Here is a 114,260-nt window from a genome sequence, read left to right as displayed (position 1 = left end):
GAAAAGGTTATGAAAATACTCGTCTGGAAATAGATGGTAAATTTAATGAAAAATTTAATATGGAATAAGAAAGTGTAGGTAGATAATTATGGAAATAGATACAACCAATATAGCATATGCACTTAATGCAGGTAAAACTGTTTCAGTAACAGTTACTTTATATGGCACAGATAATATAGGGAACTACGTAAATAGTACAGTTAAAGTGGTATCCGATGATTTAGCTGACGGTAAAACATTTGAGCAAACAAGTCAATTTGAATTAGGTACTATAGCAAGAAATAAATTGATAGAATTGGTAGCAATTAAATAAGGGGTGATAAGAATGAACTTTGTAGTAAATAATTACGAAGCTGAAATGAATCAAGGAGAAATTGTTGATATTAAGATTGGCTTTTCTGCAAATAATAATGAAGGTGAATCAATAGATTATTTAGCAAAGGTATCGAAAAAGGATCTCGCTGAAAATCAGGAACTCAAGAATATAGTTATGAACGATGTAATAACTATTGCTTTAAACAAACTCAAATCATATATTGCTGTAATAAATAATTAGTTGGCGGTGTCGCATATGGAAAATGATAAGGTTGTGCAAATCCTGATGGAAATGAAGGGTGATATTAGCTCTATTAAGACCGATATAGAGAATATTAAAGAGCAAAGTAGGGATATTCCAAAAAGACTTGATAAGGTTGAAAGTGATACCATACAAAATACTAAGGATATCTTGGAAATACAAGAAAATAATAAATATTGGAAAAGGACAATGGCTACTGCGATAGCATTCCCATTAGCACTGTTTATCTTCCAATTAATTATTCAATTAATAATATCAAAATTTTAGGCAAGTTACTTATTGCCATACATAAATTCAAAAGTTAGTAAAAACTTGATAGTAAACATAATGAAATGTTATAATTAGTTATAAATTGTTTTAATGAGGTGAAAGAATGGTAGAATTTGCGAGTTTAAAAAGCGATCCAAATAAAAGAACTATTAAGGCTGTTATCAAGTCTCCAACAGGTGACATAACAGTATATGAACCAAGCAAAAAAGAAGTAGACGTAATCATGAGTTTACAGGAGTTCATCATTAGTCTAAATAAAGACAATAAGGGTAAAGAAGACGAAAATAGGCTAGATATTTCTGGCGCAACCGTGATGAAGGAAATTGTTCCTTTGCTTACTGATATTGATATGAATGATCTTAGTGAAGAAGAAATTAGAGAAGTAATTGAATATCCAAGCCTTGCAATGATGGAGTTAAATCAAGTACTAGCACAAATCGTAACCACGGTATATAAAACAGCGATTTTATCATATGCTAATAAACTTTTAGAGCATGATGTGACACTTGAAACTATGAAATTAGATCATGCTGCAGTTGGTTCATTTATTTCTCAAGCAAATGAAACCGATCGCGGGAGAGAGTTGGTCAAAGAATTAATTGCCGAAGCTGATAATATAGAAGGCAATAAGAAAAATTCAACAGAGACAAAAATCAATGAAGAGAATAATAAAGTAGTACCTATAAATAAACATAATGAAATAAATAAAACTCCAGAAGAGATTTATAAAGAGAAAGTACTAGATAAATTTGACGACAGCTTTGAAGAGGATAGTCGTCCAGAATAGCAATAAAAACAGGTGGAAAACATTATAAAACACAAAGTTTAGGGTAGTAACTCATGAAAGAGACTATCTTACTTTGTGTTTTTTTGATTGGAGAGAATGTTCTATGGCTGAATTAGAAGGCTCGATAACGTATGAGGGCATACAAGAAATAATAAATAATATTAGATCAAATGTAGAAGAAGTGGTTTCGACATTGGTTAGGTTGAGTGCTGAAGAGATATTAAAAGAAATATTGACTCGTGATTTTCCAGCAGGAGTAACTTCTAAATACTATGTGAGAAGTGGAGAAATGGCTGATACGGTTCATACAAAAATGACTTCGACAGGTAATACAGTTAGTTTTCTCGTTTATATAGATTCTAGAGAATTGGGAATGTATCCTCCTTTACCTAAACAGTGGGGACACCATGTAGATATTCACGGAAATGACTTTAGAGATGGATTGCCTATTGTATTGGATCAAGGTGGGAACTCATCTCTATATGCACAACCTGCAAGACATTTTATACAAGCAGGCCAAACGATAATGAGCGGAACATTAGCAAAAGTATTAGCAAACGGATTAAGAGCAAAAGGTTTTCAAGTTGTAATTGAATGAATAGGAGAGTTGATTAGATGGAACATAAAGAAGGATTAAAGTATCAAACTGATGGTAAACGAAAGATTACGAGATATGCAACAAAAGATCGTATGGCAAAAGTGAATCACAAGAATATAGAAGTATACGAGAGCTATCTTCGTAGTAAAAAAATACAAAATAAAGATGTTAAAGATACAACCTATAAGGTTTACAAGTCTTATATGAATATTTTCATGTGTTATATAGCTGAAAATTGGGATAACTTCTATCTTCTAGACGAGGATACTCTTGAAGAAAACATGCTAGATGTTATGGAATCATACATGTTGTTTCTTGAAGAAGAGTGCGGAAATGGTAAAAAAGTAATCAATACAAAAGTTAGTGCTATTTCTAGTTTTTATATTTGGGCTGCAAAAAGGAGAAAGATAAAGATGCATCCATTTGACAATAAGCTAGATCGTATTAAAGGAGCTGGTGACGAGAAGAAAATATCCGTTTACTTCTTACATCAACCTGAAATTGACAAAATCACAAATGAATTATCCAAAGATCAAGATAGTTTAAATAAATATGATTTTCAAGATGAATTGATTTGGAATATCGCGTTTGATAGTGCGTGTCGTATAGGTGCATTGTATCGTTTGAGCTTATCAAATTTAAATCTTGAAAAAAATGTATTTGAAAATATTCGAGAGAAACGAGGGAAGATTGTTGATATTCCTTTCACCAAACATACAAAAAATATTATTCAACAGTATTTAGCATGGAGAGAAGACCAGGGAATTGATTGCGATGCTTTGTTTTATGTTTGGAAAGATGGTGGATGGGGTCGTATGAGTAAACAGTCATTAACAATACGAATTCGTAAAATAGGCGAAATTGTTGGTGTGGGTGATTTTAGACCTCATTGTATTCGGAAAAGTAGATTAAACCAAATTGCAAAAAAAGGGAATATCCAATTAGCAAAAGAACTGGCACATCATGAATCAATGGATACGACTTCCAAGTTCTATATGGAGAAAAAAGACTCAGCAGAAACATTAAAAGAAATAAACAAATTGATGGAAGAAGAACCAAAAAATAAAGAAAAAAAGTAGATTGGCGGTGAGGTTAAGTGGCAAATCAATTAGGGATTAGGGTAAAAGTTAATCTTCCATCTAAATCACAATTGGAAAAAGAATTTAGAAGTAAATGGAGCGACTTCAAAGCCGACTTCACTGCAAAAGTTAATGTTGAAGCTGATAAAAATAGTATTAAAAAAATGGGTAGGCAAATAAGAGATATTCTTGATGGTACACATGTAGCAATTAAACCCAAAATGGACGTTAGTCAAGCATCTAAGCAACTTCTTGAATTAACCAAGAATTTTAGAAAAGCAAGAGAAGAGATGGAGAAATCCATCAATATGAAGATAAATAATGATACGACTAAATCTGACGTTACGGGCGATGTTGCTAGTAAGTTCACAGAACAATCTAGGACAATTCTAAAAGCAGGAGAAAAAGTTGAAAAAGATATTGCCACTTCTACCGCAAGAGAAGCTAAGGCAATTGAAGGTAGTTTAAATAAACTTGTCAGAGTGCAAAAACAAACAGCACTTGGTACAAGTAATAAGGTCACTAAATCAGAAAACTTAAATGATTTTGTCACGAGAACTACCACACTTAGTAATAAGGGTACTGGGACTACAACTACTAAAATTGTTGAGGATCAAAAAAGAGCATTAGCACAATTAAAAGCCACTATGACTGAAATTGCAAGTCTAGAAACTAAAGTGGCTGGTTCTTCTGATAAAGGGAAAATAAGCGCATGGACAACTAGGATAGACGAATTAAAATCTGAGTTAAAAAGTTTAAGTACAACCTATAATCAGACCTTCAATAAGATGAACGGTGGGAATAATTCGGCTTTCACCAATATGGAAAAGAGCGTACAGAGCGTAAAAAGAATGAATGTTTCGTTAGCAGAGACAGCTCGCAAGGCTAAAGAGGCAGGAAACACATTCAAAGAGCTAAAGAATATTGAAAACTCTAAGCTTACGCTCAATACTCGTTCACTTGGAGCTACTCAAAAAGAGAATATTATTATACAGAAACAACTTCAATTATTAGAACAAAGAAAACAAAGAATACAACAAACTAATTCTGCCGAGAAAATTCTGAGTGCTACTCAAAAATCTGAATTAGCAACTCTGCAGAATGAAAACAGACTTAAACTTCTTTATAGTAAAGCGCAAGTTGCTGGAAATAAGCAAAATGTAGTCTCTTCTGTTGGAAATAGTTTTGGGAATACAGGGAGAAATATTGGGAACATTGCTAATAATGCTACCACTGCTACATTAGCAATGGGTGGATTCGCTGCAGCATTATTGGATGGTGCAAAAAAGGCATCGACACTTCAAAATAATTACAAAGTCATAAGTAATTTGCTTATAACGGGTGGCGAAAATGCTAGTGAAGTAACAAAAAATGTTTCTCGTATGCAGAAAGATGGGGCTAAATATGCGATTGCTTATGGTAAGTCACAGAAAGATATTTCAGAACAATATGAAGAGCTTGTAAAACGAGGATACACCAGTTCATCTGCTCTTGCTGCTATGAAAACTGAATTGCAAGGTTCGGTTGCTACTGGAGATGCTTTCAGTGATGTGGTTAGGGTTTCATCACAAACTCTTGATGCCTTTAATATGAGAACAAGTAATACTGCTAAAATGACAGCAAATACCAAGAAAGTAGTGAATGAACTAGCGTATGCATCAGATATGTCAGCTAGTTCATTCCAAAGTACTGGTAAAGCGATGGAGTATGTAGGGGATTCTGCAAATAACTCTGGAATCAGTTTAGCAGAGGCATCAGCTGCAATAGGCGAATTATCGAATCACGGCCTTGAGGCGGAAAAAAGTGGAACTGGTCTGAGAAAAGTAATTGTTTCTTTAGGAAAAGATATTGCAAATATAGGCACTAAATCAGATGTACTCACACCTCTTGGTATAAAAAAAGCAGATTTAGTTGACGCAAAAGGCAATATGAAATCATTGGCTGAAATGATGAGTGTTGTAAATGAAAAAACAAAAAACATGGGGACTGCTGAAAAAGGAGTGGTCTTTAATAAGTTATTTGGTACAACAGGTCAGCAGGCAGGTATTATTTTAGCACAATATAATAGTCAGTTTGCTGAATTAGCCAAAAAAGTAGAAGAGGCTGGAAGCAAGGGAACATATGTAGAAACATTGGCGAAAAAAAATAGTTCAACAGCTCAACAGTCTATTGCTAGATTCAAACAAGCATGGAGTGAACTTGAAATTATGTTTGGTGCAAAAATGCTTCCAGTTATGTCTAAGGCTGCTAACGATATGACGAAAGCATTCGGTAATAAAGAATTTGTTGCCAGTTTGCAGAAAGATGCTGAAAAACTCGAAGAATTTGCAAAAGGTCTGTATAAGGTTGGAACGTATGCAGTTGAAAATGGTGCGGCCATACAAACATTTGGGAAATTATTAGCTGGGATATGGGCTGTAAATCAAATACGCAAATTTGCCCGCGCAACACAGGATTACTTCGCACTCGTTGGAATGGGTAAAGGTAAATTGTCTGCAGTTACTTCAGAAGTTTTAACTCAGTCCAAAGCCTATGAAAGACTTGCTGCATCAGAAGATATGGCTAATACTGCTGGAGGCTTTGGTACTGGTTCGAAAGGCAAAAAAAGTAAAACTACGAGTAGGGAGGTAAATGTTAATGGCGCTATTACCGAATTGGAGTCTGATACAACTCTTACTAGGAGGGCTAAATTAGCTAATACTATGAAAACTACTGGTTCAGCCATAGGAGCTGGGGCAGATGTGGCTATTACGAAATTCGGTAAATTATATAGTGTAGTGAAATTGGTTGGTACTGGCCTATTATCATTAGTACCAGTGGTAGGTACTGTATTTGCTGCTTTTCAAATTATGGATGCTCTTGGCATCAAACCTTGGGAAATATTTAAACAAAAAATAGATGCAACTAAAGACGCAGTACAAGAGTTAAATAAAGAATTAGACAATGAATTAGCAAAGATAAAATTAACTTACAGTGAATCACAAAAATCTCTAAAGAATAATTCATTATTTAACGGCAACTTAGCGGTCGATAAAAGCACAGCAAGTGGCTTAAGTACGAATTTAGATCAGGAAACGAATGGTGGGCAGAACCAATTATCAGATAGCTCGTTCAAAAGTTTACAGGAATCTTATGATTCTATTGCTAAGAAAAATCATCTAAAGTTGAGAATAACTTTAAATAATTATGATTCTATCAAAGAACAGTTAGATTCATTAAATGCATCATTAGACGAAATCGCTAGAAAGAATGCAAAAAAAGGTAGTAAGAGCGTAAATAAGGAAGTCAAAGGTGCAGAAAAACTTACTAATGATAACACTCTTGATAAACTCTATGGTACAAGTAGTGAATATACAAAAAAGAAAAATGAAATACTAGATGTAATAAATAGTATTAAAGTAGCAGAAAGTACGGGCGGAACTAGTTATAATGCAGGTGAAAAAAGAATTGCTGGTTATAAGAAACAGTTAGAAGCTTTAAAAGAATCCTATAGGAGTGGTGAGAACAGCGCGGAAGTTTGGAGTACAAAAGCAGGTAAAGCAATTGAAAAACAGTGGGATACTCAAACTAAGTCAATCCGTAAGCATATTAATGAATTAGGACAAGCAACTTCATCAGGTGTATTTACTGAACAAGACTATGCTTCAATGGACAAGAATACCAGAAATAATGCCAAGGTTGCACAAGGAACAAACTTAACCCAACTTGGACAGCAAGGAAATATGATTGATTCAATTAATAGAAAGCTTGCTCAAGGTGGAGAATTAAATCAAAAAGAATTAACGTATTTATCTAAGCAAAATAGCTCACTTGCTAACAAGAGTACAAATACAGCTAATTGGTCAAACGCAGAAAAACAAGCTGCACAAGAAGTCGTTAATGGATATGAGACAGCATATCAAAAAGAAAAAAGTACGCAAGAAGCTCGTATGACAGATATTCTTGCCGCTAGTGGTAAATCTCAAAAGTCTATACAAGAAACAATAGCTGCTTATGAGCAAGGTGGAGCTAGTTACATCAAATTAATGGCTAAACAAGGCACTTTGGGTAAGAGTATGTTAAATCTTTCAGCAGAGTTTTCGCAACAATATGGGAAAAATTGGTCTAGTGCTTATTCGAAAATTCAGAATGAGGTAGACAAAGTTCCCAAAACTGCAATGACTGAATACAGTTTTGTTGATAAGACAACTGGATTAGTTGACACACATGTTATAGCTAAATTGAATGAAATTCCAGAGAAAAAGGGAACGAAATACGGTTTAACCTACGATGATAACGGCCATGTAAAAATTCCTGAAATAATAACAGCTTTAAATCAGATTCCAGAGATTAAAGGTACGAAATATGATGTCAATGGTACGGTAGATGCACAAGGATTAATTAAGGATTTAACAACTGACATAAATAAAGTGCCCCCTGTTATAGCTCTTAAGTTCTTAGCACAGACGACTGGTTTCTCAACTGCATTCAAAGATGTAGTTAAACATATGGATGAGACGCAAGGCAAAACCGCAACTGCCAAGTTCTTAGCAGACAATAGTTATTTTGGGATTTCTGCAGATGAGGTATTGAAATATCTGAATACAATTGATAATAAAACAGCAACCGCAAAAGTGTCAGCCAAGGTTGATGATTTTAATACCAAAATAGGTGGTGTTTCTAAAGGTATAGACAATATTAATACCAAAAATAAACCTGTCAAAGTTAAAGCAGATATAAAAGATGCTGAAGGAAAAGTTTCGGCTGCACAGACTAAATTGGACAAACTAAAAGGTAAGACTGCGAAGATTAAGGGAGATCATAAGGATCTAGATGCAAAAGTATCCTCTGCACAAAAGAAACTCAACAATATGAAGGGTAAGCTTTTAGCTATTAAGACCAAAATTGATCCGAAATCAGTTAAGGGTGTAGATAATCTTAAAAGTAGTTTAGATAAAATCAAAGGAAAAAACCCAAAGGTTAATGTCAAAGTTGGAAGAACCACTGATTTAAAAACTGTATCAAATACACTTTCTAAAATTAAAGGAAAAGCACCTAGAGTAACACCTAGTGTGAATAAAAAAGGACAATCTGATGTTGATAAGATAAATCATTCTTTAAATAAATCTAAGAGTAAATTTCCTAAAGTTAAAGCTACTACTGATGGCATTAAAGATGTTGATAAGATGAATAAAGCGTTAAGTAAAGCTACGGATAAATCCCCAAAGGTAACTGCTACCGTAGACAAGAGTGGGAAAAAGCAAGTAGAAAGTCTCGTTAGCGAATTAAGTAAATTACAGGACAAATCTATCAGTATTAATGTCAATAAAACCACCACAACAAAAAATAAAAAATCTGATTCTGTTGCTATTGCATCACAAGATGTAACAACTATAAATCCCGCAAAATCAATGTCTGCTGCTATAGGAGACAATAATAATATTGCAAGCTTAGCTTCTAAAGGTGTGGGTTCTACAGATTATAGTGATAGCACCGAGACCCCGTCAACTGTTAGTGAAGACGTTTGGAGATACTGGGGTAATGAATTATACACTGGAGATAGCTTAACGTCAAAAGTGACTCAATTAGAGAATGCGGTAACGCAAGCTGCAGACGATATGGATAAGTTAATTGATTTATCTAAGCAAAGAATTAATCTAGATAATCAGCAGATAGCTTATCAGAACACAATGAAAAACGCTTATCAAAATCAAATGGATTCGCTATTAAGTCAATTACGAGGTTATGGTTTTAATACAAATGGGAATACAATTACTAACCTTGATCATGCTAAGAGTTTTAGTGGAGATAATGCAGATAAAGTATCAACATTATTGGATTCTTATAAAACAGTATTTGAGAATCTTAATGAGGTTTCTAACACTATCAGCAGTTTAAATCTCGATAAATGGCAACAAGAGAAAAATATAACTGATTATAACACAACTAAAGAAACAACAAATACTACTAATCTAACAAATGCAGTGACGAGTTTAACAACACTTCTGTCAAATAATGCAAGTATATTTAGTAGGGCTTTAGAAGAAGTGGGAGATACAGATTATGCTCTTAAAGCAAAATTATCTAGTCAATCGTTAGGTGATCAGGTTTCAAGTATTATGCAATTGACGGCAGAATTCAATAAACTGAGTACTATGTCTTTTCTATCTACTGATAATGCTTCTAGCATACAGAGCAGTTTGGAAAGTATAAAGTCTTCAATCTTGAGTGACGCAGATGCCATTATTACTCTGAAAAAGAGTATAGATGATGCAGAAATAAGTCAGATAGCTACAGATTTAACGAATTTTACGGATTCTTTAAACACAAGTATTGATAGATTAAAAACTAATGTTACTGATTTACAAGATGGTTTGCTTAGTGGTCAATCATTTAGTGATTTGGGTAGTAGTTCATTAGATGTTATTAATTTTACACAAGCTACTGGAATAAGTTCTGAGATTCAACAAAGATTAAATCTTGAAACGGAACTAGATACAGCACTTGATGCTTTTGCTAAGAAGAATGTCACAAGAACTGCTAATGCTTCTAATGCTGAATTACAAATAGAGCAGAACAAATATAGCCAATTATTAAATTTGGCACAAAGTTATTCTAAAGGGTCGGTAGGCTCTATATCATTAAGCTCAAATGTTGACTCTTCGCTTGATTTAGGGACGGTTGCTACAAGCACTAATCAGCAACTTGAAAAGGATTTTGCGACAATTTCACAAAAATTTGCTGATAAATTAATGGAATTAAAGGAAAACTATACGAATTCCATGAGCAAAGCAAGTAATCAAAATGATAAAGATTTAGCGACACAAAAATTCATAGTAGATCAACTGGAATTACAAGAAGAAATTTATGAAGAAATGATTGATTCTGATAAACAGTCTATTACTGCTTTAAAGGAAAAATTGGCATTAGGTGATTTAACAACAGATCAAATTACAACTATTAAGACCGATATTAGTAATTATGAATCTGCTATAATTACAGCTCAAACTAATATAAAGACGGCAATTAAAGAACGTTTTGACTATGAAAATACTCTTATTCAAAATCAAATGACTAAGTATCAGACTGCAACAGACACAATTGCCAATATGGTATCTCTAGCAAAAACATTAGGACTAAGTACTGATACACAAGGTGCTTTAATGACACAAGAATATTCTTCGATGTTTGGGCAATATACAAATTACCTAACTCAATTAAGTAATTTAAGAAAAGAACAAGCACAGTATGACAATGGGTCTTATGAATACAACACAATACAGACAGAAATAGATACTTTGCTGACAGGACTACAATCAACAGTTTCCTCACTGGTTGAGCTAAATAAGACACAGTTATCAAACTCTTTAAGTGGGATAAAAGAAGAGATAGAGAAATCCTTATACAATGGACAGACAGCTAATCAATATACGCTTGAAAAAGATGTTTATTACACAGGTGTCGATAAAGAATTAGAACTTGAATCTTTAAGATTAAAGGCTAATCAATTAGAGAATAATGTCGTTGAAAAAAGGTTAGAAGCATTAGACTCTCAAGAAAAAATGTCTAAAATTGAAGCGGATTATGTGGATAAACAGATAGACTTATATGCAGCGCAAGAGAAGTTAAACAATGTCACTAATAAGAAAGATGTTCAAGTACTAAAGTCTGATGATAAAGGAAACTTCAATTGGGAGTATGTTGCTAATCAGACAGATGTTAATTCGGCTCAAACAGAAGTAAATACAGCTGAAAAGGCCGTTCAGGAATATAAGAATCAACAAAAAAGTGATTATTTAAGTAAAGTCAGCGATGTTATAAGTGGGATTGAAGATGGGACAATTGATCAAGATGATGCTAAGAATAGATTGTCAGAAATCAATGGCGCTTATGAGAAATTATTAGGTGACACAGAGACATTTGATCCTACCAAGCTGGATGACATAATGACTGAATATAATGCCTATGTTGCAAAAAATGGGACTATATTAAGTGATTACAGTAATAGTTCAGATATAGCAAATAACTCTAGTTACCAGGCACTATTAACTGGATTTAGTAAGGAGTTCAAAGATATCTCTAAGGATTTAGCGGATATATTTGGGAAAGAACTTAGAAACATTCTTGATTTGCCAACAATTACACCTGCAACAACTGATAATAGTAGTAAATCAGTGATAATCCAAAATCAAACACTTGAACTACCAAATGTTACTGATGCTGAAAGCTTTGCTGAGGCATTAAAAACATTGCCTGAAGTAGTTAAACAAGTCGCCACAAGTAAATAAAAACCAATCAGAAATGATTTGGTATACATAAATACAAAAGCATTAAGAAGGGAATGAGTAAATGGTACAACCAGTTTTAAATATAACTAATAATTTCGATGCTACTGAAGAGAGAACATTTACATTTATTTACCTAGGAGCAGAAAAGTCTTCATCAAATCTCCTCTCTATTAGAGAAAACTCTGCAAATAGTACAGCAGTCTATGAAGAGGAAATGATATCTGCCGATAAAAAACATATTTTGCCGGCCAGTACATTGGTAAATGGAAAATCATATCTAGCAAAAATAAAAGTTAAAACTAGTAATGGTTGGACTGATTGGTCAACAGAAATAAATTTTTTGTGTTTAAACAAACCAGTAATTAATTTTGACACAATTGATTCTAAGAACTTTGTGTACACTGATGAGGTTCTAATGAGCGCCTTATATTATCAAGCACAAGGGGATACAGTAAATAATTATCAATTCACTCTTTACGATCAGAATCACATAACTATACAAACATATCCAGTTAGAGTGCCTGCTACATCTGCAACAACTAGATTAAGTGAAGAAGTAACAGGTCTTATCAAAGGGAAGCTATATTATATTTCAATAACCGTAAATACTAGTCATGATATTGAATACACAACGGAAAAGCAGTTTATTCCACAATATATAGTTCCTACCATATCGGGAATAATTCAGCCTTTAGCTCTTAATGATGAAGGACAAATAATTATTGAATCTTTTTTAAAGCAGATATTAGCAACTCCTGTTAAGCCATTCATACCTAACAGAGCAACTGATAGCGATACCTATTATAGCTACTATAAAGATGACTATATTATTATCCCAAATGATAATCCACTTATGTTTACTAAATTAGGAATGGCAAAAGCTTCGGATTTTATAGTTAAAGTTTGGTGTATGAATGTTTTAAATGGGACGATGCTAGACTTTGCTCCCGAACTTGGAAATGGAATTCACATTAGATTCGTAAAACACGATGACTATATTACATGTGAAAAAAATTTTGGTTCTTTAAAATCAAGAACTAAGTCGAATATTGTCAAGGGTTTAGGGTTAAAAGAATTTTATTTATATATTAAAGTGAAGGAATTTAGAATACAAATGGAAATAGTTCCAATTACAGAATAGGAGGTTTTACATGATAATAGGTTATGATTTTTTTGGCAATAAATTTGATGGCAATCTTTACGATACACCAATAGCAACAGTTGGTATTGATGAAGTTACGATGGGAGCTGGCATGTATGATGAATTATTCGTTTCAGTTGATGGGACAATTGACGATACAAATGCAAAACCAAGTAATTGGGAAATTAAAACTATTATGGACGCAACATTCAACAATACAATAGAAGCAGGCACAATAGATGGATCGGGACATAGGGTTACAAATATTAACTTATATAGAAGAGAGATAAAGTCAAATCAGGATTGGCAGTTAGTGGCGACTTTCCCTTATGACGAAGATTACAATGTTTACACGGTGGTGGATAGATTTGTCGAGAGTGGTAAGACTTATCAATATTGTATAGTTCCATTAGCAGAGAATACTAGAGGTGATATAACCAAAAGTCAACCTGTATCTATAACTTATGATGGGACTTTCATATCTGATCTAAATAATAATTTTGCATTAGACTTAGATTTTGAATTAGCAGAAATGAATTACAATAAGAATTCAAATGTAGCAACACCATTAAATAGTGCATATCCTATTGTTAGCTTTGGTAATCAAAATTATAGAAGTAGTAATGTTAAATTTCTTCCATTAACATCTGAGCAATTAAATGGTAGTGCTAAGAGTATCGATGCGAGAGCTGAGAGATTAAATAGGAAAGCTGTGATACAGTTCTTAAACAATGGTCAAGCCAAGGTTATTAGAAGAGAAGATGGAGACATGATTTTATGTGTGACACTTGGAGTAAAATCAACCCCAAAATCTACCTCCCTGGATACATTAGCAGATGTGAGTTTCGATTTTACAGAAATAGGTGCTTTGGATTATAACTCGATGGACAAAGCAGGATTAATTGCATCAGCTGGAAAGTCTATATATACGTATGATGAATTTGGCGATGTTTATTGGAATAATGAACCAATTAATGAAGATGCGAGAAGAGAGTATCGTAATTCTTTTGCGGAATAGAGGTGGATTATAACGAATACTATTACGAAAAACCAAATAAACTATATTGTTCCTAATATTATAGACGATTTGTATTCCAGCATTGGTACGCAAGCTCAATCTGTACACACTCAGCCTATAAGAAATGTTAGTACAACAATACAAGTAATTGATACAGATGGTTCTATTATAGATACAATTGCAGGTAAGACAACTGGAGGTAGCCTTAGTGTAACGGCAGATTCACTTACGAGAAGAACTGGTACATTGACAATGGTGGTTGATCCTGACTATATACCTAAAGACGGGGGTGTAGTTTGGTTTGGGAAACAGTTCAAACTGTATCAAGGTATACAGGATTTAACCACTAGCGGGCATCCAGTAGTAAACTTCTTGTTAGGTACTTTCTTAGTTGATGAGGAAACGTTAGCCATATCAGCAAGTGACAGTTCAATCTCAATAAAACTATCGGATAAAATGACACAATATGATGAAAAGACATTGGAAAATGAATTAATAATTCCAAAAGGGACATTAATTAGTGTTGCTATAAGAAAGGTTATGGAACTTGTAGGAGAAACCACCTTTGGATATATTTATGAGAGTTCATCAGATGAAATATTAACCTATGATTACACAAAAGAGGTAGGAAGTAATGTTACCGATATTATTAAAGATCTCAGAGATATGTATATGGATTATCAATGCGGATATAACATTAAAGGTGAATTTGAATTTAGAAAGTTAGAAATACAAAAAAGTGTCGATACAATAGAACCTAAATGGATTTTTGACTCTACTAATCAAGACAGGGCAGACTTAACATTGTCATTTAGCGAGACCTATAATCTCAAGAATGTAAGGAATAGAGTTGTAGTTTACGGTGCAACTAATACAAGCACAGGTTTAACCCCTCAAGGTGTTGTGAGAATTACAGATAGTAAAAATCCATTCAATGTAGATGCTATTGGCACAAAAACTACAATTATAGTTGATACTAAATTATCTAATGATATTCAATGTGTCGCAGAAGCAAAATATAATGTTTGGAAAACGGCTCACTTCCAAGAGTCTTGTACGATTTCCTGTATTCCTATGTATATATTTGAACCTAATGATTTGGTCGAAATCGTTAATCCAGAAACAGGTAATAAGTATAGGTATATGATTGATAGTTTTTCACTTGATCTGGCTATTGGTGGGGATATGAGTATAACGACACATAAAATGTATTATGTTGGTCTTGAATATGGAGATGAAGAAATTCCAATTGTTAATGCTATTAAAAAAGGTATTAATCAGTTGGGGTGGTTAAGTTTAGGTGAGCAAAGAATCAAAGATTGCTACGGTATTAGTGGAGCAGGCGAGAATACAATTGTTGTTAGATTTACCAGTATCAGCAAAGGCGGAGAGCAAGCAGCTGTTACTGGCTATACTACAACAAAAACTCAAACTATGGAATTTGATTTAATGGATTATCAAAATTTGAATCTTTCTAGCGAAGATGGAGATGCTGGTAGATCTAAAGGCGATTATTTAGATAGAATATTGGCGCATGAAATGTTTCATGCAGTTTCTAATGATTATTATGGTGTTTCTAATACGCTAGATATGCCAGTATGGTTTAAAGAAGGATTTGCAGAATTGATTCATGGTGGTAAAGATAGATATCAATCAATAACTGGTTTTAAAACAGATGCAGAGAAAAAAACCTACTTTATTAATAAAGCAAAGGCATTATTAAATAACACTTGGGAAAGTACATCCGAAGACTATGTTGCTGCTTATTTAATTGCTTCAGCTCTTTATTACTTATGTGGTAGTATTAATGCTTTTAAGCAAATGTTTACTAGAATTAAAAACGAGAATAATCTCAATTTGAACTTCTTGACTAAGTTATTACCATTAAAATCTACTAATGATGAAATGATAGAAGAAATTATAGATGAAATGAATAATATGAGTTTATGGAACGCTTTAAACGACTCAAACGACACAGATACTGGTTCAATAGGTGGGTCACATTTTATGAATATTTACAATAAAGGGCTTGATGCAAGTAGTGTATTTGATGATGCGAGTGCATCAACTGTCTCAAGTGGGTTTAAGGTTATCTATGATTAACTGTTTTTCAAAAGTCAACCAAAAATTTACAGAAAAAATAAAAAATGATATAATTATAAAAGAATAGGAGTTGATTAATTATATGTCAAGATCAAGTTTTCCAGGTAGTATTGATAGCTTTAAAGAGCTATTTGATTTACCTGCTAATCTAATACAAGATGCTAATGAATACACAAGTTTAAAAGCATTATCTGTTTTAGATAATAATCAGCAAAATAGACTAAATGCTTTGGCCGCGGAGTTACAAGATTACATTCTCACACCTGAAACCATGAACAAAGTAACAGATTCAATGGTTGCTTTAGAGACATTCTTTGCTAATAATGTTGATGGCTATATAGCAAACAAGCAAAAATTATGGGACACTTATGTAAATAATTTTAATTATCAAGGGGTATGGGATTCAACAAAGAAATATGGCAAACAGAATCTAGTTTCTTATAATGGTGATTTATATTTAGTAATAGATGACACGGTGGCAAGCAAAACAGCTACACCCGATGTAACAACTACAAGTTATCGTAAGATAGCTTGGAAGGGTGATAAAGGCGATATCGGTTTAAGCTCTTATTATAAAGGAGTGTGGAATGGTGGTACAGCATATTCAATTGGTGATGCTGTTTCAATTAAATTAGGCGATAGCTGGAATCCTGTAGACATGGTGTTTATATGTAAGGTCGCTAATACTAATCAAAAACCAGACTTGGCAACTACGAGTGATTATTGGTATCCATATAATCCTTTAATGGTTGGCAAAACTATTCCGCAAAATCTAAGTGCGTCAACACATTTTATTGAAGTATTGAGTTAAGGTGATAGGATATGACAGATAGAAAAACGACCACAGAAATTCAAACCAATATTATTGATAGCATAAATACCTTGGTAGATAGTAAGTTAAGTGCAACAAATACTCCTCAGAATAAGGTTGGAGTAGTTGTGCAAGACCCTTCTGGATATAATTGTATAGTTAAAATTAACGGAACTGAATTCACATGCACACTCCCCGAACATTTGCATGATTGGATTAGTAAAGATGATATAGTAATTGTACAGGATCTATATGGAAACGGTCTTAGCTTAACTATAATTGGCTCTAGTGGTTCTACTAGAAATAATACATTGGTTATTCATGATGAAAAATTAAATAGGAATATTAGTGGTGTTACTAAATTTGAATCAGAAGATGGCGTATTGTCTGATGAAGATATTATTATCAATTAGAAATAAACATATTGATAGAAAAGAACAGGAAGTGAATTGATGGTTACTAAACATACAGGTAGATATTGGGTAGGTAAAGATAATTTCTACCATTTTGAAACAGAAGGTGATTCCGTTATTATTTATGACAATAGCGGTAATCAAATTGGGACTTTAGATGATCTAATGTTTAAAGGGAAGGTTGTTACAGGTGTTAGTTTTAAAACTATTATTAAAACAGGTGTATATAATGTTAAAAATATGGAAGACTTGCCAAACACAATCCCTACTGATAAAACTTCCATTTTATCAGTGATTGCGGTAGGGAATAATGAAAATCCAGATTTGATTGAATATAAAATAATTGGATCTAATGGTGTTATATCTGAATGTACTGCAATCGGATCAACGTACACTAGTTGGACAACGGGTGGAGTATCGTTAGATAATGCAATATCTACAATTAACACTACATTAACAGCGTTAAATTCAAAAATCACGAATACCAACAGTAGTCTTTTGGGAACAAATCAAACTTTATCAAATTTAAGTGTAAAATTTGATGGACATAATCATGATGGAAGATATTTATTAAAATCAGGCGATACAGCACAAGGAAATATTGGTGTTAAATATGGTTCTGGTTTTAGATTTATGAGATCTAATGGTGCTAATGTAAACTTAGCAAATGTTGACAGTAATGATAAGTTTACATTAGGGGATAATTCCGTTTCGTTAGGTATAGCTAGTAAAGATGATGTTAAAATTAATGGGCACAAAATTTATACCGATGCAAATAGTGGTCAAGGATCGGGTATAAATGCGGATATGATTGATGGTATTGAGTCTAGTTTATTGTTAAGGAATGATAAGGTAAATCAAGTCAATGCTGATTTTGAGCTAGAAAACGGTTCAGAAATTCGATTAATGCCAAATGGGAATAATAGTACAGATCTTTATGGTAGATTAACGGCATCTGGAGGCGGTTTGGTTGCTGGTGTAAAAGGTCATAATGTATTGGGTATCTATCAAGATCAGATTTGGTCTAATAGCAAAATTGTTATAAATGGACAAGATACAGAAAGTTACTACCAATTTGCTGGCAGTAATGACGATCATATTGGTTTTTATTATAACGACTCTAGACATGAACTAGGAGTTTATGATTGGGGAAGAAATCAATACCTTATGGCATTTACTAAAGCAGGAGGAGATGGAATAGTCGATATACCATCTGCACCTAGAATACAAGGTAGAAGATTATTTCTTACCAATGATACACCTACTGGAAATATCCCTTATGGATCAGTTTGGATTGGATTCTAGGAGGCGAGTTAATGACACAAGGAATAAAGATGAGTGATGGTAAGGGTGGTTGGCTAGATCGTCAAGGCCAGGCAAAAATATGGAATGGTTCTTCATGGATACCAGCTAAAGTTAAATTATGGACTGCTTCATCAGAAGGTTGGAGAACAGTATCGAAAACAACAAATATTGCTACATTTGATTCAACATGGACACAAAGTTATTGGGGTGAAACTGCATGGACTAAATCTAGAGGATTAAGTGACTCTGCAAGACCAAGAGATAATAAAGGGAATAATATGTTGCAAGGTAGGTTTACAAACCCCGATGTTCGCTGGGAAGGCGATGGCGGTATTCAAGGTGGTCTTATGGGATTTAATGACAGTGCTATTCGTAATGTATTACAGGGTGCAGAAATCAACGAAGTAAAATTATATCTACATTCTCAACATTGGTGGTATACGACTGGTGGACAAGCAGTTCTAGGAACACATAATTTTAGTAGTTGGCAGGGTAGGTTTGGATTTAAACAACTAGATATAGCTCGTCAAAGATACTGGAATAGAGATGAGGGACAATGGATAACGTTACCAAATTGGGTGGGCGAACAGCTTAGAGATAATAGTATTAAAGGACTAGTAACCTATAATGGTTCTGCCGACCCTTATTATTATGGTTATTTCTATGGGACAGATGATTGGCGTAAACCTAAGTTACAAATTAAATATACTAAATAAACATAATGAAAAGAAAGAAGGAGTTTTAATGTTAAAAAATATTAAGAGTAAGTTTATAGATAGCGATAATACTATCAATGGTAAGGTGTTGGCTGGTTTCATTTCACTTTTAATAGTTCTAATTCAACAAATTTTTGCTAGTTTTGGAGTAAAGTTCACTGGAGATTTGAATAGTATCATTGCTGTGATCAATACTATTTTAGTTATTCTGGGGGCAGTTGGGGTATTGAGTGAACCAGCTACTGTTAGTACAAATATTAGTAATATACAAGATACAATTTCTACGCTTCAAGACAAAACTGAAAATAGTAAGACAACTTCCGAATTAGCTAATACTAAAGCACAAGTTGCTATTTCAAAAGTTAATGAACTTAAAAATACTATTGATACGGTTCAATCTAAAGTTACTACAATTGCAGCTCAATAAAAATAAACATAATGATAGAAAGGAAGATGAAATGATTAAGAAAAATAAATATATTTTAGGTTTATTATCATTTTTTGGATCTTTATTAGTAATTTTGTCGTTTTATGGCGCAGCTTCAGCAAATACATTGGGTTTTGATGTAGCTAGTTATCAAGACTCAACTCCCACTTATATGCAGTCTCTTAAGGACAAAGGTGGTTCGTTTGTTCTTGCTAAACTTGGTGGTTCAGGTGGTGGTGAAGGGACTCATTATAAGAACCCTAAAGCTTCTGCTCAGTTGGCTTCGGCTAGTTCGGTAGGAATGGAAATTGGTTCATATTTCTGGGGTCAATTCGGATCTAGTCAATCGGATGCTATTAAAATGGCTAATATGGCTATTGATGATGCACAAAGAGTAGGCTTAAAAACAGGTTCAGTAATTGCTTTGGACTATGAGCAGGGCGCGACTTCTGATAAAGAAGCTAACACTCAGGCGATTATCTCATTTATGGAGACTATTCAAAAAGCTAATTACAAAGCCGTATTATACTCAGGTGCTAGTTATCTAAAAAATTATATCAATGTTGAAGAAATTGGTTCTACTTTCGGTGCAAGGATTTGGGTTGCAAGTTATAAAACGATGAGTCTGCAGACAGCACCCGACTTTCGTTACTTCCCTAGCATGAACTATGTCGGAATGTGGCAATATGGCAGCAATGTTTATGGCGTAGATGGTAATGTTGATTTAACTAACCTTATGAAATCTGGAGACGTTAAGAACGATGTTAAGGTTACTCCAACAGCTCCTAAAACCGTGGTAAGTGCCGAAACCATTGATAACTCCAATAAGTATTATGTAGTTCAATCGGGTGATTCATGGTGGAAGATAGCCAATAAGTTAGGCTTAGAAATGAATCAGTTAGCTAAGTTAAATGGTTTGACTATTAACTCTGTAATCCATCCAAGCCAGAAACTGTTGATTAAGGGAACACTCAAGAATGATGCTAAACCGACTACTGTTAAGAAAACAACTGTTACTACAGCAGTATCATTACCAAGTGGTGTTAGGGTGCAATCAGGTTATTTCATTCCTAACCAAAGACTGATGGTGTGGAAAAATGCAGGATCTAACCCTACAGATATCTACTATTATAAAGGCGAAGTTATCAAATATGTTGGTTATATTCGTAATGGTGGGTATAATTACGTAGCTTATAAGACTTCTGCTGGCAACTGGCGTTACGTTGCCGATAGACGTATGCCAAGTCGTGTAGCACTCGGTACTTTTAGATAAATTTAAGTCCAATCAGAAATGATTGGCATACATATTACAGAAATGCAGTGCTTATGTTTACATTTATTTGCAAATAATCTATAATACAAGTAAGCAAAAAAAAAGAGAACGTACTTGCAATACGTTACTCTTCGCTATCATCGATGCTTGCAAATATTGTAAGTTCTGGTAGCTCCGCTGGTTTATTACTAATAAAATTAATAAAAATCGACTGTCTACCCTTGATAAAAGTGACAGTCGTTTTTATTTTATCTACTTAAGATTACACACGTAGTACATACAATCATTACAATTACAACTACAACTATCAAAACTCCAAATGCAACAGAGTTAGGCAGTCCATGCAATTCATGTACTACTTCGGCGAAAGATTTTAATATATCAGCCACCTAAGAAACCTCCACTTAAAATGCAAGTGGTATAACGTAAAAAATAAAAAATAACTGTTCATTTTAAAAGGTAACCACCTCCATTTTTAAAGTCGGTAGCTACCTCAACTCCAATATAGGGACTCAAGCTATAAGTATTATATCATAACATATAAGAAAGCGTACTATAATATTTTATGTGGATATTATGAAATATACTTTACAGTTAGAACGTATGTTCGTATAATGTGTGTGAGGTGATTTTATGATTAGTGCGAAAAAACAAGCTGAAATAATTAACGAAAGAATAAACAAATATTTTATCCCTAATATTAGAGCGAGATATCAAATTAATGTAACAAATAATATTTATGATAAAGTCTATGGATTTTATTTTCTTAGAGGCAAGCCAAATCATTTTACACGTTCTACACCTATTCGATCTCTTAAAAATGAAGAATATAATATCGAGTATTTAGAATCAATCATCAGGGAATTAGAGAAACTTACAAATTTTACAATTAGATACATCGCTTTTGAGAATTTGAGATGGCATAGCAATGACAAACTAATTCAAAGATAGTATTTCTTTTGATATGTTGACTAGTTTATGAGTTGGTGATAATATTTAAGTACCATATTATATTACTAATTGGAGGTAGAAATGGAAAAGAATGCAATAACTATCAGTAAACTTTTGGGAAATGATTTTAAAATAAATATTTCAAGAAGTGTAACTGTAAATGAATTAGATCTTTACACATCGAGATTAGCTTATTATCTAGCAGAACGTTGGTCTGAATTGAACGATTTAGAATTCGAACATGCAAAAGAAGCAGTTTTAGCTTCTTTTGATAGTAAGATCACTGACTGGCATGATGTTAAGAAGGAAAAATAAATAATTATAAAAATAGAAAGTGGTTTGAAAATTTAAAAGCTACTTTCTATTTTTATAACCTAGATTTTGATTCTATGTTATGATACAATTATACTGTCAATATGTTTATTTCATTAATTATGATATGGGGTGGTAAATTATTTGAGGGCGAAGGAATTAAAAATGTACTTGTATAATAATAAAGACAAATTAATTACTATTCTTGAAGCTGCTGGCTTTCATGATATTTGGGAAAATAATGCTAATGAAATTAGATGTGCTACGCCCAATGGTACTAACAAGACCTCAGTAGCGATTAAACTGAACGAAAGTTTATATACGACAATATATTCATCAGATTTTTCAGGAGATATTATTGGAGCTATTCAAGTTGTTATGGACGATTCTTTAAAAGACACGATAATGTTTATACATGCCTGCCTAGGTCTTTCAATGAAGTATGTAAAGAACAAACACGATCCATTGAAATTGTTAAAAAAATATTCTAATGGCTCAAGATTGAGTAAGAATACTCATGAGAACAAGCTCTATTCTAAGCGTTATTTGAATAGATTCGTGAAAGGATTACACAAACAAATAATTGAAGAAGGCATAACACCCAGTGTGGCTAGAAAATTTGAAATATGTTACGATCCAGAGCAGAGTAGAATTATATTCCCCCATTATGATTGGGAAAAATCAAATCAAATAGTTGGGATAAAAGGAAGAACGACTATGGATGCGGATCTAGCAGCGGAACTTGATGTCCCAAAATATTGGAATTATATTTCGGATTACAAAAAAACTAATAACTTATATGGATATTCTCTTTCAAAAGAAGGAATAGAAAAAAATAATATGATCATACTATTTGAAGCAGAAAAATCTGTCCTAAAACAGTTTACATTTGAAAAAGAAATTGGTTATTCGGTGGCATTAGGAGGACATGTGATCAGTGAAGAACAAGTCAGGTTTCTTTTAAAGAATACACCAATAGATTGTGAGATTGTTTTAGCTTTTGATAAAGATATTATGGTTAATGAAACAGAGGGAGAAACTTTCATTAAAAAGGAATGCAATAAGTTTCTAGGAATGAGGAGAATAAGCTATATATATGATAGTTTTAATATATTGAAAGATAAATCATCACCAATAGACGAGGGATATAAAAAATGGAATTATTTGTTAAAATGGAGAAAGAACTATAATAAACATATCGACAGAAAAGTTGTATAATGTTATCATACAAATAAACATAATGAAAGAGGGATTGCATGAGATTAAAGTATGAAGAACTAGAGTTATTAAAGAAAAAATATGGTGTTAATCGTATTTGGTCTTTTTCGCGTATTAGCACTTTTCTCAATTGTCGTTGGGCTTATAAGTTATTATATATAGATAAAATAAGAGCGAACAATGACAATGTTTATACTATTATGGGTACAGAATGTCATAGAATCATACAAGATTATCTTGCAAATGATATTAAATATCCTGATATGGAGCATCAATGGGGCGAATTTATCCAAAAATGGAAAGATGATCCGAAATCTTTTCAGTTTGACACAAAAAAAATTGAAAATGGTTATCTTGATAATATCGAACATTATTTTAAGAATACAGATAGTATTCCATTCAAGGTCAATAATGAAAAACCTATTCTTATTAAATTAAAAGATAAGGATGGAAAGCCCTTCATTTTTGTAGGTTATGCGGATACAGAATATAAAGATGATAAAGGCGATCTAAATATTATTGATTTTAAGACTTCAAGTAAATCAACATTTTCACCCAAAGGATTACCAAAAAAATCTATGCAGTTGATTTTGTATGCAATAGGAGAACATCAGCGTACGGGACTTCCTTACGATAAGATACATTGTAGATTTGATATGCAAAAGTATTGTACAGTAAATTATCGTATGGAAAATGGAAAATGGAAGAATTCTATTCAGGCTAGGTCAGAATGGGTGTTCAAAATGAGTAATAAATTAAAAACAAAATTACCAAAAGCTGGCGTAGATCCAATTACTACTGATGAAATGATAATAGAAGCAAGTCAAAATAATAATATGGACAATCTCCCAGAAGAAGTAAGAAACCAATTCAGAATAAGTAACTATTATATTGATATTGAATTAAGTGAAGAAATTTGTCAAAAGTTAGAAGAAAAAATAATAGGATATTGCAAGGATACATTAGAACTTGAAGATATGGGTGAAGACTTAAATGACTATCTAGAAATAAACTTTCCATATGACTCTAGTAATTATTATTGTCAAAAGCTATGTGCTTATCATAGTAGTCAAGCATTCAAGGAAGAAATGGGAATTATAAAGAAACCACTTCTTGATGAACAAGAGATAGATAATTTATTTGGTAATGTCGAAAGCGAAGACGCTGAAGAGGATGACGAATTGTTAAAAGAGTTATTAAGCTAGACTACAAATAAACATAATGAAAGGCGGAGAAACTATGAAATTCAAAAATAATACGGTATTGGCTAAGCATTTAGGTAATGACAAGATTTATATGTGGCATGTTCCTGCCTCTATGGGGTTAAGACATAAAGTAAGAATTGGGAGTCTTATTAAGGTAGATACTCAATATGGCAATAAAATTGTAAAGGCTGTTGGGGTCGCACTTGTAAAAAATAGTAGCGGAAAATTCAGAGAGGTGGTCGAGTTTATTAAATGAAACAATGGGTAAGCTTACATCAACACACCGATGAATCCAACGCAGGTGGTTATTTTGAAGTAGTGACTCAATATACTGATTATGTAAAATATGCCAAGGAAAACGAATTACCAGCAGTTTGTATAACTAATCATGGGAATGTAGCAAGATGGATGAAGCACAAAATGGCTATTAATGATTCTGGTATGAAATATATTCATGCAATAGAAGCATATGTGACCATGAATTTGGAAGACAAAAATAGAGGGTATCATACAATTCTAATTGCAAAGAATTATGAGGGTGTGAAAGAGATTAATAGGTTATCCTCTGCATCATTTAATAGACAGGATGGACATTTTTATTATAAACCGAGAATTCTATTTGATGATCTAAAAAATACTTCAGACAATATCTTTGTAACAACAGCATGTTTAGCAGGGGCACTTTGGCAAACATTTCCTCATCTGAATAGACAGACGAACAAAAGAGTTGAGGGCGATAAAAAAATATTTAAGGCTTGGATTGACTTCATTGAACAGAATAAAGAACGTGTATATCTGGAACTGCAGCCACATATCGATGAGGAACAAAAAGAGTACAACAAGCTATTAGTAAAAATTGCTAAGAAAAAAGGTTTTAAATTAATTGCTTCAAATGATATTCATGCCCTAAACCAGCGACATAACGAAATTCGCTTAATGATAAAAAGAGGTAAAAAATCTGATTATGAGGGCGATGATAAATTTGAGATATGGTGCAAGAATTACGATGAAATGCTTGAAACTTTTGAAAGACAAGGCGTAGTAAGCAGGGGAATTGTTGAAAAAGCCCTGGATGCGACAATGGAAATTGTTAATCAAGTTGAAGACTTTGAATTAGACAGAACTCATAAATACCCACATTTATTTAAAGATGAAGAAAGTAAATTTAAAGAACTGATTGTGGAGGGTATGAAAAAAAGGGGTATCGCAAAACTCCCAAAAGAAGAAAGAAAAAAGTATATGAGTAGAGTCAATAAGGAGTTTAAAGTATATAAACAAAACGGGGCTATAAGTTATATGCTTGCTGATTGGCTTATGATTGAGGAAGCAAAGAAACAAGGTCGAAGAGTAGGGTATTCTCGTGGTAGTGTATCAGGTAGTTTGATTGCTTACTTACTCAATTCGACAGAAATTGATTCAGTTAAGGAAAATCTGAATTTTGAACGTTTTATGAACCCTGAGCGAATAAGTCTAGCGGATTGATAGGTTTCTATCACAAATATCAGTAAGAAGGTGTTTGTGTGAGGATTGTAACTGACGAAGAAAAGATAAAGAGTGTTGAATTATATAAAAAGGGATTGTCAACAGTAAAAATAGGGAAGTTGTTTAACCGAGAGCCACGTACTATCAATAGAATGTTAAAAAGTATGGGCGTTGAAATCAGGAGTAATAAGATTAATTCTCGTAAACATCATATCTATAACGAAAGGTACTTCAATAATATAGATACTCAAGAAAAAGCATACTTATTGGGTTTTATATATGCTGATGGTTTTATATCAATTAATGGTAATACTAAAAGGTTTGGTATATCAATCAATCGAGTTGATGAGTATTTATTAGAATTTGTTCGTAAAGAACTAAATACCGATTATCTCATTAACAGATATAAAGTCTCTTGTGGATATAGAGTCGGTGTAAATTATTCTCGTTTATTGATGACAAGTGATTTACTAGTTGATGATCTCATAAAACATGGAGTTGTCGAGCATAAAACCAATATATTATTGCCACCTAAAATATCAAACAATCTAAAAAGACATTTTATCAGAGGATACATGGATGGCGATGGATCTATTAAAAAATGTAAAGGAAATTACAATTACGAATATGGAATTGATTTTGTAGGTACTACTGCTTTGCTGACATGGATTTATGATTATTTTTTAGAAAACAATTTAATTTCTAAAAGAAAAATCAATCTAGAAAAACGGAAAAAAGGCCAGTTAGTATCTCATATTCGTTGGGGCGGAAATCGACAAGTTCTCCGAATATTAAACCATTTATATAAGGATAGCGCTTTTTGTTTAAACAGGAAATTCGACAGATATTTACAATTGATGGAACAAAGTAGTCCCATACAGGAGTGATCCTGTATTGCAAACCTCTTGAACCTATAAATATATAGGGTGTGGATATAAATATATCTGCTAACGGTTGAGTTCCCTTGCGGAAAAAACCGTGCTAACTCCTTGAAAAAGGAAATTGTGTAACGACTATCGAAAGGCAACGTTAAGTTGAACTGAGTAGAGTAGAGTTAATTGGTAATTAATTCGAAGCGGGAGGCACTTATTTAATGATACTAATTAAATAAGTTGATGAGATAGTCTACTCCGACCACACAAAGATGTGGTGTTAAAGTATAACGCAAGTTACGGTAGCTAGGATAGATCATGATTGGTCAGGAGAAGATAAAATAGAAGTTCAAAAATGGTTGTTGACAAATCCAAATTTGCATTGCGCATCTATTATGACAGCTAACACTTATGGACTGAAGGGCGCAATTAAAGTTATTGCAAAGGGAATGGATGGCTATAAAGACAAATCTCCGTTTGAGATTCAGGGAATATGTAATCAAATAGATATTAAGGATAACTATCCAGACTCAATATATCAATCTCATAAGAAATTATTTGATACAGCCAAAGAGATAATTGGTGTTATTGATTCGTTCGGTAGACATGCTTGTGGAATTGTTGTAAGTACAGAACCATTAGAAGGCGTAATGGGTACTCAAACTGTAAGTGGCTGGGATTATCCAGTAACACAAGTTTATATGAAAGAAATAGACTATTGTAACTTCACAAAGTTTGATGTATTGGGTCTTGATAATCTTGGGTTAATAACAAAGTCTTGTGAGTTAGCTGGGTTACCTTTTTTAACACCAAACTCAACAGATATTGTCGATTTTCAAGATGAAAAAGTGTGGCAATCAATGGTCGAATCAAATATTGGTATTTTCCAATTTGAGGGAGAAAGAGCTGGTAGTATATTAAGACACTTATTCTCAGAAGAAACTATGAAAAAAATTAAAGAAAGAGTACCTGATATTAAATATATGGATTTATTAAGTCTTGCTAATGCAGCACAAAGACCAAGTGGAGCAAGTTATCTTGAATCAGTAACGGAAGGTAAATTTACAGACAACGGGCACGATGCACTGAATAAATTTCTTGCCCCAACACTAGGAAATTTAGTTTATCAGGAACAACTTATTCAATTTTTGGTTGATTTTTGTGGATGGAGCTATGGGCAAGCTGATTTAATTAGGCGTGGCATAGGTAAAATCTTTGCCTGTTAATGTGGAAACACATTATATGAAAGAGGACGAAATAGGGGAAGGTTGTAAAATATTAATCCCTAGATAACACGATAAACTAAAGAATATTGTGTATTGTAACGCATAGTGGGTGAAACTGTAAAACAGAATATAATCCCACCAAGAGCGCCCTCCATGTAATCTTATAGAGATTACTATGCTAGTTTTGCCAACTAGATACCTAACGTTAAACGAGGATGAAAATGTATGCTAGTCTGAACTGGAATAGACCAGTTGATGAAAATGAGGAAAACCTCCAGAGCATGAGATAAAAAACTCATGGTTAATAACAATCGAAAAAGTCTCAAGCTATTATGGATAGCGAAGTGCCTAAGATAAAACCTTCTTTTATTAAAACTATGATAGAAAAATATAATGATACCAAAGAACACGCAGAAGAAGTGGCAGATAGATTTATCCAGATATTCATGGATGCGGCTAATTATGGTTTTTCTGTAAATCATAGCCTTCCTTACTCCTACGTTGGATACATTGCGACATGGTTAAGATATTATTACTCTCTTGAATTTGCAACATCTGCCTTTGAAATATGGAAAGATGATCAAAATAAAATTAATAAGGTTTCCAGTTATGCGCAAGAACATGGAATTACTCTAAAGAAAGCTATATTCGGAAAATCTAAAGGGCTGTATTTCATGGATAAAGATAATAATTCAATATACGAGGGTACTGCTTCTATTAAGGGAAATAATTCGCAGGTTGGGGATTTACTATATGATATTGCTAAAATTAAGAAGTATGAAAACTTTTGTGATCTTTTGTTAAAAATACATGACGATTCCTTTATAGCCGATAAAGAAGGAAATATTACAGCTATAGAAGACGTTTATAAGAAAGACGAAATTGAGCTTCAAAAAATAGATAAAGAGCTTAAATCAGGTGATATAGAGCTTCATCAAAATAAATATGATATTAATAAGACTAAAATGGTAGGACTTATAAGATTGGGCTATTTTGATAAATTTGGGTCAATAAAAAAACTACAAACTATCTATGATTTCTTCAAAAAAGAGTATAAGCCTAATAACAAAACTCTATCTGGTAAAGCTAAGAAATATCAATTGTGTGTAGAAACCGAAAAAAATACTCCAGAAGATGAGTACAGTTTTATACAATTACTAGAATTTGAATTATATTACACTGGGAAATGTAGTAAACATGATGATAGAATGCCAAGCAAATATGGCTTTATTGTTGATGTTAATAAAGGAAGGACTAGAACTAGAGCAACTGTGTATTCTATAAAGTATGGGAAAAATATGCCTATGCTTGTTGGAAATAGAGTTTATAACAATGTGCCTTTCAAAACTGGTGATCTAATTTCTATTGAACAAATAGAGGAAAAACCAAAGTCTGTTTTCATGGACGGTCAATGGACTAAACACCCTACTGATGTAGATATTTGGGTCAAACAAGCAAAATTCATAAGAAAAGGTGAAATCAGCAAATGATAAAAGATGATTTTGACAAAACTGTATTCCCAATTAAATTTTCAAAATTTTTCAAAAGTAGTGATAAAGATTTGATAAAAGTAGTGACCGAATTAAATATGACAAAACTCTTGCTTTTTAAAGGTCAAATTGCTTCTAGTTCATATAAGAAAATTTATGAAAACTTAGAATCGAAAATACAAAAAATATGTAAAACAGACAAGATGGTGGGTTTTGCATTAGGAAAGTCAGCTAGAAGAACTATAGTCTCAATGTTCATTCTTGACTATAATTACGTGGGTATGCCGTTAGAGATGGTCTATTGTGAGACACAAAATCATATTATATATGCACAAGAAATTGACAAGTATCTGGAGTACACTTATCCCAAAATTATTGAACAACAAAAAATAGGAGGAATCAAATAATGAATATAGATTATAAACTTGTAGAGGTAGCGAATATTTTCCAAAGAATTAGCGAGACAAGTTCAAAAAATGAAAAGATATCAATTATTAAAGAGAATAATGATAATGAATTATTTAGGGATATTTTAAAGTTTGTTTTTGATGATTTTATTCGCACTGGGATTAGCACAAAGAAAATGTCGATGACTAACTTAAATGAATCTGATAAAGAATTTGATAATATCAATCAACTTATGGATTATGTAAAAGAGAATAATACTGGTAAGTTACAAGTTGTATCAAATATAAAGCAATTTTCGAGGGACTATTCACCTAGTGTTACGACTTTTATACATTCAATTTTTGCAAAGAATATTAAAGTTGGTATAACTTCAAAGTCTATCAATAAAGCATTAGGAAAAGGATTTATTAAGGAATTTTCCTGTCAATTAGCTTATCCGATGGATAAATATATTAATCGTGTGGATGGAAGTGAATTTGTATTAACTCAAAAATTAGATGGGCATAGATGTATCGCAATTTACGACAAGGGAAGAGTAAATTTATTTACGAGAAAGGGTTTTCCTTATGAGGGGTTAGAATTGGTTGAACGAGATGTTTCTAAGTTAGCTGCGTTATTCCAAAAAGAAGATGAAGGTATAGTTTTAGATGGTGAACTCGTCTTAGAGAACGTTTCTCAACTTGAAACGAAAGATTTATTTCGAGCGACAGCAAAAGTTTTGAAGAATAGTGACATTGATAAAACTGGCATTTTATTTAATGTATTTGATTGGATTCCGTTGGATGAGTTCTACAATTCACTTTCAGATTTGAGTTATAAGTCTCGCAGAAGAGAATTAGATAAAAACTATGAGGAATTTTTATTCGCAACACAAGATGAAGTAAAAGTAAAATTAGTACCAAGTTTGTATATTGGGAAAGATACAAATAAAATTGCAGAGTTGCAAGACTCATTGGTTACTAAGTTAGGCTGGGAAGGATTGATGTTAAATTTTGCTGATGGAAAATATGCTACAAAAAGAACATCAGATCTTTTGAAAATTAAAAAATTCTACAGTTCCGATGTATTGGTTTTAGATGTTTATGAGGGTTCAGGTGTAAACAAAGGAAGACTTGGTGGCGTAATTATTCAATTTAAAGATACAGAAGTTCAAGTCGGTTCGGGGTTCAGCGAACAAGAAAGAATTGACTTTTGGAATAGTCCAGAAAACATTATTGGCAAAATAATTGAAGTCCAATACTTTGAAGAGTCAGAAAATCAAAATGGTGGGAAATCACTAAGATTTCCAACTTATAAAACATTGAGAGCAGAGAAAACTGTAGAAGATATTAACTATGAAAGTTGACACATACAAATAAACATATTACAATATTAATATACTAAATTACTAGGAGAAATCATAATGAATGCAAAACATTCTGAAATTAAAATTATTAAGAAATTAGCTAAGAAACAAGGAATTAAGCACGTGTTAAGTATTAGAAGAGAAGATGAGAATGAATTTACTTTTGAGACAAATGAAGGTATCCTATATTTTATTGATTTAATAAGTAAAGAAATAAAAGCTGTATAGAAATAAACATAATGAAAGGTTAGCGGAATGAGTAAAAATCTAGTTTTATTAAAAGGTGATTGTCTAGAATTAATGAAAAAAATTCCAGACAAATCAATTGATATGATTTTATGTGATTTACCATATGGAACGAGCGCACTGAAATGGGATAATGTTATTCCAATAAGTATACTATGGAGTTTTTATAAGAGAATAATAAAAAATAATGGTGCCATTGTTATTTTTGGAAGTGAACCATTTAGTAGTTTGATGCGCACTAGCAATCTTGATATGTATAAATACGATTGGAAATGGGAAAAACCTAATGGAGCTAATTTTTTGAATTTCAAATATCAACCAGCCAAGGTGTATGAAGATATCATGGTGTTTGGTAAGATGGCAACTTCATATTCAAAAAAGGGTAATATGAAATATTATCCACAAATGGAGATTGGAAAACCATATAAGGGTTTGTCTGGGAAACAAAAAAAGAAAAGCAATAATTCAACAGTACGAAGTGAAATTAGTCAAGTAGTTACTGATAATAATGGGACAAGATATCCAAGAAGTATACAAAAATTTAAGTTAGACAAAGATAAATTACATCCTACTCAAAAACCAGTAGCATTATTGGAATATTTGATTAAGACTTATACAAATGAAGGGGATTTAATACTAGATAATTGTATGGGATCGGGTTCAACAGGCGTAGCAGCAGTAAATACTAATCGTAAATTTATTGGTATGGAATTAGATAAAGAATATTTTGATATTGCTAAAAACCGCATTAGTGAACATATAGCAGGTAAAGAGGGGGTTTCAGTTTAATGAGCAAAGATTTAGTATTGCTACAAGGTGATTGTTTAGAAAATCTTACTAAAATTCCAGATCACAGCATAGACCTCTTATTAACCGATCCTCCATATGAACACGTTATGGGTGGTATGAAATCGAAAGTATACAATAAATCAGGAACTTATAGGGCTAATAGTTATATGAATATGAAAATGTCGCAATTTAAGCATGATAATATTTTTAATTTTTTAAATACTGTAATCCCAAAATTAAAGAAAATTAATATGTTTATATTTTGTTCAAAACTACAATTAGCACACTATTTCAATTATATCAACCAACATAAGAAACTTAAATTCGATTTGTTAATTTGGGATAAAAGCTCAATAGAAGGTAAATATGGTATGAAGTCTAGTAAGTTTTTCACACAAGATATTGAATATGTTGTAAGAATTTACGAGAGCGGAGTTAGCCTAAACAAAATTTGGAATGAGGATCATACAAAAAGTAATTCTAGCTACTACATGAAAAGACAAAAGTTTACTCAACCACATGGGTTACACGAATCCATGAAACCTGTAGAGTTATTACAAAGATATATAGAACTAACCTCTAATGAAAATGATATAGTACTAGATCCATTTATGGGCAGTGGTTCAACGGGTATTGCTGCTCTGAACTTAAATAGGCGCTTTATTGGTATGGAACTTGATGATAAATATTTTGGTGTAGCCAAAGGTAGAATAGAAAACACATTTACAGATATAAATAAACATAATGAAAGAAAAGAGGAAACGACAGTATGATTATTGCAGTAGATTTTGATGGGACATTATGTAGCGAAGCATATCCTAATATTGGAAAGAAAAACGTTAAACTCTTCAATGCTCTAATTTATTTAAGAGAAAAGGGACATAAATTAATATTATGGACTTGTCGCAACGGACAATTATTAAGACAAGCAGAAAATTGGTGTTCTAATAATGGACTGTATTTTGATGCAGTCAATGAAAATCTACCAGAAGTTTTAAAAATATATACAGGAGTGGATTCTAGAAAAATTAGCTATGATATTTTGATTGATGATAAAAATATCAATATCAAAGATCTAAATAGTTTATCTACTAAAAGAATTAAAGAATATATTCTTAATAAGAATCAGTATTCTGTAATGATACCACTACGGGGATTACTTAGTGATAATGGACAACAGTATTTAAGCTATAAGGATGGAAAATATTTTGCTTGTTCATATCGAGATAGTCTTAAACAAGAATTTACACAATCTGAACTGAATGATATCCCAGAAGCATTTAAACCATTTATACCCAGATTTTTAGGAGACGATAAAATATGAAAAAAACAACAGAAGATGCGATAAAAGTGTTAGTTAATAGTCTGACTCAAGATACCTTACAGGACATTGGCGCATTGCTAATTTTTAACAAGCCAACAGAGATGAAATATATTTTTGGGCTAATCGAAATTGATAATGAGTATTTGGAGAACTTGATTGCTGCAATTGATAAACATTTAGAAGTTCATACCCCTGATCAAGAAGATACTGATATATTCCTTGATATTAAAAAACATGCAGAAGAAAGGTTGGCTTTACAAAAAAATGAAATTGGAAACTTTAACGAAGATAATAAAAACTGATGAAGAAAGACTTAATTTGATTAGAAATTTAGTTTTTGATTTACCTAAAACTTATGATGATTTCTTATCACTTGATAATCTTCAACAGAGTCGTACATTCAGCGTCATTTCTGCAATAGAAGAATTGACAATAAGCAAATCAAATTTTGTTGTTAAATATGTCCTAACTGAAGATAGAAGGCCACATTTTCTTAGTATCGAAAAAGGAAATATATCTACCACATGGTCAAAACCCGATGAAGAGGGAACACTATATTGTCTGATTGGAGCATCTGGTTCAGGTAAAACAACGTTGGGCTATATGACTTTTGGCAAAAAGAAAGAAGTAATTAGTACCACTACACGTAAACCAAGAAAGAATGAAATAGATGGACAGGACTATTTCTTTGTAAACCCAAGATGTTTTGCTGAAATGTATAAAAAAGGTAAGTATGCTGAAATTGATAGCTATAATAATAACTATTATGGAATCGAATTATCAGAGATTCAGGACAAAACTAAAAATGGAGATGCTTATGCGGTAGTTACGTATGAAGGATATAAGCAAATCAAGAAACTGCATCCAAAAACTAAGTCTATTTTTATTTACTCCAGCTTTAGAGATACCAGGAAACAAATGGTTGAACGTGGAGATCCTTATTGGCAAATAAGTAAAAGGCTTGATCTATATGAGAAAGATATGGAAAACAAAAATAAATGTGACTATGTTGTAGAGAACCATCTTGGTAAACTAAGTGACAGTTTAGAGCAAATTCAAGAAATCGTAAAGGAGAATAAATAATGAAAAGAACAGTATACTTTGGTGCAGGGTGGTTCACTCCCAAACAAGAATTAGCATATGATAAGGCAATGCACGCTTTAAAAAATAATTTAAGTGTTGATTTAGTCCATTCATATGTTCCATTAGAACATCAATATAAGGGTATCAGAGTCGATTTAAATCCCGAATATTTACATGATCTTGAATGGTCAAACGGGACATTTAATGGAGATATTTTGGGTATTAAATCGACTGATGTAGCATTATTTATTTATGTCCCCACAGAAGAAGATATTGGTTGTGGAGTCGAATTAGGATATGCGAAAGCTATTAATAAGACAATCATAGTCGCAATTCCAGATGAGGAGTGGGGTGAACCAATTAACCTTATGTCATTTGGTGCAGCCGATTCATTTATTAAATTAAGCGAACTAAACAAATATGACTTTACAAAGCCAGAATATAAATTTTATGAAGGGGAAGTTTATTAAAACTTAGGTAAATCAATGACATTATCAAAAGGATTATTCACATCAGATAAAGAATATTGGGAAACACCTCGTGACTTTTTCAATAAGTTAAATGATAAATTTCACTTTAATTGGGATCTAGCATCGACAGATAATAATGCACTTTGTAAGAATCATTTAACAGAGCAAGATGATTCCTTATCAATTGATTGGGGGGGGTCTCTGACAGGCAACTTGTTCCTAAATCCTCCTTATGGGAGAGAATTGAAGAAATGGGTTAAGAAAGCTTCGGAAACAAAACTAGCAAAAGGTCAATTTTTAGTGATGTTAATACCCTCAAGGACAGATACAAGTTATTGGCATGATTACATTTTTAATAAGGCCAAAATAAAATTTCTGAGAGGTAGACTGAAATTCACAATCAATGGTGTTCAGAAAGACGCAGCACCTTTCCGTCAGCGTTAGCAATTTATAAAGGGGAGTAGATATGAAACATTTAATTTTGTTAATAGTATTATTGTATATCTTGTTCAAAATTACCAGGCATAGACTCATGTTAGATTTAGATTATGATCCTGAAGAAATGGAATCAGTTTATTATATTAACAATGATGGTGGGTATGATATAAGAGTACTGCCAGTAGAAACAGGTTCTAATTACACTAAATGGGGTGTCTATAAGAAAGTCAATAATGAAATTGTGACTTTAGAAGAGCATTTATTTTTATGGTTGACACCTGTTACAAGTGGCAGTGGTCAAGTAGCATTAAATAATATAATGTTACGAAAAAGAAGAGTTATTTTAGGAAAGGAATGATAATTTGTCTGAAGGATATAATGCAAAAGTTTATTGGAAAGATGGTTGTAGTAGGTGTAAACAAACCATGAATTTATTTAAGATTCCATTTGAATCAGTAAAAGCTAGTCAGGAATTCATTGAATATTTAAAAGAAGAAAAAGAAGTTAGATCTATGCCTTATGTAGAAATATTTGATAAAGATAGAAGAATAGTAGATAGCTGGAGTAACTTTGAATACGATAAGATTCGTGAATGGAATAAGAAGATAGATGCTTAATGAACTGGAAGAAAAAATATTCAGGTGGATTTGATATGAAACCACCAACCGAATTACGAGGATCGGTATATATTGACACATGGTTACTTGATCGTGATAAATCAAGTAAAAACAAGTTGTATTTTAAATCTTAAGATTCCAATTTATTCCCTTTGATCGACATAACTAGTTGGATAAGTAGTAAAGAACGAGAAATACAAATAGAATATGCACGCCAAAAATTTACTAAGTTTAATGGGAATGTTTGGTTAGATAGTTTACAAATTAAATAAACATAATGATATAATAACCGTTGACTTTGATAAGTTTAGCGGTTATTATTATATATAGAAATAAACAAAATGAAAGGAAGACCAATGAAATTATCGTTGTGGATTGAGAAGCGGGAAAAGAAAAAGATCAAATTAAATATGTGGCAAAGTATTGTTTTGAGACAAGAAGTTAAAAGTGCAGTAAGAGCTGGTTATGACGGAATAGTGAAACCAATTAAAGATTTAGATGATTTAATAAAGTGTGTAAATTGGTGTAAGAGAGAAAATCTATCATATGCTCGGATATTTGAAAACAGCATATCTATTTATTGGGTATATGCTTTGCCTGAAGATAATAAAAATTACAAATACCTTTTTCCAGTTGGGAAACATCCATTATCTTTAGTGGAGAATAGGCATAGTCCTTTTGGTGTAGGTAACAAGAAATAGGAGGAAATAAAATGAATGACGTGGCAGATTTAGATAAGAATGCGGCTAAAGATTTAGTCAAAAAAGGTGAAATGTTTTGGACTATCATGATGTCAGATATGGGAACAGGTGCAGTAAAAATAAAGTATTTACAATTAGCTAAACCTAGTGAAGAACACGTTTCAAGATTTGACTGGAGCGATAGTCGTGAAAAGGCTACAAAATTCCTAAATTTTAATGAAACCGTAAGGATCTTCAAACAAGTATTTGAAGCAACACACCTACCTATTACAATGGCATTTTGTGGTTGGTATCTTGAACGGGAGGAGAAATAATGGCACAGTTATTTTTTAGATATGGGACTATGAATAGTGGGAAAAGTGTTGAATTATTGAAAGTAGCCCATAACTATCGAGAGAGTGGTAAAATTGTCATTTTATTTACTAGCTCATTGGACACAAGATCGGGCAAAGGAAAGATAAGTAGTCGCATAGGCATATCTGATTCCGCAATAGATTTAAGTCCTACTTCAAGCGTTTGCGATGAAATTAATAACAACCCAGATCATATTTCTAATGTTTCATGTATTCTAGTTGACGAATCACAATTTCTCACAGAGAAACAAGTTGAGGAATTAGTGTCGGTAGTAGATATTTTAAATATTCCCGTTATATGTTATGGCCTAAAAAATGACTTTATGAATAACTTATTTGAGGGTAGTGAAGCTTTGCTAAAATATGCAGATAAAATTGAAGAGATTAAGACTGTATGTAAATTTTGTAATAGGAAAGCCACTATGAATCTTAGAATGGTCGATGGTAGGCCTGCAAGAAAAGGTGAGCAATTGCAAATTGGTGATAGTGAGTACTACTCAGTATGCAGAGAACATTGGTATTCACCAAATATGAAAAAACTATAGGAGGTAAACATGAAAGAGATTAATGTGCCGCAATCAATTATTAAGGAAATTAAAGAGAAAATTCCTAACTTGGCTATTTTATATCTTACAGGTTCAAGGCTAACAGGTACCCAAAACAACAAATCAGATTATGATTTCTATGCTTTCACAGTTTCACATAAAAGCGAATTTGTTTTAAGAGATCGGAATAAAGGGACAACATACAAAGGTGATAATTATGAAATTAAATGTTTTGATATTACACATTTATTTGCACTTTTGAGAAAAACAAATCCTAATTTTATTGAATTGTTTTTTAATGTTCCAATTTTCGTTGGTGGTTATTTTGATATTTTAACTCGTTTGATTTATCGCGACAGAGAAAAGTTGCCATATATAAATGAAAAACATTTCGTTGCATCTTCCGTTGGAATGATTAAATCAAATCTATCTCGGATATCCCCGAATAAAGTATACAAGGGGAGTGGATCTTTTGGTAAAGAGCTATTCAATTTAATTAAAGCATATAGGTATGGATTGGCCGTTGCTAATGGAAAGTCTTTGGAAGCTGAAATTAATATTATGAATGAATATTTATATGTTAAAAATACAGAAGTCTATGATCAAAATTTATTGAATAAGATTAATCCTGAATATCTATATCAATGTTTGAAAGAAAAATGTGACGACATGAAAGATTCAACTGAGAAACTTGATTTGTTGAATGAATATATCTACAATACGCCATTATATTTTAAATAGATAGGAGACAAAACATTATGTACCTTAGATATAATAGCAAATCTAAATACTATGTATTAAACATTGTTGATGAACCAACTATTAAAGAAAACTTTGTTCATTCTGATACAGGATTGCTAATTTCATACTATGCAGAACGACTTAATACACATGAAATTACACCAAAACAAGTATTCGGTATTTTCAAGGCTAGCTATAGGGATTTTAAGTATTCCGTTAAACAATATAGACATCTAACTGATGGTGGTATTCATACTTATAGTGCAGTTGACATTATTGCGATTAAATTAATCAAAAATGGATATATGAGAAAGGGTAATGTTATTGTTTAAATAAACATAATGACATAGTGTGATTGATAATAATGAAATTATTAAGAGAATTTTTTGAACACTGTCTGCTAGACACGATTATTTATGACAAAGAGAAACCTAAGTTTAGTGAAATCTGTACTGTTTTGTTTGCAATGATATTTAGTATTTTTATAATGGTTTACTGCATTGCCTTAGTATTCGCTGTAATATATGAAGTTTATTACTTTATAGTAATTAACCATCTGTATATATCGGCAGAATTTTGGGCAATTACACTTTATACGTTAGGAATAGTGGCTTCATTCTTCTTAGTAGCATTAATTATATGGGAAGCAATAAAACTAAACGTAAAACTTAAAAATTGGAGTGATAGAAAACATGTACACAATGAATAAATCTGGTGCGAATGTAAGGACTTTTGATTTCATAGATACAGATAAATTATGTGAAGAATATGTTAAAGGAGTCATAAGTTTAAAAGAACTAGCATTTCAACTTAGTATAGCCAACTTTACTTTTTCAAAAGAGAGGTTAGACAAATTAAAAACCAGGGCTTTTGAAGCAACACCAACTGAAATAGCTGCACAAGCATTAATCAAGCAAGGTTTAATGTATGAGGTGAATAATGGATAAGATAGAAGTTACAGTAGAAACATTGAATGCAGCGGTGACAAAAGGTAGATCTAATGCTGTGATAGCAGAACTTAGATCAAGAAATGGGAAACCAGTTAATTCTCAGAAATTAAATGACATCCATAAACAACTTCGCTATAAGGATTATGCCGAGGCAACGTTGGAAAGTTCATTAATGGGTTGGATCTGGGTTCCACTAATATTTATATTGTTCGTAATCATTATTGTATTAAATTTAAAAAACATTTTCTTAAGTATTCCTCTTTTGGTATCTCCTATTCTTTTACCTTTGTGTTATAGAATATATCTTACATGTTATTTCAAAAAATATTACAAAAAAATACCTGATTCTTTCGTGGAGAATAGCATTGAACTGCCTTGCAGTGATACTAAATTTTATGAAAACGAGATTATACAAGCAGCTGATTGGTGTTCCAACAAAGTAAGAGAATACCCTTATAATTATTGGGATCTCATTTGTAATAATAGAGATATAACTCTTGCATATGTATTGTATCAAAGAGATAAAAATACAAATAATTTCCCTATAATACTTCAATTAAAAGTGACGGATTTTCTAGCAGAGTTAGCTGATATTTTAAATAACAAAAGTAAATATAATGCAATAAAAAATAACGATACACAGTTTCTTGTTTGGATTCAGAGAATAGTTGAGTTATACGATAGATAAGAGAGTGAGAGGAAAATGAAATGACAAAACAAAAGATGGTTTACGTGGTACACAATAGCGCAGGAATTGCATCAGTATATACAAAAATAGAAGATGCTAGAAAAGATGCGAAATTTCTAGGTGCGCATACAACCTTAGTTCCATTAAGAACTAGTGCACTAGTAAATCTTGATTATCTACAAACAAACATAGTGCAAGAAGACAGGAGGAAAGTAAATGATGTTCAGAGAAAGAAATAGTGATAATTTCAGAAAAGTAAAGGTCACATATACCCCAGAACCAAATGACGATGGGACTACAACATATTACCCACGTTCATGGCAATATTTAAGTAAAAGAAATGAACTTATGTTTAATGAAGACCAGATGGAAATTATAGAATGGATTCACACATATTGGTATAAGTATGGTGAAAACAGTATGCTGGAAGCAATTATGTTGTTAATTAATAGCGGATTATACGAACCATCAAGAAATCCAACATTCAGTGAAGTGCCAATGAAATTAGAAGAGATTTGGGATAGTTTAGGTGAATATTCAAGACTAGACATTATTCATGAGGTGACTACTATATGTTTGAGAAATTAAGGGAGGGTTTTATATGACCTATGAAGAAGCAACTACAAAACTAAAAGAAATTGATTTAAGAATTACGGTAGATAGAGCTTGGAGTGCTGTCTTTGCAATTACACTACCATATAAAACAGATCTACATGAAACGGCAAACTTTAATATTGATACAAATAAAATTAAAACTGGTTTAATTGTAGGAGAAGATGTAGCCCATTTTCTATGTGATCCATTAGCATTACGTGTCGTTACTGAGGTAGCTGTCCCATTAATGAATACACCATTAAATGAAAGAAGTAAGTAGACAATAGAATAGGAGATTACTTAATGACAAAAAACACTCGATTAGCACAAAAGGCTCTTGAATTTTCTGCAGAATATATGGGTTTTATTATAGATCATCCACAAAATTATTTTAAACTTAATAATGAAGAAGAAAAAATATTCGAACCTGTATCGTTCAGTCTTATAAATAAAACAGGGGTACATGAAGTATGCTACCTAACCTATGACAAAGAGAATAAACCTATCATAAAATTTAGTGCTACTCAATCTGGTAGTTTTTCATCTCATAATATTTTCGATCTTGCTATGTTATTTAGATACATTAGCCAATTTATTATACAGCTAGAAGATGATATAAGAAATTATTATAGTAAGAATAATGGGAAAAAATAAGAGGAGAACAATAATGACAGAAAAATTCACAGAAGAAAAATTAAATCAAAGGATTTTTGATTTATTTACAGAAGCTAATGTCATAAAAAGTATACTACCTAGTGGTATTGTTCAAAATGATGTTAATGGTGACTATGATAAGTTCCGTAAAACCATGTTAGGAGTCAGCCGTGAATATTTTGAATCGGATATGGATGTAACCGAGTCAAAATTAAAGCAATGGAAGGATAGTGTAAGAGAGTTACTTACTGATATTTTAGATCATAAAGTTCTAGATGAATAATAAAACTGAAATATAAAGGAGATCATTTAATGAAAGTTACAACTTCAAAAAAACAAACTCAAAAACTAATCAATGTCCCACACTATGTGTTTGATTTTATAAATAGATTCGGAGTAAATGCTATATACGATATGATTAAAGGCTCATCAGGTGACAATTATTATATTTGTGATATGAGGGTGGACGACGGGGACTTAAGCGAAGATGATGCACTTAAAATTCAGGAATGGTCTGAAAAGCAAGAGGTAGAAACTTTACTTAAATTAGCGAATGGTGTAGTGTGCAGAATAAACGCAGCATTAACACATGAGAACATATTTAAAGGTGTATAACATGAATGAGAGTGAGAAATACGAAAATGTTGCACAATTTTTAAAAGGTGAAAAATTCGTCCATGGTCTAACAAAATACGAAAATCTTTTGATGAAAAGTAAAGTGTATTTCCGTATACCAGATACACAATCAAAATTTGATGAGGGTTATTACTCAAATTCGTCAGTTAGATATAGTGGTTTTACGTGGTTGGGTAGAATTATCGTTTCTCTAATCTTACTGGTATGTGTTCTAGGGTTAGCACTGATTGGTGTATTTACAGGAAATATTAAATATATTTTTAATTGGTCGGCTTATAGAGAATATGATCTTATTGATGATATAATAGATGAATTCTTTGATGGCGAACCCTTTAGCAGGAATATCAACAGTCGTTTTGATGGTTATGATAATATTCCCACAGTATTAAAAACAAACAAAGAAGCTAGGGCGTTCTTAAAGTATAAATACAAGTATAAGAATAAAAAATTTGTATTTAACTCAGATGAGTATAATTTACAAAAGTATGATAGTGGGACAACTATTTTAGCCTTATTGAAAATAGGGAAACTAGATCCTTACTGGGATAAGATGAGATTAAACTTAACAGAAAAAGAAAATAAGAAGCAAGAGGAGTAATGAGAATTGGTAGCAAATAAGAATATAGATTATCCTGATCAAGAATTATATGATTACGTAATGAAAGGTTTGGCAGATAAGAATATAACTCCAAAGACTATTGGGGAAGCTGTATATGAAATGGAACATGAGTATTTTCCAGAAAAGACAGCAGAAGATTTCGGAGAAGATTTTTATAGTCTATTTAAGAAACGTGAAGTATTAAATCTGGTAGGCACAGGGCTGATGATTGATGATTTAGCAAATAGAGAGCTATTGCCAGAACCAATGCAAACCATTATCGCCAATGATCTTGGGCAATTTGGTGTAGACGAACTTATTAGTATCGGTATCGCAAATCTATACGGCTCTTTAGGTGTAACTAATTATGGCTATGGAGATAAGATTAAAATTGGATACGCAAAAGAGTTAGATAATGAACATGGTGAAATTAATACCTTCAGTGATGATATATTCACAGCACTGGCATCAGGTATGGTCGGTAGATTAGGCCATGGTAGGCCACTGGATATTAATAATAAGAAACAAGAAGATTATAAGGAAGATGCACGATAGAATAATTGATAAAATCCATATTTTATAAATTGGACATGTATTGAGATAGGAGAAAAATGGGAGCATACTATGACACATTAAAAGAATTGCAGACCAAAATTATATCAAAGGCTCTCTTGCCAATAAAAAAGTTTCAAGGAGTAATGTTTAAACCAGATAGCTACATGCGCACAGATGGTTTGCCAGTTGACAAAACCATAGCAAATTTAGAAAAGAATATTGTCGAGCAGTCTGATCCGAAGGAGAAAGCAAAATTAGAAGCATTATTAGAAAGAATTGAATCAGTATCAGATTTAACTGAAAATTTATATGATAGATTAAATGAGAATCCCAATACATTCTCCTATTGGTTTCCAGCATTATTAAAAAGTAACAGAAAATGTATCAGAGATGGGCATACCTTCTTTAAGATACCTGCAAGTAGCTGTATCACATTACCACTGCCATTATCACAATTTATGAGAATTGAATATCAGAATACAAATGATGAGTCACGTAAAAAATTCAATGAAATACTATTGGAAAAACTTAATCTTGATAAGAATAAACATTATTTTATCAAAAATGGAGTCTTTTCAGGAAAATTTGAATGGCGTAATTGTCATATTGTACCTTCAGAACAAAATCAGATTGGGGAGTATTTTCAGGTTGTAAACAATCATGCTATGTTGGTGGGAGCAGGTCGAACAAATGATATCGTGATACGAGAATACATTGATGATCCAGAACATAGACCAACTATCTATAATGGTATGCCTTTACGTACAGAATTCAGATGTTTTATTGATTGTGATACTAAAGACTTAATACAAACAGTACCATATTGGAATCCACTTGTAATGAAAAAGGTTTTACAATCACAGGGGCAGCAAAATAAAAGTATATACAAGTGGTATGAAACTTATAAATGGTTTGAAGAGGTACTAAATCAGGATTTCAATGCTAATATCGGTAGAATTAATAAGAATATTCAATATGTTATTAATGAACTCTCATTAAAAGGACGTTGGTCTTTAGATGTTATGAAGTCTGGAAATGACTTTTATCTCATCGACATGGCCGAAATGAAGTCTTCAGCTTTAACTGAATTAATTAATCCATCAAGGTTAAATGAATTAAAAATTAAATTAGAACAATAAACGTAAATAAAAAAGACCTGATTAAAGGTCTTTTTTATTATCTGCTTCTAGTTTATTTTTGATTTCTTTAAAGAGCTTTTTCTCTTCCTCTGACATATTCTTTCTTTCTTTTGATATATCTTTCTCACTTGACATATAAGTGTCGAGAACTTTGGTGAGATCTTCAAGTTTTTTCTTATTTTCTTCAGATATTTTTTCGAGAACACTTCTACGTAAATAATAATTTGTCTTGAGAGAATAGGCACTTATATTAATACCCCTTAATATCATAAGGATATAAGTCATGGGAATTTTATTATTTATATTCTCACTTATAATATATAGTAGTAAAACAATCGATACAATAAATAAAAAGATAGACAAAAATAACATAGTGTTCAATACTGAATCTTTTCCTAATTTATCAATAAAAGAATATATCATTTTACCTATAAGAGTAGTAATACCTAATGGACTTGCTAAAGAGAGAACTTTTCCTGCGTTTGAATTTTTGGGGTGAGAAATTGCTACGATCTCATTGATGAGCGGTTTTATAACTTTAACATTATAATCTTCGTCCCGTAGTTTATCTATAACAACTTTTTGATTGTATCTATCGATGTAACGAAGTAAATTCTGATTATTGTTATTTATAGAATATTTTTTTGATTTCCGTTGTTCCATGATAAATAGTGTAATAAATATAAAACTAATGATATAAACGATTGATTTACCAATATTATTGTTTGTTATGATTGGAGTGAATAATAATAATAAACACGTACAAATTACCACATTGTATATAGCTGTCTTTTGCTCCGACTTTAATTTTTTCTCATTGTACCAACGTGATCTTCCTAGAAAATTAGCTTTAATATATTCTATAAACTCACTTAAATTAACGCTCATCATCAATTTTTTCACTCCTTTAAATATGTCTTTCATACCCAATAAAGAAAGCCGTTCTTTCAACTTTGGCGAGTTTGCGAACGGCTTTCTTTATGTTTTTGTAGTTTTCTAACTTGGTCACCGTCTAAACGGTTTTGCGCGGAAAGCGTGTTCCCGCACGCATGTATTCCACAATGTAATAATAACCTATTTGTATAAATTTGTAAATAATTTTACTATCTTAATCTGAAGAGGTATCAAATTAAAATTTCAATACTAATATTTGGTGAGGGGTTAATAAAAATATTTATTGGAATTAATTTTAGAACAATTTGAAATTATAGTTCTTAACTATTTTAGTTTCAATCGTTTTTTTCTCTGTCATTTGTTCTTTTCGAATATTATCTAATTTAATATTTTTAAGAATATTTAATGCGTAAGCATAAATATAAGGTTCGTTCCTTTTCTTATTGAAGCTATGCACTATAAGAGAACTAATTAGTCCAATAATCCAAATTCCAATCGGTAGAATTTTGGGGTGAGTTAGAAATTGTGTAAATATTGAACTAAAACCAAAAAAAGATCCAACAGCAAAAATGTTCCTCATACTTGGTTTCATTTTATCGTTCATTTCAGTTAGGTCATTAATCAAGAAATCAATGCTTACATTATCTGTATATCCCATGGATTTTAGTTCCGTCTTTATTTTAGGTAAGAGGGGTTCTGAATATTTTTCAACAGTATCAATAGCAATCTTCCGCTCACGTTTATCGCAATCAATTTCTAGTAAAGCCGTACATATTCCAACTATGATCAATATCATACAGGCCACCATTCTAATTATTAGAGGTTCATTACGCAATGCAATAGCTGCAAACGGAATAACACAGTATAAAGTAATACATATCCTTGAAACTATTTTTCTTTTATTGTTGATAGCCGTTATTGTCTTAATATAATCCTCATGTTTTCCATCTTCTTTTTTTACTATTTCCAAAAATCTCAATACATCTTTATGATACATATACATCACAACCTTTTATTTATGTTTATAAATCGCATAAGAAATTAGTATTTTACTACTTTCGATAATATATCTTATGTAAACTAGAAAAATAAAAAGAACCTATTGATAACCTAAAATAGATTCCTTTGTAATTACCTATGCTGAGAAACGTATTCTAAGCATAGGTTTATAATTTACATGATAAATTATATGTTCTTGCGTTCCTCACCGCCATATACAGCACCATGAGACTGAGCAATGGTAGTAAACTGAGATAACCAATCTTTGATTCTTTGATATTCAAGTGTTCTTGTGTCAATAGGATGGTTTACAAGTTTTATAGACATTTCAGGAACAAGACGGACTTGACCATTTATATAGCAATTTATATTTAAAGTAGTTAGGTTACTGCTTTGCGTACCACGCCCCGCACCACCAACGATTGCTCCAGTTGTACCGAAGAGTAGTCCACCCACAAGGGCTTTTTTGAAACTACCGCCACCTTTGACAATATCCTCATATCTTTCATCTACCCTAAACAATAATGATGTGCAAGGAATAAAAGACCATTGATTTGCAGTTAGTCCACTTTTTGCTTGATCCATGAATACACCGCTATCCTCAGCATCATCATCATTAACATACAAGTGATATCTGCCATTTGACATTTTTTGGTATAACTCGACTCTCCTTTGTAAAAATGCTAACTTTTCTTCTAGACTTAATTCTGACATAATAGCTCCCCCAATTAATAAACATAATACAATTTTTATATTATTAATTATATTATCTTTGGTGTGAAAAAACAACAAAAAATATGACATTTCTATCATATTTTTTGCCTTATCTAATAGTATTTAATTTTTGTTCTATTAACTCCAATACCTTTTTTGCATCTTCAGGGTTTTCAACAAAATCATATTTATCGCCATCAATTTGAATTTTAGGACAAATATCGAAATCTTCATACCATTTATCATATCGCTTGTTTAATTCTTGGTAGTAGTTAAATAAGCTTGGATCAGTATCTAGTTGCTCAAATTCACGACCACGTTTATTAATCCGCTCAAGCATCTTATCGAATGATACTTTAATATGAATCAGCAAGTCGGGTGCAGTCTTGATATCTGATTTGCTTATACGTTCCAACATATTACTTAATAAATCATCATAGACCTCAACTTCTTTTTGATTAGCTCTTCCTAAGTCAGCATTTAAATGAAATAGCAAACTATCTTCATAAATTGAACGATCTAGAATGTTATTATCATCTGCTAATGCTTCCTTAATTGAGGCGAAACGCTTATTCAAAAAATATATTTGCAGCAAGAAAGCGTACTTTTCTGGATCTGAGTAGAATAGAGGTAGTACATCATTATCCTCAACACTCTCATATAATGCTTTTGTCCCCAATTTATTAGCTAACATTTCAGTTAGACTTGATTTTCCTGCACCAATAGTTCCACTTAATACAATCACGCTCATTTCAGCTCCCCTTTATTAATTTTTTCAAAAATAAAACACAATGCCCAGCCTTTGTCTTGCTGGTGTCATTGTGTGAGAATTTGCATATATTATCACCCCTTATTGTTGTATTTGTTGATTGAAGTATAGTAAAAACACGAGACAAAATTCGTATTTTTATTTTCCATAATCTTAGTATGGAATAAGAATGAGGGAAAAGTTGCATTTCCCTTCAATGGCTCGCCCATTTTCATCCTAATCTTTCTTAGATTCAATCTTTACCTTCTTACCATTCACATTAATTTGTGTAATATTTCCATTACGATCAGTAACATTAACTTGCGTATCATCTTTACCTTTTTTCAAATATTGTTTAATTAAGATATAAGCGATTGCCAAAAGAATAATAATAATCAATAACAAAAGTATTTTAGTTACAAAGAAAGCCATAATTTACACCTACTTTGTTTGATCAGTAATAACAGAACCATTACCCTGAGTAGTAACCCAGCCATGTTTCAATCTAGCTTGTGCTTCCATGTATTGAATAGTCTTATCAGTGACAGAATTGTTGATTTTTTCATTTGCCTGAGCTGTAGCATCTGCTCTTGTTAACTTAGCTTTAGCTGCGGCCTCGGCTTTAATTTGCTTAGATTTTGCTTCAAGTTCAGCTCTCTTATTATCTTGTCCAGCTTTGATTAAATCATCGATTGACTTTTGTGTCTGTGCGTCCACACTAGGCACACCGAATGACAAATCTTCAATGATAAAACCTTGTTTTTCAACTGATTTTTGGAATGTGGTTAGAATACCACCTTGAACTTTAGCAGAAGAAGAACCCATTACATCTAATAATGTGTATTCAGACATTGTATCTCGGCCAGCTTTTTGTAACTTTTGAGATAACCAACCTTTTTCAATACTTAGGATATCTGCTGATCCAAATTTCTTATAAACATTGACTGCCTTAGTAGCATCTACATGATAAGCGTATGAAATCTTTACAACAGTTTTCTTCCCATCTTTAGTTGCTAAACCTACTTCTTGATGAACTGTTTGTGTTCTGATTGGATATTGTGTAACATAATCGAGTCCTACAAAATGAACACCTTGTCCAAGAGCTTTATCTTTCACTCCTCCATTCATAGAATAACGAATACCCACATTCCCATTATCAATTCTTTCAGTAAACCTGATTAAACCGATAATTAATGCTACCAAGATAATAAGACCCGAAACCAAACCAAACATTGCTTTTTTCAAAAACTATTCCCCCTAATATATTTTTCCCATCAACGACACTATATGTCATTAATGAATACCTGGTAACAGAATCGAACTGCTGTTTTGGATTATTAGACCAATGTTTTGCCATTAAACTAACCAGGTACATGAGTTGTTGGAACTCACAAATGTTAGTACAAACTTACATTAATTACCAAAAAATACTCCATGAATTTTATTTTTGATAACAGTCATGATCGGATTTGAACCGATAACCTACTGATTAGAAGTCAGTTGCTCTATCCAATTGAGCTACACAACTATGTCAGCAGACAAACAAGAATAATTCTGCGACAAACACTATCATCATTGAATTTTGATATTACCATCTCACTCCGATAGTTATTTTTATTGTTAATACAGGGTAATCTGCTAACACTTGAAATAAAAGGAATAATGACTTTAAGCTTACAATTATTACTAAATTGGGTTTCTCCTATAAATAGGATCAGGGTCACTTGTTTTCATTAAATTACATATCAACTACTATTGACTATCCTTTTTCGTTAATACAACCAAATTGAATTTATTAAACAACATAAAATTTACTCTTCTTTTCACCAAGTACTTCTAATGAAATATTTTTTGGAACAACATGAACACACCAATCCGAATAAATGCAGTATTTACCAGAATAAAATTGTTTGAGATAATCTCTTATACGGGAATCTAATTTTACTTGCATTATGTTTATTTGGTTGCCAGGATATTCATCATTATAATCATCGGCAATCAAGTAGATCAGATGCTTATGTGACGGCATATCTTTTAAAAAATTATTAAATTCATATTCCACAACATCATCCATAACTATATTCCCTTCTTCCTCATGTTTATGCCGCCCCTTGGGATTCGAACCTAAGTTACTCTGCATGGTTTTGCAGAAATGTTTCCTATATTACCGTGTCCATGGTCTAACGGATAACTCATACAGTTATCGGATACGCGATTACTACATCAGTACGGCTTTGCGAGATATATTTTATATGCGGTAGTCTCGATTTACCTACAGCCAATTGCTGCCATACGGATTATTTCCGTCTACGCCACTGGACTTTGTAATATTGAGTGACTTTCAGCTCACTTGTGTCCTCAAAGTTTATATAAGGTACTTTTTTAATGCGAAGTACCAAACAGCAATGTGAATAGAAGGTAACGCTCCTCCCAACATACACTAGTAATATGCTCTTTCTGATATATTCACTGCCAATCGCCAGAAAAAGGTACGGAAATTTAACAAAACCAAGCGACCTTAAAGATTTAGTATTCTTTGTTTTCTTTAGACGATACAGCGACAAATACTCTCACTTCGTCTCCCAATTATGCAAGTGGTATGGATTCGCACCATACATAACCATTAACCCTTCTTACACATTTACTTGCTCTTTAATGGTCTATCTCTCTAAAGACAGGCTTGGAGCTTACTAGCGTCTACCTATTCCGCCACACTTGCACATTTATTCTCATAAAATGTTCGTTTGTGTAATTATAGAGTTCATGTTTGAGATGTTAATGAGATTAGCGGTATTTAAAATATTTAAGGTATCGCCATCAATCTCATTTTGTTTACTACTGTCATCAACAATGAGGTAAGCTATAATGGACACAACAACTACTACTATTATTATTGTTGTTGTAATACCAAGGCCACTACTTAAGAAATTCATCACTTTGTTCATACCATATCACCTTATTTCTTCTTAAGTTTTGGAACTACTCTCGGAACAGTATAAACATGTTCGCCAGATGAATCTTGAACTGTAATTTCAGCAGTCTTTCCATGAGAATTCACAGAAACTACTTTCATTTTATCTTTTGCTAGATATGATGCTCTTGTCATTTTTTTATCACCGCCTCGATGAATAAATAAACTATAACGATAAATATGATAGTAGCTGCTAATCCACTTATCCAAGGATGATCATTAAAGTTGAATCTACCTATGGTAAAAGTATTCCCTTTAAAGTAGGTGGATAACAACAATGTTAGTAATATCGTAAAGTATCCTGTAAAAATTCCATATATAAAGCGTATCTTAATCACCACCCGTTATAAAATATTAAAGATTGTTGGACAATCATCATGACCACTATGCCATCCATGCTTTTCCATTTTTGTATTTTCAATAGCTTCTTGAATTGTATCTGCTTCTTTATCAATCAAATACCCTTTATCATCCAGATCACTGTAGCCTAAACTAATTTTTCCCTCTGTAACAAAAACACTAAATTCAACTGTATCATCGAAATTTTGAAATGTATAAACTCCGTCTTCTAATGGGATTTCCTTTAAATCCCATTTATCTAAATTGAACCCCGATTCGATTAATTTATTCTTTACAAAATTTAAAACCTTTCTATCTACTTTTGTTAAGTTCACTATAAATTCCACCTCTAAGTTTAATTTTTATGTCATTATGTTTATTTTAATAAACAGATTGTACAGGAATCGAACCCGCGTTACAGTCTTTCTTAGAGACCATTGTTCTACCAATTGAACTAATCAGGCACTATCATTAATTCTATATTAGCTTGTTTTACGTGATTCGCCCCTCCATTTATACCCAAACGAGGTCTTTCGTCTATTTTTATTATTACTATCTGGAAAGGCTCTTTCTATATTGCTGGGATCAACATTCATATATCTAGCTGCTTCTGCAATTGATTCAAATTCCATTAGCACATCTTCGTTTTTCTTATCTAACATATAAACCTTACGTTTTCTAGAATACTTACCACCAATTAATCTCATCTTATTTTTGAATTTATCTTTTTTTAATTCTGTTTGATAATCTTGTGCAAAAGAAGATATACCAAGAGTTCTACACCATTGCTTTACAGTGTTTCCTGTTACGTTATATTTTCTACCTAATTCTTCAAAATTATAGTTTTCTAGAAGTAATAGTAATTTATGTTTATCAAGTTTATACTTATTTTCTATCCTTATCCGAGATTGTACATTAGAATATTTATCTTTATGCGAAACAAATTTATTATATCCATTTGGAATAAAACTATTATATTTTAACATATAGTAATTTTCTCTTTCATTAAGTTTATTTGTATCACATTCTTCTAATATTATAAAATCAAAATTGGATACTCCAACATTTATCATATCTTGATATAAGTTCAAATGATGTCTTGGGTCAGAAGGCTTATTCAATGTTCTGATATGTTCACTCCATCTGCTTTTAATATCTTTTGATTGTCCTATATAATACTTATTATTTAATAGGTTGACAATTGCATAAATACCTTGAGTCAAATTATCCCTTCTTTCACTGAAGTACGTCATTATGTTTACTTCTTAACAATTTTTAAAGAAGACTATTACTAATTAAAGTTATTACGATAACTTCTCGAATTCATATCATAAAGTGGCCTTGTCAATCTTTCCTGAATCACCCATAATTTATGTGTGTTTTCTTTGTTTTTGTCATCTCTATGTTCCTTCATGCTACCTCATGTATATTAGTATACATGCTTCTACTTTTTCTGTCAATATGTTTATTTAGAATTATTCATAAGTCCAGTGGTTACACTACCATCTTTCAAATAAACAGCATCACTGTTATTAATTTTGAAGTGATTCTGTATACCTGAAAGATAATCCCCAAAGCGACTATTATTAGTAATGATCTCTATTGCTTCTAGTTTTGCTTCTGAAGACAAGCCTTTAGATGCTAAAATACCATTAATAATTTCAATCTTTTCTTCTTTTTTCATAACTTCACCTCCTTCAATTTTTCTGAATCTCTCCTAAGTAATAATAGGTTTATGTGTTGATATATAAACTCCTCTAATAACACTAACATTCCTGTAGAGATGATTAGATGCGTGTCCATTAGCATAGGTAGTAAGAGGGAAACCATGAGTCCTTCTAAATAAACTTTTACCGTTTTTTGTATTACATAAGGAATCCATTATTCTTGTACATAGTTGAGGGAAACGGATTTTTTTATAGTCCTCATCTGGATATAGAATATCAATCAAGTCTATAAATGTGCTTACCATATCCATACCCAGGTCATTTATTTCATTGTCAATACAATAAATATATGTTTTTTTTCTGCAATGGTTAAATTCATAACTAAGTCTACTCCTTCCCAAATTCGACTTAATCATTTATTCGTTTGGCTGCAATGATCATTTTATTCATTAGCTCGAACTCTTCCCTATCAATAAAAGCAATTTGATCATACATTTCTAAACCTGTATACGAAATCGTCATTAGTAAAGATAATGAATCTCTAAATTGAACTGAATTCCCATTTCTATTAGCTATAAAAAAATAATCGTTACTTTTTTCACCTAATTCATTAAATTGTTCAATTAGAATATCTAAATCATCCATTATCTCGTTCCTCCATGAAACCTCATTTGTAAAATCTTAGTTTTATCATTTTAATAATTACTAAAATGAAATACCTTTTGACTTTTCATTTACCATTTTACGAAATTCCATCTTCTTCTTTTCTTTCTCTATCCTTAGTTTTTCTTCTTCTATAATTCTATCATTGTACATTTTGTTTGCTGCATTTACTGAAGATATTAGAGTGTCTCTATGATATTCAGCTACCTCATCCATAGTTGTTCCCTTTAGCCAAATTTCATCAAAAGATACTGATGCTATACTAGGTCTGTGCATAGTAGTAAAACTGGAAGGATTTCTCCAACAATATATGAAAAATTTATCCCAATCACGTGGGGGTTGAGTATTCAACTTAAACGGAATATCATATAGAGCCGAACCCCTGCTTCCATCCAATGTGGGTTGTGTAACTTTTTCTGTTACAATCCCTAGTATCTTCACATTAACAAGATTCAACTCCTGTTTACTTTTGACTTCTTTGATATCAACATTCATCAACTCGGCAATGGTTTCTCTAGGATCTTTTGTTATAACTTTCTTTTCTATTTTTAAGTCTAATATATTTTTTAGTAAATCACCAAAATGTTTATCATTAAATTGATCATTTAGAATTACACCATTAATACCCATTAAACAATTAGGAGTTTTGTCGTTAGCATATTCATCTTTATATATTGGTATTACTTTATGAGTTTTGTCTTTAATAACTTGCGCCAACATTCTGCCCTCATACCCGCTACCATTTTCTCTTTGATCAATGTGTGATTTGTATTTTTTTGTGCATATAGGTAAAAGTATATCGGAATTAGAAACAAGTAATTCCATGAATTGATTAATATCATCTCCAAGATTAAGTTTGTCATGATCGTAATTTACATATACTTTATTCTCTTTTAATTTATTTACCAATTCCTCTACCCATTCACGATGTTGATCGTCATCATATGAATAGAGAACTGCAACCGTTGGATTCTCGTTTGTTTTTTCCACGATAACTATTACCTCTTTCTTATGCCTTTACTGCTTTTTCTACTGCTTTAGTTAATAATTCAGAAAAATTCAAACCAGCTTCATTACCTTTTTCATTTAAATAATTTGGAATCATAACTGTTTTCTTAACTTTTTTCATATCATGTTCTTTCTTATATTTATCGACATCTACATCTATAAGATTAACAATAGCATCTTTAATCTTTGGTGTTTTAAATATTGATCTTGGCAGTGGTTCTTTACTATCTAATTTATCCATTAAAACTAGTCCTATATAGTCACGAGCGTTAGTAATTGCATCTGGAATATCTGTACCTTGTGTGTAGCCGTCAAGCGCAGGAATCTCAACAAAATATGGAACCGTATCATTATCATTTTTTGTGATAATTACTGGGTATATTCTAATATTTCCCATTATAAAAACTCCTTTCTATATATTTAAATCTATTACTTAAGGTTATTACGTTTAATAATAATTTTCGCTAAACGTTCATTAATATCTGGGTGTCTCGGAATCGTCTCTTTATCCTTACCATTTGTCCAGATATCATGATTCCCACCATTACGATATAGATACCAATTATTCTTCTGCAATTTTTTTATTAACTCTCGTCTTTTCACATTTTGTAACCTCCTTTGACTATCATTAGTATACGTATTATATACGTATATGTCAAATCAAAAGTTTAGTATAAAATACTACTTCGAAATCAACTTTTTCTGATAGATATCGCTACTTAGGTGAAATCTTCCAATATCATCTTCTGTAAAAGTTCTACTATATCTATTTGGGAACTTAGCTTCCAATCTCATAATTTCATCTTCTTCTGCAAGTCCAAGTATTGCTGGGTTTAAAACATCTTTATAATAATAAATGTCTTCAGTATGAGGTACTAATACACGATATTCTAATTGAATATACTCCTTCCCTTTATAATTATCTAATAGGATTACCGACTTGTTCGTAGGGGTTAAAGTATAACCAATTAATTTAATGCGTTCTTCAATAATTAGATTCAATAATGCATATAGGAAATGTGCATTGAATCTGTCTATTTCATCAATAAATATATTACTACCATCTGCAACTTCATGTTGAAATATTAAATCAGTTTTTGAGTTCAGAATCTTTATTCCATCTTTGCCTATTCTATTGTTTTGATACTTTCCTAACGCTTTACGAAACTCATTATTAAAAGAATTCAAAGCAATATTAGAATGTGTTAAAACAATAATCCCACCATGTGTTTTGCTATAATTAATTACTTTTCTAATTAAAGTTGATGTTTTACCACTTCCTCTATCTCCGATAATCATTTCTGTGTCCTGTAAAATATCGCCTAAAGTTACCATATTGTTCCTCCGTTATTTCATTATGTGTATTTGTATATACAAAAATAGTCATGGCTGTTCAGACCATGACAAGCAATGTTCAAGTGGTTTACTGATTTATCAGTAATACTTGATAACTAACTATATCATGTCCAAAATCTAATTACAATATGTTTATTTCTACCAGTCTTCTTCCCATTCTCCAAATTCATCTTGGTCATTATCAAAGCTAATTGCAACCTGCAATCCAATAATACTGTCTCTTAGATCATTACCACCAGAATATAATACCCTGTTTAGCGGTAATTTAGTAATTGAAACTCCATAATTAGAAATCTCCATTCGTTCTTCATAATACCCATTCTCATCTATACTATCTATTCTAAGATTCTCTCTTCTACACATTAATCTGGCCTCAAATAGATTACTAAAGATACCTAGTATGTCAGTACATTCATCGAATGTCCCATTATTATATTTTTCAATAACAATAAAAACATAATTTGATTGAGAAAGAGCTGCTTTCCTCTTTATCGTCTTCTTCATTTGTAGATATCAACTCCTCTTGCTGAAAAATTTGTATATTTTGACTAAATATTGGTTTCCGTTATACTATATTGTTCACGTTCATCATCAGTAAAACCATCAATATATCCACGGGCTTTATACCTTGCATCAAAACGTCTAACGATATCGCCTGTTTTGCGATTAGTAATAATATATAGTTTACTCATCATCTTTTCCAATTGATCTTCTCTATATTTTTTAGTCAAAATTCCAAATGATGTATAAATTGATAATGTATATACTTTGTCATTAACATCAATAATATTACCAATTAACAAGTAATTTTCATCATTTTTATCTATGACTCTTACGCTATTTTTTAGTCCCAAATCCATCTAATTCTAGCTCCTTATTATTGTTTTCGTATTCATTAACATCATTTTTGAACTGTATCATAGCAGAGGAAATTACCTTCTTTGTGTCCTCACGCAATCTTTCTCTTAAAAAAGGAATCATATCTTTTGATAGATTATCTAGTCTATTCACCATATAAAGTATGTCTGCCTTATCTTGTTTACCAATTGACTTTTTCTTTAAGATGTCCTGTACATTGTCGGAAATTTTATTATACTCATCTTGAAATGATTCAAAATTTGCATCAATGGTATGATTGCTTCGCTCAATAGTATTGGGAGTTATATAATCTTGAGCGACTCTCTTCCCATCAATTTCGGACAAAGTACAAGTAACACCAGAACCATCACCAAAAGATGATACGAATTCACTCCATTGCCTTGCTGACATATCAACTGTCAGAATATTTCTTGTAGTTCCACGAACAATATCTTTTTTCATTAAGCTATCTTCCTCAACCACGCCTTGGACTACTTCAATCGTAATATAATTATTGATATCGAATTCTTCACCTACTAATCTTGTCCTACCATGCGTTCGATTCACTCTAATTTTCCCAACATTATCATTCATAATTAATTCCTCCTGTGAAGTTGATTGTATATGTATTGGAGCATAAAGCCCCTTAGATCAATATGTTATTTTGATTCTGTTGCTACTTCATCTTGTTTGCGAAACCAACCTTTTTTACTGAAAAAAGCATACATGTCATTTAGGAAAAAGACGCTATAACTAAAGATAAGTGCAAAGTTTCCATCTCCTTGTAGCATTGTTTGTGTCCATAGAGCAATTGTAAACACTGAACTAATAGTCCATACAAAATATTGCTCACGTTTCCGATTTAATTCCAATAATGAACCAGTAATAGCCATGGCCAAGTTCATGCTATCCAAGAAAACTCGTGGATCACTTGTGAGACTGAATAAATAATAGATTACGCCCCATGCTACTACGAAGAACACAATATATTTCACCCATTCAAAAGCATTTTTGAATTTTTCAGCTTGAATATTGTCATTCCACTTTGGGTCAAGAATACAGAATAGATCTAAGAAAATTAAGTATCCGATTTGTTCCCAAGCTGTAGCAAAGTTTCCTGCCATGAATCCTACGCTTGCAATACAAATTGCAGATGTAGCACCTAACCAACCTTGAATACCAGACTTATTTGAGATACCAACAACGCAAGCAACTGACAGGTTCCCACCAATAAACGACAATACTGACAAAAGTGGGCTGCCACTAAATGATTGCAGTAACGAGATTACTTGCAATACAAAGTTGAATAAAATTAAGCCATAACTAAACTTACCCCAACCTTTACATTGATTAATCAACCAACTAAAATATCCTTTTCTAAAAACATTTTTTGAATAAACTGATAAATTTGATAAAACATCTGCATAACGACTAAACATATAATTAAATCTCTCCCTTATTTTTATATTAGCTTTTTAATTTAATAATTCGCTTATCCAGTTAAGCCCTATTTTCTGATAGCCTAACTATCTTTGTCTTATAATCTACACATTTCATTATGTTTATTTATATGGTGGCGAATGTTGACTTTCCAGTATCAATACACCTCCCTTCAGTTAATTGTAAGTAGGTTTTTATTTTAAAAGGGAACTTCTATTATTCTTAATTGATCCCTTTTATTAAAAGACAGTTTAAACCAACTGGCGATACTATCTTTACGCGATTCAATAGAAATACCTAATTTGTTTATTAAAATTTTATCATTCTGTTTTACGAAATTATATAAATTTTGATTTTGAATATCATTAAAATAAATATAGTTTATACCATTTTTTGCTGATTCCATCAGTTCTTCTTTTATAATTTTATAAGTAGGTGATTTCTCAAAATCTTTATAATATTCATAATTAACCTTATTTGCTATTTCATATAACTCATCTGCAAAAGTCATTTTACATCTCCTTATTCTTGACAATATATTAAATTGTTTAAATAGTCTACATCGACTTCAGTCATTTTATCTTTGAAAGCAGGACTCAACTTGCAAATTAGTATAGATACGTTTTCGTAATCCGTGGTAAAAGTCATTTCTGGCATAACAACTTCAAGTCTATTCATCATTTGTATTACTCGCTGACGTCTATGATCACGGTCATATTCAGGTGAGAAAAAACCGTCTTCTATTGGAATTCTTATCTCTGTGAGTCCTTTGGAAGTAGCATCAATCATTTCTCTTTGAATCTTTTTAATAAGTTTATTATTCTCTTCGATAAATAATTTTTTCGTTCGATCTGCATATTTTGTTAAATTATCACGAATTTTGTCAGCAAAATCCACACTAGGCATGATCACATTCGTTGCTCCTTTCATTATGTTTATTTGTATGACGATAATATTAAATATATTCCATCTTGTCACTTGAATAGTATATCATTATGTTTATTTAATGTAAATACTATATTTATAAAATAGAACTTTTACCAATCACTATTTGCTCCTTTTAAATATGCTATAACAGCGATTCTTTTACTTTGGGGTTCTAAAAATTCATCCGACATAATCTCACCTATTTTGCAAAATGTAATATTTTGAGTATTAGTTTTATTCCAAAGTAAGTTTTCCATACCCTCTAGATAATTTGTCCTATTCTCCAGATAATTTATTCTATTATATACTTCATCCATTTTCTATCACACCCTTTGGCAACTTAAAGGTATGATATTCACCAACTATCTCGTCTGTTTTTGATAGCTTATATGTTACGATATCCTTGAGTTCCATGTCATTATACCCAAATGGGAATGCAGAGAACTGACTGACTAGTTTTTCTCCCTTTCCACCAATTTCCGCTTGGTAGTCAACTACTTCCTGATAATTACCTTTTTCTGTCTTGATTATATCCCCATCATAAAATAATCTACCATTTTTATCTTGTTTCTGTGTACATCTTTCTAATACAATTTCATCTAATTCTGCACCTTGGTACACATGTATTTCATGTTTTTCGGTGTCTAAAGCTCTTATATAGTCAACTCTTAGTCTTAAATTATTGTATTTGTCAAAACCTTCAGGGATATAATTTAACTCTAAGACATATAAAATCCTACCAAGATAACTGTCCCAAATTCTATATTGATAATTCATCATTTTACCTCCTAAAATAAACGTACTGATTCATAATAGTAAGTACCTTCAGTGCTTTGAAGGTTCATTTCTCTAACTTCATCGGCGGCATCAATTACATCTCGATGTGCCTGTATTATTCTTACGTCATCATAAAATTGATAATAAACTACATATATCATTCTACACATTCTCCTTGCCTGCTCTCACTTTCATATTATTCGCTATTATGCTCTCCGTTTCTGTGAGAAAAGTGTCCATTTCAACTGCGTTAAAGTTTGGAGTCATGTTCCTAGCCATTATTAGTAATAGCGATTCACGAATTTGAGATACTTTGATTGTCTCATTGTTCATTTATATTTCCTCCTACCCCATCCAATACTCCATTTTAGTAACATCTACATGTACGAGTTTATAATTGAAGTCCGTATTTATATATGAATTTGTATTCTTATATCCTAATTTTTCAAGATCCTCAATAAGACTAGTGTGATAAGATAAATCAAATATTTTGACTGAGTATTCCTTTTTACGCTTTTGAAATCTTTTAAAGTTAATAAGACAATATGAAGTAAAGCAAGCTATAATTAGAATCACACTTAATATTATTGTCAAATAGAATAACCATACTGCATTAATACTTTCACAAAACTTATAATAGAAATAAATATCCATTATCTTCATTCTCCCTTTAGTTTCAACCAATTCTCTAGGTACCTAACTTGCTGCCACACATATGCTTCCTTTGCATGTTCATCGTTATTTCCTAGCTGATTACTTTGAAGTCTGCTTAGGATGTCGCGCTTAACTGCAATTGGGAAATCATGGTCATTAATTAGTCTGTTTAACGCCATGCCTGCTATTTCACTCATTCCGACACCTCCATTTTTCTACCACATTTAGGACAATTGTTAATAGAAATACTTATGAAGTCTGGTACATCAAAAGCTGGAAAGTATAATGATACTAGTATTCCTTTTTTAGGAAGCACTACTGAACTAAGGTCAGGAAAAATAGATCCAGCATCTTCTGAATCAAAACCTGCCACATACGACTCAAAATTATCATAGTCATTATCTTCTTGAATATGACAGTATTTACATCTTTTTTGCTCTTGTGTTTCAGCAGGAGCTAAATTGTGGCCATTCAAATCGTTATCTCTAGTTTTCATTTTGACACCTCCAGCATGTCCATTACTCTAAATACGAAAGACTGACACTTTGCTTTATTAAATCTATACCATAGTAATGTTTCGCCTTGTAAATATCTCCTATCAAAACTAATTTTCTGATTAGCAAATGAAACTGATAAATAACCATTGTTATCAGTTTTTTTATCATAAAATTCGTAGTAGTCACTGCCTTCCGAAAATGTCTCTTTAGGTTTAAAATCTTTCCAAACAGACAAAGCTCCTTTATAAATGAAATTCAAAATATCCTTTGACTTGTCTATAGAAAAGCTTGGAGCGTCTTTATCTGCACCGTAAATTTCAATATTAGAACGATTAATCCTTACTAAAACTTGTGTACCTAATTCATCTCTAAAATATTCTTCAACGCTCATTTCGACACCTCCAGCAAATCATAGTTATTGTGTATATCGCCTACAACCTCGCCTTTACGAATTACATAGTCAATACGAACTCCGCCTGTGTAGAAGCAAGCATCTTCTTGAGACCATTTGACAGTTAGATATAGAATTTCACCAGAAAAATTCTTGTATTTTATAATATCTCCCTCATAGATTTCCTTGCCGTTCTTGTCTTTCAGGCCAGTAAATTGTTCAACAATAATGTTTTCATCACGAAAGAAATATCTAAGACTTAAAAAATTCTGTACCCCATTAATCATTTCTTTATCTTCTTTATTCCAAGCTCTAAATTTATACTCTTCCATCAGTTCATCCTCTTTCCTTGCGGCTCATAATCAGGATTATATTTTTTCCATTTACCACTAACTACCTGACCCAACGTAAAATTTCTACTACATTGAAAATCTACTAATAACTTATGATTCCTAGCTCTTTTGTGCATTTTCCCTTACCTCCGAATGCCTTTTCTCGAAGTATTTTCTTGTTCCTTCTAATCCCAATTCACTAAATTCTGTACTAGCAAGCTCTGCAAATTTTTCACCTAAATACCAGTACCTCACAACTCTGTTTAGTGCAACCGAATGCGAGTAACCGCTCTGTTGCTCAACACCCTTTGCGTTCCAAATATCATCACGCCAAACATCTTCTAGCTTTTTACTCTCGGACAAATGTTTTTCCATCAAGTTCATTAAATTTTCAGCATAATCTAGAATTAACGTTCCATAAGAGTCTGAATTGACCGATCGTTCTGTAGTCCAACCAAACTTAGCTTTGTCATTGTAAAACTTCATCGCTGTTCCTCCTCAATTCTTGAATGAATTAGCCCCATATTTTTCTAAGATAATCAAGATATTCATTTAAAGACTGGTAGTCACTAAATTCTTTTAGCTCCAAGCAAACTCCATGAGTACCATCGAGAAATAGTGGCTGTACATTCTTAAATTTGACATTTTCAACCTTGGTTTTCGTCTCAAATTTATCAAAGTAAATTTCTCTCTTTTTATTCTTAATTGTCAACACAAATCTAATCTTGCTGGGTAGTTCCATATTAGCTTCCTTCATAGCTTTTTCTAAATGTTGTACTTTATTCATCTTTTATTCCTCCGCTATTCCTATTAATATAATTTGTGCATTTGTCTTATATGTTACTTGACTCAAACAAGCTATAAATTATTCGTCTATATTTCCTAATAAATTGATAATTATCATGTGTACATTCGGCAAAATATATTATATTAATTCTTTCAGCATAAACTGGAAATGTCACTATATCTGATTTTAATAAGCAAATATTTGTTTTATCTTTGTATATTCGTAAACAGTAATTTTCATCATCGAATTTAGTATCTATACCTTGTTCCCTAAAGTATTTCTTGATCTTAGTCTTATCTCTTGAAAACTTGTCTTTTCTTTTTATGCTTATTGCTATTCCAAGTCCAACTAATGCTATTGATAATGCCGCAACAGCAATTAGTAATACAAATCTCGTTTCTATCATTATGTTCACTTCCTAGTAAAATTTAGAGGTTACTTAGCAATACGATAAACAGATATATAAATACTGCAAGTTCAATTAACTCAACCGTAATAAAAACAATATTTCTATACTCACTTATAGCATATTCAATTACCTTTTCTTTAGTTTCTAAGATAGTCAGTTTTGAAATCCTATAAAAGTATTCAGCACATTCAACACCGAAAATTAACAAACATAGTAAAATTCCTATAATACTATTTACTCTTAATCCAACTATAAATAGTGTGACAGAATATAATATTAAACCCCAAAATAAGGAAATTCTGGTTTCATTTTTATATTCTACATCGTGTAGCGTTTTTTCTAACTTTGCTTTGTTTTCATCATCAGTTTTAAATGCACTAAAATCTCCCATGATATTCATTACTATTAATAATGTTAATAGTATTAATGCAAATATTGTCATATGATTCCTTCTTTCTATTCATATTATTTATAAAATCAACATTTTATCTAGTTTTCTTTGCGTCATTTGCATAATTTTTATCTCCAATAAACTTTTTTATTTGTATGTGTATACAAACTTCATTTTGTTTCCTCCTTTGCAGCTTCGTGCCACTTGGCTTGCAAGCCTTGAATGCCTAGTTGCTTTTCTGCTTCTTTTACTTCATCAAGGGTTAATTCTGTTCGAAGACTAACAATGCCAAGTTCACTTGCTAATAAAAACACATTTGACTTATTCAATTGCAAATACTGACGTCCTATTTTAATCTCATACTTTTCAGGTTCACTAACCTCAATGAGTGATGGATTAACCCATGCTTTAGCCAGATTAAATTGATTTATATCATTAGCTTGAAATTTATACAGGGCTGGAAATTGTGTGCAATTATTAATTATGGAAAATAACACCATATAAATTCTTGCACTTGATATTCTAGATTTTAATTCTTCAAACTCTTTTGCTTCTTCCACCGTCATTTTAATCTTTTCTTCTGCCGGCTGAAAATTTTCTAGCTTGCCTAAAACTTGTTCATTAATTATTGTTATGTTATCCCTACCTTTATTCAAACGATTCTTAGCAGTATTGTCTAATTTAATTACTACTCTATCATCCACTTTATATAAATGTTTTTCATATTTCACCATTTACTTTCCTCCCATGCACCTACTAATTCTATATATTTGAATTTAGGTAATTTTGCAATTTCTTCAATCTCTTTTTTGGTAAAATGACAGTTTTCATTAAATAAGCTAAATTTTTCTATTAAACGATAATCATTCTCAACTTTCCATAACCACATATTAGCAACTTTTACTGCATGTCTTGGTTCAATAAGCTCTATCAATTCTGGATTCTCCCATGCTCTAGCAAATTCAAATTGATTACTAAATCCCGTTTCTTTATTAAAAAGTTTGTTGTCTAAATAGGGGAAGAAACGACTTATTTCTGTGCTTCTTATACGGTTAAGAGCGTCAAACAAAGTGCGACCCAATGATTTTAAATGATCAAATTCTTTCTTTTCTTCAGGCGTAAACTTGATTTTTTCTTCCGCTGGTTTAAAGTCTTCTAGCTTGCCTAAAAAATGTTTATCATTTATGGGAACTTCTAAAAAACTATCTTCATCAAATATCAATACCTGTTTTCCCAACGTATTATGGCCTATTTCTGGCACTGAAATTACTACCTTATCGCCTTTTTTATATTCTGTTGTCATTTTATATCTCCTTTACTAATTTAATAAATTCTTCTTTAGTTAAGTCCTCATTATTCAATTGCGGAATCTCAAACCATATCCAACCTTCTTGATGCTGTTTCCATGCAAAATCATCTGCATTCATATTCTCGCAATCATCAAAGCCTGAAGATCGTGTTACCCTTAAATCAAGAAATCCATCTGCATTACCTGCCATTTCAGTACATCTAGCCTTTTTCCTTGCTTCTTTAGTATTTTCAGCCCATATTATTTCTTGTCCATAATCAGGATCGCTAATTACTTCAACAGAATATGCTTTCATGCTATTCCCTCTATTCTTTCATTATGTTTATTAAAGCAACAAAATCTGTATAATCTAATTCTGAAATAATACTTAGATCTTCTGTATCTCCGTACGTGAGAAATTTGTCTTTAAGAATGAAAATAGTATTCTCTTCAAACATATCAAAGTTACACAATTCTGTTGGGCGCAAGCGTCCACCCCATTTTATTTCAGGGTCTATTTTTTCTAACAAAGTCACTAAACTTCTCCACTGCTTTTCAGTCTTAACTTTTATATTGTAATTTCCAATGTTCATTGATTTTACACCATTCTTTCTTACTTGATTAAATAAAAAAAGAAGGACAAGTACATTGATATAATTTGAAATATAAATACAAAGTTATTTGTATAATTTCTTATTAACCAATTCACTACGTCACTTCCTTCATTTGAGTTGTTTTGACAATTTTAGTATAATTCAAACGTTAAATTCTGTCAATATGTTTATTTAGGTATTAATAATTATCTTCGTTTAACTCATTTTCATAGTCTTTTTGATCTTCTATTTTGAAAATACTTTCTATTTCTAATTGCTCTCTTTGCTTTTCCAATGCCTCCCAGTCTGGCATTCTCTACCATCTCCTAATATACTTTTGAATCCTGCTGCACTTTCTATTACAAAACCAAAAATGATTATACTGATAACAATATCAAATGAAATCATATTAACCTCCGTAATTACTTCTTTTTACTTAATACTGTTGTATAAATCACAAAACCATTTTTATCATACCTAGAAACAAATTCATCTTCTCCATCCTTAATTACTACTTCAATGACATCTTTTTTATATTCTCTAAACGTTGTTTTTATACCATTCTCATATTTAGTAATATATCTATTAGTACCCTTAATACTTTTATAAATTTTTTTTAGAATATTCTGATTTATTCTCACTTCATACCCTCCTTCACATTGAGTAATTCAAGTTGATTAACTTTATGCAAATAAATCATAGTTTTTGGATTTTTTGTATCATAATCAAGCCATTGAACTCTTGGTAAAATATTTTTATCATCTTCGATAGCCAATCCAATGAAAGAGTCTATGAGAATTTTGAAAAAATTATTACAGTCCTGATTTTTGCGCTTTAAAACAAAACCACAATCTAAATACCAATGGCCGTCACCAGTCTGTTCTTTCTTAAAATCTTGGTGTTTCATAGCTCTTAATATTGCTGTCCTAAATAATAATTTCCAATCTTTAGATGTTTTCGTTTCATACATTGTTGGGATTACCTTATTACCTACTCTCTGTATTCTAGGAGCTAAATATTTATTAACTGAAATTGGTAAATAAGGTACTTCTACCCTAAGTTCATTCTTCAAATTTCAAGCCCTCTAAATTACCATTATTTTTAATTTCATACATATAAATAACTTTGTCAAATTTGCCACCAGCGGCCTTCGCATGACCACCTCCGCCAAATACTTGTTCAGCAATCTTACTAACATCTACATCTTCTTTTACAGTCCTTAAAGAGACACGATCACTACCTTGGATAACTATTGAAAAATCTACTGGTCTGCCTTTATACTCAAGTTTAGCAAGTTGATTTCCCAAATTTGATACATATTCTTCTGCATTTACTACTGAAATTAGAAACTTATTATTCAAAGTCGCAAATTCCACACTCTCAATTTTCTTCTTTATATATTTCTTCTCTTTTTCTTTCAATATGTTTACTAGACCTGAATTGTTTTCTAAAAATTGATGTACACCTTTGTTTAAGCATAGCTCCAACATTTCTTCTCTGTCTTTGACGAGCATAAAATAAAATAAGTTGTTCAAATTTATAGCTGCTAAAGATAAGGAAGTATTAGGTAACTTTGACCATTCCCATGTATCATATCTTCTCACGGCTTCTACATAATTAAGTGAATTAACACCCATAGAATAGTTAGGTAATGTTGCGAGAGCTAATTCTAAAACTAACGAGGTTGCACATTGTAGATTCTCGTTCTCTGCTTTAATTTCAATAAAAACATTATCAGGATATTTCTCTTTTGCCCAAAGAGCAGTTTTATGATGATCTACTACTCCCCATTCAAAACCATATTCATTACTTTTCTTAAGTAATTTCTCTAGTACATTTTCTGAAGGAGTTAGGTCTGTAATATAAATCTTATCAGTTCTTTTGACAGAATCAGATTCTAAAAAATTCAAAATGTCATTATCAATACTCCCACTTTTACCTGTAGATGAATAAGTGGTAGGTAAAAATGTAATTCCAATCTTTTCTTTTACATGTTTATATCTATTTCTTACTATTTGTCTTAATAACACTGGTGCTGCATAACCATCCAAATCATTATGTGAGAAAATCTTAAATACTCTTTCTTCCATATTCTTCCTCCTAAATTAAAACCACATTTCTCAATGTGGTCTATATTAATATAATAATGTAAGTAAATGAGATCTATTACTAAGCTCATCAAGACATGATTTATATACCGCACCAATCATATTTATTTTAACCAAGTAATTTAACTCTTCAATTAACTCCCAAGTCATATAATCTTTAAAATTCATATTCTACTCTCCGAAATTGATATTTTCCCCGAACCAATTTCCTATAAATAGTATAACAATCACATACTATTCTGTCAATATGTTTATTTCTATTATTTAATTAACTCAAAACTATATCCTTTATGTGTCTTTTGTTTTCCACTAATACAATTACCAACCATTATGGTATTGAGTTCCTTTTTGGCCACAAACTCTGTAAAATCATCGCTCGGATACTCAAATACAGTAGTACTATCTTTAGATGTAACTCTCAATTTGTCTTTTGTCTCTTGTTTGTATTCTTTTTTCTCTGGATCAATAAACTCACCTTTACCATTTACTACAACCCCTTTAATCGTCTTACCAGAGTTTAGTTTAATAAGATTAGCATAATGAACACCACCAACTTTGTATTCTCTTCCAACGGTTACTTTTGTTCCTCTAAATTTTAGTATTCTCATTATCTTTTTCTCCTTTGTTTTTTAATAGATTAATCGCTTCTTTTCTCAATAAGTTCCCTAAGTTATTATGATGAGTTTTCTTACTTGTTTTACTTAAAGTTGCTTTTAATGTCCTGGGCGTAGTAATAACATAGGCTAGTTTCGCCGATCTTGTAATAGCTGTATAAATCAACTCTCTTGTATTAAGCATAAATTGATATGGTAAGGGTATTAACACACAATCTATCGTACTACCTTGAGATTTATGAACTGTTATCGCGTAACCTAGATTTATATCTTTAAAATCCTTTTTTGCTACTCTAACCAATCCTATACCATCAAAATCAATAATCATAAATGGATTATCGTCAAGTGTTATCTTTTTTACAACACCAGTATTACCATTGAATATAGGCAATGGCAAATTTGTATCTGCTTTGACCGTTGTTTTGTTATTTCTTACATTTATTACTCGATCGTTTTCTCTAATTATGAACTTTCTGTCTTTTGATAATGTAATTTCTATTTCTAATTTATTTGGTGTTGCTGGATTGATAAATCTTTGACAAGCTTCATTTAATCTATCACAATTCGTTGAGCCTGAAGATATTGTTGGTGTAATAATTTGTGTATTACCCACTCCATATTTTTTTACTAGAACCTTATACATCTTCATTGCTTCTTTGATTATTCGTTCTTCATTATCTGAAGGAATGAAACTATAACCTAAATCCTTTTTAGTTCCATATAATGCTCTAGGTGTTTTTGTTGATAGTTCTTTTGGTTTTTTGCCCAATCTAAATGAAATGGAATGAGTAATAATCGCCGATTCTTTAGCTTGTCTATGAATCTCTTTTAGGGTAATAGTAGGAATAATTTTTGAACTAAGCATTTCAGACATTACACCAATACCAATTGAATCTAATTGTCCACTATCGCCAATCATAATTAGCTTAGCTCCGCTCGGTATAGCTTGTATTAAAGAATAGAATATGTCTAAATCCACCATGGATATTTCATCGAGAATGACTACATTTGTCGGTATTTTATTATTACGTTTATATAAAAACTCATCTCCCTGTACTCCAAGTAATTTGTGAATCGTACTCCCCTTTTCTCCAGTTATACCTGCAAGATTTTGCGCAGCCTTTCCTGATAATGCACATTGCCTATATAGATAGTTGTTCTCTTTTAAAACTTTTACAAAAGCATTTACTACAGAACTTTTACCAGTACCAGCTAAACCCTGAAGTAAGAACACATTCTTGTCAAACATCAAGTCTATTGCCCGCTTCTGTTCTTCAGAGTAAGTCCAGCCTTGCTTTTGTTCTACATCTGTTATTAGTTTCTCTTTATCCTTCAATTCTAAGGTGCTTTTTGAAAATAATAATCTTAATAACTCTAAGGCCACAAATTTTTCTTTTTCAAAAATAGAGGTTTTAGATACTCTTAACTTATCCTTTACTTTATAGACAGTGTAATCTTGACTTTCTTTTAAATAATTCAAAATAAATTTAATATCACATTCATATATTTCTTTATTTACATAATCAATAAATTGATCTAATTCTGAATATGAATTTCCTTCTGAACGTAATTTATCAAAATAGTCAAATATAAATCCTTTTACTCTTCGTGTGTCATTAGGCAAAATACCATGTTCCAATGCCTTATCGTCAATGGTCTTGAAACCAATTCCGTTTATCCCCATTAAATTATAAACATTTTGATCAAGTATCTTTATAGCCAATTCTACAGAACCCTTATTTTTTATTACTTTCCTAGTAAAACTAGGCGTGAATCCCCATTTGCCAAACTCCACATACGCTTCGCCATAGTCCTTTTGTTCTTCATATTGTTCAAGGTATTTTTCAGCTAAATTCTCTCCTATACCTTTTACTTGTATTAAAGTTGCCTTATCACCTTCTGCAAAGACTTTACGAGGATCATCTATTGTATCAAAAATTGATTTTACTTTGGATGCGCCAGCTATTCCTAATAAAAATTTCTTAAAGTCCTCTTTGCTCATATCTTCAATAGGGTTACTGCGTTTACTAGAAATAAAGTTGAACTGTTCACCATATCTAGGGTCTATTACCTTATCTGCCTTGATGGAATATTCCGTATCTGGTAAAAGAGACATCTCACCTTTTAATGTTACAATTCCCCGTTTCGAATTAAATAAAACTATCTGAAAATCATTATTGTCGCTTTGAAATATTACTCGTTCAAGTTTGCCAACTAACAGTATTTCCTCTTCCATTAGTAAGTTATCACCATACTCAATAATTTCGATTCATCTTCAAAATTATAACAATCCATTTTATGTTCTGCCTCATATAGTACAATAACAGTATTCTTACTCTTAATAAGATTGGCGACATCAATCTCCTTAAGGGTTACATTACTGTTGGTATTTATCTGTTCAAAATCTACCCCACCCACATGTGTTGTTTTAAACATATATTTTGGCTTACATTTAATTAAAAAATTTGTTAATTTAAAATCTCTTTTTATTGTAAAAGTTATTTCCCCATATTTATTTAACTCATTCATAGTGTTTATCCTCCTTAAATTCATACCAACCCAGGATATCAAAAATTAAATAACCATTATATGCTTCAAAAGAATTAAGATATTTATTTACTTCTCTTCTTTCTATATTCATCTTATTAGAAACCTGATTCTTGCTCCTATAAATAATTAATTTATTAGAATCACAATGATACACATATGTTTTCGATAAGTTTGAGAAAGCTTTATTAACATGATTCATACTTATTCCTAGCTTTTGAGAAATCATTAATTTGACCTTGTTACCTTTTTGTTTTTCAAAGTAAACGTCTTTTATTTCTTTATATATTCTTAGTTCTTCTAACTCATTTTCTTTTCTCTGAACATATTTTTGCATGTAAATAATTCTAGGATCTGTGTTCGATAATACATTCGCCCAATTTGGCACTTCATAGTCTAGGTTAGATAAAAACTTATAAAAATCATCTCCAAATAAATTAGCCATTAACTCTACACCCCATAACTTAAATTGAGTATCGAATTAGGCTTATTCTGCAACGAATCCCTAATTATTCTTACATCTAATCCCAAAGCAGTGGCAGCCTTATTTATTGAACTCCAAACATGTCGATTATTATCTTCGTCATAATATACGACATATCTACCATCAATCGTCCTTTGTGATACAATTTTAAAGTTTTCCTCATTTATATTTATGTCATTATGTTTATTTATAACTCTCTTAACAGTATATTCTTTTCCAATTGGTTTAATAAATGCTTCATACATCATTTTATCTTTAGAAACTGTTTGGTTACTTTTAACACCAAAAGGATCTTTTAAAACTGCTATAGCATTTTCTAAACCATCGTTTTTAATATAGGCCTTTTTTAAAACAGCAATATATTTATCTTTTTTAAACAGAATACCATTACTACTAATGCAGTATATTCCTTCCCAACCATAGACCCAACGTAAATTTAAACCTAATTCTTCCTGAAATTTTTCAAGCATAATCTTATATCTTAAATTCATATGCCTCCTCCTTATTCTTTCATTATGTTTACTAGTATATAATAAAATAAAAGCCTTTGAAAGTCAATATAAAAAAGAGATCGTTAGCACAATCTCTCCCTAAATTAACTATATTCTGGTGATATTCTGACTTTCCCAATATCTTTAACTTTATTTCTCCCACGGTCAACCTTTAATACTGCTTGCTCAGATGTAGAACCTTGTCTATTTTTGTCCCAAAATACCACAAAATAGTCTTCATCCTCATTCAATGCAACTGTTCTACCGTCTTCATTCTTTACTTTTAACGATCCAGCACCTTCACCTTTTTCAGTCTCAGAAAGAAGTCTAATTAGAAGTAGCGATGAGACAACATCGGCCACGTTCTTAGATATACCTAAATCATTCTGACTTAAATATTTACCTTTGGGATTCTTCGACATTTGATAAGTCACCCATACATGACAATTCCTATTAGTAGGTTTGATAGCATTATATAGTTTAACCATATTTTGCTGTAATTGTAGCCAAGAATTATCACTAATTTTTGATCCAACATCATTATCAGATTTTAGTGTATCTACTATAAAATATTTGATGCCTAATCCAGTACTATATTTCTTTATTAATTTTATTGTTTTATTCATTGAAAAGTCATTCAAATTAACAAACTGAATTAACCCATCCGACATCTTATCTCTAAGCCATTTAACTGCTTTTGCTATTTGTGTCTTTTCTTCTTTAGAAAACTTTCCTTGACTAAATCTTTCTTTCTCAAAATTACCATCTTTTTGCAAATTGTTAATTTGCCATGTAATAATCTCTCTTTGCCATTTTGCTCTATCTTCCTCATTAGCTATAATCATAAGACGTTCTTCTAAATCTACATGAGTTGGCAATAATTGATTCAATGTTAAGAATGTTTTTCCTACCCCAGAGTTGGCAGCTAACATGGTAATATTACCTAGTGACATTCCGTTTTGAATACCATTCATTAATTGTGATGTTAATGGCAAACCTCGATCTATTCCTGAGTCTGCTCTCTTCACCATATCCTCAATTCCAGTAAGTATATCTACTACCTTATCTTCGCCAAAGTCTGCATCTAAAAAAGCTGAATTTAATTGCCCTTCAAGGTAATCTGATAATTCATCAAGATTCATTTTTGCATATTTATTCCAGTTTTCTTGAATAGGATAGCCCATATCCAATAATTTTAATATGACTTTATACCTTTGAATTTCTGAATAAAATACATCAACATTACCATCTTCTATAATTCTTGACCCAGTTGCTATAGTCTCATAGCCCCCATTTTCATTATAGAACTCTTGTAATTTATCTGACTTTGACTGCACATATTCTTCAACAGCAATCATATCAACAACTTTCAATTTTTTTGTTGTCATCAAGTCTTTCAGTACCCCATAGTAAAATCTCCATGATATATCACTAATATCTGAAGGGTCAATATCATATTCAAAAAATAAATCTGGGTTCTTATATAGAGATAATATGAACTGACTTTCTGCTACCCTCTTATGCCCTTTTACTTCTTTATAAAACTCTGATTTTACCACCTTATTATCTTTCTCTTTAACAGGCATTTACTTTAAAGACCTCCATAAATCTTTTTAAAATATTCTTGCTCTTCTTCAATATATTCAACTAATTCTTGCCTTGTGAATATTCTCAATGTATTGTCATTCAAATATACATCGCTGAGCATACCAAAAAACAAATTAACTACTTCCCATGTTTTTTTATGGGTACGCCAGGCAACTTCCTTTATGATGTTTCTGATCATATTCATTTTCATTTCAGATTGTCTTAATCCGTTTTCACCAAAAGAAGAAAGCATTACTTCTTTGTTATTTGAAATAATTAACGAGATATATAAATTTAATGGGACATGACTCATCATTGCCACGCTAACACCTCCTAAATAAAATCAAAATTACGCTTCTTACTCTTCTTAATATATTTGGCAACAGTTGGTTTTTTAAACTCGATTTCTTGGTTTTTACTATTAATTTCTTCTACTTTCCTAATTCTCTCTTCAACAAAATCAATGTGTTTATTGATTACAAACATTGCCAAGTTTATCTTGTGCTGCATATCGCTAAAGGCTTGTGTCTTAAATGCTTTCTGTATTTCGATATTAGCTAATTTCATAGTGGCAAGTATCGTACTAAACGAATGTCCTTGTTTGATAACTCTAGTGTTTATCGCATTAGGCATAAATTTACCAACTCTTAGACCGAGTAGTCTCTTTGTTGCAAAATCTGGCAAATTGACATCTTCAGGAAGACATAATACATCTAACTTGAAGTATTTATATACCTTATCCCATTCACTAGTTTCTTTCTTAGTTTCAAATTCATCTTCGTGTTCGGCTACGAATTTCTCAACACAATTTATGTGGAACTTACGTTTGTAATTCCTTTTCTTCCCATTTTTACAAACCAGAGGTATAGGTTTTATTACCATATCTCTCTCTGCTAATTCTTTATTACAGTAATAACATTTCTCTATGCTTATAACCTTACCCACTTAATCACTCCCTATAGCCCTATCTTTCTAATTTCGAAACCGTCCTTTCCAATAAGAACGACACCTTGTGATCTTGATGATTTTGCACCAATAATATTTACAGAATATTCATCTATTCCCTTTATGCTCCCAAAAGTAACTTGGTATTGATCATTACCCACTTCCAACATTGTAAAATGATGTATGTGTCCACCAATTACTGCTACAAAATGTTTGCCATGTAGATTACTTAACTCAGCAAGTAATGTTTTCTTTTGAAGATTATTGAGATCTCCATGAATAAAACAGAAGGAATATTTACCTACATCTATAGAATGATAATAATCTTCGGCTGCCACAAACTTGACTTGTGTGTTTGAATATTTTGCATAAGTCTCTATAATCTTGTTACTTACTCTAATTGCATGATCTGCACTTAGATTAGAGTCTTTCTTGCCTTGCAACCTATCATGATTACCAGCAATAGCAGAATATTTAACTTTTACATAAGCTGATATTTTGTCTAGAAACTTAATAACTAATTCGGTAGCATTAACTATCTGTTCTGATAATGTTTCTTCTGAGTTATATAAATTTTGATTACGCATATAAACATTCTCAATCAAGTCACCTAGGTTCATAACGTAGACAGAGCTAACATTCTCTTTAATAATTGTTGCAATAACTTTATCAGCATACTTATTTAATAATCTTGCACAAATATCTCTATTGAATTTATTGTCTGGTAAATTTACTACAGCTCCATAATGAATATCAGAAAGACATACAATCATTGTTTTTTGTTCTTTATATTTTTCGGGTGCATATTTACTAAATACTCCTACTTTACTGAAGTCCTTCTTTTTCAATGCTTCTTCAATATGCTCAATGAATAAAACGTCTTTATTTACATCGCGAACAAGTTTTCTTACACTAGTTCCTTGCTTTTGTAGCTCTAATTTAGCTGAATTTAATTCACCTATTTCGAATTTTATACTTTGGAGCTTATTATCACTTAATAGATCTGCGTGTTTATTTACACTTGGTAATACTCCACGTTCCTTCTGTTCGCTTTTAATCAAACAGCGGTAGGCTTCATTAGTATCGCTATCAAGAAATCCTTCCTTTTTCATCATATTCTTGTGTCTAGCCCATGATGTTCTTCTTGTTGGGGATAGTTTCTGTAATTCCTCTTTAATCTTAATAGCCGTATCCAAATGTTTCTCCGTAACAACTACTTTTGTACCTTTTCGATTTATATATGAACGCATCATTACACCTCTCGTAATGTGCTACACCCGATATTCACATATATATAAGAAAAAAGGGTATTATAACCCTCTGTCCTTTTTAAATTTCTCGGCCATCTCTAATGACTTAATTAATTGTTCTTCGCTTGCCTTACTTAGTGTTTTAATACCCAATTCACTTGTTAGTAATCCAGCAAAATCTTTCTTATCACTTGCTTTTTCTAACGAATTAACAAATTTAGTTAATTTCTCTTTATCTGTAAGCCCCATTTCATCAAGTTCTTCTTCATAACGTTCCTTAGACTTCATTGAGTCTGCTACAAAGTTTTTGTTTACAATTTCTCCTTGATTTTTCTTATTCTCGATCTTGCTCTTCCAGATATTGTAAGATGGGTTTTCTACTACTTCACCTACGCTAGTAACCTTTGTACGATCTTTTTCAATCTCTCCATAGAATTTCTGATCTTTTACAAAGAGTCGAATTACAACATCGTAATCGTAATCAGCTTTCTTTTTCATATTAGGTGCCTCTCCAACTTTGACACGCTTATTGGCACTAACCTCTTCCATAATGTCTACTGATTGAGCGATAGAGACAATATTTACTCCACGACTAGCCAACTCAATCTTTGAATTTTGTAATTTTGTTTCTATTTGTTTGATTTTTCCATAAGATCTTATTGAAACATTTGCGTCCAAAACATTCTGGCCTTTTTGTTTTGCTCGCTTTTCATCAATATCAAGCAATGCCTGTTGTACGTCTTCATGAATCTTAGTCTCGGAATCTACAATAAATGTCCCAAAGTTACTATCTTCCTTCAATTCTTCTAATACATCTTCTAAATCGTAAAAACTTTGTGTATCAAAAATTTCAAGGATATTCTTTCCTTCTTCATCGTTTTCATACCAACCAAGACCATCTTCTGAATCTAGAACTTTGATCTTTGGAAAACTCAATCCAAATAAACTTTTACCTGAACCAGTATCACCATAAACTAAAACTTTCAAACCTTTTTTTCGACTATTAGGTTTTCTACCTACTACCATTCGTATTCCTCTTTTCTTTCATTATGTTTATTTGTATTTGTTCTAAGCTCCAAACATCGCTTCTAAATCTTCATCTGTAGTTTCTTCATCTTCACCCCATGGGCTTTCTTCTGTATCACTCTCATTTTTTTCTTCTTCTACTTCTTCTGTTTCTGGGACTACTAAAACTTCTGGATCATACTTGTCTTCCAACATTAATCGTGGTTGACCTGATTCATCCTTATCAGTTCTTGGCCGTAAAAATAATACCTCACTTATTTTATTCCCACGAATCGTAAGTTCGCTTTTGATTTCATCTTCATCAGCAAGCCCTAATTCAATCAATTCTTTAACTTCATCGTTTAGTTCGATATCTCCTGAAGACTGTTCATACCCCTCATTAAAACCAATGTTACATGTTATTTCACGAACCACATCACGAGATTTTACTTTGAAAAACTTTTCTACAACTTTTTTACGTAATTCAAGATTCTCTTCTGTTGCTGTAACAGTAATACTCTGTGGTAGTGCTACAACTTCTTTAATTTCTTTTCCATCTTCTTTAGAAATATATTGTGGAACAAACGCTGAAATAATAGTTTTCCCATCTTCTATTAATTCTTTATCATAACGTTTTGACACCGATGTATTATCTACTAGGTAAGTTTGTGTACCTAATATTTCATGTTTATGTGGTTCTACCTCAGTCCCATCAGATTTTTTATACCCCTCATTTAATCTAATTCGTTTAATATTCAATCTACGTTGAATTTTCCCATTGTAACGAGAATACTCAATATCACCTGATACAAAGACTTCTTCGCCATCTTTCAAATTTGTCTTTAGATATGCAATAGCATCAAGTTCGGATAAAAACTTCTTCTCATCAAGTTTCCCGTCTTCCTTATGCTCTAAAGAAACAAAAATGAATGAATTGTCTGCTACTTGTTTTAGAATTTCTTCATTATCGCGATGTTCCCACTTTATATCCATAATTCCTTCGTCTTTATTTTTAGAAAATCTCTTAAGGATTGGTTTAGCAGGATCATATCCTCCCATTAACTGAACGTATACCTGTTGCCCTTCACCAAATTTTAAAGCGAAATTTGCATTGGCATATTTGTAAGTAGAATGTTTTGAAACTTGTGGCTCTCCAATACTATCTTCTCCAAGACCTACCATTCCCCATGCCCTGAATGAAGCGTATCCTCGTTTTAATTCTTTCTCTAATTTATTCTTTGATTTTGTTGGCATTAATTAATTGTCCCCTTTTCTTCAATAATAAAACTGAATTTGCTATCAATATGTTCATTTGATACTACAACATCATAATTTTTAAAATATCTTTTAATCTTCTGGATTAATGTTTTAGAGTTAAGTAATTCCTTGGTAAGAACAATTTTTTTAATTTTTACGCCGCTACTCATCTTATCGAACTCTTCACGAATCATATCGTTATAAATAATTTCTTCCTCATCACTTGTTATTTCTGGTTCTTTTAAAGATGAGACATTCTTATCTTCATCGGGAATTTCTTTTTCTTGATTTTTCTGAATATTTTGTTGTTGCTCAGTAATTTTCTTTACGCTTTCAATAAAGTCTTGATACTGTATCAACTCACCATTAACTGGCGTTAAAGGATATCCCCTTGTAACAACATAAGTTCTGATTTCTTGCCCAATTCTATCCAAATATCTAATAAATAATTCATCTTTTTCCACATTTCCTAGAATAAGTTTTAAACCTGCAATCTTATCGTCACCAATAATTTTATCAATATCAAAAGCAAAATTAAATTTAACAACGTGTGATGCTGTTACTTCTTCTGCCAAACTATTCCCTCCCAATCTTCTAATTGTTTTTGTAAGTCGGTAAGTCCACCATTATTATCCATTATGGCAATTTTGTTCAAAGGACTATTATCAATATTGACAAATTTTAGCTTGCTGTTCTTTATACTTCTTGTTGGTAATGATTCTATGAAATTTAACTGTTGTTCAATAATAGAGTTTTTTATTTCTTTTTTATCAAACTCTTGATCGCGTTTAACCAATCTTCTTTCAGCAGTGTTCACATCTGCCTTCAGATAAATCGCATCATATTCCTTTTCAATAAAGAAATGTGAAAAATCTGTCAACTTTCTGACATCTGGTACAACAATATTTATTTTGTCTCCAGATTTTTCCTCTAATAATTCTTTTTCTCTCTCTAATTTCTTTATCCAAATATCATTGCCAAAAAATACTCTGAATTCCTCACCTATAAATTGCATAGCACTTCTTCTGGTGATATGTTTATTACTAAACGGGAAATACTCATCCGTAATCTTGTGTACCTCTTTACCCAGGGATATTTTTTGAATATTTTTACCATAACGCTTTGCTTCTTCTCGTATAAAATCAGCCAATGTATCTTTTCCGCTACCTGCATAGCTTGCCATTATTATAATATCTTTCAAGTCAAACACCTCCTTAACAGATAATAGTATAACAAAAGCACGGCAGTTCTGTCAATATGTTTAGTTGTAAAATAAAAAGAGAAATGTCTATTCAAACATTTCTCTTACTCTATCTACATATATTAATTTTAAATTAGCATCAATCTTAGATTCATATAGGGTTTCAAAAAAATTTGAATATTCTTGAACTAATTTACTATGAAACTCCATACTATAATTTTCAATTGTAGTATTTCTCAAATCAAAAACCATTTCTTGAATTTTTTTTATTTTTTTTTCAAATTTTACTATATCATTCAATAACTACTCTTTGCCTTCTTTCTAGTTTAAATATATTTTGCATAGTATTCTCCAACATATTCAATAAATACATACATAAACCCATTGGTGATCTGGCTCCGAATCTATAATACTCCCTCATTGCTTCATATAATTTCATAGCCAGTTTCTCTGGAACAATTTGCTGCATAACTGCTATCAACATTGACGAATATTTTTCTAAAAAACTTTCTGGGAAATTATCATTTACCATCAGTAGGCAAATAGACTCATAATTTCTATCTAAGAACATTTTAATATCATCTTGTTTTTGAAATTGTAATTCTATTAAAGTTTCTTTTAGCAGTTCAAGTGGATAGTCGTTTAAGATATAGTATCTTATTACTTCTAACTCAATTTGATCTTGAAATGAGGTTCTAGTATTAATCCCGATATCTTCTGGACGCTCTATACTAAGTTTTTTCATGATAGCCCTGAAAAGATCTCCCCCATTATCAACATAAAAATTCTCCATTCAAAAATCCCCCACAAATTGTTATTTTACATTTTTATACTTTTCATAATTTTGCACTAAACTATATTTTCTGTAATACTCGTCCTCAGATTTTTTGTTGTTTAATGAACTTTCCTTCATATCCCCAAATTTAACCATGCTTTCATACATTGCTTCATCTAGAGATATTGACTTATTTAAGTACATTAAGTCATCTACAAATTCGATTCTACCTGCAGTCCTGATAGTACTATAAGTAAGTTGTCGATCTGCAATAAATTGAGAATAATTTTCTCTAATCTTCCTTAATCTTCTCTGGATTCCATATTCGGACATTTTTCCATTTTTAGAGCTTCTTCCATATGTTCTAAGTAGATAACCAGTCCGACTAACTGTTTGAATAGTTTTAGAAGTAGAACTATAAAAGGTCTGTTCCAATGCTTCATGCACAATAGACAATGCTTCTGGGTCTAACTTAATATCACGTTCAAATTTACCTCTAATATGAATCGTATTGCCAGTTATATCGTCTTCTCTTATATTTCTAATCTCATCATCTTCTTCTATTCTTGATAACTTAATACCATTCATCATCAAAGAAATTATGACCGCATCTTGAGGGTTATCAATTGCTCTAACTATTCTTTTTAATTCATCAGCTTCAATAAAACTTTTAGGTTTTTCATTTTCTGGAATGCTGTCAAAAAGTTTATTTTTATTCCAACTCTTCTCCAACTTGTAACCTAACTCATCAAATTTTTTAATAGAGTAGTCAACAAATAAATTAATTACAAGAATATAGTTATTGTAAGTCATATAATTTATGAAATTATTTCTATAATAGCTAATGATGTCTAACATGTCTTCAAAATTGAATTGCAAAATAGATTTATTTTTTTCAATTTCAAATTGTTCTACTTGGTTCAAAATTTTAATTATTTTTTTTACATTACTATAATTTTCTAATTCTCGGCTTCTCTGTGCTATAAAAGCTGCCTTTAGATTATGATCAAATTTGTAATCAATACTAAAGTTATCATTATGTTTACTATCATCTTCTAATCTTAACTTAACTAACTTTTCTATATCCTTATTCAATACAGATAATCCAAAAATCATTTCTACAGTCTTGCTGTATGAGAGTTCATCTGTATCAATAGTAGTAGCATTAAAAAATTTATCAATAAACCTTTGACTGATTTTCATTTGTAATAATCGTTCATTATAGTTGTTTTTTAACTCATGAAACTCATATGGTAAAACACCACTTGTTATTCTAAGCATAAAAAAACTACCTCCTTGATTTATATTTATTATAAATCATTTAAAACAATAGTCAACATATTGAAAGTTTGTATCAAAGTTTCTTAATTATTCCTTAATGAATCCATTCAAGATTGAGTCAGTATAAATTATATTTTTTAACTCTTCTCTACTTTTAACAATAGATAATAATTGTTCCTTACTTAGGCCATCTAATTTATCATAATCATAGTCTCTACTTGCTATCACAGAACCAGATTCATTCGGATTACCATTGTCACGAATGTATCTCATTGTCGTTTCAATGTTTTCATGATCCAAGAAGCGTGAGGTTTTAACAATATCTTTAGTTATAGAATAAACATATGTCCCCGCTCCGACCTTAATAGAATGAGGAGTTATCTCTATCCCTGTTTCCTTGCTAAAAACATTTAGGTAATAAATAAAATTCCGTTTAGATAATTCTCCAAATACTAAATCATCTTCATTACCAGAAAATAATAACTCTTTCATTTTTCTGAAATAAACATATTGTAAGTTTTTGATATTCTTTTTCGTGCCTTTATCTATAACCGTTAATTTTGCAAATTTACCGCCCCATACAGAATCATATATCTCAAATTGCGACCATTTTATTTTAAAAGTAGCACTACTTCTTATCGCAGTTACAAACATGAAATCAACTAAAGCTGCATACTTTTCTCCAATTTTAGGAGTATTTGTATTATATTCTTTATTTTTCAGCCATTCTTTGAGATGTGATAAATCCTTTTTACTCATGGGTTTAATATGATTTACATCATCGACCAAACTACTAGTAGATAAGTAATCATTACGTATCTTGTCATAATTTATTTTTCCCATAAATATATTTTCCTTATTTAAGTAGTCGAAAAATGAAGACACAATACTTAAAGAAGTTTTTATTGTAGAATCTTTTATTCCTTTTTCTCTTTGTACCTTAATGTATTTTTTGAACACTATGCTGTAGTGCATACTTTTAAGATCAATTATATTTATTTTTTTTATTTCCTTATCAAACATAAGCTTAAAAAATACGGAAATACAATGCTCATATTTCACCCTTGTTTTATCGGTTCTCCTGGATTCTAAATACTCCCTAAAAATATTTTCGAGATTTATATTTTCTATTACTCCGTCCATTTTCTTACCTCCACGAGTTAAAATTTAAACCATATTGTTATAAATGTCAATATGTTTATTATATTTTTTTTATTTCTAACCATTTAATAGTAAAATATTTTAAAACATTCTAACCTGTATACGTTGATGTTACAACATTACGTAAAAACAAAATTGATTTCATTACATTATTTCGTATAATTTTTTATCAATTCTATAAGAAAAGACTATAATTATATTATAAAATTAAATGTCATAAATCTTTATTGCTATAATATATTATGAATGAAAGAGTAAATTTATTACTGCTGTCCTTGTTATATTTAACTTACTTCCAATCATATTTATGGATGGATATTCATTACGCCCCATTTTTATATAATCATTAACGTCTTGTATATTGTTTTTCTTGATTATTTTTTTCGCAATTCGTACAAGTTCTTCTCCATCTGAATCTTTGTAGTATATATTAGAATTTATTATTGTATTATACTTATCATTGACCTCAAAAATAATTTTTTTCCAGGTTATACCATGTTTCGCTAAGGTTAAAGATGTTGGGAAGTTTTCTTTTTTCAATATTTTAGAAAATTCCAAATTATTTTTTATCTTATTTTCAAAAACCAACTTGCATATCTTGGCTTCTACTTCTTCCCAATTATATTGGATTTCTTTACGTCCTAATTTGTTTTCATTGTTTAAATAAGGTTTATACTCTAGGCCAATAAATTTAATTATTTCTCGCCAATTTAATTCCAATACTTTCATCAAATAATTAGGTGATGGAGCGATTTTTTTATCATACCTATTTTGATACTCTGTCCTGGAAGGATTATCTTGAATTTCTAGTCTATATATCTCTTTTCTAAAAGCCTCCAACATATCTACCTTGCTTTTATACTTTTTCTTCATTTTTACTACACTCCCAAATTTTATACACAGGTTAGGTATTTATTAATTGATATTTCTAGTTTAACATTTTTTGGCTGCACACTTCTTCTGTATTTTATTTATAGATTCAAACAAGATTTTCAATCTTCTTTAATTTTTATTCTACTTAGTTACTTTGATTTATATTATGAACTTCTTGTAAATGCTTAGAATATTGATTATCAACAAAACCGTAATAGTCGTCATGATAAAATTCTTCACCACATAATACACATACACACACTCCTAGTCCTCTCTTAAAATATTTCTTATACCATTGAGTACAATTTTTCCCAATTGGATTATAATGTGTGGATAGATGTCGATTGAAATTTGAAGCTCCATTGGTTACATTTATTTCCTTTTTACAGATCTTACATGTTATATAGTTCTTTGTAATATTCATTCCGTTTCTCTTCCTTTTCTATCAATATGTTCATTTCATATTGTAATTAACTTTTTATTTTTTACGACATACATTCCCAGAATTAATTCTTCTATTTCTTGTCTGATAAATTCTGTATTGTCTTTACTTAATTTCTTTTCTAGTATAATCATACGGATCAATAATTCTTTTTTTGTAGTACAATCGAATTTATTTATATTATTCATAGCTACATATTTTACATTGCCACTCCTATACATATCTTCCATATGTGATAATTCTGGATCAATATGTAAAAAGAAGTTGTCTTCTCTAACATTGTAGTAAATAGCTGATGACTTATGGTTTTTCATATCACTAAATATCTTTTCTATTCTATTTTTCATTATGTATTCCTCCTAATTATTAATATATATAATACATATACTGGACTCGAACCAGTAATAGTAATACTTATCTATATCTACCCAGATTATGCAATTTTCTTTATAAAATTTTATTTTGCCTCTCTAATAATTCTAATAGATGTTTGGCCTTCAATATTTCGAACTGTTCACCATTTTCTTTTGCTTGATTAATCTCGTATTTAGTAAGCGGAGATTCAGCTTCCTTGAAATCATAGTTAGTATATATCTTAGCTCCTTCAATTTTCTTGAACCACGCCCAACACTCAAAGTCGCCAAAACCTTCAATGTCGATCTTTAGTTCTTCTATCAGCTCAGTTGAATCACAGCTAATGGTTGGCTCAACGTTGTGTTTATCATAAAAGTTTTGTAGTTTAAACGCATTCGCAATGGTCATGTTTTCTAATTCAGAAGTATTGTTTCTGTAGTTTAAAATAATATCTTGTTCTATATTAGTTTCTTTTTCAATCTCGGTTGCTGATATTGCACTATTTAATAATGATTCTATCTTAGTGAGATCAATTATTTTTTTCATATTATATCTCCTTTAATAATTTAACAGAACTAAATTAGATCTTCATTACTATATTTTACAGTACAAATACCATAATTTTAACACTTTATGAAAAATTCTTTTTTCCTCTACTCTCAAGATACTGTATTTGTGGGTATTCGGATGACGCTTTAATTTATAAAACTATCATTTTATTAACTAAGATAATTCCTACTCAAGATTAATAGCAACCTCATCCTCAATATAAACAATTGGTTTATCTATCCATTTCCTAACATCAAATTCTGTTTCAACAATTTTATTTCGTGGCATTACATTAAGACTGCTAAATTTTAAAAAATCATCAGATTTATTTTGTATAAAATAGATTTGACTAATCTCTCTAGTAAGAGTGTCTCCTGAAATAACTACACCATTCATACCACGGATTAAAAAATTAAACAATAGAAATGGCAATGCTCTACTTGGTTGATTCTCAATCTTTAGTTCTTCGGCCACATACCAATAATTTGAAGGAAGATAAATTATTGGATTAGTGTTTTTTCGTTGCTTATCCCAATTAGCAATAGTCAAAGATCCAGTTCCTGCACAAGGATCATAATTATTTTTTGCATCATTCCCATTATTAAGCATCTCGGAAATCAAATTAGAAATAGATGGTGGAGTAAAATATTGTTTTTTCTTTGTTCTCTCGGCCATCTCTTCTGAATACATTTTGCTGAACCAGTCATATGACAGATCGGTTTCAAAATTCAAGAATTCTTTGAATAATTCTTCTCGTTTTTTCTTCTCCATAAGAATTTTCATTAAGTTATCGCTCGCTTGCCAAGCATCTCCAGCATCCAATAGCTGTAGAATTTCTTTTTTCTTTAACATAGTATTTTCTCCTTACGACAATCTAATAGGTGACTGGATAATATAAGTTTTATGATCTGGATAATTAATGTACCAAACCAATGGTTCTAATCCATTTTTGTTGAAACCAATATCGACAGATGTCCCATTCACATTAGCTTTCATAAAGGTCAATATATCAATCATAGATTTTGAGTTTAAAACAAAATCAAAGTCAAATTCATATGAAAATGGTAACTCTACTTTTATACCACCCTCTATAATCACCTCTATGTTTTTGTTTTTCTTGCTGACGAATCTGATATACCCATTCTTTTTGATTCTAGCTAACGATATGAATAATTCAGCATCAATTGATATAAAATTTCTTTTCTTATCTAAAATTTCTTTATTTAGTTCCATTACTTTATTATTTAATTTATCATTTTGTTCATTTCCAATTACAGGAGCATAATTTTCAATTTTGACCATTATTATACTGTTACCAAAATACAAATTATTTTCTTTAACAAATTTGTATTTTCGACCAGGTACTTTACTACCCTTATAATTAAATAATTTCTTTTCCAGCGCTTCTATACTTTTTTCTTTCAACATGTTTATTTCCTCCGAATAATTTTATTAATCACAATTTTCTGTAGCATTTTTAATTAGAATCGTATCATCATTTTCATACCTAGAAACCCTATGGACTTGAATTTCTCCATCTTGATTAATTTCTATTTCAATCATGTACATGTTTATTCCCCAGAATTTCTTTTCCTCTTTACTTTTCCTCTTTTAAAATATCATACATTCTCGACCAATTATCTGTTAAATACTCTGTGCTATAATCACCAAAACAATCGGCATTATCATGTTGATTATCTTTAGTTGCTATCTCTACCATCTCTTTATTGGCTTGCAAAAATTCTTTTTTATGATCTAAAATATCTGCTACTGTTCCAAGTCCATAATTAATAAGTTGATTATCACCTACAAGATCCCATGCCATATCGCCAATTAATTCCTTTTCCCGTTTATCTTCAACTAGATCTTGTAAGGCATATATCTTCTCAAACATATCATTACGTACAACATACTCATCAATAGATAAGTTATTTTCATGTGCATACTTTTTAACTAAATCATAGTAGTTATCATAACTCTCATACATATTTATAATTTCTTTTAAGAAGTCTTCTTTCGTTGGGACTGACTCAATTTCTACCCCTAATTTTTTTAATAATTCCTCACTTGTCATAATAAACCCCCTGTTTTTTATGTATAGCTATAAATTGTAGATCAAAATTTCTTTTATTCGTTTATTTAAAAACAATTATTATATGCGTTATTTACATTACATTTCTTATAATCAGTAAGAGCTTTATTCCCACTTATTAATTCTTTAAATGCTAATTCAGCTTCATGTTCATTCTTAAAATCCAATTGTAGTCTGAATGTTTCACCCTTTTTTGCTCCAAATGAATCATTCATAGTTTCTTTTGAAATCGGATAGGCTGCAAGAGTATCATTCTTTTTATGAAAAGAATAGTCTTCACTCCAATCTTCAATTCAAACTAATGTACCGTTCTTCATGTTCGCTTTTTTAGTTATTTTCATAATTAATTCCTCCTAAAAAATCTTTTTTATTTCAATTTATTATTTATAAATTCCTCAATATCCCGTATATCGCATACCATTAATACCAATTCAGCAAAGAGATATATATTATGTTCGTTGACATCAATATTATTTCTCACTAAAAATTCTTTTACCTTTTTCATTAGTGATTTTTTATCTTCGTATTCGGGTGTTCCTGTAAAGTTTTCATAATCGTTTACACCTGAATACACTGGAGTGTCGTCAGACAGGTCTTTCAGATTATGTCTATTGAGATCAACTTTATACATCGCTTGTTCATTATTACTATTAGACATTCTTTCTTTTTGCACATACCAACAACTAACGTTATCAAATTCAGCATAACTTCCGTTTACACCATGAATTGTTTTTTCAACTAACATATATATATCTCCATTTATTTTTGATTAAAATTCTTTTCTACCAACCACAACTAGTTTCAACAACTGAATCATCTTCAGACAAAAAGTGACTACTGATATCCCACCTCTCACTTAAATCTCTACCCAATGACTCTGTATCAATATAATTCATTAAATCAGGCGCCCCATTGTAATCTTTATCCAAATTGTTATCCATATACCAACCATCCGTTAGCTCGTGTTTAGTAAATTCAAAAAGATTATCATGAACATATAATTGATCTTGTTGCCATTCTCCTTCCCCAACTTCTTTTAGTAATTCTTGTGCCAAAATTTTGTCACTTTCTTCTAATTCCTTAAAATTTTCAAATATTTTCATAATTAATCCTCCTAATTTTCAACAACCCTAAAACCAAAACGCTGCCAGCCAAAACTATTTTGAGTTAATTCAAAAATTCTTTTTGCTTCTGCAATATCATAAAAGATTGTTGGTTTTTTATCCTCAAGGTCTATTACTTGTATTCTGCTTCTATTTTTCCTAATTGCATAGCCATCACCCATAATAGAATAGGTGGGTAAATAAATTTTTTCCTTACCTATCATTATTTGATATGCTAAGTCTGTTCTGTTTACCGTTCGCCAAATAATATCTGGAAATTGTTTGTCTGGATGGCTTGCAATTAGATCCTCATGTAATAACATACGAACACGTTTTACAAAAACTGATGAATTAGAAAATTGTGCTGTACCCTCAAAATAACTATCTACCCATGTAAACAATGAATTTTTAAAATCTTCTATATCCTCATATTTCTTTTCAAATTTTTCAGTTATCCTACGATTATACATATCAGTAACATTACTAGATGAATAACTCCCCTTTATCGTTAAATTCTTTTCACTTGCTGAAAAACTCTTAATTGTCTCATAACTCATAATTAATTCCTCCTAAAAATTTCTTTTGTGTTTACTTTATTTTTTTGGTAGAATAAGTGTATAAGGTAACGTACGCCTAATACGCTACCCATTGCATAAGCAATGACAAAATTCAGTGGACACTAGATAAATTTATCTAGTGTTTTTTCTTGTAAAAATGTTTTTTAATATAGTCAATAATTTTTATCACACCTAATGTGATTGTAATTATCAACGATATATTATTTAACATATCAATACTCCACAAAATTTCATTGGCACCACCTCCACCAATGATTATTAGGTTGGCGTGTTGGTTGGTGTTGCCAATTGCTTACACACTTATTCCACCAAAAATATTTTATACATTTACTAAAAGAGCAAATCTGCTCTTGAAATCTCATATCCTTGCTCACGTAACAATTTTGTTGCGCTTCTTAAATTATCAATTGGATAGAATGGATATATATCCTTTGCTAATTCAATTACTCTATACTTTGATAAAACTTCTTTAACACCTACATATGTATCAATTACTGAATACATAACAATCACCTCTAAAATTTATTTTTCATTACTACATTGCAACAAGATACTGCCTCTTGTTAGATAACTTATCCAGTCACTTGACTACAACACTAAGAATTCTTTCTTATCAATATGTTTATTTCTAATCTAGTAATCCTTCAATTTCAGCGATTACTTCCCTGTTCTTATCAATAGTCGCATCATCATTCCAAAATTCACTTAATGTTTCTAAGTCTTGTATAACGTTATATCCAATGATATGCCACAACGAGTTTGCGACCCGAACTGGATCAGAGAAATCTGTGTCAATTACTCCATAATTTTCTAATTCATACTGCTTAATTCTTTCCATTGCATCAAATACACCATATTCTAATATAGGGTTTTCAGCATCTACTTTATATGAAATGTAATTTTCATTACAAAAAACGACATCTTCCAAATCAGCATACGCCCCAGTATATCCATTCTCTAAAACTTTTTTTATCTCATTAAGTGCTTCGTTACGTGTAAAATAATTTTTTTTCATAATACTTAAACCTCCATTTTTATGAGTAAATTTCTTTCTACCGCGTACATTAAGCATTAACTAGCTTTTCATAGTTACCTTGATATTCTTTTAACAATTTTGTATAAGTTTTTTCATTATCAGTAAGAAATAATACATGATTACTCGACCAAGTATTAAGATGATTTTCAAGAATCATTACATACTTGCGTGGCTTAATACCGTTAGTAAACCTAATTTTTTGCATATCCTCGAAAAAATAGTTATCCTGCAAACTCCCCTCAACATACTTAGGTTCACAACCTAAGTCCATTAATTTATTTGCCAATTCTTGTCCGTTATCAATCTCTTTTTTATAATCAATCATAATAATTCCTCCTAATTTTTATTCTCCGTATAATACTTGTTGTATAGATTCTTTATAACTCATACCTAGCATATCTACATTTGTTTCTACCATATCAGGTACTGTTTTTTCATCGTCCGTATCCCTGATTGAAACGCCTTCATTTTCTACTGCCTCAATAATTTCTTCTCTTGTCATAATTAATTCCTCCCAAAAATTATTTTATGTATAAAAAGCACAAGTGAGAATCGAACCCACTAGCAAAAATTCTTTTTACGCTACACCAGTTGTACTAACAATTATTTTGATATGTTTATTATATGGATACTGGATAACCTAATTTTTCTAATCCAATACGATTAATATTTATTTTCTCGCAATCTAATTCATCGCTGCCAATATCTTCAATGGTACTTTGTAGCATCTCAATATCATTATGGCGTAATGTATATTTCCATTCATATTTAACATTGCCGTTCTCATCAAATTCAACTGTACCAACTGTTCCACTAACTAGATCAATAGCAAAACGATTAGTATAAGTGTACATTCCATCAACAAAAACCAACAAAAAATTCTTTTTGTTGTCTACATATAAACCACCGTCAATATAGTCTGATAAGACTGAGTCGTTATTATATACTAACCATAATTCATTGTTGTTCTCAACTTGAATTGATTGAATATCTTCTCCATCATTGTCTACGTACCTAATATTTTCATCAAGTAAATTTTCACTATAGTCAATATCAAGTCCATACATATTTAGTAATTTTTCTAATCCATTTTTACTACTAAATTTTCCTGCAAATACAAAATTTAATCCATGACCCCAACTTCTTATTGCGGTTGTTTTTAGAATATCGAACATACTAATTACCACCCTTTTATTATTTGAGTAAAAATCTTTTTTACGCAACTTACTAATCGTTCATGTTACCATAGACAATCTTTTGTACTTGATCGTCAAACCAAAGAATATCGTTTAGTTCTGTTCCATCAATGTTATCTTCCATTTTTGAATTAATATAGTCTTGAATATAGTCGCTAAGTTCATCATAGGTACCATTATCAATACTATTCTCTAGGACACAAGCCCCACCGCTCCACGCTTTAAAATCACTCAGTTCTAATTCTTTAATTACTTTGATCATGATATTCCCACCTTTTATTATTTTATATAATAGCGTGTGTAAGAATCGAACTTACAAATTGTAACCATACCACGCTTAAGTCTAGTAAAAATTCTTTTTTTGCCAACATTAATAATTTATTCTTCAATATCAGTCCATTTCTGATAAAATGCAGCACCATTACACCTTGATATTAAAAACTTCAAATCGTCATCAGATAATTTAGATATATATTCATAAATTTTGTCAACTTGTTCATCTGGCTCTAATTCATCAAAGTTTTTTATTTCATCTGAAACTCTTAATTCTAAGTCTTCATAACTAATTACATCTTTTTCTTGCAATTGCAAAAGTACATCGTATACCGTGTTTCCTTTTATAGTCCATTTTTGTATTTTTTGTGTATCTGCCCCGTTAAATTTAATCATAGTTATTCCTGCCTTTTTATTTTTTGTGCAAAAATTCTTTTCTTGCCAATTTATGCTGTTTTTGCTTTATAAATTACACGATCAACTTTTGCCTCTTCCCAGTCACTCGGTTCACCACAATTAGTTGATTCTGCAACTGTTTCTAGTAAGCCCGATTTTACTGCTTCATCCAAATCTGTGTCTTGACACAAGCCATAAAAACCCCAGCAGCTATCAACTACTTCGCCTTTACTATCTGAAACTGTAAAACCATAAACTTCCCCATTACACCATTGTGTATAGGTATTTAACTCACTTTCAAAAATATTTTTTACTCTTTCAATCACTTGAGAAGAGATTCTTTTTTTGCCAAACTCTTTGTACAATTTTTCTTTTGTTACGAATGCTAAGCCAACCGTACCACAATCCCAGCCATTCGATACACCGATTGAATAGACTACATTACTATGCTCAAATTTACTAATTGGGAACATAATGTATCCTAACTTATTAATACGTTTTAATACGTCACTTAAAAAGTCACTTGTATTACTGTATTTATCGTGAATTTTTTCAACTAATTCATCACCAATTATGCTACCCAAGAACTCCATTGAATCACTATACTTGTGTTCTTGTGGCGAAAAACTTCTGCTCTCAAAAGTATAATAAGTACCAAACATACCCCATTCACGCATTGGATTTTCTGCGCATTCATCTGCTTCAATTGATAATACTTGACCCTTTTTATTTATGTATTTTGCCATAATAAACTCCACCTTTTTATTTTTTTTGAGTAAAAATTCTTTTTTCTGTTGATATGTTTACTTAAAATACATTAGTATCGTGACACCGATCAATAAATTCAAGATTTTCTTGTAATTCCCTATTATCCATAGCCATCATTAAAGAGTTCAATAATTCCTCTTTACCCATTAATTCTGCCATTGCTTCCGCTTTTTCATATAATACTGATTTTTCCATAATTAAAACCACCTTTTTATTTTTTTGAGTAAAAATTCTTTTTTGTTGATATGTTTATTTGTTGTCTACTATTGTTGTCAATCCAGTATCCGTGTATGATACATTATCTAATTCAAGTCCTTTTGCCCCCACACCTTGTTGACCTAAAATACGTGTATTCTTATCGGTAGGATAGATTACAGCAGACCATTTTTTGTCTGTATTCTCCACGTATTGAATAGAAAACTTGTTAGTCTTGATAATTTGTCCATTCTCTAATTTTAATGCACGTTTACCAATTGCAAAATCATAGTTTTTCTGTTTCATAGTTGCAACTTGTTGACTAGTTGATTGAATCTGACTTGATTGCTTATAAATAACTAGTTGTTGACAACCCAATAAACCCAATGTTATTGATGCAATTGCTATACTTGACTTTTTCATAATTAAAACCACCTTTATATTTTTGAGTTTCTATTGATATGTTTAGTTATATACCTGAATATTGAATTAATTCAATTGATAGTAATCACGAACTAAATACCCTACTATTTCATTAGTCAATTCAATTTTGTCAACAATCCAATCGCTTATTAGATTGTTATCATTATAGCGATTAATAAGTAGAATTAATATTTCATTTAATTCGCTGCCCTTAAAATTATCAAGAAACTCGATAGCTTGTTCCTCGGTATTTGTATATGAATCCGCAAAATTATCAACTTTTTCAGATAAGTATTGTTGATTATTATCTGAAGATTGATCAAATTCATTAACTAATTTAACTTGTATATTTCTAATCATGATTACACTCCTTTTTATATATTGACCCTGATTGCATTAGATAAAAAATACTTAGATTTTTTGAACATAAAATAACTACCGTCAATTATATCACGTGTGTATGAACGACCACCATTTATATTAAATGTAAGTGTGTCGTCAATATCGTTATTAATACGTTCGATATTTAAAGAATGATTGTTTGATAGTACGATTGTTCCGATACAATGTTTCATACTTAACACTTCTTTCATTATGTTTATTACTATGTTAAAATAGAGAGAATTTTAACAATCTATAAAGTAGGCTATTAAGTTTCAATAACCCACTTGAACATTGCTAAAAAATTGTGTGTTTTTATACTTGGTGCTGGTTAGGTCGTCAATTAGATACGCTCTTACTTTTTCAAGTAGTCATTGCATGTTTATATTTTATTTTAAACTATTGAACTTAATGCAGATTTTTTCACTCCCGTTGTATATTGTATGCTTAATTTATCTCCATACTGTCTAATCAAGTGCCTGATTGTATTCAAGTGATTAGAATATACTTGTTTGCTAGTTATCCGCGTTCTCAATCTGCTCCTATCCTAGTATTTGGTACATAAATTTCTGAACAGTTATGCCATAATTAATAAAACAAGATAGGAGCATTCCAATGAAACGATATCAAGATGATTTTAAAGCCAGCATTGTGAAGATGCATCGTGAAGAGAAAAGATCTATTCGCTCGCTTTCCGAGGAATACGGTGTTTCTCCAGCCGCAATTCATAACTGGGTTAAAGGCGCTAAATCAGTTGAGCTAGAAGACGGTACTGAAGTAACGTCCAAAGAATTCAAACAACTTCAAAAGGAAAATCAGCGATTAAAGGAGGAACTTGAAATTTTAAAAGCTGCGGCGGTGTTACTGGGAAAGCATTAGGACGAATTAATTGCCTTGTCTTCATAGAAGATCAGTTATTGCGACACCGCTTATCAATTATTCTTTCGGCACTGAAATTACCGCGTAGCACCTATTACCATTGGAAAAGATATCAACCTAGTCAACACGAACGTGTTGATAATCAGCTCAAAGAAAAAATTAAATTGATTTGGGAAAATAATTATCGTGCCTATGGTTATCCACGAATAACGATGGTGCTTCGCAAGTCAGGCATCCGTGTTGGGTCAAAACGAATTTTACGATTAATGAGGGAAATGGAGATTCACTCTTTAATGAATCGGCGATTTAAAAAACCTGGCACTCATGTGGATCATTCACAACGCCCCAATTTAATCAAGCACCAGCCCAATGCAAGGATATGGCGTGCTGACATTACTTATTTGGAATTACGTCCAGGAACCTGGGTTTATCTCAGTTCTATTTACGAACCAAAGGTTCATCAAGTTCTTGCTTTCAAGATTGGTCGTCAGATGGAGGCGCCGTTAGTTGTAGAAACGATTAATCAGGCGCTTGAATGTCATCAAAAGCCACAATATTTTCACTCTGACATGGGTTCACAGTACACCAGCAACGAAGTTGAAACTTTACTTGAACGGCATCAGATTAGCCACTCATACTCAAAACAAGGTTATCCTTATGATAATGGGCCAATTGAAGCTTTTCACTCATTGTTGAAGAGAGAGTTTGCCTTTCAAACAACTTTTTCCAATTTTGAGGACTTGGTAATCCGAACCTCAAATTACATCAGTTGGTTTAATTCCGACAGAATTAGAACGAGTGTTTAGAAAAAGATGTGCCATTTATTGACATAGGAGCAATCTAACAATTCGCTAACTATTCAAGTGTTTCAGTAGGTTGCTAGTCTACCGAGGTTATTAAGTTGTCAAAGGTCAAAGTGTGTTTGATTGACTAACTGTCGTATAGAATACTAGAAAGTCGATATACATTGTAGCCTATCTTTCACACCTGATTGATACGGCGTTGTCTCGCCTTGATACCTTGTTGCTAACTTACAAGAACTATGTTACAACTTTCATTTTAAGTTGTCAACACTTTTTTTAATTCTTTTTGAATTAAGTTTTGCATTTAAAGGCTTGCTTGCTTAATTCATGTTTCAAGTTTAACACTTAATATTTAAGTTGTCAACACTTATTTTAATATCTTTTTAAGTTTGATATTATATAGCTATCTGACGCACTTTAAGGCGTTCTTGATACATACCTAATACCTAACTCTATGATACCTATATTAAAACATAGCTTTTAAAAAGTCAACACTTTTTTTAATTCTTTTTGAATTGATTGTTAGAAAGATAAAAGCTATCTATCAATCAACAATCACAATACTACACCATTGAATATGTTGTGTCAACACTTAATTTAATATATTTTTAAATTGATAATATATAGTAGAAACACGATTAAAATATAGTAACGAAATATAGTTTAAAGCCTTATGGCTGTAAGGCTTGTTGGGTGTAATATAATGTTATGATAGTAGTATGCTAGTAATATATGTATATATAGTATGATATGGTATAGTGTAGCGTATTGGTATATATGGTGTAGTAGTATATATGTATAGTATGAACGTTAGTATAACAATGATAGTTAGTGAGTGATCGTGCTTAGTAGTGCAATATGGTATAGTCAAGTGTATTGAATGAATGATTGAATTAAATTAAATTAAATTAAATTAAAAATAAATTGAATAATAGAAAAAGAAAAAAGACAAAAAGAGAAAGTAAAAGCAAATTAATAGTATACATGTATATGAGTATGAGTGATTGAATTAAGATTAGTTAGTTGGTTGGTTAGTGATTGGTGATTAATTAGTTAAGTGTGCGAGTAATTGAATTGGTGAACGGAAAAAATAGAAAGTGAAACAGTAATGAAAAATTGAGAAATAAATTAAACTATTTTTTGTAATTGAAATGGTGGCGAAATAGTGAGAGGAATTTTTTCTGATATTGCTATGATATGTAAAACATTTTAAATAGTTGAATGTGATATCATTTTGATATTGTAATGATATTGTAATGATATGATTTAATGATTAATAAAATATTTTAGTGTTATCAGATACTCACACAAAACAATTAAATTTTTTTAGACAAAATAAATAAAAGTGGCTGCTGGCTGATTGGAAAAAATTGACACCTTAAAAAAATATCAAACGGGGGCTATTTTAAAAAAGATAAAACATTTTTAAATAATGCTATACACTGTTAAGTAGTATTATTCTTTACAGTGCGGTGGGGGCTGTTTTTCTCAAAACAAACTAAATTTTTTGTGATTTTTCAAATCAGTAGCTACACCTACACACCATAAAAATTTCTCTACATTTCCCCTACACTCTCCCCACCCTACTACTCCAGCTAATCAAGTTACTCTAATTATCCCATTTTTCCTACATTTTTCTTAGTCCCTACTTTGCTACCTACTTACCTATCTACTTTTCGTGCTATATTTTTACTCTCGTATTTGTCTACTTTCCCTTTGTATCAGTATTTATTCACTATTACTCCCTACGTATTTTCCTAGTTTTTACATAATTTTGCTCATATCACATTCGCTCACGCGTTTTCTAATCTAATTTTGATCCACTACTCAACCACTTATTCACCTAAATGATCTCTCAATTAAAATTTATGATCACGAAACAAGCTATTCAGTTTTCCAATTGAATTTAAACTGGCAACCAAACTTTAATAATAAATTAAATTAATTTATATAACTGGTAAATGAAAATAAAACTCACGTTTTCAATCAAGTAAAATCCCACTAAAAAGTAAATAAAATATACAACAATTTTCTCCTGTTTTATTTTAAAAATATTTTACTAGGATTTTAAAAACTTTAAGATTAATTCACTATAATTTTTTAGTGTTTTTAGAGCTTTCTGAACACTCTTTTGCAGACTTTTTAACTTCAAGAATACTGTTTCTAACACTCCGAATTGACACTTTTCTTTAAAAATTGCCTTGTAGACTTTTTAAAATTCAATATTTCTGTTATTTTTGTTCGCTTACATTTTATTTTTTCAATAAAAATAGCTAATTTATAAATTCAAAAAAGAATAGTCTACACTTCTTTCTATTGGAAATGCCCTTATATCAGCGTTTATCAAACTCAATAGTTTAACTAATAGTATAATACGCAGTTTATTAAACAGTATAGTATTCGTTAAAGTAAATAAATAAGTACATATACATACTAATAGTAATACTAATAAAAATATATTATGAATTTAATTTATATTCTAATATATACTTTCTAATGTATTTGTGTTTAGATGTTTAATACCTATTATATCTATAAGTTAATTAGTATGTAGACTTACTAATATACTTAAATATAGAAACTTACATTGTATTAAATATTAATTTATATGTTTGAGTATATGTATATATAGACTTGTACTTAGACGTTTAATTAAACATAGAATCAAACATATACTTTTACTTGTAAACAAAAACTAATATAAACATATATATTTGTATTCATTTAAAAATAGAATTTATAAAGTCCGACACAAAAAAGCCACAGATGAAATTTCTGCAGCGAGTAACTATTGAGTTATCACAATAGTTTAATTAATAGTATTAGCAATAGAATACTATTATATAATCTATTTATATATATACATAGTAATCATAACAGTAATTAAAATACTAATTCATATAATAATACTATTTTAATTTACATTACAATTACTATTATACTTATGTTTATGTTTGTATTTCTAATATAAAATAAAAATAGACTAATCAGTTTCCTGACTAGTCTATTTAACTAAAATTCATAAGGTTCTATTTCTTGTTCCATATCTTCTTTCCCAATTAATCCCATTTGAAATAATTCTTTCAAAACAGCATTATTAACTACAGCTGATTTTATTCCCCTTGAATATTGTCCTGAGCCATCTTTTTTCATACTGATATCATCAATGATCTTCGCAATATCTTCTCTAAGAGTAACTGTTTTTGAGATTTTCTTTACCCTATGAAAAACCTCATTATGTTGTAATATATATTTCCCGTTCATATTTTTAGTAACTATTTCCTTTGCTTCTTTTTTCTTAGGAAGGCTACTAAAAATGTCTGATCCTGTAACAGTAGGGGAGGGGGTATTTTTTTCGACACTAGGTTGAATTATAACAGTGTCTTCATTACTAGTAACATTTTGATTTTGTTCTACTTTTGTTTCTTCATTTTCTTTTTTATTATCTATATTATTTTCATTAGAAGTAGTTTGGTCGTTAAACATTCCTTCAAGTGGTGAACCCTGGAAATCTTTTGATTTGCTATTTCGACTACGTTTTCTTCTATTACTGTCTGTTAATTCATTCATAGCCTATCCTCCTATAAAGTAATCGTTCCTTTTTCAATCATCTCGTCCAACAAACTATAATAAGTATCAATTAATTCATTAGTTTTATTGGATAGGGTAGCAGGTAATCCACGATATGCTGTGGCCGATGCGAATCTAATAGTATTAGGTATTTTTGTAGAAAAGAATGGTATATTATTTCTATTTGCATATTCTGTTATTGCAAGAGTTACATCGGCATGAAGTTTGGTTGTTTTTCTGTATTTAGCAGCTAATAGACCACCAATTTCAAGTTTAGAATTATATTGTTCTTTAATAACTCTTACTCGATCAAGAATATTACGAACACCATCAATAGAATAAGCATCTGGTTCATATGGGATAACTACTTTATCAGCAATAGCAATTATAGAACTTGTTACAGCTTTTATCTCAGGAGGTGTGTCAAAAAATATATAATCATATTCCTTATCAATATTATTCATTTTAGTTTCTAACATATTGAAATAATCTTTGGTGGGGGAGGCGACTGCAGCTACTACAGCTAATAATTGTTGATCACTAGTTTTTGTAACATCTATATCTCTACTAGTTAATTCACGAATTGCCTTTATGTTATTTAGTCCAAAGTCATCTTCAAATTGTTTCATCTTATCAAATTCCAAGAAGTTCATATTACTATTTGCTGGAATAAGATCTATATTCTTATAAACGTCTTTTAAAATTGCTTCTTCAGGAGAACTATAATCCATAAAGACATCGTAGATACTTGTTTTTATTTTACTTTCATCATTAGGATCAATACCGAAACTACGGGTAGCATTTCCTTGACCATCACTTTCAACGATAAGTATTTTACTTTCAGGTTTTCTAGTGTGTACACAGCCAGCAAGATTAACACAAGTAGTGGTTTTTGTGCTTCCACCTTTATTATTTATGAAAGCTATTTTTTGTGCCATATATTCTTCCTCCAAATAAATTGAAAATTTATTTTAATACTTTTTATTGACTAATCTCAATAATCTAACCCACAGTATTTTATGTACTTAACTATTGATTAAACTATTGTTTTAATCAAATACTTCATTGGTTTAAATAAATTATACTTTTTCATGGTGTGTTTTGCAACCATAAAGGGTAAAAAAGATATGAATCACTATAAAATAAGACTTTTCAATAGATTTATGTACTATATTATGTATTTATCTCCATTATATTCTCAATAGTTAAAACAATAGTTAAACCAATATATTACAAAATAGATATAAACATAAATGTCTAATTTAATTACCTCACAGAATACTACTTAAACCCCAGTATTATGCCATTTCGGTTAATTCTATGTATTGCATTTATTCTAATAGTGTGTTTTAATCAAAGTATCAAAGTGTGAAAACAACACATTTGGAGTGAATATAAATGATTAGTTCTAAAGGATATAGTCACAACTTGCGTGGTATATATCTTGGATATTTAATTAAACTCTTGAATAAGAAATATTTTGTATCAATGTCACCTATAGCAAAAGAACTAGACATGAATTCTAATTATTTTAGAGATTTTGCTAGGGGACTCAAAAATATGCCTAATGAAAAATTAGATCTTATAGAGGATTTTCTATATGACTTATATGGAGCTATCTTAATAGATGAAGTTCCACAGAAGCATAGCGAATTCCAGGAATTTATTACCACATTGCCAAATTCATTAATTTATAAAGAAATTGTAAATTAAAAACGATTAGAGTCCACTACAACTCTAATCGAATTAACCAATGAATTCTTATAAACCCACTACAATTTATAAGATGTATTAATAGAATTCTCCAACCACTAAATTTTCGAGTTCTATTTATGTTATAAAACATAGATATAGCTGTATTTGCGCTAATCTTATTTAGTATATTATAGCATGAATACAGCCCTTAGTAAACTTTATAAAAAAGAAAGGGGCGATTAATTATGCTTAAAAACGAAATAAACCAAGATAATTTACCTTCCACTGCCTACCTACAAGTTAATTGTGATCTACTCAATAATAAGATCTATAAAAAACTTGATATGACAACTATTATGCTCTATTCTCTTTACGCAAATCGAACAACTTGCAGTATTTATAATTCTGGTGACGGTTCATGGAAAGATGATAATAATAGAATCTATATTTTATTTACGAATGAGGAAGCAGCCAAAATCTTACGTGTTTCTTCAAGAAAAATTTCCGATTCAAGATCTGCTCTACAAGAATACGGACTTATTGAAGTACAAAAATTTGGTCTTAAACAAAATCGAATTTTCGTAGCTAATCCCGAACATAGTGAAGAAGAGGGGGTTATGAGCTATAAAGGCCACAAAATTAACTACAAAGTTTCTATCTCTCCAGAAGTAGAAAAATATTCTACCTCGAAGTCGCATAATAATCATACAAGTGTACTTAATCATAAAACAGTTAATACAAAAGATACAAGAGTAACTAACTCCAAACAGAATGTGTCTAAAGATAATGATACATCATCTGATGAAGCATTGATTGATGCACTAAAGTATCGTTACAAAAATATTTTTGATGATAAATTTTTTATCAATTTAAAACATGCAACTCAAAACAATTATAAACAAGCAAAATGGTTTATTGACACCATATTTAAAGCGAAATACAGTTCTACTAAGGCATTTAAAAACTCAGGCCTACCTGTGGACTTAATTCTAGCTACTACCTTTGAGGAAAATTCTTATTACAGAGATAATATTGCTGGTGCTTTATTAATTATTATCGAACAAGCATATAGATACAAAAAAGTAGAGAATATTGGTGGTTTTATTTATTCGTTCATGCGTGGATTCTTTATTGAGCAAACAAAAGCTTTTATTTGTGATAACTATGAAATTGACAATGCTCTTTATGCAGTATTAAACTCTGTACAAAATAAAAAAGACAAGAAATTAATCTTGTCTAAATAAATTATACTTCCACCAATGTTGAACCTTGATACAATAATTTTTGTTTCTTTAATAGATCTGGATAAATAGATGTCAAAAACCGAGTTGGCTTTACACTAGTCTTTTTACCAATATTATATGAAAGATCTAGATTATATTTAGCTCTAGAGATAGCAACATAAAGAAGACGAGCTTCTTCTTCAATATTTCCGTTACACATTTCGTGTGGATAATATTCATCACTTACGGATGGTAAAAATACATGATCAAATTCGAGTCCTTTTGAGGCATGAACAGTCATAAGATTTACCGACTCATCGTTGTTTTTCTTATTATTATTCTTAATTATATCAATGTGATTTAATAGCTTTTCAATATTCCCAAAGGTGTGTGCAAGACCCAACAAACTCTCTACTGATTGAGTCTTCATAACACGTTCGGTTTCTTTTCTAGATGTTTTTTCTAGATGTTCAAAATACTTAGTTTTTTGTATGACGTACTGCAATACTTCTCCTGCATTTGTGGTGTCTAATATCTTATCAAAGTGAGTTAGAATATTAATCAAATATTCGATAGGTTTTCTTTCAGATATAGGTGTGTATTCACTTAGTGCTTTAAACACACTTATATTATTATTATAAGCATATTTATCAAGGTCTGATTGTAATTTATTACTTATAAACCTATTTGGAGTATTAATAATCCTTGCCATACTTTGATTATCTGCGTGATCATTCATTATTCTAAGGTAACTTAACAATACATCAATTTCTGTTCGTTCAAAGAAAGAATGATTTCCTGAAACATTCAAGGGTATTTCTGCATCAGCAAAGGCCGATTCAAAAACTCCCATTTGTGAATTAGTTCTAACTAGAATAGCAAAATCACGATAATCATTGTAATTTTCTGCGACTAAGCCTTTAATTTTTTCTATAATCCCATCTACTTCGTCTCTATCACTAGAGTATATTTTAAAATGTGTTTCATTACCGTCTATTCCAATAGCAGATTTAGCGTTCTTAAATTTCTTATAGTTCTCAACATTTCTCGATGTAATAATGCTATTAGATAAATCTACTATTTTTTTGGTAGATCTGAAGTTTTCTTGCAATTCAATCACATGGACATCTTTAAACTCATTAGAAAAATTAAGAATATTATTGATATCGGCATTTATAAATGAGTAAATGCTTTGTCTAAAGTCTCCAACAACAAAAAGATTGTCTCTTTTTATCATTTTCAATATTTCTAAGTTTATCTTAGAAGTGTCCTGGAATTCATCTACCATTATATAATCAAATCTATCAGATATTTTCATCCTAAAGGTAGGATCTTCTTTCAAACGATAATAAAAATGCAATAATAAATCATCAAATTCAATTAAATGAGCGTTCTTTTGTCTCTCCATAAAGATCTTGTATGCCTCTTGTAATTTGTCCCTCATTTCTTCGTCCACATATCTGGTATGTTCATCAATCAATACTGGCATCTTTTTAAGTATCATATTTGCCTTTTGATAAGAAATAAACATTGCTAAGGTAGGAGCATTAATTAGTGATTCGATACCCATTCCTTCAGGATTCATATTAGTCTTAGGTTTTACTATCGAAGACAATAATTTTAGTTTCCACCAATCCTTCATAAGTTTAACGCCTTTATAATAACTACCATAATTACTATACAATGTTTTCATAGCAAATGAATGAAAAGTAGACATGGGGATCTGCTCCCCTACGGCACCTATTTGCTTAATTACTCGTTTCTGCATATTATTAGCTGCATCTTTAGTAAAAGTAAGAGCTAATATTCTACTAGGATCAACATTCTTATTTTTAATTAGGTTTACAATTCTTGCGGTAAAAACCGAAGTCTTACCTGAACCTGCTGAAGCATTCACTAGTATATTTTCTGCTTCAGAATTAATGGCTTCTTTTTGAGATTTTGTAAGTTCCATAAAAGACCTCCTCTTGTCTTCAGTTAAATAAACATATCCACAGGTTAATAGTATCATATTTAGATTATTCTTGCAATATGTTGACTACTATTTTTGTGTAGATTATACTATTTATCAGGTATATTCATTTTTATTATTGTAATATGTTTATTTATAAAATTGGGAGGTAATAATGGAAAATACTTACGACTCATTAGACAGCAGATATAGAGAATTAATAAATAACAATAAAAATATGACACAAGAACAAAAAGAGGAACAGTATTCGTTATTAAATAGAACTAAAAAAACAGAAGAAGACAATAAAGAAAAATATAGAAACTTTGGGAAAATACCAAACTCGCTTCTTGATAACGAAGATATAACATATCAGGAGATAGCTTTGTATACATATCTAACTGCAATGGCACATGGTTGGATTGTGTATGATTTTAATGCGCAGTTTTTATCAAAAAAACTAAATATCGGTAGAAAAGGATTACAACAAATCGAGAATGCAATTAGTGGCCTAGTTGAAAAAGGTTTTATTAATACTAGATATAGCTGGGGCGAGAAGACTAAATATTATGATGTTACATTGTCTGATTACAACGCTAATTTTTCTAAAATATACTGTAATGACATACTTAATATAATAAAAAAATCCTCATCTATAAAAACATTAAGCATTTTAGCTAGTTATGCGGCGATTAGATCATATATATTTGATGGGGGAATAGAAAGTCAAAATTCAACTTCAGTTTGTTATTCTTCGCATGAGGATATCACGGAAAGGGCGCATATTTCATATAGTGCATTAAATAAAAGTGTTGATTTCTTAAGCGAAAATAAACTATTGGCAACGATTAAGGTGAATCTGGCAGATAGAGGTGGAATTAAAAAAATATACTATAGCCATTATAAAGATAGAAATAAATTAGAAGACTTTGTTAAAAATAGTTGGCTTGACGGGAGAATTAATAGAATTGTTTATGGGGTTATTATGTAAAGACAGGGGGCTGTATCTCAAAAGTAACGAAAAAGTGTTCTTTCGTGTTGTCGCTGTATCTCAAAAGTAACGAAAAAGTGTTCTTTCGTGTTGTCGCTGTATCTCAAAAGTAACAAAAAAGTGTTCTTTCGTGTTACATATAAGAAGACCCTATACTAGAACACCCTATGAAAAGAAGCTATATAAGCTCAATTCACTAAAGTGAATTTTCTCTTTTACAAATTTGCTCTTATTTTTCTACTCATTTCTCGCAGTTACACAAGATAATATAATATTAATCAATAGTATTCATGAAAGGTTAATCTATCATCATTTCAAAAGTTAGTGAAATCGTGACAGATTAACCTTTCGTTTAGTATAATTATAGTATGAAAGGTGTGATAATTTTTGAATAATAAGTTATTTGATAAAGAGAAAAAAACGTTCTATGACAGAAGTAAACATATTGACAGAATCATAAACGAAGAAACTCTAAACAATGAAATTAGGGGAGTTATTAGTAAAAATGGGACTATTGAGGAAACTAATACGGGGAATTATCTAGATAGAATTGCTAATTATTTACTAGAAAGTAAAGATCTTCCATCTGGTAGGAAAGTTGAATATGGTTACTATAGAAGTGAAAGAGACTATAGAAGTAATTTCACGACTGGTCGGAATACCGTACCTATATCTAGTGAAATTATTGAACAGTTAAATGAAATTAGCGTCAATACAAATAAACATATCAACAAAGAATTTATTAAAAGATTATTTAATCCTCAAAGCTTATCAGAAGATGATATAAGACGTTTTATTATCAATGGGTGTAATTATACTCAAACTGATTTAGAAGAGCTTAGAGGAGCAATCTCGTGGCTCTGGGACGTAATTATAAATGAATGTACAGGACGAGAAAAGGAAGTCATAAAAATGTTTGATGGTGATATCACTGTGAGAGAAATTGCCGAAAAATCTGAGACGACTTTTCAAAATATTTATAAAATTTTGAAAAATATTTGTAAAAAAACCAAAAAATGGTTGAATAATCCAGAATAACTCTGCATATATAGTGTAGGGGTATTATCCCCACACAAATAAACTTTGTGCTACACCTGTTGTTCGATATGATGAATATCGAACTTATGGGGTCTATAAGGGAAAACTCTTAAAACGACTCCACTACAAATAAACATAATGAAAGAGAGTGAGCGAATGTCAGAAAAAGTTGTATCAAAGAAAGAACTTGTGGCACGTATTGCAGAGAACAAGGGAACAACAAAAATTGCTGCGCAAGAAGCGCTAGATGCTGTAATTGTCACAATTAAAGATGTGCTTGCAGAACACAAATCAGTCAGTCTTAAGGACTTTTTACGATTAAATGTGGAATTCAAAGAGGCACATACACGAGTTAACAACTTTACAGGTGGAACTATTAACGTACCTGCAAAATATGTTGTTAAAGCTAAGCCTAGCAAATCCTTGACGAATTAGTCTGCTAATAATGAGAGTTCATAGAACTCTATAAAACTAGCTTAATGTAAATAAGTGCTTACGCACAATTATCGTAATAGATGACGATCTAGATAATTTTGGTAACAAAAGTGTACCCTTTTATTATTTTTACGAAATACTAATAAAAAAATAGTAATTCATGAAAATAATAATAAAAAACCCTTTTCTGAGTGGTTGGTTTACCGTAATCAGAAAATCACACACTTGTGTGATTAAAACAGCAGTCAATAAATAAGTCGCCTCCTCAAAAATCCAGACCTGAAATATTGACTGTTGTTTTAATCGTATGAGTAGAGAGAAAGAGAGATGAGTATATGAATAATGGTATTGCAGAAAAAATATTTAATCACATTCTGTTTATTGAGTCAAAAATCAGTAGGATCGTTCAAGAACGGAAAAGTGAATTAGATATTCATGATATGGCAGATTTAGAGCGTTATTCAAATGCTCTAAAAAACCTTAGTATAACTTTGACTAACCTTGAAGAAACAGACTATGCTAAGCTACCCGCGATGGACGAGGTGTAATTATGGCTAGAAATTACACATGTATAATTTGTAAACAAAATAAGGGTGAAAGAACATTCGTAAAGCATAAAAATAACTTATTAAATAGCGATTTTTCTATTTGTAAAAATTGTGCTAATGGGCTAGTTGAAAAAGGCGGTAAAAATGCTGCAATTTCAATATGTCAATTAATGAATGTTGCATATATCGAAAAGTCTTATAGAGAAATAATCGAAGATGCAGAAGGGAATTTTACAGATTACCTGCAAAAAATAGCACCTTATAAAAAATATGTATTTTTTAGTGATTCTGTTTTTACAGATAATGAAAGCCAAAGCGCACGGAGTAGTTTTGTCGTTACTGATGAAATCATGAATAAGTGGGGCGGAGATCATACAGAAGATGAGTACTTCAATCTTGAAGCTTCGTTGCAAAACTTAATCAATATAAAAGTACCTAATACAACATTTGAACTTATGAGATATAGACAGAATGTTAAATTAGAAGCTGCTCTCAATGAAAGTTTAGCTGAAGGTGATAGTAACAGTATCACTAAACTAAGAAAAGCTTATTCAGATGATTTGAAAGATCTGGGTCTAGATACATTGTTAAATTCAAAAGACGATGGAACACAAACTTTGGGTGAAAGAACAAAAGATTGGGAGAGTCATGCTCCTATTCCAGAACCTAAAGGGTCGGAAGATGTCGAAAATATAAAAGAATATATTGAAAAATGGTTTGTTGTCCCAATGAAAAGAGTATTTGGGGTTGCCACCGAAGAGGAGGTGGACAGCTTATACGATGAACGGAAAAAAGAAGAATGAAACTAAACAAGATGGCTATCTTCATATAAAAGAAGAAAACATGATGAAGTGGGTAGGTTATTGGCGTAAGAATCCACAAAAATTTGTTACGGATTATCTTGGAATGAACTTGTTTCTATATCAAAAGATATTGATGTATATGATGGGTAAAATTGACTTCTTTATGTACATCGCAGCTCGTGGGCAAGGTAAAAGTTACTTAATTGCTATCTTTTGCATAGTCAGATCAATATTATATCCAAGTTCGAATATTATATTGGCATCAGGAACAAGAGGACAAGCATCAAAAATTATTACCGAAAAAATAGTGTCTCTTTACAATAATTATCCAGCAGTTAGGTATGAAATAGGAGACATAAAGAATATCAAGAATTCAATTAATGATACATCGGTTACTTTCCCAAATGGTTCAAAGATACAAGCAGTCACATCAAATGATAATGCTCGTGGACTTCGCGGGAACATATTGGTAGTAGATGAATTCCGTCTTGTAAAGAAAGACGTTGTAGATAAAATATTGAAACCTATGCTTAATGTTAATAGACATCCTGCTTTTATGGATTTGCCAGAATATAAAGATGTACCAACAGAAGAAAATAAAGAACTATATATATCCTCTGCTTGGTATAAAACAAACTGGATATGGGACAGTTTTAAAGATTTTGTAAAAAAGATGATAAAAAATCAAAATACATTTGTAGTTGATTTGCCTTATCAGTTATCTATAAAACACAAATTACTTTCTCAAGATCGTGTTATGCAACAACGTTCTGCAGAGAATATGGATCAGACAGGGTTTGCCATGGAATACGAAGCATTGTTTGTTGGTGAAAACGATAAAGCCTATTACAAATTAGCTCCTTTAAACAAAATAAGGACAATAAATAAAACTTTTATGCCACCAACGGATATGGAATTCATTGAAAATAAAGCAAGATCCAATCCTAAGAAATTAAGTAACTTAAAAAGAATTGATAATTCTGAAATTCGTCTTGTAGCGTTGGATATTGCTTTGATGGGTGGAAATAAGAATGTAAAGAATGATACTTCAGCCTTTACGTGTTTTAGATTAATTAAAGACGGAGACGAATACAGGAGAGATATTGTTTATCTTGAGAGTATACAGCAGTCGATTGCAACTGAAGATTTAGCCATAAGACTTAAGCAACTGTATTACGATTTTGAGGCAGATTATGTTGTTATGGATGCTAATGGTAATGGATTAGGTGTTTTTGATGCCTGTTGTAGAGTTTTATATGACAAAAATCGTGATACTGAATACCCTGCCTGGGCTTGCGTTAATGATCAAGCTACGAATGAACGTAATAAAACCGATGGATTGAAAATGGTTTATACAGTTAAAGCAAATGCACAGTTTAATCATGAAATTGCAGTTCAATTAAAAACGGTTATTGAAAATGGAAAGCTTAGACTTCCAATGAATGATATTGAAAAACGTGAAGAATTAGTTTCTGAAGGTGGCTTTGTAAAGAAATCAGCAGAGGAACAACATAGAGATCTTTATGCTTATCAACAGGCATCTGCTTTGGTAAATGAGCTTGTCAATTTAGAATATGATATTCGTGATGGTGGATATATCAGAATTCATGAAGTCGGAAGCACAACAAAAGATAGATACAGTTCAATTGCATACGGAAATTATTATGCAAATGAATTTGAAAAAAAGCTAAAAGATAATTATTCAGATAAAGATTTACTAAATTATTTAATGATGTAGAGGTGAGAAAGTGCCAAATAATTTTGCAAGAAATAAACTGCGAAATGATAAACGAAGACAGTACAGAAACAATGTAAAAGATGTAAGAAAAACGAATCAAGCTTTTGCTGATGCCTTCGCTGATCCTAGAGCAAGAATATCCTCTACATCTTCTGCAAGCACAAATAAAGAGAATATTTTAAATTTTCTCAAGAATCCAACAAGTAATACTGGTTCAATTGCTGCTACTATGCGTGGTGCTTATGTAAAAAATGGATTAATTACTAGAGTGGTTGATTATTATCAATCTATTCCAACTTTTAATTATTCAGTATATCCAGTGATGGGTAATAAAATTTACGATTTAGAAGGAAATTTATCACAGGATTATATAGATATTGCCTATGGGGTTTCGCAGTTTAATATTAGATATTACGCCCCATTCTTTTTAAAAGAAATGCTACTAAACGGAGTGTGTTATGTATATCAAATACAAGATAATACAGGGGTTGCATATATTGAATTTCCAGTGGAATGGTGTGAGATTGCTCAACAGACAAATGGTGTCTATAGATATTATCTAGATATGAGTAAGTTTAATGATGACACATCGGCAGGTATGCCCACAGAAATTCAACAAGCTTATGCAGATTATAAGAGTGGAAATAATAAAGACACGACACAATGGTACAACAATAAAATGTATCTTTTATCTAATAAAGGAGTCGCCTTCACAATGGATTTAACCTCATTAAATAATGGTGGGGTAGCGATTTCTCCTTTTGCTGGTTTGTTATTAGATAGTGTTTCGATGGATCAAGCGAAAGAAAACATAGATATTCAAGACACGATTGACAATATGCGTATTGTCCATTCAAAGATACCTTTAAACAGTGATAGTAAACCTGCTATGAATGTAGAAACTGCTAAAATTTACGATGCTGCCATGCGTAGTAGGTTGCCAGCAGGTGTTGTATCAATTACATCACCAAATAATTTAACCAATGTTCCTTTAAATAATGCAGGAGTAACAAGTGCTTATGACACTTTAAACAAGAGTGCTAAACAAATATTTTATGATTTAGGTGTCCCAGAATCAATATTTGGGGGTTCAACCACATCAGCAAATATCGTAAAAGACTCATTGCAAAAGGACGCTAATTGGATATATACAAATGTATTCCCGCTTTTTGAAAATTACTATAACTTATTATTAACAAGTATCAAAACTAAAACAAAAGTAGGTTGGAGATTCAAATTTGTAAGACAATCAAATTTCAGTTTGAAAGATGATATCGCAATCGTTAAAGACCAACTAAGTTTTGGAGGTTCACGTTTGGACTATCTGGCCTCATGTGGATTAGATCCAATAGAAATTATATCTAAATTACAGTTCGAGCAGAATGTGCTAAATATAGATAATCTAATGGTTGTGAAGCCAACTTCTAATACTTTATCTGGAAGTCAACAATCTGCTGAAACTGGAAGACCAGAGACAGATGAGCCTACGGATGATACAGATAGGTTATCGTAATAAATTCGTTAGGTGGTGAAAAAATGGTAAGGATAGATAGTATAGCAACGCCTACAAGATTTGAAAAAGTCGAACAGGACATGACTGATGACGGAAGATTTCAGAAAGTTAAGATATATGTTGCTTATACAGGAGAAAATTTAAATAATTCAGTATTTTCTGAAGAGGTACTACTTGATGCGGCAAAAAACACTTCCTTATGTACCGATTCTAGGATACATCAAAGCAGATGGTAAAGATGAAGATTTTGGTGGACATGAAAAACAATATAAATTAAATGAAGATGGGACTGTCAAAATTGAATTTAATACTAAGGCTTACGGTTTTGTAGCAGAAGATAACGATGCTCATATGGAGACATCGGGAGGAAAAGATTGGCTTGTCTGTTATGGATATTTATGGACAAGATTTACTGATTCAATAGATATTTTTGATGAGTCAGGTGGAACTAAAGGGCATTCAATGGAAATCATTGATGCTGATGCCTATGTTGATTCAGAGGGGAGAGTAGTCTTTACTAAAGCAAAATTTTCTGGTCTTTGTATCTTGGGAGATGGGGCTACTCCTGCTATGACAGGATCAACAATTAGTACAAATTTTTCTAATGACAAGATACAAAATGATATTAGGGAAATGATTAAAGAATTTACAAAGGAGAAAGGAGTGGAATTGATGTCTGCTAAAGATTTGAACAAAGATGTAGATAACAAGGAAAATGAAGTAGTTGACAATGAAGTCGGAAACGAAGAAGAATCAGAAAATACTACGGAAGTGACTTCTGAGGAAGAAACAGCAAAGAACAAGGATAAAGTCGAAGATAACAATAAAGAAAACGAGGACGAAGATTCTAAAAAAGGTGATAAAGAAAAAGATAAGAAAAATGAAAAATCACAATTTGAATTGTCTTTTGAAGATACTCGTAACAAACTTTATGCGGTTTTAAATGATAACTCTTCAGATCTTTATTACTCTATTTTTGAAACATTTGATGGTTATTTTATGTGTGCTTTATATGACTGGGATTCAGATGCCGATACACGATATTTCAAAATTAATTATTCTATTAGTGATAACGAAGAAGTAACAGTAGATTTACAAAATAAGGTTGAAGTATTCCCTATCTATGCAACTAAAAGAAGAGAAAGATAATATGAGAATAATAGAACAAAGGTTACTGAGTTACAAGAAGAATTGGCTAATTTACAAGCTTACCAACGAGGAGAAGAAATGTCTCTTAAAGAAGAAATGTTAAATAAGGTTGAGGAACGTCTAGGAAATGAACAAATCAACAGGATAAAAGGGCAATTTGAAAAGCTTACTCCAAAAGAAGTAGAGAAAGAAATTGCTTATGCGATTTTTCAAAATGAGAAGGACGCAAAAAAAGAAGGGGCAACCGTGTTTACAAGAAACAATGTTGTCGAACAAAAAGGGAAATATGGCCCAGAAGTAGATAAGTATTTTGTAAAAAAATAGCAAATAAGAAAGGTAGTGTATTGAATGAGTAAAGTATTTTTAGATAAAATTTCAGCAACAGCACATATTGAGTCGGTTGTTGGGACAACGGATTTTTCAAATGGTCAATTCTTGGAACTAGGAGTCTTAGAATCAGATGGAGAAAGTCGTGCAGTAAAACCAGCTAATTCAGAGGAAACAGCAGAAGTACTATTAGCACACGCTCCGATTGATTATGGTTATCCAGATTTCGATCTAGCAAAATGGAAATTGGAAGCTGGAAAGATTGGTCGTGCTTACCATCTACAAAAAGGTGATGTTATCGAAGTTACAACTGATTTGGTAGCCGATGCTGATAAAGTAACCGTAGGTGCAAACTTAACAATTGGGGAGAATGGCCTTGGGTTTAAGGCAGCAGCAGCAGACGCTCGTGGAATTGCCAGATTAATTAGCAAAGAATCACAAGGTTTGATGGCGATGTTTGCGTAATTGCAATTCTCTAGAAATAAACATAATGAAAGAAATGAGGGAAAAGAATGAAAAATGAAGGCTTAAAGCAATTAGCACGTGATTTATACCACAAGAAAGATCTTGAATTTGAGGGAGTAAGTGGGAATCAGGCATTGCGCAATATGATAATGGAAAAAGTTGGTGGCGAATTTGACTACTACAGCTTTGAGAAACACAAAACAGAGGTTTTTGAAATCTTATCAGTTGCGGTTGACGCAGTAGTTCCAGAAATCTTAACAAATCAATTCGATAACTTAGCAGATGTCCGTAATGTCCCACTTGGGCAAAAACCAGTATTCCGTGTAGAAGATCCACGTATTATCCGTGTAGCTAAGATTGCTTCGGGTTCACAAGATCTTCGCAGACAGACTGTTACAAGTAGAAAATATACGATTGAAACAGACTGGTTCGGTGCAAAGGTATATGCAGAATTTGAACAATTTATGAATGGGGAAATTGACTGGTCTAAACTTGTTGACAATGTTTCAAAGGGATTTTCTAGTTATATTGAATCAGCAATTGGTGAAGCATTTACTAGTTCATATTCAGGATTAAGTTCAAATGACAAGTTTACTGGTAAGTTGACTCTTGAAACATTGGTAAACTTAGCACAACGTATTCAAGTTAAATCAGGAACACCAGTAGCAGTTTATGGGACAAAGTTAGGATTAGCACGTGCGGCTGCATTAGTTGATAAGTCAGATGTAATGAAAGATGAATTTAATAAATTGGGTTACATTGGTACGATCAGCGGTATTCAATTAATTGAAATTCCACAAGCTTTCAAAGTAAATACAAATGATTTTGCTTTAGATGACAACTCATTATTGATCTTGCCACAAAACGAAAAGATTGTTGGAGTTGTCATGGAAGGTCAGTCGATTGTTAAAGAAATTGATAATACAGATCGTAATGATATGCAATTAGGTTTCACAACATTAAAGAAAATTGGTATTTCCGTACTTCAAATGAAGGTATATGGAATGATCAATATGAACAACGCTTAGTTTTACTAAGTTAAAAGCGAAGGGAGAGAGCGATAATGTCAAATACAAATAGAAGAGAACATCGTAAATTAATAGATAAAGATACTGAAATTTATATTCAAAATAATACACATGGGGTCATATTTTTGGGAGTCCCCTCACAAAACTTCAATGGTGAAATTTGAAGGACAAGGAGATGAGGATATTATGACATTCGGTGATTTGCGTGTAATGGTAGCGCAATCACGTAAATTATTTAAGGATATGCGATTGATTATATCAGAAGTGATAGATGATGAATATACCATATTGGATGTCGGCAAAAGCTTTGCATTTAGATGATACGTATAATTCATATTTTGATGATTTACTTGATCTAGGCGCAAAAAATATTGACACGAGTTACCGTATTGATGCTGAAGATATCGTATTTTTTATTCAAGAATCTGATATGGGTGATTTTAAGAAAGTACTGAAAACCAATTTGAAAAATACACTTATTGAGACAACTATGTCTATGAATACGGTGGATAGCAACAAATCTGATACAGTTTGCTAAATTGGTAAATACTAATATGGATGACGATATTTTAAGTGACATTAAAGCCTCTCAGGTGGGTTAGGGGGAATTAATCAAATGGCAACAAAAATTTGATGTTATCTATAAGGCATTTCTAAATTCAGTAGATAGTTATGAATTCAATGCTATTGATGACGAAGAATTAGAAGAAACATTATGGGGCTATTTAGACAGTGGAAGAGTTCTATTCGTTACCTACAGTAAAGATTTATATGATGTAGATTTAGAAAACAAGCAGTTTAATGTCAATCTTAATGGTTTTGAGATTTCAATGCTTGCTAAAGCGATGAAACTTGAATGGATTTCAAGAACTAAGAATTCGGAAGAAATGATGAAGAAATCAATGTGATAGAGATTATCAAGCTGTTCAAGGTTATAACTATATCGCTCAATTAAGTAAAGTAGAACGCCAACTTAGAACTGAAATACAAGAAGGTTTAGTGGACTATGAATATAGTCAAGCTGCTTTATATGGAGAGATGGGTTAATGAGTGATACGTTTGCAAGCGACTTCCGTAAACATATGAAGATAGTTGGCTCTTCAAGATATGAAGAAATATGCGAAATAAAACAAGAGAATTTGAGAATTATTTTAATAATGCTCTAAATAAAGAAAACTGTTTTATTGACGGGAGAGCAACACAAGCTATCTTTCAAGACCAGTCTCAAAGTAATAATAAAGATTTATCTGATGATAAATATCTTATTCTACCTAATGTAATTACTTGTGAAGTAGGATCTTATATTAACTGGCGTTTAGAAGAATGGTTAGTGTTTACAGAAGAGTTTAAAACTATTCCAACTCACCAGCAATTGAAAATCAAGCATGTTAATCAAAAACTTAAGTGGGTAACTGACTACGACAAACATTCGATTTCAAATAATGGTGCTGGATGGGGAGCATATGTTCAAAACCAGACATTGTATACATTAGGTGTTTCGTTTACAGGAAATCACCTGTCCTTAATTAATGCAAAAATGATGCTTTATGTAAAAAACACAGATGAAACAAAAAAGATAGCTATCGGGGATAGGTTCTTTATTAGTGGAAATGTCTACAAA

The 114,260-nt window shown here is 31.2% G+C and carries 156 protein-coding genes, 3 tRNA genes and 1 pseudogene (1 of these 160 running past the window's edge); 73 read left to right on the top strand and 87 right to left on the bottom strand.

Annotated elements, in window-relative coordinates; all coding sequences use genetic code 11:
* From G6O70_RS00780 to G6O70_RS00700, 17 genes are all read left to right on the top strand, one after another.
* Positions 1–68, top strand: partial view of a beta strand repeat-containing protein gene (locus tag G6O70_RS00780; protein ID WP_057868715.1) — the 3' portion only. The gene continues 6,256 nt to the left of window position 1, outside the view; 68 of the gene's 6,324 nt are visible here — the last part of the coding sequence; its start codon lies off the left edge, out of view; the stop codon is at positions 66–68.
* Between the two features lie 20 nt (positions 69–88).
* Positions 89–313, top strand: coding sequence for a hypothetical protein (locus G6O70_RS00775; RefSeq protein ID WP_057868716.1), 225 nt, complete (start codon positions 89–91; stop codon positions 311–313).
* 12 nt (positions 314–325) lie between these two features.
* Positions 326–556 (top strand): hypothetical protein, encoded by a 231-nt coding sequence (locus tag G6O70_RS00770; protein WP_057868717.1) that lies wholly within the window; start codon positions 326–328, stop codon positions 554–556.
* A 15-nt stretch (positions 557–571) separates the two neighbouring features.
* Complete coding sequence (locus G6O70_RS00765) at positions 572–844, top strand: hemolysin XhlA family protein (protein WP_057868718.1); 273 nt, start codon at positions 572–574, stop codon at positions 842–844.
* Between the two features lie 106 nt (positions 845–950).
* Positions 951–1,634: a hypothetical protein gene (locus tag G6O70_RS00760; protein ID WP_057868719.1), complete on the top strand. Its 684-nt coding sequence runs from the start codon at positions 951–953 to the stop codon at positions 1,632–1,634.
* Positions 1,635–1,737: 103 nt separating this feature from the next.
* Positions 1,738–2,232 (top strand): hypothetical protein, encoded by a 495-nt coding sequence (locus tag G6O70_RS00755; RefSeq protein ID WP_057868720.1) that lies wholly within the window; start codon positions 1,738–1,740, stop codon positions 2,230–2,232.
* 17 nt (positions 2,233–2,249) lie between these two features.
* A complete protein-coding gene (locus G6O70_RS00750) occupies positions 2,250–3,311 on the top strand; it encodes a tyrosine-type recombinase/integrase (protein WP_057868721.1) in 1,062 nt (353 codons plus the stop codon).
* Positions 3,312–3,328: 17 nt separating this feature from the next.
* Positions 3,329–11,578: a phage tail tape measure protein gene (locus G6O70_RS00745; protein WP_057868722.1), complete on the top strand. Its 8,250-nt coding sequence runs from the start codon at positions 3,329–3,331 to the stop codon at positions 11,576–11,578.
* A 61-nt stretch (positions 11,579–11,639) separates the two neighbouring features.
* On the top strand, positions 11,640–12,719 hold the full coding sequence (locus G6O70_RS00740; RefSeq protein WP_057868723.1) for a hypothetical protein: 1,080 nt from the start codon (positions 11,640–11,642) through the stop codon (positions 12,717–12,719).
* 10 nt (positions 12,720–12,729) lie between these two features.
* Positions 12,730–13,737 carry a hypothetical protein gene (locus G6O70_RS00735; protein ID WP_057868724.1) on the top strand — a complete coding sequence of 336 codons (1,008 nt, stop codon included), beginning with the start codon at positions 12,730–12,732 and terminating at the stop codon, positions 13,735–13,737.
* A gap of 69 nt (positions 13,738–13,806) precedes the next feature.
* Complete coding sequence (locus G6O70_RS00730) at positions 13,807–15,840, top strand: flagellin (protein ID WP_233419103.1); 2,034 nt, start codon at positions 13,807–13,809, stop codon at positions 15,838–15,840.
* An 82-nt stretch (positions 15,841–15,922) separates the two neighbouring features.
* A complete protein-coding gene (locus tag G6O70_RS00725) occupies positions 15,923–16,651 on the top strand; it encodes a hypothetical protein (protein ID WP_057868726.1) in 729 nt (242 codons plus the stop codon).
* Positions 16,652–16,662: 11 nt separating this feature from the next.
* On the top strand, positions 16,663–17,064 hold the full coding sequence (locus tag G6O70_RS00720; RefSeq protein WP_057868727.1) for a hypothetical protein: 402 nt from the start codon (positions 16,663–16,665) through the stop codon (positions 17,062–17,064).
* A gap of 39 nt (positions 17,065–17,103) precedes the next feature.
* Complete coding sequence (locus G6O70_RS00715) at positions 17,104–18,369, top strand: hypothetical protein (RefSeq protein ID WP_057868728.1); 1,266 nt, start codon at positions 17,104–17,106, stop codon at positions 18,367–18,369.
* Between the two features lie 11 nt (positions 18,370–18,380).
* Entirely contained in the window at positions 18,381–19,085 is a 705-nt protein-coding gene (locus G6O70_RS00710; RefSeq protein ID WP_057868729.1) for a hypothetical protein, read from the top strand.
* A 28-nt stretch (positions 19,086–19,113) separates the two neighbouring features.
* Entirely contained in the window at positions 19,114–19,512 is a 399-nt protein-coding gene (locus G6O70_RS00705; protein ID WP_057868730.1) for a phage holin, read from the top strand.
* Positions 19,513–19,543: 31 nt separating this feature from the next.
* A complete protein-coding gene (locus tag G6O70_RS00700) occupies positions 19,544–20,785 on the top strand; it encodes a GH25 family lysozyme (protein WP_083481859.1) in 1,242 nt (413 codons plus the stop codon).
* Positions 20,786–21,033: 248 nt separating this feature from the next.
* Here G6O70_RS00700 and G6O70_RS00695 read toward each other — a convergent pair whose 3' ends face one another.
* Positions 21,034–21,174, bottom strand: a complete 141-nt coding sequence (locus tag G6O70_RS00695) for a hypothetical protein (protein WP_157047929.1) — start codon at positions 21,172–21,174, stop codon at positions 21,034–21,036.
* A gap of 244 nt (positions 21,175–21,418) precedes the next feature.
* Here G6O70_RS00695 and G6O70_RS00690 point away from each other — a divergent pair, with 244 nt between their 5' ends.
* From G6O70_RS00690 to G6O70_RS00510, 38 genes are all read left to right on the top strand, one after another.
* Positions 21,419–21,736, top strand: coding sequence for a hypothetical protein (locus G6O70_RS00690; protein WP_057868731.1), 318 nt, complete (start codon positions 21,419–21,421; stop codon positions 21,734–21,736).
* Positions 21,737–21,817: 81 nt separating this feature from the next.
* Positions 21,818–22,051 (top strand): hypothetical protein, encoded by a 234-nt coding sequence (locus tag G6O70_RS00685; RefSeq protein WP_057868732.1) that lies wholly within the window; start codon positions 21,818–21,820, stop codon positions 22,049–22,051.
* A gap of 141 nt (positions 22,052–22,192) precedes the next feature.
* Positions 22,193–23,266, top strand: a complete 1,074-nt coding sequence (locus tag G6O70_RS00680) for a hypothetical protein (protein ID WP_057868733.1) — start codon at positions 22,193–22,195, stop codon at positions 23,264–23,266.
* A gap of 38 nt (positions 23,267–23,304) precedes the next feature.
* Positions 23,305–24,471, top strand: a complete 1,167-nt coding sequence (locus G6O70_RS00675) for a PD-(D/E)XK nuclease family protein (protein WP_057868734.1) — start codon at positions 23,305–23,307, stop codon at positions 24,469–24,471.
* Between the two features lie 34 nt (positions 24,472–24,505).
* Positions 24,506–24,727, top strand: a complete 222-nt coding sequence (locus G6O70_RS00670) for a DUF5839 family protein (protein ID WP_057868735.1) — start codon at positions 24,506–24,508, stop codon at positions 24,725–24,727.
* Complete coding sequence (locus tag G6O70_RS00665; protein ID WP_233419104.1) at positions 24,724–25,953, top strand: PHP domain-containing protein; 1,230 nt, start codon at positions 24,724–24,726, stop codon at positions 25,951–25,953. Before G6O70_RS00670 ends, G6O70_RS00665 begins: the two co-directional genes overlap by 4 nt.
* A gap of 38 nt (positions 25,954–25,991) precedes the next feature.
* On the top strand, positions 25,992–26,840 hold the full coding sequence (locus G6O70_RS00660; RefSeq protein ID WP_057868736.1) for a helix-turn-helix domain-containing protein: 849 nt from the start codon (positions 25,992–25,994) through the stop codon (positions 26,838–26,840).
* 347 nt (positions 26,841–27,187) lie between these two features.
* Positions 27,188–28,051, top strand: coding sequence for a hypothetical protein (locus tag G6O70_RS00655; protein ID WP_233419105.1), 864 nt, complete (start codon positions 27,188–27,190; stop codon positions 28,049–28,051).
* A 332-nt stretch (positions 28,052–28,383) separates the two neighbouring features.
* Positions 28,384–29,541, top strand: coding sequence for a hypothetical protein (locus tag G6O70_RS00650; protein WP_057868738.1), 1,158 nt, complete (start codon positions 28,384–28,386; stop codon positions 29,539–29,541).
* Entirely contained in the window at positions 29,538–29,948 is a 411-nt protein-coding gene (locus G6O70_RS00645) for a hypothetical protein (protein ID WP_057868739.1), read from the top strand. The genes G6O70_RS00650 and G6O70_RS00645 overlap by 4 nt, the downstream gene beginning before the upstream one ends.
* Positions 29,948–31,294 (top strand): ATP-dependent DNA ligase, encoded by a 1,347-nt coding sequence (locus G6O70_RS00640; protein WP_057868740.1) that lies wholly within the window; start codon positions 29,948–29,950, stop codon positions 31,292–31,294. Before G6O70_RS00645 ends, G6O70_RS00640 begins: the two co-directional genes overlap by 1 nt.
* 57 nt (positions 31,295–31,351) lie before the next feature.
* On the top strand, positions 31,352–31,522 hold the full coding sequence (locus G6O70_RS00635; protein WP_157047930.1) for a hypothetical protein: 171 nt from the start codon (positions 31,352–31,354) through the stop codon (positions 31,520–31,522).
* Between the two features lie 27 nt (positions 31,523–31,549).
* Positions 31,550–32,329 carry a DNA-methyltransferase gene (locus G6O70_RS00630; RefSeq protein WP_057868741.1) on the top strand — a complete coding sequence of 260 codons (780 nt, stop codon included), beginning with the start codon at positions 31,550–31,552 and terminating at the stop codon, positions 32,327–32,329.
* Positions 32,329–33,102 (top strand): DNA-methyltransferase, encoded by a 774-nt coding sequence (locus G6O70_RS00625; protein ID WP_057868742.1) that lies wholly within the window; start codon positions 32,329–32,331, stop codon positions 33,100–33,102. Before G6O70_RS00630 ends, G6O70_RS00625 begins: the two co-directional genes overlap by 1 nt.
* Entirely contained in the window at positions 33,099–33,653 is a 555-nt protein-coding gene (locus G6O70_RS12345; protein ID WP_201779036.1) for a Cof-type HAD-IIB family hydrolase, read from the top strand. Before G6O70_RS00625 ends, G6O70_RS12345 begins: the two co-directional genes overlap by 4 nt.
* Entirely contained in the window at positions 33,650–33,955 is a 306-nt protein-coding gene (locus G6O70_RS00615) for a hypothetical protein (RefSeq protein WP_057868743.1), read from the top strand. The genes G6O70_RS12345 and G6O70_RS00615 overlap by 4 nt, the downstream gene beginning before the upstream one ends.
* 16 nt (positions 33,956–33,971) lie before the next feature.
* The gene (locus G6O70_RS00610) at positions 33,972–34,736 is read left to right on the top strand and encodes a hypothetical protein (protein ID WP_219934251.1); all 765 of its coding nucleotides are present in this window, start codon (positions 33,972–33,974) and stop codon (positions 34,734–34,736) included.
* Entirely contained in the window at positions 34,736–35,206 is a 471-nt protein-coding gene (locus tag G6O70_RS00605) for a nucleoside 2-deoxyribosyltransferase (protein WP_057868745.1), read from the top strand. The genes G6O70_RS00610 and G6O70_RS00605 overlap by 1 nt, the downstream gene beginning before the upstream one ends.
* A gap of 15 nt (positions 35,207–35,221) precedes the next feature.
* Positions 35,222–35,650, top strand: coding sequence for a phage N-6-adenine-methyltransferase (locus G6O70_RS00600; RefSeq protein ID WP_219934250.1), 429 nt, complete (start codon positions 35,222–35,224; stop codon positions 35,648–35,650).
* An 88-nt stretch (positions 35,651–35,738) separates the two neighbouring features.
* Positions 35,739–36,002, top strand: coding sequence for a hypothetical protein (locus G6O70_RS00595; RefSeq protein WP_219934249.1), 264 nt, complete (start codon positions 35,739–35,741; stop codon positions 36,000–36,002).
* Positions 36,003–36,006: 4 nt separating this feature from the next.
* Entirely contained in the window at positions 36,007–36,261 is a 255-nt protein-coding gene (locus G6O70_RS00590; protein WP_057868747.1) for a thioredoxin domain-containing protein, read from the top strand.
* The gene (locus G6O70_RS12060) at positions 36,261–36,395 is read left to right on the top strand and encodes a hypothetical protein (protein ID WP_258236120.1); all 135 of its coding nucleotides are present in this window, start codon (positions 36,261–36,263) and stop codon (positions 36,393–36,395) included. The genes G6O70_RS00590 and G6O70_RS12060 overlap by 1 nt, the downstream gene beginning before the upstream one ends.
* Positions 36,396–36,617: 222 nt before the next feature.
* Positions 36,618–36,962, top strand: a complete 345-nt coding sequence (locus G6O70_RS00585; RefSeq protein WP_057868748.1) for a hypothetical protein — start codon at positions 36,618–36,620, stop codon at positions 36,960–36,962.
* 11 nt (positions 36,963–36,973) lie between these two features.
* Positions 36,974–37,276 carry a hypothetical protein gene (locus tag G6O70_RS00580; RefSeq protein ID WP_057868749.1) on the top strand — a complete coding sequence of 101 codons (303 nt, stop codon included), beginning with the start codon at positions 36,974–36,976 and terminating at the stop codon, positions 37,274–37,276.
* Complete coding sequence (locus G6O70_RS00575; RefSeq protein ID WP_057868750.1) at positions 37,276–37,860, top strand: thymidine kinase; 585 nt, start codon at positions 37,276–37,278, stop codon at positions 37,858–37,860. The genes G6O70_RS00580 and G6O70_RS00575 overlap by 1 nt, the downstream gene beginning before the upstream one ends.
* A 9-nt stretch (positions 37,861–37,869) precedes the next feature.
* Entirely contained in the window at positions 37,870–38,601 is a 732-nt protein-coding gene (locus G6O70_RS00570) for a DNA polymerase beta superfamily protein (protein WP_057868751.1), read from the top strand.
* A 17-nt stretch (positions 38,602–38,618) separates the two neighbouring features.
* Positions 38,619–38,933 (top strand): hypothetical protein, encoded by a 315-nt coding sequence (locus G6O70_RS00565; protein WP_057868752.1) that lies wholly within the window; start codon positions 38,619–38,621, stop codon positions 38,931–38,933.
* 360 nt (positions 38,934–39,293) lie between these two features.
* Positions 39,294–39,548, top strand: a complete 255-nt coding sequence (locus G6O70_RS00560; protein ID WP_057868754.1) for a hypothetical protein — start codon at positions 39,294–39,296, stop codon at positions 39,546–39,548.
* A complete protein-coding gene (locus G6O70_RS00555; RefSeq protein ID WP_057868755.1) occupies positions 39,541–40,239 on the top strand; it encodes a hypothetical protein in 699 nt (232 codons plus the stop codon). The genes G6O70_RS00560 and G6O70_RS00555 overlap by 8 nt, the downstream gene beginning before the upstream one ends.
* 20 nt (positions 40,240–40,259) lie before the next feature.
* On the top strand, positions 40,260–40,478 hold the full coding sequence (locus tag G6O70_RS00550; protein ID WP_057868756.1) for a hypothetical protein: 219 nt from the start codon (positions 40,260–40,262) through the stop codon (positions 40,476–40,478).
* A complete protein-coding gene (locus tag G6O70_RS00545; protein WP_057868757.1) occupies positions 40,456–40,827 on the top strand; it encodes a hypothetical protein in 372 nt (123 codons plus the stop codon). The genes G6O70_RS00550 and G6O70_RS00545 overlap by 23 nt, the downstream gene beginning before the upstream one ends.
* A 13-nt stretch (positions 40,828–40,840) precedes the next feature.
* On the top strand, positions 40,841–41,113 hold the full coding sequence (locus tag G6O70_RS00540; RefSeq protein WP_057868758.1) for a hypothetical protein: 273 nt from the start codon (positions 40,841–40,843) through the stop codon (positions 41,111–41,113).
* Between the two features lie 23 nt (positions 41,114–41,136).
* Positions 41,137–41,487, top strand: a complete 351-nt coding sequence (locus G6O70_RS00535; RefSeq protein ID WP_057868759.1) for a hypothetical protein — start codon at positions 41,137–41,139, stop codon at positions 41,485–41,487.
* A gap of 13 nt (positions 41,488–41,500) precedes the next feature.
* Positions 41,501–41,770 carry a hypothetical protein gene (locus G6O70_RS00530; protein WP_057868760.1) on the top strand — a complete coding sequence of 90 codons (270 nt, stop codon included), beginning with the start codon at positions 41,501–41,503 and terminating at the stop codon, positions 41,768–41,770.
* A gap of 29 nt (positions 41,771–41,799) precedes the next feature.
* Positions 41,800–42,102, top strand: a complete 303-nt coding sequence (locus tag G6O70_RS00525; RefSeq protein ID WP_057868761.1) for a hypothetical protein — start codon at positions 41,800–41,802, stop codon at positions 42,100–42,102.
* Between the two features lies 1 nt (position 42,103).
* Complete coding sequence (locus tag G6O70_RS00520) at positions 42,104–42,721, top strand: hypothetical protein (RefSeq protein WP_057868762.1); 618 nt, start codon at positions 42,104–42,106, stop codon at positions 42,719–42,721.
* Positions 42,722–42,727: 6 nt separating this feature from the next.
* Positions 42,728–43,276: a phosphatidylglycerophosphatase A gene (locus G6O70_RS00515; protein ID WP_057868763.1), complete on the top strand. Its 549-nt coding sequence runs from the start codon at positions 42,728–42,730 to the stop codon at positions 43,274–43,276.
* A 56-nt stretch (positions 43,277–43,332) separates the two neighbouring features.
* On the top strand, positions 43,333–44,415 hold the full coding sequence (locus G6O70_RS00510; protein WP_057868764.1) for a hypothetical protein: 1,083 nt from the start codon (positions 43,333–43,335) through the stop codon (positions 44,413–44,415).
* A gap of 21 nt (positions 44,416–44,436) precedes the next feature.
* Here the strand turns inward: G6O70_RS00510 and G6O70_RS00505 are convergent, their stop codons facing one another.
* The 83 genes from G6O70_RS00505 to G6O70_RS00100 all read right to left on the bottom strand — a co-directional run bounded on the left by G6O70_RS00505 (position 44,437) and on the right by G6O70_RS00100 (position 92,462).
* Positions 44,437–45,306, bottom strand: coding sequence for a hypothetical protein (locus G6O70_RS00505; protein WP_057868765.1), 870 nt, complete (start codon positions 45,304–45,306; stop codon positions 44,437–44,439).
* A 298-nt stretch (positions 45,307–45,604) separates the two neighbouring features.
* Complete coding sequence (locus G6O70_RS00500; protein ID WP_057868766.1) at positions 45,605–46,306, bottom strand: hypothetical protein; 702 nt, start codon at positions 46,304–46,306, stop codon at positions 45,605–45,607.
* A 188-nt stretch (positions 46,307–46,494) separates the two neighbouring features.
* Positions 46,495–47,022: a hypothetical protein gene (locus tag G6O70_RS00495; protein WP_057868767.1), complete on the bottom strand. Its 528-nt coding sequence runs from the start codon at positions 47,020–47,022 to the stop codon at positions 46,495–46,497.
* Between the two features lie 109 nt (positions 47,023–47,131).
* The gene (locus tag G6O70_RS00490; protein WP_057868768.1) at positions 47,132–47,773 is read right to left on the bottom strand and encodes a deoxynucleoside kinase; all 642 of its coding nucleotides are present in this window, start codon (positions 47,771–47,773) and stop codon (positions 47,132–47,134) included.
* Positions 47,774–48,007: 234 nt separating this feature from the next.
* Entirely contained in the window at positions 48,008–48,202 is a 195-nt protein-coding gene (locus G6O70_RS00485) for a hypothetical protein (RefSeq protein WP_057868769.1), read from the bottom strand.
* Positions 48,203–48,211: 9 nt separating this feature from the next.
* The gene (locus G6O70_RS00480) at positions 48,212–49,003 is read right to left on the bottom strand and encodes an SPFH domain-containing protein (protein ID WP_057868840.1); all 792 of its coding nucleotides are present in this window, start codon (positions 49,001–49,003) and stop codon (positions 48,212–48,214) included.
* Between the two features lie 68 nt (positions 49,004–49,071).
* A tRNA-Ile gene (locus G6O70_RS00475) sits at positions 49,072–49,141 on the bottom strand.
* An 83-nt stretch (positions 49,142–49,224) separates the two neighbouring features.
* Positions 49,225–49,298, bottom strand: a tRNA-Arg gene (locus G6O70_RS00470).
* A 267-nt stretch (positions 49,299–49,565) separates the two neighbouring features.
* Positions 49,566–49,844: a hypothetical protein gene (locus G6O70_RS00465; protein WP_057868770.1), complete on the bottom strand. Its 279-nt coding sequence runs from the start codon at positions 49,842–49,844 to the stop codon at positions 49,566–49,568.
* Positions 49,845–50,726: 882 nt separating this feature from the next.
* Positions 50,727–50,876, bottom strand: a complete 150-nt coding sequence (locus tag G6O70_RS00460) for a hypothetical protein (RefSeq protein WP_157047931.1) — start codon at positions 50,874–50,876, stop codon at positions 50,727–50,729.
* Between the two features lie 209 nt (positions 50,877–51,085).
* A complete protein-coding gene (locus G6O70_RS00455; RefSeq protein WP_057868772.1) occupies positions 51,086–51,415 on the bottom strand; it encodes a hypothetical protein in 330 nt (109 codons plus the stop codon).
* Between the two features lie 57 nt (positions 51,416–51,472).
* Positions 51,473–51,538 (bottom strand) — tRNA-Leu (locus tag G6O70_RS00450).
* 24 nt (positions 51,539–51,562) lie between these two features.
* Positions 51,563–52,303: a GIY-YIG nuclease family protein gene (locus G6O70_RS00445; RefSeq protein ID WP_162255351.1), complete on the bottom strand. Its 741-nt coding sequence runs from the start codon at positions 52,301–52,303 to the stop codon at positions 51,563–51,565.
* Positions 52,304–52,371: 68 nt separating this feature from the next.
* Positions 52,372–52,494, bottom strand: coding sequence for a hypothetical protein (locus G6O70_RS12055; RefSeq protein WP_258236125.1), 123 nt, complete (start codon positions 52,492–52,494; stop codon positions 52,372–52,374).
* Between the two features lie 51 nt (positions 52,495–52,545).
* Positions 52,546–52,764 carry a hypothetical protein gene (locus G6O70_RS00440; RefSeq protein WP_057868774.1) on the bottom strand — a complete coding sequence of 73 codons (219 nt, stop codon included), beginning with the start codon at positions 52,762–52,764 and terminating at the stop codon, positions 52,546–52,548.
* 391 nt (positions 52,765–53,155) lie between these two features.
* A complete protein-coding gene (locus G6O70_RS00435) occupies positions 53,156–53,392 on the bottom strand; it encodes a hypothetical protein (RefSeq protein WP_057868775.1) in 237 nt (78 codons plus the stop codon).
* A 60-nt stretch (positions 53,393–53,452) separates the two neighbouring features.
* The gene (locus G6O70_RS00430) at positions 53,453–54,400 is read right to left on the bottom strand and encodes a toll/interleukin-1 receptor domain-containing protein (protein WP_057868776.1); all 948 of its coding nucleotides are present in this window, start codon (positions 54,398–54,400) and stop codon (positions 53,453–53,455) included.
* A 19-nt stretch (positions 54,401–54,419) separates the two neighbouring features.
* Positions 54,420–54,815: a type II toxin-antitoxin system HicB family antitoxin gene (locus tag G6O70_RS00425; protein ID WP_057868777.1), complete on the bottom strand. Its 396-nt coding sequence runs from the start codon at positions 54,813–54,815 to the stop codon at positions 54,420–54,422.
* 32 nt (positions 54,816–54,847) lie between these two features.
* Positions 54,848–55,021 carry a type II toxin-antitoxin system HicA family toxin gene (locus G6O70_RS00420; protein ID WP_057868778.1) on the bottom strand — a complete coding sequence of 58 codons (174 nt, stop codon included), beginning with the start codon at positions 55,019–55,021 and terminating at the stop codon, positions 54,848–54,850.
* A 78-nt stretch (positions 55,022–55,099) separates the two neighbouring features.
* Complete coding sequence (locus G6O70_RS00415; RefSeq protein ID WP_057868779.1) at positions 55,100–55,753, bottom strand: ATP-binding protein; 654 nt, start codon at positions 55,751–55,753, stop codon at positions 55,100–55,102.
* Between the two features lie 159 nt (positions 55,754–55,912).
* Positions 55,913–56,278 carry a hypothetical protein gene (locus tag G6O70_RS00410; protein WP_057868780.1) on the bottom strand — a complete coding sequence of 122 codons (366 nt, stop codon included), beginning with the start codon at positions 56,276–56,278 and terminating at the stop codon, positions 55,913–55,915.
* A gap of 44 nt (positions 56,279–56,322) precedes the next feature.
* On the bottom strand, positions 56,323–56,634 hold the full coding sequence (locus G6O70_RS00405) for a hypothetical protein (RefSeq protein WP_057868781.1): 312 nt from the start codon (positions 56,632–56,634) through the stop codon (positions 56,323–56,325).
* Positions 56,612–57,226, bottom strand: coding sequence for a hypothetical protein (locus G6O70_RS00400; protein WP_057868782.1), 615 nt, complete (start codon positions 57,224–57,226; stop codon positions 56,612–56,614). The genes G6O70_RS00405 and G6O70_RS00400 overlap by 23 nt, the downstream gene beginning before the upstream one ends.
* Positions 57,227–57,291: 65 nt before the next feature.
* Positions 57,292–58,071: a nicotinamide riboside transporter PnuC gene (gene pnuC / locus G6O70_RS00395; RefSeq protein WP_057868783.1), complete on the bottom strand. Its 780-nt coding sequence runs from the start codon at positions 58,069–58,071 to the stop codon at positions 57,292–57,294.
* Between the two features lie 200 nt (positions 58,072–58,271).
* Positions 58,272–58,583, bottom strand: a complete 312-nt coding sequence (locus G6O70_RS00390; RefSeq protein WP_057868784.1) for a hypothetical protein — start codon at positions 58,581–58,583, stop codon at positions 58,272–58,274.
* Positions 58,584–58,594: 11 nt separating this feature from the next.
* Positions 58,595–58,978 carry a hypothetical protein gene (locus G6O70_RS00385; RefSeq protein ID WP_157047932.1) on the bottom strand — a complete coding sequence of 128 codons (384 nt, stop codon included), beginning with the start codon at positions 58,976–58,978 and terminating at the stop codon, positions 58,595–58,597.
* A gap of 131 nt (positions 58,979–59,109) precedes the next feature.
* Positions 59,110–59,316, bottom strand: a complete 207-nt coding sequence (locus G6O70_RS00380) for a hypothetical protein (RefSeq protein WP_057868786.1) — start codon at positions 59,314–59,316, stop codon at positions 59,110–59,112.
* A complete protein-coding gene (locus tag G6O70_RS00375; protein ID WP_057868787.1) occupies positions 59,309–59,776 on the bottom strand; it encodes a hypothetical protein in 468 nt (155 codons plus the stop codon). Before G6O70_RS00375 ends, G6O70_RS00380 begins: the two co-directional genes overlap by 8 nt.
* Before the next feature lie 11 nt (positions 59,777–59,787).
* Positions 59,788–59,946, bottom strand: coding sequence for a hypothetical protein (locus G6O70_RS00370; protein WP_157047933.1), 159 nt, complete (start codon positions 59,944–59,946; stop codon positions 59,788–59,790).
* Positions 59,939–60,109, bottom strand: a complete 171-nt coding sequence (locus tag G6O70_RS00365) for a hypothetical protein (RefSeq protein ID WP_157047934.1) — start codon at positions 60,107–60,109, stop codon at positions 59,939–59,941. The genes G6O70_RS00370 and G6O70_RS00365 overlap by 8 nt, the downstream gene beginning before the upstream one ends.
* 326 nt (positions 60,110–60,435) lie before the next feature.
* A complete protein-coding gene (locus G6O70_RS00360; protein WP_057868789.1) occupies positions 60,436–60,627 on the bottom strand; it encodes a DUF6877 family protein in 192 nt (63 codons plus the stop codon).
* A complete protein-coding gene (locus tag G6O70_RS00355; protein ID WP_057868790.1) occupies positions 60,624–60,926 on the bottom strand; it encodes a hypothetical protein in 303 nt (100 codons plus the stop codon). Before G6O70_RS00355 ends, G6O70_RS00360 begins: the two co-directional genes overlap by 4 nt.
* Positions 60,923–61,318 (bottom strand): hypothetical protein, encoded by a 396-nt coding sequence (locus G6O70_RS00350; protein ID WP_057868791.1) that lies wholly within the window; start codon positions 61,316–61,318, stop codon positions 60,923–60,925. Before G6O70_RS00350 ends, G6O70_RS00355 begins: the two co-directional genes overlap by 4 nt.
* On the bottom strand, positions 61,315–61,650 hold the full coding sequence (locus G6O70_RS00345; RefSeq protein ID WP_057868792.1) for a YopX family protein: 336 nt from the start codon (positions 61,648–61,650) through the stop codon (positions 61,315–61,317). The genes G6O70_RS00350 and G6O70_RS00345 overlap by 4 nt, the downstream gene beginning before the upstream one ends.
* Before the next feature lie 120 nt (positions 61,651–61,770).
* Entirely contained in the window at positions 61,771–62,136 is a 366-nt protein-coding gene (locus G6O70_RS00340) for a hypothetical protein (RefSeq protein ID WP_057868793.1), read from the bottom strand.
* A 28-nt stretch (positions 62,137–62,164) separates the two neighbouring features.
* Complete coding sequence (locus tag G6O70_RS00335; RefSeq protein ID WP_057868794.1) at positions 62,165–62,437, bottom strand: hypothetical protein; 273 nt, start codon at positions 62,435–62,437, stop codon at positions 62,165–62,167.
* Between the two features lie 46 nt (positions 62,438–62,483).
* The gene (locus G6O70_RS00330; RefSeq protein WP_057868795.1) at positions 62,484–62,843 is read right to left on the bottom strand and encodes a hypothetical protein; all 360 of its coding nucleotides are present in this window, start codon (positions 62,841–62,843) and stop codon (positions 62,484–62,486) included.
* Positions 62,844–62,865: 22 nt separating this feature from the next.
* Positions 62,866–63,288, bottom strand: a complete 423-nt coding sequence (locus tag G6O70_RS00325) for a hypothetical protein (protein ID WP_057868796.1) — start codon at positions 63,286–63,288, stop codon at positions 62,866–62,868.
* A 119-nt stretch (positions 63,289–63,407) separates the two neighbouring features.
* Complete coding sequence (locus G6O70_RS00320; protein WP_057868797.1) at positions 63,408–63,971, bottom strand: hypothetical protein; 564 nt, start codon at positions 63,969–63,971, stop codon at positions 63,408–63,410.
* Positions 63,965–64,540: a hypothetical protein gene (locus G6O70_RS00315; protein WP_057868798.1), complete on the bottom strand. Its 576-nt coding sequence runs from the start codon at positions 64,538–64,540 to the stop codon at positions 63,965–63,967. The genes G6O70_RS00320 and G6O70_RS00315 overlap by 7 nt, the downstream gene beginning before the upstream one ends.
* 1 nt (position 64,541) lies before the next feature.
* On the bottom strand, positions 64,542–64,841 hold the full coding sequence (locus G6O70_RS00310; RefSeq protein ID WP_057868799.1) for a hypothetical protein: 300 nt from the start codon (positions 64,839–64,841) through the stop codon (positions 64,542–64,544).
* Positions 64,842–64,851: 10 nt separating this feature from the next.
* Complete coding sequence (locus tag G6O70_RS00305) at positions 64,852–65,118, bottom strand: hypothetical protein (protein ID WP_057868800.1); 267 nt, start codon at positions 65,116–65,118, stop codon at positions 64,852–64,854.
* Between the two features lie 422 nt (positions 65,119–65,540).
* The gene (locus G6O70_RS00300) at positions 65,541–65,759 is read right to left on the bottom strand and encodes a hypothetical protein (RefSeq protein ID WP_057868801.1); all 219 of its coding nucleotides are present in this window, start codon (positions 65,757–65,759) and stop codon (positions 65,541–65,543) included.
* Entirely contained in the window at positions 65,756–66,190 is a 435-nt protein-coding gene (locus tag G6O70_RS00295) for a RusA family crossover junction endodeoxyribonuclease (protein ID WP_057868802.1), read from the bottom strand. The genes G6O70_RS00300 and G6O70_RS00295 overlap by 4 nt, the downstream gene beginning before the upstream one ends.
* Complete coding sequence (locus tag G6O70_RS00290; RefSeq protein WP_057868803.1) at positions 66,180–67,208, bottom strand: DHHA1 domain-containing protein; 1,029 nt, start codon at positions 67,206–67,208, stop codon at positions 66,180–66,182. The genes G6O70_RS00295 and G6O70_RS00290 overlap by 11 nt, the downstream gene beginning before the upstream one ends.
* Positions 67,209–67,486: 278 nt before the next feature.
* Complete coding sequence (locus tag G6O70_RS00285) at positions 67,487–67,834, bottom strand: hypothetical protein (protein WP_057868804.1); 348 nt, start codon at positions 67,832–67,834, stop codon at positions 67,487–67,489.
* Positions 67,815–70,076, bottom strand: coding sequence for an AAA family ATPase (locus G6O70_RS00280; protein WP_057868805.1), 2,262 nt, complete (start codon positions 70,074–70,076; stop codon positions 67,815–67,817). Before G6O70_RS00280 ends, G6O70_RS00285 begins: the two co-directional genes overlap by 20 nt.
* Positions 70,076–70,369 (bottom strand): hypothetical protein, encoded by a 294-nt coding sequence (locus tag G6O70_RS00275; protein WP_057868806.1) that lies wholly within the window; start codon positions 70,367–70,369, stop codon positions 70,076–70,078. Before G6O70_RS00275 ends, G6O70_RS00280 begins: the two co-directional genes overlap by 1 nt.
* Positions 70,362–70,832 (bottom strand): NUMOD1 domain-containing DNA-binding protein, encoded by a 471-nt coding sequence (locus G6O70_RS00270; RefSeq protein WP_057868807.1) that lies wholly within the window; start codon positions 70,830–70,832, stop codon positions 70,362–70,364. Before G6O70_RS00270 ends, G6O70_RS00275 begins: the two co-directional genes overlap by 8 nt.
* A 5-nt stretch (positions 70,833–70,837) precedes the next feature.
* Positions 70,838–71,362 (bottom strand): hypothetical protein, encoded by a 525-nt coding sequence (locus G6O70_RS00265; protein ID WP_057868808.1) that lies wholly within the window; start codon positions 71,360–71,362, stop codon positions 70,838–70,840.
* 104 nt (positions 71,363–71,466) lie between these two features.
* Complete coding sequence (locus G6O70_RS00260; RefSeq protein ID WP_057868809.1) at positions 71,467–72,948, bottom strand: replication protein; 1,482 nt, start codon at positions 72,946–72,948, stop codon at positions 71,467–71,469.
* Between the two features lie 5 nt (positions 72,949–72,953).
* Positions 72,954–73,271: a hypothetical protein gene (locus G6O70_RS00255; protein WP_057868810.1), complete on the bottom strand. Its 318-nt coding sequence runs from the start codon at positions 73,269–73,271 to the stop codon at positions 72,954–72,956.
* 11 nt (positions 73,272–73,282) lie between these two features.
* Complete coding sequence (locus G6O70_RS00250; protein WP_057868811.1) at positions 73,283–73,894, bottom strand: hypothetical protein; 612 nt, start codon at positions 73,892–73,894, stop codon at positions 73,283–73,285.
* Between the two features lie 11 nt (positions 73,895–73,905).
* Positions 73,906–75,147 (bottom strand): metallophosphoesterase, encoded by a 1,242-nt coding sequence (locus G6O70_RS00245; RefSeq protein WP_258236124.1) that lies wholly within the window; start codon positions 75,145–75,147, stop codon positions 73,906–73,908.
* Positions 75,148–75,204: 57 nt separating this feature from the next.
* Positions 75,205–76,170 carry an AAA family ATPase gene (locus G6O70_RS00240; protein WP_057868812.1) on the bottom strand — a complete coding sequence of 322 codons (966 nt, stop codon included), beginning with the start codon at positions 76,168–76,170 and terminating at the stop codon, positions 75,205–75,207.
* A 42-nt stretch (positions 76,171–76,212) separates the two neighbouring features.
* Positions 76,213–77,403, bottom strand: a complete 1,191-nt coding sequence (locus G6O70_RS00235) for a hypothetical protein (RefSeq protein ID WP_057868813.1) — start codon at positions 77,401–77,403, stop codon at positions 76,213–76,215.
* Positions 77,403–77,981, bottom strand: a complete 579-nt coding sequence (locus G6O70_RS00230) for a hypothetical protein (protein WP_057868814.1) — start codon at positions 77,979–77,981, stop codon at positions 77,403–77,405. Before G6O70_RS00230 ends, G6O70_RS00235 begins: the two co-directional genes overlap by 1 nt.
* Positions 77,966–78,607 (bottom strand): hypothetical protein, encoded by a 642-nt coding sequence (locus G6O70_RS00225; RefSeq protein ID WP_057868815.1) that lies wholly within the window; start codon positions 78,605–78,607, stop codon positions 77,966–77,968. The genes G6O70_RS00230 and G6O70_RS00225 overlap by 16 nt, the downstream gene beginning before the upstream one ends.
* 87 nt (positions 78,608–78,694) lie before the next feature.
* Positions 78,695–78,907: a hypothetical protein gene (locus G6O70_RS00220; protein ID WP_057868816.1), complete on the bottom strand. Its 213-nt coding sequence runs from the start codon at positions 78,905–78,907 to the stop codon at positions 78,695–78,697.
* Complete coding sequence (locus G6O70_RS00215) at positions 78,900–79,400, bottom strand: hypothetical protein (protein ID WP_057868817.1); 501 nt, start codon at positions 79,398–79,400, stop codon at positions 78,900–78,902. Before G6O70_RS00215 ends, G6O70_RS00220 begins: the two co-directional genes overlap by 8 nt.
* A gap of 21 nt (positions 79,401–79,421) precedes the next feature.
* Positions 79,422–80,663, bottom strand: coding sequence for a hypothetical protein (locus G6O70_RS00210; RefSeq protein WP_057868818.1), 1,242 nt, complete (start codon positions 80,661–80,663; stop codon positions 79,422–79,424).
* Between the two features lie 87 nt (positions 80,664–80,750).
* A complete protein-coding gene (locus G6O70_RS00205; protein WP_057868819.1) occupies positions 80,751–81,806 on the bottom strand; it encodes a tyrosine-type recombinase/integrase in 1,056 nt (351 codons plus the stop codon).
* Positions 81,807–82,064: 258 nt separating this feature from the next.
* A complete protein-coding gene (locus tag G6O70_RS00200; protein WP_057868820.1) occupies positions 82,065–82,697 on the bottom strand; it encodes a hypothetical protein in 633 nt (210 codons plus the stop codon).
* Between the two features lie 459 nt (positions 82,698–83,156).
* Positions 83,157–83,486: a hypothetical protein gene (locus G6O70_RS00195; protein ID WP_057868822.1), complete on the bottom strand. Its 330-nt coding sequence runs from the start codon at positions 83,484–83,486 to the stop codon at positions 83,157–83,159.
* 100 nt (positions 83,487–83,586) lie between these two features.
* A complete protein-coding gene (locus G6O70_RS00190) occupies positions 83,587–84,039 on the bottom strand; it encodes a hypothetical protein (protein WP_057868823.1) in 453 nt (150 codons plus the stop codon).
* 189 nt (positions 84,040–84,228) lie between these two features.
* On the bottom strand, positions 84,229–84,894 hold the full coding sequence (locus G6O70_RS00185) for an N-6 DNA methylase (RefSeq protein WP_057868824.1): 666 nt from the start codon (positions 84,892–84,894) through the stop codon (positions 84,229–84,231).
* Between the two features lie 12 nt (positions 84,895–84,906).
* Positions 84,907–85,470 (bottom strand): hypothetical protein, encoded by a 564-nt coding sequence (locus G6O70_RS00180; RefSeq protein WP_057868825.1) that lies wholly within the window; start codon positions 85,468–85,470, stop codon positions 84,907–84,909.
* 169 nt (positions 85,471–85,639) lie between these two features.
* Entirely contained in the window at positions 85,640–86,116 is a 477-nt protein-coding gene (locus tag G6O70_RS00175; protein ID WP_057868826.1) for a hypothetical protein, read from the bottom strand.
* A 65-nt stretch (positions 86,117–86,181) separates the two neighbouring features.
* Entirely contained in the window at positions 86,182–86,349 is a 168-nt protein-coding gene (locus tag G6O70_RS00170; RefSeq protein WP_157047935.1) for a hypothetical protein, read from the bottom strand.
* A gap of 152 nt (positions 86,350–86,501) precedes the next feature.
* Positions 86,502–86,879: a hypothetical protein gene (locus tag G6O70_RS00165; RefSeq protein ID WP_057868827.1), complete on the bottom strand. Its 378-nt coding sequence runs from the start codon at positions 86,877–86,879 to the stop codon at positions 86,502–86,504.
* A 37-nt stretch (positions 86,880–86,916) separates the two neighbouring features.
* A complete protein-coding gene (locus G6O70_RS00160) occupies positions 86,917–87,237 on the bottom strand; it encodes a hypothetical protein (protein WP_057868828.1) in 321 nt (106 codons plus the stop codon).
* An 11-nt stretch (positions 87,238–87,248) separates the two neighbouring features.
* A complete protein-coding gene (locus G6O70_RS00155; protein WP_057868829.1) occupies positions 87,249–87,794 on the bottom strand; it encodes a hypothetical protein in 546 nt (181 codons plus the stop codon).
* A gap of 351 nt (positions 87,795–88,145) precedes the next feature.
* Positions 88,146–88,319: a hypothetical protein gene (locus G6O70_RS00150; protein WP_157047936.1), complete on the bottom strand. Its 174-nt coding sequence runs from the start codon at positions 88,317–88,319 to the stop codon at positions 88,146–88,148.
* 124 nt (positions 88,320–88,443) lie between these two features.
* Positions 88,444–88,830 carry a hypothetical protein gene (locus tag G6O70_RS00145; RefSeq protein WP_057868830.1) on the bottom strand — a complete coding sequence of 129 codons (387 nt, stop codon included), beginning with the start codon at positions 88,828–88,830 and terminating at the stop codon, positions 88,444–88,446.
* A 49-nt stretch (positions 88,831–88,879) separates the two neighbouring features.
* Positions 88,880–89,176, bottom strand: coding sequence for a hypothetical protein (locus G6O70_RS00140; protein WP_057868831.1), 297 nt, complete (start codon positions 89,174–89,176; stop codon positions 88,880–88,882).
* Positions 89,177–89,194: 18 nt separating this feature from the next.
* Positions 89,195–89,353 carry a hypothetical protein gene (locus G6O70_RS00135; RefSeq protein ID WP_157047937.1) on the bottom strand — a complete coding sequence of 53 codons (159 nt, stop codon included), beginning with the start codon at positions 89,351–89,353 and terminating at the stop codon, positions 89,195–89,197.
* Positions 89,354–89,471: 118 nt separating this feature from the next.
* Positions 89,472–90,026, bottom strand: a complete 555-nt coding sequence (locus G6O70_RS00130) for a hypothetical protein (protein WP_057868832.1) — start codon at positions 90,024–90,026, stop codon at positions 89,472–89,474.
* 52 nt (positions 90,027–90,078) lie between these two features.
* Positions 90,079–90,309, bottom strand: a complete 231-nt coding sequence (locus G6O70_RS00125; protein WP_057868833.1) for a hypothetical protein — start codon at positions 90,307–90,309, stop codon at positions 90,079–90,081.
* Between the two features lie 116 nt (positions 90,310–90,425).
* Entirely contained in the window at positions 90,426–90,716 is a 291-nt protein-coding gene (locus G6O70_RS00120) for a hypothetical protein (protein ID WP_057868834.1), read from the bottom strand.
* Between the two features lie 50 nt (positions 90,717–90,766).
* Positions 90,767–91,462 carry a hypothetical protein gene (locus G6O70_RS00115; RefSeq protein ID WP_057868835.1) on the bottom strand — a complete coding sequence of 232 codons (696 nt, stop codon included), beginning with the start codon at positions 91,460–91,462 and terminating at the stop codon, positions 90,767–90,769.
* A 61-nt stretch (positions 91,463–91,523) separates the two neighbouring features.
* Positions 91,524–91,679, bottom strand: a complete 156-nt coding sequence (locus G6O70_RS00110) for a hypothetical protein (protein ID WP_157047938.1) — start codon at positions 91,677–91,679, stop codon at positions 91,524–91,526.
* 54 nt (positions 91,680–91,733) lie between these two features.
* Entirely contained in the window at positions 91,734–92,102 is a 369-nt protein-coding gene (locus G6O70_RS00105) for a hypothetical protein (protein WP_057868836.1), read from the bottom strand.
* A 66-nt stretch (positions 92,103–92,168) separates the two neighbouring features.
* Positions 92,169–92,462 (bottom strand): hypothetical protein, encoded by a 294-nt coding sequence (locus G6O70_RS00100; RefSeq protein WP_057868837.1) that lies wholly within the window; start codon positions 92,460–92,462, stop codon positions 92,169–92,171.
* A 636-nt stretch (positions 92,463–93,098) separates the two neighbouring features.
* On the opposite strand from G6O70_RS00100, the gene G6O70_RS00095 reads away from it, so the two are divergent.
* Positions 93,099–94,168, top strand: a protein-coding gene (locus G6O70_RS00095) for an IS3-like element IS1163 family transposase (protein ID WP_219934255.1) whose coding sequence is annotated in 2 segments (ribosomal slippage) — positions 93,099–93,327 and positions 93,327–94,168 — 1,071 coding nt in all. Because the reading frame shifts where the segments join, the coding sequence is not laid out codon by codon here.
* A gap of 3,009 nt (positions 94,169–97,177) precedes the next feature.
* On the opposite strand, the gene G6O70_RS00090 is transcribed toward G6O70_RS00095, so the two are convergent.
* Positions 97,178–97,735: a hypothetical protein gene (locus G6O70_RS00090; protein WP_057868696.1), complete on the bottom strand. Its 558-nt coding sequence runs from the start codon at positions 97,733–97,735 to the stop codon at positions 97,178–97,180.
* Between the two features lie 11 nt (positions 97,736–97,746).
* Complete coding sequence (locus G6O70_RS00085; protein WP_057868697.1) at positions 97,747–98,673, bottom strand: ParA family protein; 927 nt, start codon at positions 98,671–98,673, stop codon at positions 97,747–97,749.
* A 460-nt stretch (positions 98,674–99,133) separates the two neighbouring features.
* Here G6O70_RS00085 and G6O70_RS00080 point away from each other — a divergent pair, with 460 nt between their 5' ends.
* Together G6O70_RS00080 and G6O70_RS00075 are read left to right on the top strand one after the other, a co-directional pair.
* Complete coding sequence (locus G6O70_RS00080; RefSeq protein WP_057868698.1) at positions 99,134–99,448, top strand: hypothetical protein; 315 nt, start codon at positions 99,134–99,136, stop codon at positions 99,446–99,448.
* 227 nt (positions 99,449–99,675) lie between these two features.
* Complete coding sequence (locus G6O70_RS00075) at positions 99,676–100,674, top strand: replication initiator protein A (RefSeq protein WP_057868699.1); 999 nt, start codon at positions 99,676–99,678, stop codon at positions 100,672–100,674.
* Between the two features lies 1 nt (position 100,675).
* On the opposite strand, the gene G6O70_RS00070 is transcribed toward G6O70_RS00075, so the two are convergent.
* The gene (locus tag G6O70_RS00070; RefSeq protein ID WP_057868700.1) at positions 100,676–102,607 is read right to left on the bottom strand and encodes an ATP-dependent helicase; all 1,932 of its coding nucleotides are present in this window, start codon (positions 102,605–102,607) and stop codon (positions 100,676–100,678) included.
* 172 nt (positions 102,608–102,779) lie between these two features.
* Here G6O70_RS00070 and G6O70_RS00065 point away from each other — a divergent pair, with 172 nt between their 5' ends.
* The 15 genes and pseudogenes from G6O70_RS00065 to G6O70_RS00005 all read left to right on the top strand — a co-directional run.
* The gene (locus G6O70_RS00065) at positions 102,780–103,595 is read left to right on the top strand and encodes a hypothetical protein (protein WP_057868701.1); all 816 of its coding nucleotides are present in this window, start codon (positions 102,780–102,782) and stop codon (positions 103,593–103,595) included.
* Positions 103,596–103,982: 387 nt separating this feature from the next.
* Positions 103,983–104,633, top strand: a complete 651-nt coding sequence (locus G6O70_RS00060) for a hypothetical protein (RefSeq protein ID WP_057868702.1) — start codon at positions 103,983–103,985, stop codon at positions 104,631–104,633.
* A 156-nt stretch (positions 104,634–104,789) separates the two neighbouring features.
* Positions 104,790–105,068, top strand: coding sequence for an HU family DNA-binding protein (locus tag G6O70_RS00055; RefSeq protein ID WP_057868703.1), 279 nt, complete (start codon positions 104,790–104,792; stop codon positions 105,066–105,068).
* Between the two features lie 335 nt (positions 105,069–105,403).
* Complete coding sequence (locus G6O70_RS00050) at positions 105,404–105,616, top strand: hypothetical protein (RefSeq protein ID WP_057868704.1); 213 nt, start codon at positions 105,404–105,406, stop codon at positions 105,614–105,616.
* 2 nt (positions 105,617–105,618) lie between these two features.
* On the top strand, positions 105,619–106,419 hold the full coding sequence (locus tag G6O70_RS00045) for a hypothetical protein (protein WP_057868705.1): 801 nt from the start codon (positions 105,619–105,621) through the stop codon (positions 106,417–106,419).
* Entirely contained in the window at positions 106,397–108,157 is a 1,761-nt protein-coding gene (locus G6O70_RS00040) for a terminase large subunit domain-containing protein (RefSeq protein ID WP_157047928.1), read from the top strand. The genes G6O70_RS00045 and G6O70_RS00040 overlap by 23 nt, the downstream gene beginning before the upstream one ends.
* A gap of 10 nt (positions 108,158–108,167) precedes the next feature.
* Entirely contained in the window at positions 108,168–109,670 is a 1,503-nt protein-coding gene (locus G6O70_RS00035; protein ID WP_057868706.1) for a hypothetical protein, read from the top strand.
* A gap of 177 nt (positions 109,671–109,847) precedes the next feature.
* Positions 109,848–110,819 carry a hypothetical protein gene (locus G6O70_RS00030; protein WP_219934254.1) on the top strand — a complete coding sequence of 324 codons (972 nt, stop codon included), beginning with the start codon at positions 109,848–109,850 and terminating at the stop codon, positions 110,817–110,819.
* Between the two features lie 78 nt (positions 110,820–110,897).
* A complete protein-coding gene (locus G6O70_RS00025; protein ID WP_219934253.1) occupies positions 110,898–111,143 on the top strand; it encodes a hypothetical protein in 246 nt (81 codons plus the stop codon).
* A gap of 24 nt (positions 111,144–111,167) precedes the next feature.
* Positions 111,168–111,611 carry a hypothetical protein gene (locus G6O70_RS00020; RefSeq protein ID WP_258236123.1) on the top strand — a complete coding sequence of 148 codons (444 nt, stop codon included), beginning with the start codon at positions 111,168–111,170 and terminating at the stop codon, positions 111,609–111,611.
* Positions 111,612–111,658: 47 nt separating this feature from the next.
* Positions 111,659–112,639, top strand: a complete 981-nt coding sequence (locus G6O70_RS00015) for a hypothetical protein (protein ID WP_057868709.1) — start codon at positions 111,659–111,661, stop codon at positions 112,637–112,639.
* 35 nt (positions 112,640–112,674) lie between these two features.
* A complete protein-coding gene (locus G6O70_RS12050) occupies positions 112,675–112,803 on the top strand; it encodes a hypothetical protein (RefSeq protein WP_258236122.1) in 129 nt (42 codons plus the stop codon).
* 22 nt (positions 112,804–112,825) lie between these two features.
* On the top strand, positions 112,826–112,960 hold the full coding sequence (locus G6O70_RS12045; RefSeq protein ID WP_258236121.1) for a hypothetical protein: 135 nt from the start codon (positions 112,826–112,828) through the stop codon (positions 112,958–112,960).
* Positions 112,911–113,177, top strand: coding sequence for a hypothetical protein (locus tag G6O70_RS00010; RefSeq protein WP_219934252.1), 267 nt, complete (start codon positions 112,911–112,913; stop codon positions 113,175–113,177). Before G6O70_RS12045 ends, G6O70_RS00010 begins: the two co-directional genes overlap by 50 nt.
* A 579-nt stretch (positions 113,178–113,756) precedes the next feature.
* Positions 113,757–114,260: pseudogene (locus G6O70_RS00005) on the top strand (hypothetical protein); the annotation flags it as partial.

Origin of the sequence: Liquorilactobacillus hordei DSM 19519, from assembly GCF_019443985.1 — a bacterium.
Taxonomy (GTDB): Bacteria; Bacillota; Bacilli; order Lactobacillales; family Lactobacillaceae; genus Liquorilactobacillus; species Liquorilactobacillus hordei.
The sequence above is the reverse complement of the archived record's forward strand: the minus strand, read 5'-3'. Positions and strand labels throughout refer to the sequence as shown.

Coding starts and splice junctions, on each gene's coding strand:
- G6O70_RS00425 (WP_057868777.1), bottom strand. CDS start 54,815: ATGGGAAATATTAGAATATACCCAGTAATTATCACAAAAAATGATAAT.
- G6O70_RS00525 (WP_057868761.1), top strand. CDS start 41,800: ATGAAAGTTACAACTTCAAAAAAACAAACTCAAAAACTAATCAATGTC.
- G6O70_RS00480 (WP_057868840.1), bottom strand. CDS start 49,003: ATGTTTGGTTTGGTTTCGGGTCTTATTATCTTGGTAGCATTAATTATC.
- G6O70_RS00410 (WP_057868780.1), bottom strand. CDS start 56,278: ATGAAGAAGACGATAAAGAGGAAAGCAGCTCTTTCTCAATCAAATTAT.
- G6O70_RS00390 (WP_057868784.1), bottom strand. CDS start 58,583: ATGACTTTTGCAGATGAGTTATATGAAATAGCAAATAAGGTTAATTAT.
- G6O70_RS00030 (WP_219934254.1), top strand. CDS start 109,848: ATGCGGCAAAAAACACTTCCTTATGTACCGATTCTAGGATACATCAAA.
- G6O70_RS00630 (WP_057868741.1), top strand. CDS start 31,550: ATGAGTAAAAATCTAGTTTTATTAAAAGGTGATTGTCTAGAATTAATG.
- G6O70_RS00645 (WP_057868739.1), top strand. CDS start 29,538: ATGATAAAAGATGATTTTGACAAAACTGTATTCCCAATTAAATTTTCA.
- G6O70_RS00565 (WP_057868752.1), top strand. CDS start 38,619: ATGTACCTTAGATATAATAGCAAATCTAAATACTATGTATTAAACATT.
- G6O70_RS00435 (WP_057868775.1), bottom strand. CDS start 53,392: ATGGATGATTTAGATATTCTAATTGAACAATTTAATGAATTAGGTGAA.
- G6O70_RS00600 (WP_219934250.1), top strand. CDS start 35,222: ATGACATTATCAAAAGGATTATTCACATCAGATAAAGAATATTGGGAA.
- G6O70_RS00350 (WP_057868791.1), bottom strand. CDS start 61,318: ATGAGCGTTGAAGAATATTTTAGAGATGAATTAGGTACACAAGTTTTA.
- G6O70_RS00275 (WP_057868806.1), bottom strand. CDS start 70,369: ATGAATGAGTTAAATAAATATGGGGAAATAACTTTTACAATAAAAAGA.
- G6O70_RS00520 (WP_057868762.1), top strand. CDS start 42,104: ATGAATGAGAGTGAGAAATACGAAAATGTTGCACAATTTTTAAAAGGT.
- G6O70_RS12055 (WP_258236125.1), bottom strand. CDS start 52,494: ATGAAGGAACATAGAGATGACAAAAACAAAGAAAACACACATAAATTA.
- G6O70_RS00625 (WP_057868742.1), top strand. CDS start 32,329: ATGAGCAAAGATTTAGTATTGCTACAAGGTGATTGTTTAGAAAATCTT.
- G6O70_RS00235 (WP_057868813.1), bottom strand. CDS start 77,403: ATGCCAACAAAATCAAAGAATAAATTAGAGAAAGAATTAAAACGAGGA.
- G6O70_RS00465 (WP_057868770.1), bottom strand. CDS start 49,844: ATGGATGATGTTGTGGAATATGAATTTAATAATTTTTTAAAAGATATG.
- G6O70_RS00245 (WP_258236124.1), bottom strand. CDS start 75,147: ATGATGCGTTCATATATAAATCGAAAAGGTACAAAAGTAGTTGTTACG.
- G6O70_RS00595 (WP_219934249.1), top strand. CDS start 35,739: ATGTTAGATTTAGATTATGATCCTGAAGAAATGGAATCAGTTTATTAT.
- G6O70_RS00640 (WP_057868740.1), top strand. CDS start 29,948: ATGAATATAGATTATAAACTTGTAGAGGTAGCGAATATTTTCCAAAGA.
- G6O70_RS00715 (WP_057868728.1), top strand. CDS start 17,104: ATGGTTACTAAACATACAGGTAGATATTGGGTAGGTAAAGATAATTTC.
- G6O70_RS00155 (WP_057868829.1), bottom strand. CDS start 87,794: ATGAGTTATGAGACAATTAAGAGTTTTTCAGCAAGTGAAAAGAATTTA.
- G6O70_RS00025 (WP_219934253.1), top strand. CDS start 110,898: ATGTCTCTTAAAGAAGAAATGTTAAATAAGGTTGAGGAACGTCTAGGA.
- G6O70_RS00165 (WP_057868827.1), bottom strand. CDS start 86,879: ATGTTAGTTGAAAAAACAATTCATGGTGTAAACGGAAGTTATGCTGAA.
- G6O70_RS00705 (WP_057868730.1), top strand. CDS start 19,114: ATGTTAAAAAATATTAAGAGTAAGTTTATAGATAGCGATAATACTATC.
- G6O70_RS00490 (WP_057868768.1), bottom strand. CDS start 47,773: ATGAGCGTGATTGTATTAAGTGGAACTATTGGTGCAGGAAAATCAAGT.
- G6O70_RS00720 (WP_057868727.1), top strand. CDS start 16,663: ATGACAGATAGAAAAACGACCACAGAAATTCAAACCAATATTATTGAT.
- G6O70_RS00545 (WP_057868757.1), top strand. CDS start 40,456: ATGATGTTCAGAGAAAGAAATAGTGATAATTTCAGAAAAGTAAAGGTC.
- G6O70_RS00205 (WP_057868819.1), bottom strand. CDS start 81,806: ATGGACGGAGTAATAGAAAATATAAATCTCGAAAATATTTTTAGGGAG.
- G6O70_RS00665 (WP_233419104.1), top strand. CDS start 24,724: ATGAAACAATGGGTAAGCTTACATCAACACACCGATGAATCCAACGCA.
- G6O70_RS00280 (WP_057868805.1), bottom strand. CDS start 70,076: ATGGAAGAGGAAATACTGTTAGTTGGCAAACTTGAACGAGTAATATTT.
- G6O70_RS00605 (WP_057868745.1), top strand. CDS start 34,736: ATGAAAAGAACAGTATACTTTGGTGCAGGGTGGTTCACTCCCAAACAA.
- G6O70_RS00185 (WP_057868824.1), bottom strand. CDS start 84,894: ATGTTAAAGAAAAAAGAAATTCTACAGCTATTGGATGCTGGAGATGCT.
- G6O70_RS00580 (WP_057868749.1), top strand. CDS start 36,974: ATGAATGACGTGGCAGATTTAGATAAGAATGCGGCTAAAGATTTAGTC.
- G6O70_RS00085 (WP_057868697.1), bottom strand. CDS start 98,673: ATGGCACAAAAAATAGCTTTCATAAATAATAAAGGTGGAAGCACAAAA.
- G6O70_RS00145 (WP_057868830.1), bottom strand. CDS start 88,830: ATGAAAAAAAATTATTTTACACGTAACGAAGCACTTAATGAGATAAAA.
- G6O70_RS00135 (WP_157047937.1), bottom strand. CDS start 89,353: ATGACAAGAGAAGAAATTATTGAGGCAGTAGAAAATGAAGGCGTTTCA.
- G6O70_RS00125 (WP_057868833.1), bottom strand. CDS start 90,309: ATGATCAAAGTAATTAAAGAATTAGAACTGAGTGATTTTAAAGCGTGG.
- G6O70_RS00500 (WP_057868766.1), bottom strand. CDS start 46,306: ATGTATCATAAAGATGTATTGAGATTTTTGGAAATAGTAAAAAAAGAA.
- G6O70_RS00460 (WP_157047931.1), bottom strand. CDS start 50,876: ATGACAAGAGCATCATATCTAGCAAAAGATAAAATGAAAGTAGTTTCT.
- G6O70_RS00575 (WP_057868750.1), top strand. CDS start 37,276: ATGGCACAGTTATTTTTTAGATATGGGACTATGAATAGTGGGAAAAGT.
- G6O70_RS00080 (WP_057868698.1), top strand. CDS start 99,134: ATGATTAGTTCTAAAGGATATAGTCACAACTTGCGTGGTATATATCTT.
- G6O70_RS00180 (WP_057868825.1), bottom strand. CDS start 85,470: ATGTTGAAAGAAAAAAGTATAGAAGCGCTGGAAAAGAAATTATTTAAT.
- G6O70_RS00070 (WP_057868700.1), bottom strand. CDS start 102,607: ATGGAACTTACAAAATCTCAAAAAGAAGCCATTAATTCTGAAGCAGAA.
- pnuC (WP_057868783.1), bottom strand. CDS start 58,071: ATGTTTAGTCGTTATGCAGATGTTTTATCAAATTTATCAGTTTATTCA.
- G6O70_RS00335 (WP_057868794.1), bottom strand. CDS start 62,437: ATGAATAAAGTACAACATTTAGAAAAAGCTATGAAGGAAGCTAATATG.
- G6O70_RS00440 (WP_057868774.1), bottom strand. CDS start 52,764: ATGAAAAAAGAAGAAAAGATTGAAATTATTAATGGTATTTTAGCATCT.
- G6O70_RS00270 (WP_057868807.1), bottom strand. CDS start 70,832: ATGGCTAATTTATTTGGAGATGATTTTTATAAGTTTTTATCTAACCTA.
- G6O70_RS00120 (WP_057868834.1), bottom strand. CDS start 90,716: ATGATTAAATTTAACGGGGCAGATACACAAAAAATACAAAAATGGACT.
- G6O70_RS00675 (WP_057868734.1), top strand. CDS start 23,305: ATGAGATTAAAGTATGAAGAACTAGAGTTATTAAAGAAAAAATATGGT.
- G6O70_RS00265 (WP_057868808.1), bottom strand. CDS start 71,362: ATGAATTTAAGATATAAGATTATGCTTGAAAAATTTCAGGAAGAATTA.
- G6O70_RS00115 (WP_057868835.1), bottom strand. CDS start 91,462: ATGGCAAAATACATAAATAAAAAGGGTCAAGTATTATCAATTGAAGCA.
- G6O70_RS00200 (WP_057868820.1), bottom strand. CDS start 82,697: ATGAAGAAAAAGTATAAAAGCAAGGTAGATATGTTGGAGGCTTTTAGA.
- G6O70_RS00315 (WP_057868798.1), bottom strand. CDS start 64,540: ATGACAACAGAATATAAAAAAGGCGATAAGGTAGTAATTTCAGTGCCA.
- G6O70_RS00050 (WP_057868704.1), top strand. CDS start 105,404: ATGAATAATGGTATTGCAGAAAAAATATTTAATCACATTCTGTTTATT.
- G6O70_RS00615 (WP_057868743.1), top strand. CDS start 33,650: ATGAAAAAAACAACAGAAGATGCGATAAAAGTGTTAGTTAATAGTCTG.
- G6O70_RS00140 (WP_057868831.1), bottom strand. CDS start 89,176: ATGATTGATTATAAAAAAGAGATTGATAACGGACAAGAATTGGCAAAT.
- G6O70_RS00325 (WP_057868796.1), bottom strand. CDS start 63,288: ATGACAATATTTGCATTAATACTATTAACATTATTAATAGTAATGAAT.
- G6O70_RS00260 (WP_057868809.1), bottom strand. CDS start 72,948: ATGCCTGTTAAAGAGAAAGATAATAAGGTGGTAAAATCAGAGTTTTAT.
- G6O70_RS00415 (WP_057868779.1), bottom strand. CDS start 55,753: ATGGTAACTTTAGGCGATATTTTACAGGACACAGAAATGATTATCGGA.
- G6O70_RS00365 (WP_157047934.1), bottom strand. CDS start 60,109: ATGAACAATGAGACAATCAAAGTATCTCAAATTCGTGAATCGCTATTA.
- G6O70_RS00010 (WP_219934252.1), top strand. CDS start 112,911: ATGATGAATATACCATATTGGATGTCGGCAAAAGCTTTGCATTTAGAT.
- G6O70_RS00710 (WP_057868729.1), top strand. CDS start 18,381: ATGACACAAGGAATAAAGATGAGTGATGGTAAGGGTGGTTGGCTAGAT.
- G6O70_RS00755 (WP_057868720.1), top strand. CDS start 1,738: ATGGCTGAATTAGAAGGCTCGATAACGTATGAGGGCATACAAGAAATA.
- G6O70_RS00075 (WP_057868699.1), top strand. CDS start 99,676: ATGCTTAAAAACGAAATAAACCAAGATAATTTACCTTCCACTGCCTAC.
- G6O70_RS00310 (WP_057868799.1), bottom strand. CDS start 64,841: ATGAAAGCATATTCTGTTGAAGTAATTAGCGATCCTGATTATGGACAA.
- G6O70_RS00555 (WP_057868755.1), top strand. CDS start 39,541: ATGGATAAGATAGAAGTTACAGTAGAAACATTGAATGCAGCGGTGACA.
- G6O70_RS00725 (WP_057868726.1), top strand. CDS start 15,923: ATGTCAAGATCAAGTTTTCCAGGTAGTATTGATAGCTTTAAAGAGCTA.
- G6O70_RS12060 (WP_258236120.1), top strand. CDS start 36,261: ATGAACTGGAAGAAAAAATATTCAGGTGGATTTGATATGAAACCACCA.
- G6O70_RS00535 (WP_057868759.1), top strand. CDS start 41,137: ATGACAAAAAACACTCGATTAGCACAAAAGGCTCTTGAATTTTCTGCA.
- G6O70_RS00065 (WP_057868701.1), top strand. CDS start 102,780: ATGGAAAATACTTACGACTCATTAGACAGCAGATATAGAGAATTAATA.
- G6O70_RS00690 (WP_057868731.1), top strand. CDS start 21,419: ATGATTAGTGCGAAAAAACAAGCTGAAATAATTAACGAAAGAATAAAC.
- G6O70_RS00110 (WP_157047938.1), bottom strand. CDS start 91,679: ATGGAAAAATCAGTATTATATGAAAAAGCGGAAGCAATGGCAGAATTA.
- G6O70_RS00670 (WP_057868735.1), top strand. CDS start 24,506: ATGAAATTCAAAAATAATACGGTATTGGCTAAGCATTTAGGTAATGAC.
- G6O70_RS00130 (WP_057868832.1), bottom strand. CDS start 90,026: ATGTTCGATATTCTAAAAACAACCGCAATAAGAAGTTGGGGTCATGGA.
- G6O70_RS00735 (WP_057868724.1), top strand. CDS start 12,730: ATGATAATAGGTTATGATTTTTTTGGCAATAAATTTGATGGCAATCTT.
- G6O70_RS00150 (WP_157047936.1), bottom strand. CDS start 88,319: ATGTATTCAGTAATTGATACATATGTAGGTGTTAAAGAAGTTTTATCA.
- G6O70_RS00760 (WP_057868719.1), top strand. CDS start 951: ATGGTAGAATTTGCGAGTTTAAAAAGCGATCCAAATAAAAGAACTATT.
- G6O70_RS12345 (WP_201779036.1), top strand. CDS start 33,099: ATGATTATTGCAGTAGATTTTGATGGGACATTATGTAGCGAAGCATAT.
- G6O70_RS00330 (WP_057868795.1), bottom strand. CDS start 62,843: ATGATAGAAACGAGATTTGTATTACTAATTGCTGTTGCGGCATTATCA.
- G6O70_RS00305 (WP_057868800.1), bottom strand. CDS start 65,118: ATGAACATTGGAAATTACAATATAAAAGTTAAGACTGAAAAGCAGTGG.
- G6O70_RS00750 (WP_057868721.1), top strand. CDS start 2,250: ATGGAACATAAAGAAGGATTAAAGTATCAAACTGATGGTAAACGAAAG.
- G6O70_RS00160 (WP_057868828.1), bottom strand. CDS start 87,237: ATGAAAATATTTGAAAATTTTAAGGAATTAGAAGAAAGTGACAAAATT.
- G6O70_RS00385 (WP_157047932.1), bottom strand. CDS start 58,978: ATGCCTAGTGTGGATTTTGCTGACAAAATTCGTGATAATTTAACAAAA.
- G6O70_RS00530 (WP_057868760.1), top strand. CDS start 41,501: ATGACAGAAAAATTCACAGAAGAAAAATTAAATCAAAGGATTTTTGAT.
- G6O70_RS00700 (WP_083481859.1), top strand. CDS start 19,544: ATGATTAAGAAAAATAAATATATTTTAGGTTTATTATCATTTTTTGGA.
- G6O70_RS00765 (WP_057868718.1), top strand. CDS start 572: ATGGAAAATGATAAGGTTGTGCAAATCCTGATGGAAATGAAGGGTGAT.
- G6O70_RS00585 (WP_057868748.1), top strand. CDS start 36,618: ATGAAATTATCGTTGTGGATTGAGAAGCGGGAAAAGAAAAAGATCAAA.
- G6O70_RS00105 (WP_057868836.1), bottom strand. CDS start 92,102: ATGAAAAAGTCAAGTATAGCAATTGCATCAATAACATTGGGTTTATTG.
- G6O70_RS00040 (WP_157047928.1), top strand. CDS start 106,397: ATGAACGGAAAAAAGAAGAATGAAACTAAACAAGATGGCTATCTTCAT.
- G6O70_RS00495 (WP_057868767.1), bottom strand. CDS start 47,022: ATGTCAGAATTAAGTCTAGAAGAAAAGTTAGCATTTTTACAAAGGAGA.
- G6O70_RS00345 (WP_057868792.1), bottom strand. CDS start 61,650: ATGGAAGAGTATAAATTTAGAGCTTGGAATAAAGAAGATAAAGAAATG.
- G6O70_RS00550 (WP_057868756.1), top strand. CDS start 40,260: ATGACAAAACAAAAGATGGTTTACGTGGTACACAATAGCGCAGGAATT.
- G6O70_RS00485 (WP_057868769.1), bottom strand. CDS start 48,202: ATGGCTTTCTTTGTAACTAAAATACTTTTGTTATTGATTATTATTATT.
- G6O70_RS00650 (WP_057868738.1), top strand. CDS start 28,384: ATGGATAGCGAAGTGCCTAAGATAAAACCTTCTTTTATTAAAACTATG.
- G6O70_RS00240 (WP_057868812.1), bottom strand. CDS start 76,170: ATGGTAGTAGGTAGAAAACCTAATAGTCGAAAAAAAGGTTTGAAAGTT.
- G6O70_RS00215 (WP_057868817.1), bottom strand. CDS start 79,400: ATGGAGAATTTTTATGTTGATAATGGGGGAGATCTTTTCAGGGCTATC.
- G6O70_RS00560 (WP_057868754.1), top strand. CDS start 39,294: ATGTACACAATGAATAAATCTGGTGCGAATGTAAGGACTTTTGATTTC.
- G6O70_RS00775 (WP_057868716.1), top strand. CDS start 89: ATGGAAATAGATACAACCAATATAGCATATGCACTTAATGCAGGTAAA.
- G6O70_RS00340 (WP_057868793.1), bottom strand. CDS start 62,136: ATGAAGTTTTACAATGACAAAGCTAAGTTTGGTTGGACTACAGAACGA.
- G6O70_RS00195 (WP_057868822.1), bottom strand. CDS start 83,486: ATGAAAAATAGAATAGAAAAGATATTTAGTGATATGAAAAACCATAAG.
- G6O70_RS00375 (WP_057868787.1), bottom strand. CDS start 59,776: ATGAATTATCAATATAGAATTTGGGACAGTTATCTTGGTAGGATTTTA.
- G6O70_RS00100 (WP_057868837.1), bottom strand. CDS start 92,462: ATGATTAGAAATATACAAGTTAAATTAGTTAATGAATTTGATCAATCT.
- G6O70_RS00355 (WP_057868790.1), bottom strand. CDS start 60,926: ATGAAAACTAGAGATAACGATTTGAATGGCCACAATTTAGCTCCTGCT.
- G6O70_RS00170 (WP_157047935.1), bottom strand. CDS start 86,349: ATGAATGATTCATTTGGAGCAAAAAAGGGTGAAACATTCAGACTACAA.
- G6O70_RS00045 (WP_057868705.1), top strand. CDS start 105,619: ATGGCTAGAAATTACACATGTATAATTTGTAAACAAAATAAGGGTGAA.
- G6O70_RS00210 (WP_057868818.1), bottom strand. CDS start 80,663: ATGCTTAGAATAACAAGTGGTGTTTTACCATATGAGTTTCATGAGTTA.
- G6O70_RS00540 (WP_057868758.1), top strand. CDS start 40,841: ATGACCTATGAAGAAGCAACTACAAAACTAAAAGAAATTGATTTAAGA.
- G6O70_RS00635 (WP_157047930.1), top strand. CDS start 31,352: ATGAATGCAAAACATTCTGAAATTAAAATTATTAAGAAATTAGCTAAG.
- G6O70_RS00055 (WP_057868703.1), top strand. CDS start 104,790: ATGTCAGAAAAAGTTGTATCAAAGAAAGAACTTGTGGCACGTATTGCA.
- G6O70_RS00740 (WP_057868723.1), top strand. CDS start 11,640: ATGGTACAACCAGTTTTAAATATAACTAATAATTTCGATGCTACTGAA.
- G6O70_RS00360 (WP_057868789.1), bottom strand. CDS start 60,627: ATGAGTGAAATAGCAGGCATGGCGTTAAACAGACTAATTAATGACCAT.
- G6O70_RS00570 (WP_057868751.1), top strand. CDS start 37,870: ATGAAAGAGATTAATGTGCCGCAATCAATTATTAAGGAAATTAAAGAG.
- G6O70_RS12050 (WP_258236122.1), top strand. CDS start 112,675: ATGTCAAATACAAATAGAAGAGAACATCGTAAATTAATAGATAAAGAT.
- G6O70_RS00380 (WP_057868786.1), bottom strand. CDS start 59,316: ATGGATGAAGTATATAATAGAATAAATTATCTGGAGAATAGGACAAAT.
- G6O70_RS00090 (WP_057868696.1), bottom strand. CDS start 97,735: ATGAATGAATTAACAGACAGTAATAGAAGAAAACGTAGTCGAAATAGC.
- G6O70_RS00190 (WP_057868823.1), bottom strand. CDS start 84,039: ATGAAAAAAATAATTGATCTCACTAAGATAGAATCATTATTAAATAGT.
- G6O70_RS00770 (WP_057868717.1), top strand. CDS start 326: ATGAACTTTGTAGTAAATAATTACGAAGCTGAAATGAATCAAGGAGAA.
- G6O70_RS12045 (WP_258236121.1), top strand. CDS start 112,826: ATGACATTCGGTGATTTGCGTGTAATGGTAGCGCAATCACGTAAATTA.
- G6O70_RS00285 (WP_057868804.1), bottom strand. CDS start 67,834: ATGAGAATACTAAAATTTAGAGGAACAAAAGTAACCGTTGGAAGAGAA.
- G6O70_RS00505 (WP_057868765.1), bottom strand. CDS start 45,306: ATGATGAGCGTTAATTTAAGTGAGTTTATAGAATATATTAAAGCTAAT.
- G6O70_RS00400 (WP_057868782.1), bottom strand. CDS start 57,226: ATGAATGATAATGTTGGGAAAATTAGAGTGAATCGAACGCATGGTAGG.
- G6O70_RS00405 (WP_057868781.1), bottom strand. CDS start 56,634: ATGGATTTGGGACTAAAAAATAGCGTAAGAGTCATAGATAAAAATGAT.
- G6O70_RS00175 (WP_057868826.1), bottom strand. CDS start 86,116: ATGACAAGTGAGGAATTATTAAAAAAATTAGGGGTAGAAATTGAGTCA.
- G6O70_RS00320 (WP_057868797.1), bottom strand. CDS start 63,971: ATGGTGAAATATGAAAAACATTTATATAAAGTGGATGATAGAGTAGTA.
- G6O70_RS00685 (WP_057868732.1), top strand. CDS start 21,818: ATGGAAAAGAATGCAATAACTATCAGTAAACTTTTGGGAAATGATTTT.
- G6O70_RS00510 (WP_057868764.1), top strand. CDS start 43,333: ATGGGAGCATACTATGACACATTAAAAGAATTGCAGACCAAAATTATA.
- G6O70_RS00290 (WP_057868803.1), bottom strand. CDS start 67,208: ATGGAAGAAAGAGTATTTAAGATTTTCTCACATAATGATTTGGATGGT.
- G6O70_RS00370 (WP_157047933.1), bottom strand. CDS start 59,946: ATGTGTAGAATGATATATGTAGTTTATTATCAATTTTATGATGACGTA.
- G6O70_RS00020 (WP_258236123.1), top strand. CDS start 111,168: ATGAGTAAAGTATTTTTAGATAAAATTTCAGCAACAGCACATATTGAG.
- G6O70_RS00015 (WP_057868709.1), top strand. CDS start 111,659: ATGAAAAATGAAGGCTTAAAGCAATTAGCACGTGATTTATACCACAAG.